The 85,680-nt window shown below is 48.2% G+C and carries 55 protein-coding genes and 1 pseudogene; 42 read left to right on the top strand and 14 right to left on the bottom strand.

Annotated features, from left to right (window positions below):
* Window positions 1-505 precede the first annotated feature (505 nt).
* Window positions 506-1,852: an FISUMP domain-containing protein gene (locus tag BGX12_RS08195; protein WP_109735593.1), complete on the bottom strand. Its 1,347-nt coding sequence runs from the start codon at window positions 1,850-1,852 to the stop codon at window positions 506-508.
* A 283-nt stretch (window positions 1,853-2,135) separates the two neighbouring features.
* Between BGX12_RS08195 and fabD the strand changes: the two genes are divergently transcribed.
* From fabD to BGX12_RS08170, 5 genes are all read left to right on the top strand, one after another.
* Window positions 2,136-3,056 carry an ACP S-malonyltransferase gene (gene fabD, locus BGX12_RS08190; RefSeq protein WP_109735592.1) on the top strand — a complete coding sequence of 307 codons (921 nt, stop codon included), beginning with the start codon at window positions 2,136-2,138 and terminating at the stop codon, window positions 3,054-3,056.
* Between the two features lie 133 nt (window positions 3,057-3,189).
* A complete protein-coding gene (gene fabG / locus BGX12_RS08185; RefSeq protein ID WP_233246316.1) occupies window positions 3,190-3,945 on the top strand; it encodes a 3-oxoacyl-[acyl-carrier-protein] reductase in 756 nt (251 codons plus the stop codon).
* Window positions 3,946-3,999: 54 nt separating this feature from the next.
* Entirely contained in the window at window positions 4,000-4,239 is a 240-nt protein-coding gene (acpP, locus tag BGX12_RS08180) for an acyl carrier protein (RefSeq protein WP_073230149.1), read from the top strand.
* Window positions 4,240-4,420: 181 nt separating this feature from the next.
* Complete coding sequence (rnc, locus tag BGX12_RS08175) at window positions 4,421-5,242, top strand: ribonuclease III (protein ID WP_109735590.1); 822 nt, start codon at window positions 4,421-4,423, stop codon at window positions 5,240-5,242.
* An 84-nt stretch (window positions 5,243-5,326) separates the two neighbouring features.
* Window positions 5,327-7,129 (top strand): extracellular solute-binding protein, encoded by a 1,803-nt coding sequence (locus BGX12_RS08170; protein ID WP_109735589.1) that lies wholly within the window; start codon window positions 5,327-5,329, stop codon window positions 7,127-7,129.
* Window positions 7,130-7,159: 30 nt separating this feature from the next.
* Here the strand turns inward: BGX12_RS08170 and BGX12_RS08165 are convergent, their stop codons facing one another.
* From BGX12_RS08165 to BGX12_RS08155, 3 genes are all read right to left on the bottom strand, one after another.
* Window positions 7,160-7,996, bottom strand: coding sequence for a hypothetical protein (locus BGX12_RS08165; protein WP_109735588.1), 837 nt, complete (start codon window positions 7,994-7,996; stop codon window positions 7,160-7,162).
* 144 nt (window positions 7,997-8,140) lie between these two features.
* The gene (locus BGX12_RS08160; protein WP_109735587.1) at window positions 8,141-8,902 is read right to left on the bottom strand and encodes an outer membrane beta-barrel protein; all 762 of its coding nucleotides are present in this window, start codon (window positions 8,900-8,902) and stop codon (window positions 8,141-8,143) included.
* A 49-nt stretch (window positions 8,903-8,951) separates the two neighbouring features.
* Window positions 8,952-9,536, bottom strand: a complete 585-nt coding sequence (locus BGX12_RS08155; RefSeq protein ID WP_109735586.1) for a porin family protein — start codon at window positions 9,534-9,536, stop codon at window positions 8,952-8,954.
* Between the two features lie 281 nt (window positions 9,537-9,817).
* Here BGX12_RS08155 and BGX12_RS08150 point away from each other — a divergent pair, with 281 nt between their 5' ends.
* From BGX12_RS08150 to BGX12_RS08110, 9 genes and pseudogenes are all read left to right on the top strand, one after another.
* The gene (locus BGX12_RS08150; protein WP_158278204.1) at window positions 9,818-14,920 is read left to right on the top strand and encodes a T9SS type A sorting domain-containing protein; all 5,103 of its coding nucleotides are present in this window, start codon (window positions 9,818-9,820) and stop codon (window positions 14,918-14,920) included.
* Window positions 14,921-15,095: 175 nt separating this feature from the next.
* Window positions 15,096-21,794, top strand: a complete 6,699-nt coding sequence (locus BGX12_RS08145; protein WP_109735584.1) for a hypothetical protein — start codon at window positions 15,096-15,098, stop codon at window positions 21,792-21,794.
* A 118-nt stretch (window positions 21,795-21,912) separates the two neighbouring features.
* Window positions 21,913-23,370: pseudogene (locus tag BGX12_RS08140) on the top strand (DASS family sodium-coupled anion symporter); the annotation flags it as partial.
* Window positions 23,371-23,792: 422 nt separating this feature from the next.
* Window positions 23,793-24,065: a hypothetical protein gene (locus BGX12_RS08135; protein ID WP_109735582.1), complete on the top strand. Its 273-nt coding sequence runs from the start codon at window positions 23,793-23,795 to the stop codon at window positions 24,063-24,065.
* Window positions 24,066-24,112: 47 nt separating this feature from the next.
* Window positions 24,113-24,976: an ABC transporter ATP-binding protein gene (locus tag BGX12_RS08130; RefSeq protein WP_233246315.1), complete on the top strand. Its 864-nt coding sequence runs from the start codon at window positions 24,113-24,115 to the stop codon at window positions 24,974-24,976.
* Window positions 24,963-25,766: an ABC transporter permease gene (locus BGX12_RS08125; RefSeq protein ID WP_109735580.1), complete on the top strand. Its 804-nt coding sequence runs from the start codon at window positions 24,963-24,965 to the stop codon at window positions 25,764-25,766. Before BGX12_RS08130 ends, BGX12_RS08125 begins: the two co-directional genes overlap by 14 nt.
* Window positions 25,763-27,361 (top strand): ATPase, T2SS/T4P/T4SS family, encoded by a 1,599-nt coding sequence (locus BGX12_RS08120; protein ID WP_109735579.1) that lies wholly within the window; start codon window positions 25,763-25,765, stop codon window positions 27,359-27,361. The genes BGX12_RS08125 and BGX12_RS08120 overlap by 4 nt, the downstream gene beginning before the upstream one ends.
* Window positions 27,362-27,370: 9 nt before the next feature.
* The gene (locus BGX12_RS08115) at window positions 27,371-28,372 is read left to right on the top strand and encodes an ATPase, T2SS/T4P/T4SS family (protein WP_109735578.1); all 1,002 of its coding nucleotides are present in this window, start codon (window positions 27,371-27,373) and stop codon (window positions 28,370-28,372) included.
* Window positions 28,365-30,641, top strand: coding sequence for a patatin-like phospholipase family protein (locus BGX12_RS08110; RefSeq protein WP_158278203.1), 2,277 nt, complete (start codon window positions 28,365-28,367; stop codon window positions 30,639-30,641). Before BGX12_RS08115 ends, BGX12_RS08110 begins: the two co-directional genes overlap by 8 nt.
* Before the next feature lie 15 nt (window positions 30,642-30,656).
* On the opposite strand, the gene BGX12_RS08105 is transcribed toward BGX12_RS08110, so the two are convergent.
* Both BGX12_RS08105 and mltG read right to left on the bottom strand, forming a co-directional pair.
* Window positions 30,657-31,994 carry an MATE family efflux transporter gene (locus BGX12_RS08105; RefSeq protein ID WP_109735576.1) on the bottom strand — a complete coding sequence of 446 codons (1,338 nt, stop codon included), beginning with the start codon at window positions 31,992-31,994 and terminating at the stop codon, window positions 30,657-30,659.
* A 263-nt stretch (window positions 31,995-32,257) separates the two neighbouring features.
* On the bottom strand, window positions 32,258-33,271 hold the full coding sequence (mltG, locus tag BGX12_RS08100; RefSeq protein ID WP_233246314.1) for an endolytic transglycosylase MltG: 1,014 nt from the start codon (window positions 33,269-33,271) through the stop codon (window positions 32,258-32,260).
* Between the two features lie 95 nt (window positions 33,272-33,366).
* Here mltG and BGX12_RS08095 point away from each other — a divergent pair, with 95 nt between their 5' ends.
* The 8 genes from BGX12_RS08095 to BGX12_RS08055 all read left to right on the top strand — a co-directional run bounded on the left by BGX12_RS08095 (window position 33,367) and on the right by BGX12_RS08055 (window position 45,025).
* On the top strand, window positions 33,367-33,801 hold the full coding sequence (locus BGX12_RS08095) for a hypothetical protein (RefSeq protein ID WP_199220748.1): 435 nt from the start codon (window positions 33,367-33,369) through the stop codon (window positions 33,799-33,801).
* A gap of 413 nt (window positions 33,802-34,214) precedes the next feature.
* Complete coding sequence (locus BGX12_RS08085) at window positions 34,215-36,929, top strand: cellulase family glycosylhydrolase (protein ID WP_109735573.1); 2,715 nt, start codon at window positions 34,215-34,217, stop codon at window positions 36,927-36,929.
* 203 nt (window positions 36,930-37,132) lie between these two features.
* Window positions 37,133-38,824, top strand: coding sequence for a cellulase family glycosylhydrolase (locus BGX12_RS08080; protein WP_109735572.1), 1,692 nt, complete (start codon window positions 37,133-37,135; stop codon window positions 38,822-38,824).
* Window positions 38,825-38,985: 161 nt separating this feature from the next.
* A complete protein-coding gene (locus BGX12_RS08075) occupies window positions 38,986-42,495 on the top strand; it encodes a cellulase family glycosylhydrolase (RefSeq protein ID WP_109735571.1) in 3,510 nt (1,169 codons plus the stop codon).
* A 130-nt stretch (window positions 42,496-42,625) separates the two neighbouring features.
* Complete coding sequence (locus BGX12_RS08070) at window positions 42,626-43,348, top strand: AzlC family ABC transporter permease (RefSeq protein WP_109735570.1); 723 nt, start codon at window positions 42,626-42,628, stop codon at window positions 43,346-43,348.
* A complete protein-coding gene (locus tag BGX12_RS08065) occupies window positions 43,345-43,659 on the top strand; it encodes an AzlD domain-containing protein (RefSeq protein ID WP_109735569.1) in 315 nt (104 codons plus the stop codon). The genes BGX12_RS08070 and BGX12_RS08065 overlap by 4 nt, the downstream gene beginning before the upstream one ends.
* Before the next feature lie 9 nt (window positions 43,660-43,668).
* Window positions 43,669-44,466: a hypothetical protein gene (locus BGX12_RS08060; RefSeq protein WP_109735568.1), complete on the top strand. Its 798-nt coding sequence runs from the start codon at window positions 43,669-43,671 to the stop codon at window positions 44,464-44,466.
* A gap of 73 nt (window positions 44,467-44,539) precedes the next feature.
* The gene (locus BGX12_RS08055; RefSeq protein WP_109735567.1) at window positions 44,540-45,025 is read left to right on the top strand and encodes a hypothetical protein; all 486 of its coding nucleotides are present in this window, start codon (window positions 44,540-44,542) and stop codon (window positions 45,023-45,025) included.
* Window positions 45,026-45,140: 115 nt separating this feature from the next.
* Here BGX12_RS08055 and BGX12_RS08050 read toward each other — a convergent pair whose 3' ends face one another.
* Window positions 45,141-46,526, bottom strand: coding sequence for an MATE family efflux transporter (locus BGX12_RS08050; RefSeq protein ID WP_109735566.1), 1,386 nt, complete (start codon window positions 46,524-46,526; stop codon window positions 45,141-45,143).
* Window positions 46,527-46,593: 67 nt separating this feature from the next.
* Complete coding sequence (locus BGX12_RS08045) at window positions 46,594-47,376, bottom strand: GGDEF domain-containing protein (RefSeq protein WP_109735565.1); 783 nt, start codon at window positions 47,374-47,376, stop codon at window positions 46,594-46,596.
* 317 nt (window positions 47,377-47,693) lie between these two features.
* Here BGX12_RS08045 and BGX12_RS08040 point away from each other — a divergent pair, with 317 nt between their 5' ends.
* Together BGX12_RS08040 and BGX12_RS08035 are read left to right on the top strand one after the other, a co-directional pair.
* Complete coding sequence (locus BGX12_RS08040; protein ID WP_199220747.1) at window positions 47,694-52,232, top strand: fibro-slime domain-containing protein; 4,539 nt, start codon at window positions 47,694-47,696, stop codon at window positions 52,230-52,232.
* A 66-nt stretch (window positions 52,233-52,298) separates the two neighbouring features.
* Complete coding sequence (locus BGX12_RS08035) at window positions 52,299-52,703, top strand: SPOR domain-containing protein (RefSeq protein WP_109735564.1); 405 nt, start codon at window positions 52,299-52,301, stop codon at window positions 52,701-52,703.
* A gap of 102 nt (window positions 52,704-52,805) precedes the next feature.
* Here the strand turns inward: BGX12_RS08035 and BGX12_RS08030 are convergent, their stop codons facing one another.
* Both BGX12_RS08030 and BGX12_RS08025 read right to left on the bottom strand, forming a co-directional pair.
* Entirely contained in the window at window positions 52,806-56,846 is a 4,041-nt protein-coding gene (locus BGX12_RS08030; protein WP_158278202.1) for a DUF4011 domain-containing protein, read from the bottom strand.
* 123 nt (window positions 56,847-56,969) lie between these two features.
* Window positions 56,970-57,869 carry a glutamate--tRNA ligase family protein gene (locus BGX12_RS08025; protein WP_109735562.1) on the bottom strand — a complete coding sequence of 300 codons (900 nt, stop codon included), beginning with the start codon at window positions 57,867-57,869 and terminating at the stop codon, window positions 56,970-56,972.
* Window positions 57,870-57,934: 65 nt separating this feature from the next.
* Here BGX12_RS08025 and BGX12_RS08020 point away from each other — a divergent pair, with 65 nt between their 5' ends.
* The 18 genes from BGX12_RS08020 (at window position 57,935) to BGX12_RS07935 (ending at window position 81,675) form a co-directional block, all read left to right on the top strand.
* Entirely contained in the window at window positions 57,935-59,446 is a 1,512-nt protein-coding gene (locus BGX12_RS08020) for a pitrilysin family protein (protein WP_233246313.1), read from the top strand.
* A gap of 12 nt (window positions 59,447-59,458) precedes the next feature.
* A complete protein-coding gene (locus BGX12_RS08015; RefSeq protein ID WP_109735560.1) occupies window positions 59,459-60,523 on the top strand; it encodes a hypothetical protein in 1,065 nt (354 codons plus the stop codon).
* 23 nt (window positions 60,524-60,546) lie between these two features.
* The gene (locus tag BGX12_RS08010; protein WP_109735559.1) at window positions 60,547-61,206 is read left to right on the top strand and encodes an RNA methyltransferase; all 660 of its coding nucleotides are present in this window, start codon (window positions 60,547-60,549) and stop codon (window positions 61,204-61,206) included.
* A gap of 19 nt (window positions 61,207-61,225) precedes the next feature.
* Complete coding sequence (locus tag BGX12_RS08005) at window positions 61,226-62,146, top strand: MlaD family protein (RefSeq protein WP_109735558.1); 921 nt, start codon at window positions 61,226-61,228, stop codon at window positions 62,144-62,146.
* 8 nt (window positions 62,147-62,154) lie between these two features.
* Window positions 62,155-62,427, top strand: a complete 273-nt coding sequence (locus BGX12_RS08000) for an HPr family phosphocarrier protein (protein ID WP_109735557.1) — start codon at window positions 62,155-62,157, stop codon at window positions 62,425-62,427.
* Window positions 62,399-64,222, top strand: coding sequence for a phosphoenolpyruvate--protein phosphotransferase (gene ptsP, locus BGX12_RS07995; protein WP_109735556.1), 1,824 nt, complete (start codon window positions 62,399-62,401; stop codon window positions 64,220-64,222). Before BGX12_RS08000 ends, ptsP begins: the two co-directional genes overlap by 29 nt.
* Before the next feature lie 7 nt (window positions 64,223-64,229).
* Window positions 64,230-66,578 carry a lytic transglycosylase domain-containing protein gene (locus BGX12_RS07990; RefSeq protein ID WP_233246312.1) on the top strand — a complete coding sequence of 783 codons (2,349 nt, stop codon included), beginning with the start codon at window positions 64,230-64,232 and terminating at the stop codon, window positions 66,576-66,578.
* A gap of 48 nt (window positions 66,579-66,626) precedes the next feature.
* Window positions 66,627-67,499 carry an EamA family transporter gene (locus BGX12_RS07985; protein ID WP_109735555.1) on the top strand — a complete coding sequence of 291 codons (873 nt, stop codon included), beginning with the start codon at window positions 66,627-66,629 and terminating at the stop codon, window positions 67,497-67,499.
* A gap of 161 nt (window positions 67,500-67,660) precedes the next feature.
* Window positions 67,661-70,339 carry a CotH kinase family protein gene (locus tag BGX12_RS07980; protein WP_233246311.1) on the top strand — a complete coding sequence of 893 codons (2,679 nt, stop codon included), beginning with the start codon at window positions 67,661-67,663 and terminating at the stop codon, window positions 70,337-70,339.
* Between the two features lie 126 nt (window positions 70,340-70,465).
* Window positions 70,466-71,836, top strand: coding sequence for a nucleotide sugar dehydrogenase (locus tag BGX12_RS07975; RefSeq protein ID WP_109735594.1), 1,371 nt, complete (start codon window positions 70,466-70,468; stop codon window positions 71,834-71,836).
* Between the two features lie 6 nt (window positions 71,837-71,842).
* Window positions 71,843-72,949, top strand: coding sequence for a glycosyltransferase family 4 protein (locus BGX12_RS07970; RefSeq protein ID WP_146196291.1), 1,107 nt, complete (start codon window positions 71,843-71,845; stop codon window positions 72,947-72,949).
* Window positions 72,950-72,960: 11 nt separating this feature from the next.
* Window positions 72,961-74,067, top strand: coding sequence for a radical SAM protein (locus BGX12_RS07965; protein WP_199220746.1), 1,107 nt, complete (start codon window positions 72,961-72,963; stop codon window positions 74,065-74,067).
* A gap of 8 nt (window positions 74,068-74,075) precedes the next feature.
* Window positions 74,076-75,251 (top strand): glycosyltransferase, encoded by a 1,176-nt coding sequence (locus BGX12_RS07960; protein WP_109735551.1) that lies wholly within the window; start codon window positions 74,076-74,078, stop codon window positions 75,249-75,251.
* A gap of 7 nt (window positions 75,252-75,258) precedes the next feature.
* Window positions 75,259-76,248, top strand: coding sequence for a glycosyltransferase family 2 protein (locus tag BGX12_RS07955; RefSeq protein ID WP_109735550.1), 990 nt, complete (start codon window positions 75,259-75,261; stop codon window positions 76,246-76,248).
* 9 nt (window positions 76,249-76,257) lie between these two features.
* Window positions 76,258-77,541, top strand: coding sequence for an O-antigen ligase (locus BGX12_RS07950; RefSeq protein ID WP_109735549.1), 1,284 nt, complete (start codon window positions 76,258-76,260; stop codon window positions 77,539-77,541).
* 87 nt (window positions 77,542-77,628) lie between these two features.
* Window positions 77,629-79,395 (top strand): phosphotransferase, encoded by a 1,767-nt coding sequence (locus BGX12_RS07945; RefSeq protein WP_109735548.1) that lies wholly within the window; start codon window positions 77,629-77,631, stop codon window positions 79,393-79,395.
* A 15-nt stretch (window positions 79,396-79,410) separates the two neighbouring features.
* Window positions 79,411-80,118: a sugar phosphate nucleotidyltransferase gene (locus BGX12_RS07940; RefSeq protein ID WP_109735547.1), complete on the top strand. Its 708-nt coding sequence runs from the start codon at window positions 79,411-79,413 to the stop codon at window positions 80,116-80,118.
* Between the two features lie 33 nt (window positions 80,119-80,151).
* A complete protein-coding gene (locus BGX12_RS07935; protein ID WP_109735546.1) occupies window positions 80,152-81,675 on the top strand; it encodes a BCCT family transporter in 1,524 nt (507 codons plus the stop codon).
* 67 nt (window positions 81,676-81,742) lie between these two features.
* On the opposite strand, the gene BGX12_RS07930 is transcribed toward BGX12_RS07935, so the two are convergent.
* Genes BGX12_RS07930 through BGX12_RS07915 form a run of 4 tightly spaced genes read right to left on the bottom strand, consistent with a single transcriptional unit; the run spans window position 81,743 to window position 85,548 of the window.
* On the bottom strand, window positions 81,743-83,179 hold the full coding sequence (locus tag BGX12_RS07930) for a lipopolysaccharide biosynthesis protein (protein WP_109735545.1): 1,437 nt from the start codon (window positions 83,177-83,179) through the stop codon (window positions 81,743-81,745).
* Window positions 83,172-83,891, bottom strand: coding sequence for a LicD family protein (locus BGX12_RS07925; RefSeq protein WP_109735544.1), 720 nt, complete (start codon window positions 83,889-83,891; stop codon window positions 83,172-83,174). The genes BGX12_RS07930 and BGX12_RS07925 overlap by 8 nt, the downstream gene beginning before the upstream one ends.
* A gap of 8 nt (window positions 83,892-83,899) precedes the next feature.
* The gene (locus BGX12_RS07920) at window positions 83,900-84,709 is read right to left on the bottom strand and encodes a phosphorylcholine transferase LicD (RefSeq protein ID WP_109735543.1); all 810 of its coding nucleotides are present in this window, start codon (window positions 84,707-84,709) and stop codon (window positions 83,900-83,902) included.
* Entirely contained in the window at window positions 84,709-85,548 is an 840-nt protein-coding gene (locus BGX12_RS07915) for a phosphorylcholine transferase LicD (protein ID WP_109735542.1), read from the bottom strand. The genes BGX12_RS07920 and BGX12_RS07915 overlap by 1 nt, the downstream gene beginning before the upstream one ends.
* Window positions 85,549-85,680 lie beyond the last annotated feature (132 nt).

Below are 85,680 nucleotides of genomic sequence, written 5' to 3'. Positions count from 1 at the left end.
AGCTTGAAATGGAATCAATAGCCTTTGTAACTTCATCACCGATTGTCGCAGACAGACTTTCAAATTGTTCTACGTAAGCATCCAGTTTTTCCACCCTGAATCCGGAGGCGGCATCCATCATCACTACCGACAAGGCGAGTGATGCGAAAACAGACAAGTCTGTTTTCATATCCGAGCCGCAGCGGGAGGCGCTTAGCGCAAACGGGGTTCGAGATTTTCAATCTTGAAATTTTTCTTGGAGGATTTCTTAGCCTTGGAAGAGGTGTTCTTGGAGGACTTACGGGAGTTTTCGTTCATTGAACGCCTTCGGCGTTAGCGGCGTCACTCGGTCATAAAATCAAGTGAACTTGATTTTGCGACGCTCGTTTAGCACGCTATTTAGACATGAGATTAGCCTTGGGACGCACGACGTGCGTCGTTATTGTTTAAACTTGGGAATGGGAGCCCTCTATGGAGGGTTCCCTATAGATTATTTTTTTTGGAATTGTTTATTAGGAGTTGGGGACTATTCCACCATTACACAACGGACGGACATACCCTGTGTTTTATACTGAGCATAAAACATAAAATCTGTACCAGAAACACTAGTTCCCGAAGCTTTTGCGCCAACAGGAGACGATTCTTCAACCACATCCTCTTCTGGATAGTACCAGTATGTTATGGAATCAACATTTTTGAATACGGAATTCCACAGGTATCCTGCGCCAACCAAGGAGTAGCCTGTGGTATTATAGCCACCAAACGGAATTGCACGAACACCTTCAATGCCATATTTATTTCCATCAGCATTTACAATTGTATACATATCATTGTAGGTCAGCAATCTCCAACCGGTCGGGCAAATTCCTTGGTGATTTTCCTTAATCTGATCTGCGCAGCTCTTTGTATTGCATTCGCTGGGCAAGTCCATCATTTCTGCCCACTGGTACAGGCCGCCATACCTGTCGCAATTGGTAGTGTCATTATCATAGCAGTAACGTTCGATTTTTGAGTCGTCTTCTTGATTTTTCCTTCCACGAATCATTTCACCGATGTTCAAATTTTCTGCCATGACGGTCACAGAATTGGCATTACCGCTGGTATCCTTTCCGGTAATAGTGATGTAGTAATAGCTACGGCCATTACGGGAATCGGTAAACTGTTTGTACCTATCAGGGCCAACAGTCATTTCAGGAGCTAAGTATTTTTTATGATCAAACGGCACGTATTCGCTACTGCTAGAAGAGACCTTCACGCTAGAGCTGGAAGACTTTGCGCTAGAGCTGCTGCTCTTGGCTGAGCTGGAAGAGGACTTCACCGAGCTGGAGGAAGACTTAGCGCTAGAGCTCGAAGCAACAGAAGAACTGCTCTTGACTGAGCTACTGGATACTTCGCTCGATGAGCTCAGGATGACGCTGGAAGAGCTGCTGCTCTTTGCAGAGCTGGAGCTGCTCCTGGCTTCGCTGGAGGAAGAAGATTCGTCCTTCTTGACGATCCAGCCCCACTTGTTCAGTTCGGCGTCATGGATGCAGACCAGCTCCACGTTGCTGTCGTAGTTGTAAGAAAGCTTGCCTTCGCGATTTTCGTCACACTTACAGCTCAATGCGTCAGCCAAGGTGTAAATGTCGCAGACGTATTTGCTCTGCGAGCTGGAGGATTCCTTAGCAGAGCTGGAGGATTCCTTATCGCTAGAGGAGCCATTCTTGGTGCTAGAGGAGGATTTTTCCTCGTCAGCAACGCTGCTAGAGGAATCTTCGTCCTTGGCGCTAGAGCCGTTATCGCCACCGCAGGCAATAAGCATGATCGCGGCGATAGACAACATCGCTAGATTCTTCGCTACGCTCAGAATGACACTCGGAAAAGAATTTTTCATATGTTCTCCTAATTTATTCCCAGAAAAAAAGATATAAACTTTCAACAAAAAGGCTCCAGGGCTAGGCCCGTCCCGATGATGTTTTGCGTAAAATATAAAATCCTTGACCTTGTTCTGATGCGCTTAATCCTTTGATGCTCAAAGAGATAGCCTTTTTGGTGACGTAAGTCTTTAGACACCTTTTTATATCATTGAATTTGAACTTGACCCTCCTGTTTGCGGTATGATTTTTGTAATTTTGTGACGTATATTACAAGTCGTTGTTTACACTAAGGAAATAACAATGTCCAAGACTATTCTTCTTTTCCCTGGCCAGGGCGCACAGTACGTCGGTATGGGCCAGACTCTCGCTTCTACTTTTGAACCTGCTAAGAAGATCATGCAGGAAGCTGACGAAATTCTCGGCTTCTCTCTGTCCAAGCTTATGGCTGAAGGTCCGGAAGATGTTCTCAAGAGCACTGACAATACTCAGCCCGCACTTTTCACCGTGTCCGCAATGGTCATGGAACTCCTAAAGTCCGAAGGTTTTGAATTTGACTACGTTGCAGGTCACTCCCTGGGTGAATACTCTGCAATCTACGCTGCCGGCGGCTTCAGCTTTGCCGACGGTCTCCGCCTGGTCCGCACCCGCGGCGAACTCATGGCCTCTGCCGGTTCCAAGAACCCCGGTGCCATGGCCGCTATCATGGGCCAGGAAGAATCCAAGATTTTGGAACTCTGCGAATCCGTGAAGGATGCAGGGGTTGTGGTTCCCGCCAACATCAACTGCCCGGGCCAGATCGTCGTGTCTGGTGCTCAGGAAGGCGTTGCCAAGCTCTGCGAAAACTGCGGTGCTGCTGGCATCAAGGCCATTCCTCTGGCAGTGTCCGGCGCTTTCCACTCTCCGCTGATGCAGTTCGCTCAGCCGGGTCTCGCCGAAGCTATTGCAAAGACTACCTTCAACGATGTGGCTAAGCCGGTCATCGCTAACGTGATTGCTGAACCTGTCACCTCCGGCAAGGAAATTGCAGACCTGCTGGTCCGCCAGCTGGTGTCCCCGGTCCGCTGGAACGACTGCATGAACAAGGCTATCTCTCTGGGTGTCACTCAGGGTGTTGAAGTGGGTTCCGGCAAGGTTCTCATGGGTCTCATGCGCAAGATCAGCCGCGACGTGAAGGTCACCCCCGTCGAAACCATCGAAGCATTTGCAGCCCTGAAGGGCTAATAGGTCGGCACTTCGTGCCTTGAGGCATGAGGTCGCTCACTACGTTCGCTTTGAGGTTGTTAGGCTTTAACCTCATACCTCAAAGGGAGCCGAAGGCGACCGACCTCGCACCTGACTGCTAAACTTTTAATTTATGAGGAACTATCAAATGGGTAAACTTACAGGTAAGAAAGCCATCGTTACTGGTGCTTCCCGTGGTATCGGTCTGGCCATCGCTACAGAACTTGCACGCGAAGGTGCCGACGTTGCCATCCTTTCCACTTCCGTCAAGGAAGACTTGGCTAACCAGTTGAGCGCCGAACTGGGCGTGCAGGTCAAGAGCTATGCTTGCGACGTGGGCAACTCCGAAACCGTGCAGAACGTGTTCAAGCAGATCATCACTGACATGGGCACCGTTGATATTCTCGTGAACAACGCTGGCATTACCCGCGATGGTCTCCTGATGCGCATGAAGGACGAAGACTTCGACGCCGTCATCCAGACCAACCTCCGTTCCGTGTTCCTTTGCACCCGCGCCGTGGCTCGCACCATGATGGGCAAGCGCGCAGGCCGCATTGTCAATATTACCAGCATCAACGCTATCCGCGGTCAGGCAGGCCAGGCTAACTATGCCGGTGCCAAGGCTGGCGTGATCGGCATGACCAAGTCCAACGCCATGGAATTCGCTTCCCGCGGCATTACCGTGAACGCTGTTGCTCCTGGCTTCATTGGCACCGACATGACTGCCAAGATGGACGACGCTACCAAGGAAAAGTACGCAGCAAGCATTCCTCTGCAGCGTATTGGTAACCCGGAAGACGTGGCCAAGGCTGTTGCATTCCTGGCATCCGACGACGCATCCTACATTACCGGACAGGTACTGGGCGTTGACGGGGGCTTGAACGCATAAGATTTTTTTACTAAATTTAAACTCAAACACTAAAATCCTAAAATGGAGTATCAAATGAACGAAGAAATTTTTAAGAAGGTAACCGACGTTATCGTTGCCAAGCTCGAAGTTAAGGCTGAAGATGTGAAGCCTGAATCCGAATTCAGCAACGACCTCGGCGCAGACTCTCTCGACCGCGTCGAACTGGTTATGGCTCTCGAAGACGAATTCGAAGTCGAAATCCTCGACTCCGACGCAGAAAAGTTCCAGAAGGTTTCTGACGTTGTCGCCTTCATCGAATCCAAGAAGGCTTAATTAAGTCTCTCGATTCTAAGGAATTGAAAACGGTCTCCGGTATAAAACCGGGGCCGTTTTTTTTTGAGCGTCATGCCGAACTTGTTTCGGCATCGGCTGTTTTATCCTAAACGAAGTGACGTTAATTTTTTAATTTTCCCTTTATCACAGGCGGTAGTATCCGCATGAATAGGAGTAACATTTGGAAAACGAAAACTTATTGCATAAGGTTTTAAAACTCTGGTTTCGCCAGAAGTCCGAAGGCGGGCTTGAGGCGAAGCTTGGGTACAGATTCAGGGATCCGGAACTGCTGGCTCACGCCCTGGTCCACCGTTCTTTCCTCATGGGCAAGGACCTGCCCTACGAGAACAACAACGAACGTCTGGAATTCCTGGGTGACTCCGTGCTCAACATGCTGACCACCGAGTATTTGTACCGCAATTATCCCAACGATCCTGAAGGTGACTTGTCCAAGCGCAAGAGTGCCATCGTGTCTGGCCATGCCTGTGCCCAGTCTAGTAAGGAATGGGACCTGGACGAGTACATCCGTATCGGCAAGGCTGAAATGAAAATGTCGGGTCGTGGCAAGGAAACCATTCTGGCGGACGCCTACGAAGCCGTTCTTGGCGCCGTGTATCTGGATGGTGGTCTGGAAGAAGTCCGTGCCATCCTGAACAAGTTCCACTTCCCCCGCATCAAGGACATTATCGTCGCCAACGATTTCGTGAACCACAAGAGCGCCCTTCTGGAATACCTGCAGGGCAAGCGCCGTACTTCTCCGGAGTATGTGCTAATCGGTGAAACCGGTCCGGAACATCAGAAGGAATTCACCACGGAAGTCCATATCAATGACAAGACTTATGGTCGTGGGGTTGGTCCCAACAAGAAGACTGCCGAACAGGAAGCCGCCCGTGTCAGCCTGGAAATGCTCCTGGCCGAAGATGCGGCTACGGCTGCAGAAGAAGCGAATAAGCCTGCGCCGGTGAAGGTAAAACCGGTTGCCCGCCACGCAGGGTTGCCTTAATGGATTGCGCTTTATACAAGCCCGCCGTCATTGCGAGGAGCGAAGCGGCGTGGCAATCCAGTGTTTTTTTATTTGAGACGAACTATGAAGATTTATAAGAACGTATTGAGCGTTGCCGTTGTAACGGCTCTCGCTTTTGGCCTTGCCGCCTGCAATGATTCCAAGGATTCTTCCAAGAAGAATTCTGCTGCTGTTTCCGAAGCGGACTGCCCGGCTATTGCGGACGATCCCGAAGCAACGGGCGAGTTTGACCCCATTGCCAGTAAGGATGCTCGCCCCTGCGGTGCCATTACCTTGTGGGGATCTGCCATGCCCAAGTCCTTTAACATGTGGGAAGACTACAACAGTTTCTCCGCAGAGTTGATGGGCATGATGTACGAACCGCTAGTTTCCCTCCACACCACGGAAGACCGCGAAGTGGGCGTTCTGGCTGACAGCTGGACTGTGGGGGAGGATGGTCGCACCTTTACCTTCCATGTGGATACCCGCGCCAAGTGGAGTGACGGAAAGCCCGTTACCGCCGAAGACATCCAGTTCTATTACGACGTCATCATGGACGAGAAGAATCTGACTCCCATTTTCAAGGTGGGACTTTCCCGCTTTGACCGTCCGGAAGTGGTTGATCCCCAGACCATCAAGATGGTGGCGAAGGAAACTCACTGGGGCAACTTCTGGGAAGCTGCTGGTATGTTGGCTTTCCCCAAGCATGTTTGGCAGGGTAAGGACTTTAACCAGATTCGTTATGAATTCCCTGTGGTTAGCGGTCCCTACAAGATCAAGACCTTCCGTGAAGATCGTTACGTGGAGTTGGCCCGCCGTGCAGACTGGTGGGGCTTCAAGAAGAACTGGAACCGCGGTAAGTACAACTTCCAGAAGATTCGCTATCGCTTTATGAACGACCAGACCAAGGCTCTGGAAGCTTTCAAGAAACAGGACTTCAATGCCTACGCTATTTATACCAGCAGTATCTGGATGAAGCAGACCGACTTTGACGCAGTCCAGAAGGGTTGGGCCGTCAAGCAGCGTATCTACAACAAGGAACCTATCGGGTTCCAGGGTATGGCTATTAACTTGCGTAAGTCGGAATATCAGGATGTTCGCGTTCGCAAGGCTCTGTCCCTCCTGATGAACCGTGAAGCCATGAACGAAAAATACATGTACGGTCAATACTTCCTGCTGAACAGCTACTATCCGGACCTTTGGGAAAACAACCAGAATCCCAATGCCCCGCAGTATCGTTATAATCCGGACGAAGCCCGCGCCCTTTTCGCAGAAGCTGGCTATAAGGTAAATGCCGAAGGTGTGCTGGAAAAGGATGGTAAGCCTTTCAAGATTAATTTCATCACTAGCAGTGAAGATCTCCGCCACTTGACTCTCTTCCAGGAAGACCTGAAGAAGGTTGGCGTTGTGGCTACTATCGAGAAGATGAGCCAGAGCACTCTGCGCAAGCGTCTGGACGATGCCGACTTTGACCTCTACTGGGTGAATTGGGGCGCAGGTCGCCTTCGCGATCCTGAAGCCAGCTGGTCCTCTGAAACTGCAAATCAGAAGGGAACCAACAACCTGAGTGGTCTCCAGGACGCTGTGGTGGATAGCCTCATTAACCTGCAGAAGACGGAATTCGATCTGGCCAAGCGCAACGAAATCCTGAAGGCGCTGGATAACCGTCTGGCGGAAATCGTTCCCTATGTTCTCATGTGGCAGTGCGATCACCATCGCATTTTGTACTGGAACCGCTACGGCATGCCGGAAAAGGTACTGGACAACTTCAACCGCGAAGACGCTATTCCGGTTTACTGGTGGTTGGACCCTGCCAAGTCCGCTGCCCTCGACAAGGCCATGAAGGAAAACTCAAGCCTGCCCGTCCCCGCCTACGATGTTAAATGATGCATGGGGGCTCTGCCCCCTGCGTCATAATTAGAAGAACAGTTCGCAGCCCATGTAGACGCCGGTTGCTTCGCCATCCATACGGTGGATGTTTCCGTCGTCGTTGGCACCTTCGTAATCTTCGTTACGGAAGATCAGGTGTGCCTTCACGGTAATCATGGGGTCAATGGCGAATGCTGCACCGAGCCAGAGATTGAACTGGGTGGTGCCATTGTCGTCATAGCCGTAGTCGTGGTTGTCTTTATCCCTTTCGTATTCACTTTCGGTCAAGCGGTACTTCAGCTGGAGACCCATGTAAGGTGCCAGACCTTTGACGGTGGGGATTTCGTAGCGGGCTTCGGCACCCATGTGGATGTCCAGACCGCGTTCGTGATTGTCGTGTTCAAAACCCCAGTAGATACCGCCTTCAGCGCCAAAGTCAAAACCCTTCACGCCAGTGGGCAGGGAGAACTGTGCGCCCATGTAGAGGGAAAGTTCGTCATTGGTGGGACGGGTCGTGCCAAGACCATCGTAGTCATCGTTACCGGTGGGGAGGTTTAGGTCAAGGAATGCGGTTACCATGGGGGCGACTTCAAAGCGGACGCCCAGAGTCATGTCGGTAAGACCGTTACCGCCGTTGGCGCAGCCTCCGCAGTCGGTTTCGCCCCAGAACTGGTAGCCAAAGCTCTGCAAGGAAATTTCCAGACCCTTGATCACGCTAAAACGAGCGCCAATCTTGAGGCCTGCCTGGCTCCAGTCGTCATCGGCATCGTAATAAAGTCCTGCCTTGAAGGATGCCTTGCCTGCATCCTGCACCGGATAGAAGTCCCAGGTGGCAAAGGAGGCGGTTGCAGCCATGGCTGCGACGATTGCGATTTTCTTGAACATATGAATCTCCATAAATTCCAACATCAACAAATTAGAAAAAGCACTCGGCTAATGCCGAGTGCTTCTTGTAAAACTTAAGTTTCTTAAGTTTTTTGTGAACAAAAAGCCCAAGACGCTAGCCAAGGACTTTTTGAACGGGGTTCATTAGAACTTGAAAGAAGCGTTGAAGTCGATGGACATCGGAGTGTCTTTGCCGTAGTAGTCTTCACCCAGGCCAAAACCGAAGGAGAGGTCAAGACCAATCTGTTCGTTAATGGCATAGCCAGCACCGACGTAGATCCACAGACCGAGGGTACCGCTTTCGTCAGAACCCGGAATTTCGTCGCCATCGTGGGTGTATTCGCCCAGAAGGACGTTCAAATCTGCACCAACGTACGGGGTAACGGGGCCGCCGATAGTGAAGTCAGCTTCTGCACCGACGTTCAGGTTCCACGGAGGAGAAACTTCGTCGTCACCTTCGGTAGTGATGGTCAAGCCGGCTTCAGTACCGAGAGTAACCATGCCGAAGCCCTGAGAGTACTGCACACCAGCGTGGAAGCCCCATGCGCCTTCTTCGTTGTAGGAGTCGTCACCAACCGGGAGGTTCACGTCAACGAATGCGTTCATGACGGGCATGAACTGGTAGCGAACCATGAGAGGGATGTTGCCAAGGCCGTCTTGCTTCAGATCGTTGCCGTCGAAGTCAGAGTAGAAGCGGAACGGAATCTTCAGGCCCAGTTCCAGACCCTGGATCACAGTGTAGCGAGCGCCTGCATAAATGCCGAGGTCGCTGTAGTCACCCTGCATGTCGTAGGTCACGCCAACCTTGGCCTGGCCCTTGTGGTTTTCCAGAACGGGGAACTTGTCCCAAGTTGCGAAAGATGCGGTTGCTGCGAGAGCACCAGCGAGAGCGATCTTCTTAATCATTATTAGTCTCCTTTGATGTTGGGGAAAGATCTGAGAGTTTTAGGAAAAATTAGAACCAGTAGGTTGCGCCCAGGGCGAACTGCAGGGTCTGCATATCCATATCTTCGGTACTGTTGAGGCCGGAATCAACACCTGCCCAGCTGGTGAGACCCAGGTTTACGCGGAAGTCGATGTCCACGAAGGGAACAATGCCGGTACCGATACCGAAAGCTACGCCCAGTTCGAGAGTGTTGGTTTCAATGCCCAGCTTGTCCAGGTCAACTTCAACGCCATCAGCTTCTGCGGTGGAGCTCAAATTAAGAGCGACAACCGGACCTGCTTCCAGGTAAAGGATGGGGAGGAGGGAAAGACGTACCAGGACGGGAATGTCCAATGCCCATTCGGTGATGGTAACGTCGTTGCCTGCGTCAACGTTGCGCATGTCGATCAAGACTTCCGGAGCCAGGGTGATGGGCAGCAGGGGGAAGGAGAGCTTCATGCCGAGACCAGCGCTGAAACCGACTCCCATTTCGGGTTCGTTAACGTCATCGCCCCAGAAATTGCTCATATTGAGGGCTGCGTGTGCACCGAAGTTGAGCTGTGCGAAAGAGAAGCTAGCAACCATGAGGGCTGCGACCAGAATCTTCTTGAACATAATTTTCCTTGATGGATGGTTGATATTTAAAGTTCTGTTTACAATTTAATATTAGTTCCTGCAGGTTGCAAGGTATTTGTTACAAAAATGTGATATTATTCAAACCTGCTAACTTGTTGATATTCAATGGATTAGCGATTTGTTTGGAATTGTGCGGGTTGCAGGGGCTTTTGGGGGTTGTTCCATGTCACAATGGAATATCATTTGACGTTCGTCACGTGATAAATTGCGGAAAAAAGCATATCTTTATTTTGTAAAAAATTGTTTCCATGAGGAATACTATGAAATTAAGATTGTCTACTATTGGGGCTTCCCTGCTGCTCTTGGCCGGTGCAGCATCCGCTGTTAACGGAAGTGGATATTACAATCTCATTTCTGTCGGTGGTTATGGGTATGGTTACGCTACCTATTACTTGACTCAGGATGCTTATGCCTGTACGGATGTAAAAGGCTCTTTTTCTGTGAATGGCGTCACTTACAGCGCTTATTCCAATGCTTACGGCACCTATTTAGCCTCAGGTGTTGGTCCCGTAGCTACCACGGCCCATTGCGTAGCCTCTTTTAAGGATACTCCGGAAAATCTTAACACTCTCTTGACGAAAAATTGGATTGACCCCACCTCTATGGTAACGGACCTTAATTTGGGTTCTGACCTGGATTTGGCTGGTTTTGACGAAGCCGGGACGTGCGTCAATCCCCATAAGCCTTTGCCTGCTGTGGACAGTAAGGGAATTCAGGGGAATGGCTATACCATTAAGAATCTCTGCTATGAAACCGAAAAAATGACCGGTTCTGTGGGATTTATCTCCGAAGTTAAGAAAGGCAATTTCCTCAATATAGGTTTTGACGGGGTAAAAATTTCCGTTAAGGGTTCTAGCAAGAATGGCAAGGATTACTATCCGGTAGGAACTTTGGCAGGTATTGTGGATTCTGCTTCCGTAAAATCCATCAAACTATCCAATGTGACCATCGACGCCCCTTTTGCAGGTGGTGTGGCTGGCCTGGCAATCAATTCGACTGTTGCAAACTCTCGTGCTACAGAAAGTATCTCCATTACCAACTCTCTGCCTATTACCACCGGTTATGCTGGATCCGGCAAGGTTGATCTTGCTACGCCCTACAGTGTGTTCCTGGGCGGTATTGCAGGCGTGTCTACCCGTAGCAATGGGGCAAAGACCGACGCATCCTTGACTGCAGATACGGTTCTTGTAACGGTTCGCGACAATGCAAGCGGTCATCGCTCCGCCTTGGGTGGCGTCGTGGGGATGATATTTGCCAGCCTGGATACCTATACGGGCCTTAAAGTGATTAGCGAAAATGATGAAAAAACGAGTATTTCTGGCGGTAGTGCCATGGGTGGTATCGTTGGGTATTCCTCCCTCCTCTATATAAATAATTCACCGATTGCAGCAGATACCTGCGTCTTGAAATTGGAAAACAGCTCCTTTACAGGCGAAATTGGGAATGCTTCCTCCCTGGATGATATCGCGGTAGGTGGTTTGGTTGGCCGCGATTCCGTTCTTCCTCAGTCTAGGCTCAATATTGCCCGCAGTGTTGCCGATATTACCCTCAAGGATTCCTTGGCTACAGCAGGAAATTATCGTTATTTTGCAGGCGGTATCCTGGGCTTTAGCAGCAATTGCACAAGTGCTTCTACGGATAAGGACTATCTGGCTATTGAAAAGTCCGTATCCAAGGGCTCCATGGAATTGGCCGGTTCCGATGTAGCTGTATCGGGACTTCATGCCAAGGTTTATATGGGCGGTATCGCTGGTGCAGCATGCTTTGCTGTGGAGCCCAAGGCCCTTAAGGAAGATACTTCCTCTGTAAAGATTGTTTCCAAGGTTAAGACGACTCATGATACTCTGTTTGTGGGGGGTATTGTCGGTTCCATGAACGTAGGAGACAATAAGGGGATTAACCTTTCTGCATTGTCCTTTACGGGGAGCGTTGCCGTGGAGGATAGCTTAAACGAAATCTATGCAGGTGGTGTTGTTGGTCTGTATCTTGGCGCTAGTGGTGGTAAGCCTATTGGCTTCAAGGACATTGCAGTTTCCGTTAAGGATTCCGAAACTTCTAAAAGAGGTGACCTGATTACATATAGCGCCATGGCGGAATCTGCTCCTGCTGGATCCGTAAAGAAGGGCGTTCGTCTGGGTGGCCTTTGCGGCTATTGCCGCGAAATCAACAATGCCGAAAAAATCGGTATCTATGGCAATATCAATGTTCAGGCTGAATCCAAGTATGTTGGGGACTCTCTGTTTGTTGGTGGCCTTGTGGGACGTTATGAAAATACTACTGCTAAAATGGTTATCCAGAAAACCTATAGCGTAAGTGACATTATGGTAAATGGTAGCGGGAATCTTACTAAGGTCGGCTATCTGCTGGGTTTAGGTAGCCTGACCTCCAGTTACAAGATTCTTTCCAACTATCATTATGGGGAGGAAACGGATGTCGATGCTTTTGGTTTCCTGACCCAAAGTGATATTAGCAGTATTGGCTCTGAAATTACGGATTGGAAAACTCAGGAAAGTATTTCCTATACCATTCGCAATGGGGCTACCAGTACTTATGGTGATAATGCCAATAAGAATGGTACTGCGCTTGCATCTGAAATGCAAGGTAAGAGCTTCGCTAGCTTGTTGAATGAACCGCTTACTACAACTTCCGATGACATGGTGTGGTATTTCGATAAGGATGTAGATGAATCTTTGCCTCGTTTTGTTAAAAAGAACGAAAAGCCGACAACCGATGTTCAAAAATATACAGTCATGTTCTTCCTGGATGAAGAAGAAACAAATCTTTATGATACAAAGTATGTAGGTGAAGGCGAAGCAGCTGTTCTCCCGGACGCTCCATCTGTTGCTGGCCTGGAATTCAATGGGTGGGACAAGGAAGCCGATTTAGAAAATGTTACATCTGATATGGTTGTTCACGCTGTATTTGATACCATCGAATACGTGGTGAAATTCTGGGGACATCGAGAAAATGATGTTGAAACGCCTTGGGTCGCATATCATTGGGACCACATGCGTTATGGTGAGTCCGTTCCCGTTCCTGAACAGCTGGAAAAGATGGGCGGTAATGCAAAGTACATCGAAGTCGAAGGTCTGAAGTTTGTTGGCTGGGATTCTGATGAATACAAGAATGTCACAAGAGATTTGAATATTTATCCGGTATATGATACCATTGTCTATACCGTATCCTTTGTGAATCCGGATGGTTCTGAAGCTTACAGCACTCTCGGTGTGAAGTATGGCACTGCCTACGAACTGCCCACCGCTGGCGTTAAGGCCGAAAATGATTCCATGACCTATATCTTCAAGGAATGGAAAGGCCAAAAGTACGAAACCATGCCGGCTAAGGACCTGGAATATACCGCAGTATACGATTCTACTAAGAAGCAGTACACTGTAACCTATAAGGATTACGATGGTGCTGTCCTTGAAACCGTCGTGATGGATTACGGTTCCAGGGTGACTCATCCGGCCTATAAGTCCGCAGAGGATGTCCAGCTGGATTCATGGAGTCTCTCTTCTCTGGTTGTCAAGAGTGATACTACTGTTACCGCCAATGTGAAGTTCAAGGTGTCTTTCGATATGGGCGATGGCCAGGAACCTGTGGTGGTGTGGGTCGAAAATGGTAAGACTGCAGCATCCCATGGCGGCTTGATTAACCCCACTCGCAAAGATACCGATGAATACACCTATACCTTTAGTCATTGGAATCAGGAATTCTCCACTGTGACTGGCGCTGTAACGTACGTTGCCGTGTTTGATTCCCTGCCGGTTGTATCCATTAGCTCTAGCAGCTCTGCAATTGAACTTCCGGAATCTAGCTCTAGCCATGTTCCGCCTGAGTCCAGTTCCAGCGACGCCCCGGTTGTCGCTACCGGCGTGAAGGTTATGTCTGAAAAGGGCGTAGAACAGTCTGGTGAAGGTAATGCAATTCGCGTGGCTTACGTAATTGAAGTTGAAAACCCCAGCATCAAGACTGTCGCTTATGTGGTTCTCGATGATAGCGTGAAGTATCTCATTGCAGATTCCCTGGAAACAGAAGTCCTGGAAGACGTATGGGTTTTGGCTCCTGCACCTTTGGGTAATCATTCCGTGAAGGTTGTGGTTGACAATGGTATTGAAAGTGAATCTGTTGATGCCGGCGAATACACCGTTGCGGCAGAAATTGCCATGGCGCCTAAGTCCTGGAAGATGATTTCCATGGCTGAAGCTGATGGTGACTTGGCTGATCTGGCATCCAAGACCAGCATCTACTGGTGGGATGAACAGAACCCCATTGGCGAATACTGGCAGTACCGTGCATTCGAAGGTGAAGACTTTGAAGCCACTCGCGGCTTCTGGTATGGCACCTCCGCAGGAACACCCATTGCTCTCCGCGAAGGTTCTGCTACCAGTGAATTTGTCTGGAATCTGGATAGCCTCTATTCTGGCTGGAACATGGTTTCCAATCCTACGGGTTGGATGATCGATCTGGAAGACGTGCTGAATAATAAGGACGTTCTGCAGGTTCGTGGCTGGAATGCAGAAACTGGCGCCTATGATCCTGTTACCGTGCTGAAGCCTTACGAAGCTGTCTGGGTCCAGGTGGCTCATCAGACCCAGGTGACTGTGGCTGCAACTCCGTTCTTCGGTTCCGAAAAGAAGGAAGAAACTGTTGTCGAAAAAATGACTGCCCTTCGTAAGGGGGTCGCCCGCAAGGCTTCTGCCAAGAACTGGAGTGTACTTGCAGTACTGAAGGATCGCAACGGAAAGTCTGACTCCTGGAATATGATCGGTGCAGGTGCCAATGTGGAAATTTTGAATAAGGCTCCCATGGGTATGGGTGACTATGTTCGCCTGGCCATTATGGATGGCAAGAATAAGCTCGCCAAGAGCGTGAAGACCGTTGCCGATGAATACGAATGGACGATGAAACTCTCTGCTGCAACCGGTAGAGATGCTGAACTGAGCTTCGAAGGTGTAGATGCCTTGAACCAGGCTGGCCTTTCCATGACCGTGACCATCAATGGCAAGACTCAGGAAGTGATGGCTGGTACACCTGTAAAGGTTGCTCTGACCAAGAATACAACCGAAGCCAAGGTTCGTGTGGCACCTGCCGCCACCCTCGCTCCCAGCAAGATGAGCGGCTTTGCTGTGGCCCAGGTGGCCGATGGCCTGAAGGTTGGCTTTAATGCCCCCGAAAGCCTGGCTGGCGCTAATGCAAGCTATGCCCTGGTTACGGTGAACGGCAAGAAGATCGCTTCTGGTAGCTTCAAGGCAACTGCAGGCTCCAACAGCCTGAATCTGAAGGTTCCTCAGTCTGGTCTCTACTTCGTCCAGCTGAAGGTGGGAAGCCAGATGGCATCCGCCAAGGTGATGGTCAAGTAGGATTCAAAAAAAACTTACTCCTTAATAGGCCGTCCGAAAGGGCGGCCATCTTTGTAAACAGGAGTTTAATTTGCCCTATGAAACGCTTCCGAATACTTTAAAATTTTCTTACAAATAGTTAAATTGATGTTAAAATCTCCCGCTTTGGGTGTAAAAGTTTACAAAGGAGAGTCTTATGGAAAAGATCTCGAAATTGTTTGGCATGCTGGTCCTTGGGATGGCTGGCATAGGCTTTGCCGCAAATTCCTTTGAAGTGGAATGCGGACTGAAGGAAGTACCTGATGTCGGTGACGAAGCTACGGGCACTATTAGCAGGTTGATCTGTAATATCACCCAGGGAACGGATGGTTCATTGTCCTGGGAAGAGGTTGTCTCGGAAGTGAGCTATGCCCATACAATGTATGAGCCGGGGTCTTTTACCGTATATGAGGTTAACCTAGGTTCCGACATCACCTTCGATGAACCCTCTGTTGGCAGGGATGGATCGCCGTCCTGCTCCTACGTGCCTCCCATCAGACTTGTGTATGAAGTGGATGGCTATGATGTATCGATCGTCTTTAATGGTAATAACAAGACTATTTCGAACTATTGCTCCATTGGTGATCTGGAAATGACTTCTGTGGGCCTTATCGATACGATTAGCAATGGTACCATTAAGGATATTACTTTCGATAACGCCTATGTAATGTCTCGCCTGCCGGATGACGAACAAGCGACAACAGCAAGTGCTGCAGTAATCGCTGTCAAGAGTGAAAACGTTGCCTTTGAAAATGTGACGGTAAAGAACTCTAAGGTCTATGGTATGGACGTAGGTTCTGTGGTGTCTTTTGCAAACGGTGGCTCTTTCAAGAACGTGACTGTGACTAGTACGGACGTGGCTACTCCTGATGCTGTTTTTCCTGAGTATTCCAACGTAATTGGTAACGTACTCGCCATATCTAGTTCTTCAAAATTGGGTGGTGTAGCTGCGGTAACTTCTGAAGTTTCCTCGTTCATAAACATCAACCTTTCTGCGGTATCTGTGGGCGTGAATAATGCCGCAAGTGTTTCTTATAATTTTGAAAGTATGGATGGACCAGAAATTAGATCTGAAGCTTTCCGTAATCGAGTTGAAGGTGGCGTTGTCGGAAAAGCTACAACTTCCGTTAGAAACTTTGAATATGAGGGAGGATCCGTTGAGGTTACCCTTGGACGTGGAAGCGGAATGGGAGGCTTGTTCGGTAGTTCGTCGTTAAGTGGTTATGCGCATGTACGGAACGTGACGTCAAAGGTTATCGTAAGCCCTACTTGTGAAGAGGATAATTATATCGGTGGGTTCGTGGGTGAATCAGCCGATAAAAACTTGACTTTTCAAAACAATAAAGGATCACTTACTCTTGATTGGGGGACGGTTTCCTCTTGTGGCGAAACATTCCTTCAAAAGATGTTCGTTGGTGGACTTGTTGGCGGCGGGACCAGTTTCGGTAGCATGTCGTCCATGGAGGACACGGTGGCCATTAACTTTAATATAGGAACCGCATATAACCGTGGTGCCCATGCTATTGGTGGTCTTTGGGGGTATGTAGAAAACAACCTTGCCCTCAACGCGAAGAACGATTATGTGACTGCTAATATTTCTGACTTCGCTGCTGTTACAGATTCTACCCAAATTGGCGGTTTGATTGGTGGCGAAGTGGGGGCTGATGGAAGAGAAGGATCCTCTTTGGAGTTGTATCGTAACGAAGTTTTAGGTTCGATTAAAGTCTCTGCTACTAGGAATGTTGCTGTAGGAGGATTGGTTGGAAATGCAATGCATGGAAACCTGAAAATGGAAATTTTCCACAATGTCATGAAGAATGACATTGTCGTTCCTGATGGTGTGTTGGCCGGGTTTGTTGTAGGCCATGTTCGTGTAAGGGAAGAAAACCTTTCTATAGCTGGAAACTTCCATATTGGTGTAAAGGATAGTAACGTTTCCAGCGTTGTTGGACGCTATGATGATGAAAGTGATAATGAAGTTGTAGATTGGAATATGGTCTTTGAGAATGAATTAGGCTATGAGTTCCCCAGTATTTGTTTTAATTATCGCAATGCTGTAAGCGGTCTTGAAGAAATGGATGCAGATTGGTTGTTGACTTCAGGAGCTTTCTTGCAGGAAGGCGGATACTTGTACAATGGAATTCTTTCTGATTCTGCAATGAAGACTATCGCTTTTGCCCATGCGTTGAATGCCGGTGTGTATAGTAAAAGAGGAGGGGGTTCTAATGATGCGATTGTTTTGAATAAGTCGTGGTGGAGTGATGGAAAGGACTATCCTCGATTTGTTGATGATAACCGCCTGAGGCCGTATGCGCCAAATATGCTGACTGTGGATTACAGCCGTGTGGCTGACCAGATGACTGTAACGCAAAAGGTGGCTATGGCTCCCTACATGGCTCCCGATGCGGGGGATCAGTTTGTTGCTTTCTCTTCAAACGAAGGAAAACTGTCTCCTGATTTTATTGCCGCATTTAATGCCCTTGACTGGGATTATGTAATGGATGGGGTATTGTCAAAAGACTCGATTCTTGAAAACGATCGTCAATATACCATGTACGAAGATCGGGAATTTGTGGTTTCCTATTGGATTGACGATGAAACCTCCCGTTATGAACTTAAAGATGGTGGGGATAAGCAGATTCTTTTCTACACACCCAAGGTAAATAAGGTAAAGTTGTCCGATGTCAATAAGCTTATTCCTCACATTCAAGTAAAATCTGGAACAACTGAACATTATCGCTTGAATGGTTTTGCATTTAATTGTCTTGACGCTAGCATTTGTGGCGATGAGCCGTTAGAATTTAGCCCCAATTACAGTGTGACTTCATCCTTTAAAAATGAACTGTCCTGGTTAATCTATCAAAGCATAAGGGGATACTCCGATATACTTCAAGTAATCTACAAGAGTGTGAGTGAAGGCCCTTATGTAAAGGCTTTACCCTATGTTTATTTTGCCAATGCCTTGTCTTCAATTGACGTTTATGCCATGCCCTATGCCTATACTTCTTCGGGAGAAAAAGGAATCCTTACGGATGATAGGTATTCTGCAGGTCCTACGGACTTGTCTTACTCCGATATGACATCCGAGTTTGGAATTCGCACTGGGAAAGGCTTTGCTCTGACGGATTGGACTGTTGACCTGTGGGTTGGCTTTGAAGAAAATTATACTGCGCGGAATATTAATGGGTGCTATGGTGAAAATGCACTTGATTTCTGTACTAGCGACAAGGTGATTGCTGCGAAGGCGAATCGCTATATCGGAACTGTAGATGGCCTGGTGGATTCCATTAGAAGAAATTCATCGGACAACTTGTGGAAATGGACTATCAGTCTCAAGGGGGATGAAACGATTGTAATGGATAGCTTGATTCTTGCGTTCTCGAAGATCGCTAATAATGGATTTAGCACTCCTGTCGTTTATATGCATGTCTCTCCTAAGGTTGAATTTATCGACTACACCATCACCTTTGTGCCTAATGGCATGAACGTGTTTTTCGGTGATTCCTGGAAGAGGGAAGGCGTTCATTCCTTGGCGTCCGAGGAGACGGCTTCGTTACCCTCCATCTACTCTACGGAAGGATTTTTCAAGGGATGGTCTACGGATTATGATAGCGATGTCGCTAGATACTTTACGAGGGAACTTTCTGAAGAAGTTCTGGATAACGCCACCATTGATGAAGACAATGGCTTTAAAATGTATTCCCATTGGGAAAACGAGTATCCTGAATTAAGACAGATTTATCTGGAAATCGCAAATGAAGGAGTTGAAATCCCTAATGGAACATTGAGTCTGGTGCAATCCTATTACGACAAAGAGCGTGGAGAGGATGTTCCTAGACCCCATTCCTTCGATGATTTTGTACAGAATGGTGATGGCCTATTGTCCTCTCCCTTGGCCATTCCTGCTGCCGATGAATCCATGACTTTCCGTGTGGATGTTGAACCCAATCCTGGCTACAAACTGGAGTCCTTAACCTATCGTTCAAATAAGCCGACGGAAGAGGGTTATGGTTTGATTATAGGGACGGATACGACCTTCCGTGTAGAAGCTTATAATCCTAAAGAACCTACGGAACATTACTTGGTTGCTCAGTTTGATCCTATTCCTTATTTCTTTACGTTCTCTCGTGAAACGGGTTCCGATTGGTTCTATCCGACGGATTGGCGTGATACCGCCATTTACAGCATAGAAATTTCCGATGATCAGCCTAATGTTCCCATGATGTATTCTATCAATGGCGAATCCGTGGGATGGCATACTGCTAAAACGATTGCGGATGGATGCGATTGTTCGCCGGTTGATTCTAAGTATGTAATCTCTGAATATATGTACCGCGAAGATTACTATACGGAAAAAGATTCGCTTTACATGATCCTCGATAAGGAAAATGCTTCCAACGAGACTATGAAAATAAACGAAGCCGCCTTAGGTGACGTTCGTCTGGTTCAGTCTATTGGTAGCAAGGATGATGGATTTGTTGTGGATACCATTTCCCATAGTTTTGTAGACGGGGAAATGCTTATTCCTAGTGTGGATGCTGATTTCGAATTTACGGTAAGACTTGCTGTGGATAAGGGTTATGCAATTGAATCCGCTGAGTACACTTTTGATACCACTATTGTAAACAACCGCGTGTCTAGAACATATCCCCTTGAGAATGGCGCAAAGATTGTGCTGAATCCCCGTAAGATGCGTAACATCCAGTTCAGTGTTGTTACAACTCCGGTTCGCTACATGATTGCTTTCGATAATCCTGATACTGCAGGTGTCATTTATGAAAAGGAATTCTTCGAGCATGGTGATTACACTATTGAACGCGAAGATCTCTCCTATCCTAGCGGTATGTACACCAGCGATCGTTGCTTGCTGGGCTGGAAGAGTGAAGGCTCCAATGAAGTCATGACTTCCTTCGATGTCGAAAAGATGGAGGGCTTGAAGGATGGTGAAAATACTCTGACTGCTGTTTGGGGTGATGCTGCCGCTTGCGATAACGAAGTTTCTGAAAAGGATACGCTGGAAGGCCCTTACAACCGTCTCGTTCTCGATGCCAAGGGCGGTAGTGTGGAAATTGTCCAGATGGTCAAGAATGAGGCTGGCCAGGATTCCGTAGTTCGTACCCGTAAGTTTGGTGATGACAACTCCATGCTGTTCCCCCAGGATATTTCTGAGAATACCTGGTATGTGGTGAATGTTGTTGCTAATGATGGCTACGAAGTTCCGGAAGTCCTGTACTTCTATAACGACACAGGCCGTGGTGCCGAAAAGGGTGATACCGTTGAAATTAAGAACGGAGACGCCCTGTACAACGATCGACTGTTTGCAAGCGTCCTGAAGGCTGTATTCAATAAAATCGACGATACTCCTGACGATACGACTGAAATTGTCTTTGTTGATCCCACTCTGCTTGTTTCCGGAAATGCAATGCAGGTCCGTTTTGCGACCAATGAATTTAATGTAGATCGCAAGGCTAAGATCCGTTTGGATTTGCTGGATGTGATGGGTAACGAAATCGACTCCATGATTGTGGATGTGGATGAGGCTCCGTATAGCAGTAGCTGGACCAAGACGTCCCTGGCTCCGGGCAGTTACGTTTTAACAGGAACGATCTGGGATGCCTATAAGGAATCCACCTTTGATACCTCCTTTGTTGTTGCAAATAAGATTGTCGCTGCTACTATGGATGGTTGGCAGATGCTTGCTCTCGATGTGATTGACAAGAAGTCTGTGGACTGGACCGATAGCGATGCCGTGTTCTTCTGGTGGGATGAACATTCCAGCGTAGGTGAATATTGGCAGTATAGAACTTATGGCGAAGAGGATAAAGTCTCTCTGGTAACTGGCGGTTGGTATAGTTCTCTGGAAGGCCGTGCCCTGGAAATCCGTGAAGACGTTGAAGTTCCTGAATCTGCAGAATGGGTTCTGGAAAATGAATTCAGCGGCTGGAACCTGGTGGCAAATCCCTATAACTGGACCATTGCTAACCCGGTGGATTCTGGCTGGTGCTGGCTCCCCGATATTGCCGACTATGATATTGCTCCTAAGTTCCTCGAACCCTACCAGGCTATTTGGGTTCGTACGGACAAGAATACGACGATTTCCTTGGACAAGACTCCCGTATTTGAAACGAACGTCCAAAAGGATAATGCTGAAGGCGCTGGTGAAAAACGTCGTGCTCTTGCCAAGGCTAACAGCAAGTTTGACTGGGCTATCCGCGCCATCCTTCAGGATGAGAAGGGTAGAACCGATGGTTGGAATGTCCTGGGCGTAGGCGATATGGCTCAGGTGGAAGAACCTCCTGAAAGCATGGCTGATCATGTGAACCTCTCTATTGTGGAAGGTCGCAAGCATTTGGCCAAGTCCATGAAGCAGGTTTCTGAAGATGGCTATACCTGGAATCTTGAAGTTTCCGCTACCAGCAACCGCAGAGGCTTCCTTGGCTTCGAAGGTATGAATCGCCTAGCCGCTCTTGGTTATCGCCTGTTTGTCACAGTAGACGAACGTACGGTCGAAATGACTGATGGTCAGGAATTGCCGGTAGCCCTCAAGAGCCTTTCCAAGAGCGTGAAGGTTCAGGTGGTCAAGTCTGAAGCTCAGCTGGCAACATCTGTTTCCGGTCTGAAGATGGTGCAGCAGGGTAGCATGGTGAATGTTTCCTTCAACGTGCCTGCAGAACTGTCCGGTAGCCGATTTGTGGCTGAAGTTGCTGGTCTTGATGGCAAGAAGATGAGCTCCAGTTCCGGCAAGGCAATCTCCGGCAGGAACGAAGTCCATATGAATATCCCGAAATCTGGACTGTATTTTGTCCGCGTTCGTGTGGCAAGTCAGCAGGCTTCTGGAAAATTTCTGGCAAAATAGCCTAAATTAGCCAAAAAACGCCGTTTTTGATAAAAAAAGACTTCCGAAAAATCGGAAGCCTTTTTTAACGTTACAAACATTGCCATAGGGGTGCTTTTATTCTAAATTTGCGCGCACTATGACAAAGGCTAAATTCATCAAATTCGTTATTGCAACAATTCTTGCAGTTGTTGCTCTCTACTTGCCGTACGAATCCCTCGGTTTCGACGCAGCAAGCCCCATGGGCATCCTGAACCCGCTGGAAATCCGCGTCATTGGCGTATTCGTCATGGCCGCTCTCTTCTGGATTCTCCAACCGTTCCCGATTTGGTCCACCTCCATGCTGGTGATCGTTCTTATGATCATCACCATGTCTGACTCCGCCCTCTCTCCGTTCCGTGTTGACGGTGTTACCATGATTAGCCACAAGTCTGTGATGGCTACTTTTGCTAACCCGATCATCATGCTGTTCCTGGGTGGCTTCTTCCTGGCTGCTGCCGCTACCAAGTACAAGCTGGACTTGAACTTGGCTCGCGTGCTCCTGAAGCCCTTCGGCAAGAATCCGAAGTTCGTGCTTCTCGGCCTCATGCTCATCACTGCAGTGTTCTCCATGTTCATGAGCAACACCGCTACCGCAGCTATGATGCTCGCCATCCTCGCTCCGGTGCTCAAGCTCTTCGACGAAGATGACCGCGGTAAAGCAGCATTTGCTCTCGCTATTCCTCTTGGTGCAAACATCGGTGGTATGGGTACCCCGATCGGCACTCCTCCTAACGCTATCGCTCTTGGTGCTTTGAACGACGCTATCGCTCGCGGCGACCTGGCTGCAAACCCGGTTTCCTTCGGTCAGTGGATGGCTTTCGGTGTTCCGTACGTTATCATCCTCATGGTGATCGCATGGGTTCTCCTCATGAAGATTTACCCCATCAAGATGAAGCAGATGGTTCTGAACATTGAAGGTGCTGGCAAGTTCGATACCAGCCCCAAGGCAATCATCGTTTACATCACTTTCGTTCTCTGCGTTCTCCTGTGGGTTACCGGTAAGGGTGTCCACGGTATCAACGATAACGCTATTGCTATGATTCCTATGGCCGTGTTCGCCCTGACTGGTGTTATCACCAAGAAGGACTTGAACGAAATGAGCTGGGACGTTCTGTGGCTCGTTGCTGGTGGCTTTGCTCTCGGTGTTGGCCTCAACGCTACTGGTCTTGCCGCTCACTTGATCAAGACTATTCCGTTTGCAAGCTGGTCTCCGGTTGCTCTCATGATCGGTTGCGGTATCATCTGCTTGTTCATGGCTAACTTCATGAGCCATACCTCTACTGCAACTCTCCTCGTTCCTATTCTTTGCGCAGTTGGCATTGCTTGCCAGGACAACCTGGTTGGCCTCGGTGGTGTTACCGCTCTCCTGGTTTCTGTCGCCTTTGCTTCCTCCCTCGGTATGTCCATGCCGATTTCCACTCCGCCTAACGCTCTTGCCCATGCTACCGGTTACACCGATACCAAGGGTATGGCAATCACTGGCGTTGTGATGGGGCTCGTTGGCCTCGTACTCTCTTGGGGCATGATGATTCTCCTGGCAAACGTTCACTTCTTTGGCACTCCGGCTCCGAAGGCTGAAGAAGCTGCCGCACCTGCCGCAGTTGAAGCACCGGCTCCTGCCGCTGCAGCACCTGTTGCTGAAAGCGCTGCTGTAGAATCCGCTGTTGCTGATAGCACTGTTGCTCTGCCGGCTGACTCCGCTGCAAAGGTCGAAGTTGTTGACTCCGCCGCTGCCGCACCTGCTGCTGCTGAAGAAGTCAAGGCTGAAGCACCCGCTGCAGAAGCTGCAAAGTAAACTTTAGACCTAAGGTCTGCAGAAAAGTTTAGGACCCCGACTGGTGTCGGGGCCTTTTCTTTTATTACGAGCGGATTTAGCCCTAAATTTGTAAAGATTGGTTTAACTATTTCCTCTGAAAAGTGTATTTTTCCCTAAAAAGAAAATGCGCTTCGGAAGGAGCGTCGTTTTGAGGTATATACATGCGAAAATTGGTGATTGCTACCTACGTTCTTAGAGCTTTGGGTTTTGTTGTTGTTCTGATCAGCTTGTTTGGTCAGAATTTGATTGTAGACTTGTTCCCGGGCGCTACGACGATTAACCCCTTTTTCTACACTGGTATCGGTGTTTACATGGTGGGTGCCGTAATTTATTTCTTCGTGAACAAGAAGGAACGTGCGGATCGTCGCCGTCGTGAAATTGAAGAAGCACAGGAAAGAGCCTTTGGTGGCCTCCATAAGGATGGCGAAAACTAATGATTCAGATCGAGCATTTGCATAAGACGTATAGGTCGGGTTTCCTGATGAAACCGAAGCTTGCATTGAAGGATGTGAGTTTTAAGGTGGAACCGGGCCAGGTTTTTGGTTTTATTGGTCCTAACGGGGCCGGAAAGTCTACCACCATCAAGGTGTTGACAGGTCTTTTGCGCTATGATTCCGGCAAGGTGCTGGTGAATGGCGTAAGTCCCCGCGATGTGAAGAGTAGGTCTTTTATTGGCTACTCTCCGGAACAGCCTTATTTCTATGACTATCTCACAGGCCGTGAACTGCTGAAGTTCTATGGCAAGCTGGTGGGGCTGCAGGGAACTGAACTGGACAAGCGGATTGAATGGTCCCTGGAATTGCTCCATGCAAATAAGGACTGGATTGACCGCCGTCTTCGTTCCTATTCCAAGGGCATGATGCAACGTGTGGGTATTGCTCAGTCTATCCTGAGCAAGCCGAAGCTCTTGATTCTGGACGAACCTATGAGTGGTCTTGATCCGGTGGGTCGTCGTGATGTTCGCAGTGCCATTCAGGAACTGAACAACATGGGTGTGACCGTATTCTACTCCAGCCATTTGCTTAGCGATGTGGAAGCCATCAGCCACCGTGTGGCGATGATCGTGGATGGTCGCATTGTCCGCGAAGGTACGGTGGATGAAATCACTAATGCCTGTGGCGTTGAATACCATGTTCGAACCCGTCAGGGAATTCTCCTGCAGGATCTGCCCCAGGGTGTAACTCCCGCCGGCCATCCCCAGGAATGTATCTGTGAAGATGACGCCGCCCGCGATCGCCTGCTCAGGTATTGTCTGGACAAGAACATTTCCATTGAACGTATGGAGCATAAGCGCCCCAGTCTTGAAGATATTTTGACGGAGGAGATTGCTCGTGCAGACGCTTAATCACATTTTCGTCATTGCCTTGAATACTTTCCGCGAATCCATTCGCGATAAGATCCTTTACAACATCGGCTTCTTTGCTGTGGCTCTTGCCTTGTTCAGCATTGTCCTGGGGGAATGGTCCGTCTTTGACCGCGCCTACGTGATCAAGTCAACCACGCTCTCCATCATGAGCCTGTCGGGGCTTCTGATTTCCATCTTCGTGGGCATCAGCCTGGTGCAGAAGGAAATTCAGAGGCGTACTGTCCTTACCTTGCTTTCTAAGCCCATTACCCGTGCTGCGTTTATTGTGGGTAAGTACTTTGGTCTTCTGGCGGTGGTGGCTGTCCATCTGGTCCTCCTGACCGTGATTTTCTACCTGACTTTGCTTGTGACGGGTTCTGATCCTACAGCAAGTCTGCTAATTGCTGTTTATTTGATTTTCTGCGAGATGGCTGTTGTTATCGCAGTCGCCTTGCTGTTCAGTAGCTTTAGCAGTACGGTATTGAGTGCCTTGTTCACTCTTGGCGTCTACATGGCTGGTCATTTAAGCAACCAGCTTCTGGAGCAGGTTCGTTTCGCCGCTCGCATGGGTGAAATGGACGCCTCGTCCAGCGCACTTTTTGAGAAGGCCGCTGTTGCTATCCATGCGGTTTTCCCTGGTCTTTACCGCTACAACGTGACTAGCTATGTGGTTCACGGTGTTGCACTGCCGGACATGTATTTGTTCTGGAATACCGTGTATGCTTTAGGCTACGTAGGTGTATTCCTGGCAATTGCTAGCTGGTGGTTTAGCAGGAGGGATTTCCTATGAGAAACCAGTATATGGCTAAGGTCCTTGTTCACAACAAGATGGTGACCGAGGATCAGATTAACTCCCATTGGGCTCAGGCGAATGACCAGAAGGATATTGGTCAGGTCCTGGTCGAAGCAGGTATTATTTCCGAAAGTATTTATGCCAAGGTCCTTGCTTTCGTCAAGAACATCGAGGCAAAGAATGCTGCCGCTGCTCCTGTAGAGCCGGCGCCGGCACCTGTGCAATCGGCGCCTACGGCCGCTCCTGCACGCAAGTCCGTTACGCCCACTCCCAAGGCTGCATCTGCCGCCCCTAAGGAACCCGAACAGCCTGCCTTCCAGATTGAAGGCAACAATCCCTATGGAGAATCCTCGTCTTCCTCTAATGTAGAGGTGGAGGCGGTGGCTGGTCTTGAAACGACCAGCATGGGGACCGTCCAGGTGGAATTTGATGCGGAAGCGAATGAAGAAGACGAAGGCAAGCTGCCGCGCCGTTTTGCTCTGGCCACAGGGGAAGGCGAACCGGTGGAAGCGCCCGAGACGATCCGTCCCATGACGAACCTCTCCCAGCTTATTGCGTTTGCACGCAAGTTCAATGCGACGGACATTTACCTGTTTGCTGACCGCCCTGTTGTCATGCGCCAGTCCGGTGTCCTCTTTGTGGCTTCCGAGCAGCCCCTGGACCTGTCCCGCATTAGCGACCGCCTGAACGAAGCTGCCAAGGGATTCTCCGATGGCTACAAGATTGTCGTGGGCAAGAATTTCAGTAAGACCATTGGACTTCCCGGTGTGGGACGCGCCCGTGTGACGGTTACCTGGGATAATACGACTCCCAGCATTTCCGTACGCGTCATCCCTACGGAATCGACTTCTATTGACAACTTGTACTTGCCGACTTTCTGCAACCGCTTTACGGAATTGAACAGTGGCTTGGTGTTGATTGCGGGTCCTTCTGCAAGTGGTCGCTCTACTACTATGACCGCCTTTGCCGAAACTATTGCGGCAAATCGTAATGTCTATATCCAGACGGTTGAAAAGCCTATCGAGCGAATCCTCCAGAATCCCAATGGCGCAATTGCCCAGCGTGAAGTGGGTCTCCATGTCCATACGGGCCTGGAGGGTATATCCCTGGCAGTACAGTCTGGCGCCGATGTGATTCTCTTTGACCATGTGGAAACCTACGAGGAGCTTGCCGCGCTTTTGAACGCCGCCAATGCAGGCGCCCTTGTCTTTGCTGTTGCTTCTGGCAATAATGTTCACTCCCTCCTTTCCAGACTCATGAGCTCTGTCCCGGAAAAGAACCGTATTGCCTTTGCCAATACCTTGGCTGATCAGTTGAAGGGTGTTGTGGTGCAGCATCTGGTGCCTGTGGTTCAGAATCAGGGTCAGGTCCTTGCGGTAGAAGCCGTTCGTATGACGTCTCCCATGGCAAACTTGATTCGCCGTGGCAGTGTGGCTCAGATTACAGCCGCAATCAGCAGCCAGAAGGATCAGGGCATTACTCTGGACGACTCTCTGCAGAAGTGTGTTGAATCTGGTTATATCGACGGCATGGAAGCCTGGAAACGTTCTTGCGATTCGAGGCGCTTCGTCTCTTACCGTCCCACAAAGTAAGGAGGATTTATGGCGACAGAAATTGAATCCTTGTTGGAATATGCCCTGAATGTGGGTGCCAGTGAATTGATTATTTCCGAAGGTGCGGCTTCTGCTGTTCGCCTGTCCGGAAAAGTTTGTGCCATTCCCGACGCTCCCTCCGTAGAGCCCGGCACACTCCGTAGTTTTATCGGCGCCATGGATGCCGAAAGCGGTTCTGTTATCGCTGGCCCTTGGAGTGGATCCCGCTGGCGTGTTCGCTACAATAGGACTGCTCTTGGTAACACGGCCGTGTTCCGCCCCTTGCTGGAGGAATGCCCTGACTTTAGCTCCCTTGGCGCTCCTCCTACCATGGAGAGTATGCTTGGCCTGAACAGCGGTCTTGTGGTGTTTGCCGGCCCTGCCTGCAGTGGCAAGACTACAACTGCTTCCGCTTACGTTTCCGCCCTATGCCAGTCCGCAATTCTTCGCGTAAACAATCTGGCTTCCGCAGACGAACTTCCCATTAAGACTGGCGAGAGCCTTCTCTTGAAGGATTCCTTTGGTTGCGTGACGGACAAGATGACCCAGGCCCTCCGTAGTGGTTCGGACCTGATGTGGATGGGTGACTTTGAAGGTCTCCCGCTGATTCCTATTCTGGAAGCTGCTGAAGCTGGTGCCCTGGTGGTGTTGACTGTTACGGCCGGCAATACGGTGGGCGCTCTGGAAGCTCTTCTCTCTGACGTTGCTGACGAAGAACGTGACTTGGCCCGTAACATGCTTGCTTCTGTATTGAAGGCTGTTGTGGTGCAGCGCTTGCTGCCCGGTGCCGAGAACAGCAGTATCCCGGCATGGGAAGTTCTCTTTGGTTCACAGAACGTATCTTCCCGCATCCGTAGTGGAGAATTGTTCTCCCTGCCTTCCATTATTTCCGCATCTGCTTCCGAAGGAATGCTCCTGATGGATGACTGCCTGGCCTCCTTGGTTCAGTCTGGTTATGTCGCCAAGGAAGATGCAGGTAAGTATGTTTCCAATCCTGCGGTTCTTGGGTAATTTTACGCACGGGGTGAAGGGGGTTGCTCTTGCAGCCCTTTTTGCCGTATCCGCTTTTGCCGGGGAAGCAATCGACTCTACGGCTCAGGCGGACATTCCGGTATTGGATGTCTTTGCGAAATCCCTGGATTCCACCGCACAGAAGAGTGCAGCTCCGCTTTCCGCCAGTGATGCGAAATCCGTTCTTTATCTAGGGGGCGGTGATCGTTCCCCGTGGTATTATCTCGGGGTCCTTTACGCCATCGAGGAATACGGCATTCCTGTGGATTCCATTGTGGGTACGTCCTGGGGCGCCTGGGTTGGTTCCCTCTGGAGCCGTGGTATTGCGGTAGATGAAATTCAGAGACTGCTGTTGGATCCTGCCATCGTATCCTTTGTAGGGCGAGATCTAACCTTGAAGAAAATGCATTCCAGGGAAGGTCAGGAAATAGCCGTTTCACCTAAGGGCGTTCCTGCATTTCGTCAGCGATTCTCCCTGCGGGTAGATTCCGCTGGTCATGCAGCACGAAAGCTGCTCCCTCTGGAAATGGATTCGACTTATATGGAACATTCTCTTGCGCGCCTTCGCTTTCAGGAAATTCTCTACCGTCAGCGTGGCAAGCAGACTATACCGTTCTCCGTGCAGGGTTGTGATGGTACCTCTCGAGGAAATTCCGTGGAGGCGGTCATTAACAGTCTGCCTCTGTGGAATGAGTCGAATACCTCAGGTGAAATTTCCGGAGAAATCTGCCCTCACTATGCGATTCCTCTAGAGGACCGTGCCGACGAGATATCTCTTATTGCTGTTGCTGAACCTCTCCGTAGTGAATTTAAGGGGGATGATCGTAAGGGCATCTTGCTTAAGCAGGCGGCGGCCACCTTGGCTACGCAACCTGGCGTTATCATCCGTTCCCATTCTATTCTGGATACCGCCCGCAATGCCTGGATCCAGGCGGGCTTTACTGCGTTGGAACGCAAGCTTCCTGAAATGGAACGACTGGCAAACCGTAAGGTGGATTACTCCAAGAATCATAACGCCTCTGCCTTGCCCTGGTTCCGGTTTACGCCGTCCTTTGATGGTGTGTCTGCGGAAGTGCTGACAGCTGTACAGTCTCACTGGGCGGAAACGGATACTGGATTTGCTGCACCTATAAACTTCGCTTTAAGTGTTGCGGAAAATCCTGCTTATGACTCTCTCCTTTTCTTGATGCAGCCTAATGGGGAATTGCTGGTAGGAACTGCGGTGCATCCTACTTTTGACCTTGCTGCAGGGGTGTTCGGTTCCAATGTGATTGGGGCAAATGGCTATCTGGAGGCAACCGTCAATTACATCGACCAGATGGAAATACAGTTGTCCTTGAAAGGCTTCTGGGGAGGATCTTCCTACGGGTTTACGCCCCGTCTGGCTTTTTCCAGATTGTGGAACAAGCATTGGGCGGTTCAGGTGGGCTATGACCTGATGAAACTGGTCCCGTTGAAGAGCTTCAACAATGACATCAGATCCTCCTTGCGTATCTGTTCCGAAGAACGTAATGACTTTACCATGTCCCTGATGTATAGCTTGAATCAGGAACAGAAGGTCTCCCTGGATTTCCTTTTCGGTCAGCGAATTTTTGAATTGGATCTTTACTATGGCAATAAGTCCATAAGGACTTATCCCGTTTCCCCTGCAATTCATTACAGCTTCAAGAAGGGGGAGGATGACAAGTGGTTCTCTACTAAAGGCTTGGCTGTAGATGGTTTCGTGGGCCTAGAAAGTATTGGCTTTGATTTTGGCGTGAATGACGTTGTCCCCATATACTGGAAGCTTATTTTGGATTCTCGTTATACGGTTTCTCCCAGACCTTTTGCAACCTTTACGGTGGGGGCATCTGCAGGCATTGAACGCTATCGCGAAGATGGTTATGGATACGTAGTTCCGGAATCTTTTGGATATGCTCCTCTGGACCTCGTATATCGTCTTCATGGAGAGGCTACGCCCTGGACTAGCCAGTGGAACGATCCTGAACTGGCATCCCATGAATACGCACTCCTGCGAGCAAGTGCAGCAATCCATAGCAAGCGCTTTGGCCTGTGGATTTTCGGGGCGTACTTCCACGACTTTGAAGAGAACCCTTACGCAACTCTTAGACCCAACAAGTTCATTCTGGAACCAGCCTTGCGCTTTAATTACAAGTCCATCACCATATATGCGGGTATGAACCGTGTTGTGGACCAGAATAACCTTGGCTCCCTGAAAAATTTCCAGGAACACACCTACTTCATTCGTGTAGGTGATTACGAATTCTAGACGTGGCCGCCTAGGTTAGACGACGCCTAGGGTTTTCCAGTTGCCTTTGCGCCAGCGGATGTAATTCACGATAGAACGGTAGAATTCGTCTGCGGCCATGCCCAGCCAGATTCCTGCCAGTCCCATATCCAGGACGAATCCCAGGAGCAGAGCGGTGCCTAGACCGCAAGTCCACATCATGGTGGAGCCTACGATGGCCGGGAACTTGGAATCGCCTGCTGCACGTAGCGCCGCTGTAATAGTCATATTGGCGGCCTTGAAGGGCTGCAGGGCCACATCGCACCAGAGACAAATTTGACCCAGACGCTGGATTTCAGGGTCCAGCGTATAAAAGGACATCAGCTTTGTTCCGCAGAGAGCGACGAGGATTGCAACGATAAGACCGCTGCTGCAACCTGCTGCAAGGCTCTGGTGCAGACGCCTGTTGGCCTTGTCAAAATCGTGGGCGCCTACCAGGTGGGCCACCAGAATCTGGTTTCCGCTGCTGAGGCCGACACTTAGGATCACTGCCAACATGGCGAAGTTTGCACTGAAGATTCGCGCCGTCATGGCGGTAATGCCCAGGTGTACGATGATGGCGGTCAGGACCACCTGGAAAATCTGGAAGCTGACAGGCTCCACGGCTGCAGGGACGCCAATGCGGATCCAGTCCGGCAAAATCACGCGGGAACGTTTGAAGTCCGTGTTGCGAATCTTGTGATGGATTTTGTACTTCAGGATTACGTACAGTACCACGCTGGAAATAAACCAGGAAAGCATAGTGGCAAGAGCCACACCCTTCACGCCCATCTTGGGAAGTCCCAGGTATCCGTTCAGGAAGATTACGTTCATGATGGCGTTGGAAACGATGGTGATGACGTTTCCGATCAGGTTCCAGCCGGTAAGTCCGTGGGTCGCGATTAAAGACGTGAGGGTGGTCTGCAGGGAACGGAATGCAAACCCGAAGGAGACGATATACAGGAATTCGTAACCGTAAGTGGCCGCGTCACCGGTAAGTCCCATCCAGCTTACGATGTTGTGAGACAGGGGGAGTGTGACCAGCATGATGGCTATCCCCAGAAGGAGGCTGCCTAGCAGGACCATGGTCTGGGTGGTACCTGCCTGGCGGGGGCGTTCTGCGCCCATGAACTGGGAGGCGATACTGGCCCCTGCCTGGGAAAAGGCGGTAATGGCCATGAAAATGGCTCCGAGAATGGGGCCCAGGGCGCCAACGCCCGCTGCCGCCGTTTCCGAGGTTCTGGCCAGGAACCAGCTATCCATCATGGGCTGGCAGGTAGCAATTCCAAAGGTGAGGAATAAGGGCCAGGAAAGGCTCAAAAGGGAACGGTCTTTTACTTGCACGGACTTTTGCATGGCCCAAAATTAGAAATGCCCGTAGCCCCCTGCTAGCTATAAAAAGAGCCGTTTTGTATACAACTGTATAATGTGATTTTAAAATTCAAGGGGTGTCCCCTTGCATAATGGTTATGGAATAGAAACGCGGAAAGAACTTAACATCATTGAGTAGGACATTTATGTCCACTCAAACAAAAAAGAAAAGGCTAGCAAACTCTGTTTGCGTAGCCGTATTCTTTTTTGGGGGTGGCAGGGGGTGTCCCCCTGCGTCTTAATACCTCTTATTTCTCTCCGCGGTTCTTGGCGGCGACGTCCTTGTACTTGTTATGGTCGGCAAGTGTGCTGCTGAAGAAATGGGTCATGGAACCGTCGTCCTTGGCAACGAAGTAAAGAGCGTCCGTGGTAGCGGGGAAGAGGGCAGCTTCGATTGCCTTGCGGCCCGGGTTGGAAATGGGGCCGGGCATCAGGCCCTTGAACTTACGGGTGTTGTAGGGACTGTCGCTGTTCAGCTGGCTCTTGTAGATAGGACCTGTCAGGTTCCTGAAGATGAATCGTACGGTGGGGTCTGCACCCAGGGGCATGCCGAAACGAAGACGGTTGTGGAACACTCCTGCAATGAGGGGGCGTTCAGAAGGAATACCGGTTTCCTCTTCTACCACGCTTGCTAGAGTAAGCACCTTGTGCCAGCTACCCAGGGTGGACCACATGGAGCCGTTGGACTTGGCCTTGAACTCGTCACGGAGTTTAAGGTTTGCAGCCACCATCTGCTTCAGGATGGTTTCTTCGTTGGCATCGATGGGGAAGGGGTACGTGTCCGGAAGGAGGTAACCTTCCAAGGTGTTAGCTTCGAGTCCCAGGGATTTGGCGAACTTGCTGTCCTGGACCAGGGAGTTCCAGCGGTTCTCGTCCAGGTCTGGAAAAGACTTCTTCAGGTAGGCAGGCATTTCCCAGGAGGCGCGACCTTCGGGGATGGTCACCTTTTTGACGGCATTCTTGCCGCTTTCAATAATGGCCAGGACCTGGGGTAGAGTCTGGTTCGGGGGGATTTCAAACCAACCGGCCTTCAAGGACGGCTTTATTTTACGGCAAATCATCTTATAGGACAATTCGTCATCCCAGATTCCGTTGTCTTTTAGGATATGGAACACTTTTGTGGGGGAGCTTCCCTTGGGGACCTGGATTAGGACAATTTCTTGATTATTTGAGGTTTTTTCCATGTTTGGCTGGATGTAAAACAGGAAAGCACCTGCTGCCAGGGCCAAAATAAGCACTAAAACAAGTAAAATCTTCTTCATAGAGCAAAAATTTAAAAGAAAATTTGACGAAAAGGAAAAATAAAAGGTATATTCCTATTGCATTTTGAAATTTTACCCTGTTTCTGAGGATTGATATGAAAAAGGTGCTCTTTATTGCTCTCGCTATGCTGGTCAGCATGTCCTTTGCAGCCAATAAGGTTAAGTCCAAGCTCGGTGACATCGAACTGACCAAGGAAAAAGGCGGTGGATCTGTAGTCTGCACCGCAGGCTTCAATGATGAAATGACCATCGTTAAGGAAGCTGACACTGACGTACTCGTTAAGGGTTCTTGCGGTCAGGGTTGGGTTCCTAAGTCTAAGATTGAATACGTTGCCCAGAAGGCTGGCGATAAGTCCATGACCTTGGACGACCAGGACATCGTGGGCTGGCTGGATAACCCGTCTGCAGTGTTCGTGTTGGAAAACGATGATGTCGACTTCGATGGCGTGAACATCGACCGTGACTTCAAGGAATACCTCCAGCACACTATGGACCGCGAACAGACCGAAATGCGCAACAACGAAAACTAATGTTGGGAATATGACTAAAAGCCCCGCCGTCAAGCGGGGCTTTTGTCATATTCTGGATGCGGGGGCGCAGCCCCCGCCCCCAGACGGCGCAAACGCCAGGATGCTCGGCTCGTTCATGGCAAAGCTTGCTTTGCCGCGAATCTCGCCTTATGCTCCTGTCCCACCCTGCCGTCAGGACCCATTTCCCCGCCGCATATGACTGCATATGACAGCATGACGTTGATGTGGGGACGCGGCCCTGCTGAATAAGCAGGGCTTTTTTTATTCGGGATTGGGTATTCTTGCTTCGTATGGTATAACGGTGGGTACAGTTGTGTACGTTTTTGCATTTGGGGAAAGTTTTTTTTGTTTTGCATGGGTATAGATTTCCTCTCGGTGTCATTCATTAGACTAACATAGAGAGAGGATTGTCTATGAAAAGAATATTTGGTTTCTGCCTTTTGTTGGCAGCTTCGCTTTTTGCCGCAGGTCCTGCAGACGTGTATGGCAAGCTCCAGGCTAAAGAAGGCATGCTTTATAGTGCCAAGACTGGTCAGCCGGTCCAGCTTAAGGGTATGAGTATGTTCTGGGACGTATGGTCCTCTGAATTTTATACTTCCAGCGTGATCAAGAACTTGGTGGATAAGTGGAAGATTGAAATTATCCGCGTTCCTCATGGTGTCGGCGGTACAAAGGGCGGTGGCCCCATGGCCAACTGGCAGAGTGTTGACGAAACTGTCATTCAGGCAGCCATTGATAACGGTATTTATGTCATTATCGATTTCCATTCCCATGAGGCTCATATTCAAACTGACGATGCAAAGGCCTTCTTCAAGACCATGGCCAGCAAGTGGGGAAAATACCCCAACGTAATTTTTGAAATTTATAATGAACCCATGGGTAAAAACATGTGGAGTACTATCAAGACTTATGCGGATCAGGTTATTCCTGTGATTCGTCAGAATGGTGGTACCGACAACTTGATTATCGTGGGTAATAGCGAATATTCCATCCGTCCGGGTGAAGCTGTTTCTAATCCGATTAAGGATAGCAACGTTGCTTATACTTTCCATTTCTATGCCGGTTCCCACCAGTTGGATGGTGGCTCCTACGATGGCGCTCCCACCTATAGAAACGGAATCAACCAGGCAATTCAGGCTGGCCTCACCGTTTTCGTGACGGAATGGGGTACTGTGGACGCTAGCGGCAATGGCGGTTACAATTCTTCCAATTCTGACGCATGGCTGTCCTATCTTGACCAGAAGAAGATTTCCTGGTGCAACTGGTCCGTTCATAGCAAGGATGAAAGTGCATCTATCTTTGCCAATCAGTCTTCCTATACCAACCCGCAGAATTGGAGCTATGATGGCTACTCCGAGTCTGGTAAGTATGTCTACAACAAGTTGCAGGATTGGGCAAAGGTTGCTCCTTGGCGTTCCGGTGCTGTGATTCCCGCTTCCTCCTCTTCTAGCGTTGGTGGCGTCGTATCTGGTGGCAAGACCAACATGTTCGATGACTTTGAAGATTTGAACAAGTATGCCTTTACGGGTGGTGTCTGGTATGCCTATACCGATAAGGATGACAAGGGCCAGTCTTCCATTGGCAACAAGGTCGTTGTCGATGATGATGGAGAAGGCTGGACTGTGGTTGTCCCCACTGATAACAGCAACAGCACCAAGGGCATGTTGGCCGCTACAGGTATTAAGCTCGTTAAGGGTGAAAACGAATATGCTCCTTATATTGCCTTGGGTATTAACCTCAACAAGGATGAATCCGCTTTCGACTTGACTTCTTGCAAGACCTTCAGCTATAAGTACAAGGGCGCTGCCCATAACTTTAAGGTCCAGTCCACAAAGGTTGAAAACTACAATTATCACTCCACAAGCTTTATTGACCAGGGTGAATGGAAAACTGTGACCATCGATTGGGCTGATTTGGTTCAGGGCAATTGGGGTGCTGCAGAAGCTGAAACACACTTTGACATTTCCAAGTTCAAGAATACTGTGAACAAGTTTGCCTGGGAAGTGAAGGGTGACGATGACGAACCTACCACAACCTTGAAGTACGACTACCTCTACATTGACGATTTCATGTGCGATGGTATGTCTATCAACGTGGTCGCCACTCCCAGTTCTTCTAGTAGCACTCCGAAGTCTTCCAGCTCCACGGTTGTCCGTAGCTCCAGCTCTGTTGTAAAGTCCAGCAGTTCTTCTGTTGTCGCTTCCTCTAGCTCTGTTAAGCCTACTTCTAGCGCAACTGTTGCGGCAACTGGCATGGTGGATGACTTCGAAGACGGCGACAATCAGGCCTATACCAGCGGCTACTGGTTTGCCTATAACGATAAGGGCGACAAGGGCGCCTCTACCTTCGCAAATGAAGAAGATGTGGAAAATGGTGGTTACGTAGTAATCTTCCCGGCTACTAACGGCTCTACCACGATGGGTGGCCTTAAGGATATTAAGCTGGATCAGGGTGGAAATGCTTATGATCCGTATGTTGCTCTTGGCTTGAATCTTGCAAAGGAAGATGCTGCATATGATCTCTCCAGCTGCAGGTCCATTTCTTACGATTACATCGGTGCGGCCCATAATTTCAAGGCAATTCTTGCCGGCGATGGCAAGGGCGCGGTTACCAGTTATGACCGCCACACGGCAGCAGTTCCGGCTTCTACCTCCTGGACTACAGCTTCTATCGCATGGGCTGACCTGGAACAGGCTGGTTGGGGTGAAGAAGTTGCTCTCAGCAAGAATAAGGTTTCCGCATTCCACTGGGAAGTGAAGGGTGAATCCGCAGTTCCCAACTACCTCTATGTGGATAACTTCAAGTGCGAAGGCCTTAAGATCGTTGCTCCCGCAAGCAGTTCTAGCGCAACGGTGAAGCCCAGAAGCAGTTCCTCTAGAGGAAGTGTTCTGGATATCGGTGATATTGCCGCCCTCTCCAGGATTGGCGCTAACCTCATCGGTCGTTCTCTCCAGATTTCTGGCGTAAGCTTTGCAAATGTGGATGTGTTCGATATGCAGGGCCGTCCGGTAAAGAGTTTCCGTAATGTTCAGGGTGAAGTTTCTCTGGAAAGTCTGGCAACTGGTAACTACATCGTCCGTGTTCGTTCCGGTTCCGACAACATGATGAAACGTGTTGCGCTGAAATAAAATACGTAACGAAACATTCTGAAATTTTCATCCAAGGCACCTGCTGAAAAAGTGGGTGTCTTTTTATTTGACCTATATCACAAACGATGTAACAGTTAATACAGTTGTTTTGATGTACAAGGCGGAATACTAGGATTTAGAGGGTAAAAATCTATCTTTGGATTGGTGGATGAAGAGATTGGATTAAACAAGAGGATTTGTTTATGAAGACGATGTTTGGTATGGGTCTTGCATTCTTGGCCCTTTCTTCCATGGCTTTTGGCCGTATCGGCCCCGTAAGTCAGTATGGTCAACTTCAAGCTGGTAAGGCTGGCTCCAAGGGGCAGATTTATGGCGCCTGTAAGGGTGTTACTGCCGGTAACGAAGTGCAAGTACAGGGCATGAGCCTGTTCTGGTCTATTTCCGAAAAGGATGGCGGTCAGTTCTGGACCAAGGATATCGTGGATGGCCTGGTACAGAAACAGAATATCCAGATTATTCGTGCTCCCATGGGCGTGGATGAAGACTGGAACGAAGGCAACTATTTTACCAAGCCTGATTATTATGGCGGCTTGATGGACAATGTGGTCCAGGCCGCCATTGACAATGATATTTACGTCATTATTGATTACCATTCCCACAAGGCTCATGAGAATCCGGATAATGCCAAGAAGTTCTTTGAAACGATGGCTTCCAAGTGGGGTAAGTACGATAACGTGATTTTTGAAATTTATAATGAACCGACCAGCGCTTCCTGGGGTTCTGTGAAGTCCTATGCGGAAACGGTTCTGTCCGTGATCCGTAAGTATTCCGATAACCTGGTGGTGGTTGGTAACCATGACTGGGACCAGCATCCCGATGATGCTATCGGAAATGCAATTAACGACAAGAATGTGGCATACACTTTCCATTTCTATGCCGGTGAAGATCAGTGGCGTCACACCATTGATAACCAGGGTGCCAATGCGGAAAAGGCTATGAATGCGGGTCTTTCCGTGTTCGTTACGGAATGGGGAACTTCTGCTCCTAGCGGTAATGGCGGTTTCAATACTTCTTATAGTACCCAGTGGGTAAATTGGATGAACCAGCATAAGCTTTCCGGTGCAAACTGGTCCGTTTCCACCAAGGGTGAAACTGCTTCCTATTTCAGTGGCAGCGCCTGGTCCTATTCCCAGAGTGGAAGCTGGGTAAACGAGAACATTTTCTCCAAACTGCCCAAATCCTATACGGCCTGTGATGGCTATGTGGCTCCTGTTCCCCAGTCTAGCGCCAGTGTTGCCAAGTCCAGCAGTTCCGTGGCTCCCAAGTCCTCTAGTAGCCAGGTGCAACCGTCATCCAGCGCATCTGTGGTGCCTGGTAACTTGAACGTGTCCGGCAGCTTGACCCAGATGGTTGCAAAGGGTGGTTCTCTCCAGACAGTCACCATTTCCGGTGTGACTTTCTATTCTCGCGATACCTGGAATCTTCACTTCCTGCAGATTCCTCAGCAGGCTACTAACGGTACCGTAACTATTTCTGGTTCTATCCCCGACTATATCGAGGAGGGCTCTTTTGAAGAAACCTTGACGGTGAATGGCCAGCCCGTTACTCTCAAGTTGACCGTGGTTGCGGCTGGAACGGTTATCCCGTCCAGTACTTCCACCGCTCCGGTTGCGTCTAGCTCTTCCCAGGGTTCGCAGGCTGTGGGTTCTATTGCTGGGCGTGTCCAGGTGGATGTTAAACTTCAGGGCCGTTCCCTCCAGATTTCCGGAGCTGACCGTGTAAATATGGTGATGTTCGACATGCAGGGCCGCCCTGTGGTGAACGTGCAGAATGTTCAGGGGGGTGTTGCCCTGGATAATCTTGCTACCGGTAGCTACATCGTGATGCTTCATATGGGATCCTCCAGTGTGATGAAACGAATCACCTTGAAGTAAAAAAAACGGAACGATATATACCGCAAATGACACCCGCTGAAAAAGGCTGGGTGTCTTTTTGTTAGCCCAATCACAATCTGGAAGGGACTGTTTTTTTAGGGTGGGATTTTGGGGGTAAAAAGCTATTTTTACACCGCAAAATTTTGCCTCCATGGAGACATATGAAAAAGCTTTTTGGTTTCGGTATTCTGGTAGCGGGTCTTTTGGCTTCCGCTTTTGGTGCAAACCGCATTGGTCCTGTAAGTCAGTATGGTCAACTTCAGGCTGGAAAAAATTCCAGCGGCAAGGGTCAGATTTATGGCGCCTGTAAGGGTGTTTCCGCAGGCAACGAAGTTCAGGTTCAGGGAATGAGCCTGTTCTGGAGCATTGCTAGTGATGTGGGCGCTCCCTTCTGGAAAGATACTTATGTTAACGGGCTGGTGGAAAAACAGAATATCCAGGTGATTCGCGCCCCCATGGGCGTGGATGAAGATTGGAGTTCTGGCCATTACTTCTCTAGCGGTAAGACAAGTTATTACCAAGGCTTGATGAACAATGTGGTCCAGGCTGCAATCGCTAATGATATTTACGTCATTATCGACTACCACTCTCATCATGCGCACGAAAATGTCGAAAATGCCAAGACCTTTTTTAGGACGATGGCAGAAAAGTACGGTAAGTATGATAACGTAATCTTTGAAGTATATAACGAGCCTTTGGAAGGCGTTAGCTGGAGTACGATTAAAACTTACGCTGAAGCCGTTATTTCTGAAATCCGTAAGTATTCCGATAACCTCGTTGTTGTGGGCAATCGTTCCTGGGACCAGTATTCTAGCGATGCAATTTCTAGTCCCATTAACGACAAGAACGTTGCTTATACATTCCATTTCTATGCAGGATCCCATTCCACTAATGGCGAAGGTGCCAATGCGGTCAGGGCTATGAACGCTGGCCTTTCCGTATTCGTTACGGAATGGGGCACTGTTGACGCTTCCGGTAATGGCGGCTTCAGCAAAAACAATAGCGCCACATGGCTTTCCTGGATGAACCAGCATAAACTTTCCGGTGCAAACTGGTCTGTATCCAATAAGCCTGAATCCGCATCTTACTTTAGCGGTTCTGCATGGAACTATTCCGAAAGTGGCGAGTGGGTAAACGAAAACGTTTTTGCGGGACTTCCCAAGACTTATACCGCTTGCGACGGCTCAACGAGTCCAGCTTCCAGTAGTTCCGCAGCTAGTTCCTCCAGTGTTGTTTTGCCTGCTGGCTATATCGATTATATTGACGACATTGAAGATGGAGACTCCCTGGCATATACTGGTGGTGTCTGGTATGCCTATAATGATAACGAAAATGGAGCCTCATCTACTTTCAGCAATGCAACCAATAAGGATGGTTATAAGGTTGTTCTTGCTGGGTCTACTGCTGGAAATATCTCCAAGAATGTGGCTGGCCTAACAGGCGTTAAATTGAATCAGGGTTCCTACGAATACGATCCGTTTGTTGCTCTTGGCGTGAAACTGAATGCGGATGAATCTGCTTACGATCTTTCCAAGTGCAATACCATTAGCTACAAGTATAGGGGTGCCGCTCATAATTTCAAGGCTGAAGATACTGCGGTAAAGGATTATGGTTATCATCAGATTGCCATGGCTGGTTCTTCTGATTGGACTACGGCGGAAATTTCCTGGGATGAACTTCTCCAGGATTCCTGGCCGGATCCGGTGGCACTTTCCAAGAGCCGTATCAATAAATTCACCTGGGAAATCAAGGGCAGTCAGCCGTTCCTGAACTATCTCTACATTGATGACGTCCGTTGCAGTGGCTGGTCCATTAAGAAACCGTCCACAACTGCAGCAAGTTCTAGCAGCGTGAATTCCAGTTCCAGTTCTGCAGTATCCAGCAGCTCTGTCGCTAGTTCCAGCTCTCGTACTCCGCTGGTGACCACGTTCTCCACAACAGACAAGACTGTACAGTCTGTTGTAGCAGGCGATGCCATCGAGCCAATTGTCTATACCTTTGAAAACGTAACGGACATTTCTGCTTCAGGTTTACCGAATGGCATTACGGCAAAGCTGGATGAAACTGCAAAGACCTATACTCTCAGCGGCAAGGTTGATGCAACTTCAGGAACTCATGATTATGCCTATACCATTTCCGTTACCGGTGTAGATGAAAACAAGACTGTCACTGGAACCATCAAGGTGACACGCGCTCCTGTAGTGACCACATTCTCTACAACAGACAAGACTGTACAGTCTGTTGTAGCAGGCGATGCCATCGAGCCAATTGTCTATACCTTTGAAAACGTAACGAACATCTCTGTATCAGGTTTGCCTGTTGGAATTAAAGCAGTCCTGAATGAAACTGCAAAGACCTACACTCTTAGCGGAACGGTTGATGCCGAATCCGGAACCTTCGATTACAAGTACGTCATTTCCGTTACCGGTGTAGATGAAAATAAGACTGCAACGGGAACCATCAAGGTAACCCGCGCTCCTGTGAAGACCACGTTCACCACTACTAGCGAGACGGAACAGTCTGTAGTTGCAGGTGACATGATTGAACCCATTGTTTTCAAGTACGAAAACATGAAGAGTATTTCTGCAACGGGAATGCCTAAAGGTTTGACGAGTTCTTTGGATGAAAAAGCAAAGACTTATACCATTAGCGGTAAGATTGATGCCTCTAGCGCAACTCATGATTATGAAATTTCCATCGCTGTTACCGGTGTGGATGAAAATACTTCCGCAAAGGTTCTCATCAAGGTAACCGCTCTTCCGCCGGCATCTTCTTCCAGCGTGGAATCTTCCTCCAGCGAAGAGCCTGTTGTTTCCAGCTCTAGCGAAATCCCTCCAGTCTCTAGCTCCAGTGTGGTGGTCGCATCTTCCAGCAGTGAACCTGCTGAGGAAAGTTCCAGTAGCAGTATTGCTCTTGAAATTTCCAGCTCCAGCGAGACGGTTTCCTCCAGCAGTGTCGCGACTTATGTGATTTCTGGTAGCCTGGATCAGACGGTTGCAATTGGCGGAGAGATTGAACCGATTGTGATTACGGGCGTGGAAAAATCCTCTCGCAAGTCCTGGAACATCAACTTCCTTTCCTTCCCCCAGCAGGCTACGGATGGACAGGTGGTCATTTCTGGCACGGTTGCCTCCTGGGCTCCTGTGAAGGCTTATGTGGATACCATTAAGGTGAATGGTGAATTGCTCTTCTTCAACTTGACGGTACTTCCCAAGTCTTCCAGTTCCGCGAAGTCTTCCTCCAGCGAAAAGCCTCTGGAATCCAGCAGTTCCGTCGAAGTTCCACCGCAGTCCTCTAGCAGCCTGTCCGGACTCTCCAGCAGCAGCGAACAGCCTGTAATTTCTTCTAGCAGCAGCTTGTCGGAAATTTCCAGCAGCTCCGTGGAACAGCCCCAGGAATCCTCCAGCTCCGACATGGAAGGCCCGCTGACTATCGCAGGTATTCGTTCCATGCTGAACCTTGGTTTCTCTGGCAATGCCCTGACGGTTTCCGCAAACAATGGGTCCGTCAAGATTCAGATCTTTGACCTGATGGGTAACGCTATTGAATCCCGTATGGAACGAGTTTCCGGATCCTACGTCATGAATCTGGAACACTTGAATAAGGGTAGCTATCTGGTTCGTGTTGTTAGCGGCAGCCTGATCAAGAGCGCTCGTATTGCAATCAAGTAACTGAAACCTTTAATGGTTAAAAAAATTCAAGACCTTGTCGAATGCGGCAGGGTCTTTCTTTTATGCACGTATTTGCATATTTGCATAAATAAAATTCCCGCCCTTTATATTTTATTTCTATATTTGGGCCATGACTTTTTCAAAGGGTGTAAAAGACGGCTTGCCAATTGGTGTTGGATACTTTGCGGTGTCCTTCGCTTTTGGCATCAATGCGGGCGCGGCACTGAATTCCTGGCTGTTGGCAACCTTCATTTCCATGACCAACGTGACTTCCGTTGGCCAGTTCGCCGGTCTCAAGATTATGTCCAGCGCCACGGGTACCTTGATCGAGCTTGCCATTGCAAGTTTCTTTATCAACCTTCGCTATTCTCTGATGGCCATTTCCCTTTCCCAGAAGGTCTCGCCCAGTTTTACAACGGCAAAGCGTCTTCTGTTGGCGACCGGCATTACGGACGAAATTTATGCAGTGTCCATGGCCCAGAAGGAAAAGGTCAATCCTATTTATTTTCTCGGCCTCATGACTCTTCCGTACTTAGGATGGAGCGGTGGTACATTGACAGGCGCTGTCTGCGGACAGATTCTCCCGGACATGGTGGTAAATGCCCTTGGCGTTGCACTTTATGGCATGTTTGTCGCCATCGTTGTGCCTCCCATGAAATCTAGCCGTCCCACCTTGATTGCCGTACTCATTGCAATCGCCCTGAGTTTTGCTTTCTTCTATGCACCAGTTCTTAAGGACGTCAGTTCCGGTTTTGCAATCATTATTTGCGCCGTGGTTGCTTCCCTGATTTGTGCCGCGCTATTCCCCGTTAAGGATTCCTGCACGGCGGAATCTACCCAGGAGACCGTATGATGATCGATTTCAAGACTTACATCCAGTTCCTGGCCGTCATGACGGGCGTGACATATTTATTGCGTGCGGTACCTTTTGTGCTTTTGAAGAAGGAACTGACCAGCCCGTTCTGGAAGTCCTTCCTGGCCTATATTCCCTACACGGTTCTTGCCGCCATGACGGTGCCTGCGATTTTTTATGCTACCGAATCCCGTCTCTCCGGTATATGCGCCTTGGTGACCGCGGTGATTGCGTCCCTTCTGGGCCGTGGTCTTGTGGTTGTGGCTGTGGTCGCATGTGTGACCGTCCTGCTGGTGGATGGACTTTTATAAATTTGCTTCATGCAAAAAGACCAGTGGGAAAAGATCAACGAGCTTTGCGATAAGCTCTCCAAGGTGACCTACGAGAACCTGACCAAGATTATCCGCCTGAACAAGACGGGCAGTTCTTCCGCTGCGCAAAAGCTGGATGACAGTTTCCAGAACGATGTAGATGCCTGGATGGGGGGCGGTACCTGCTTTAGCATGACCTGGTATCTTTACCAGAGTCTTCGGGATATGGGCTTGCGCCCTCGTCTTGTAATGGGGCACAAGCGCAAGGAGCGAAACGTCCACTGCGCTCTCATTCTTCCCGATGACACGCCGGAAATTGGTGGCGCCCAGGAATACTTGTTCGATCCGGGCTACCTGATTTTTGAACCTCTTCCCATGCCGCTGCCGCCACCTTTTGGGCCAGGTACTGCACTTTTCCCTCTGGTTCCCAATTGCGTCCGTCTGGATCGACCCAACATGGAATCCATGGAACTCTGGACCGGTGGCGCCCTCCAGGCGTCAGGCAATCTTTCCGCTCCCATGAAACTACGTTTTGACTATCCGGTGGCTGGAGTGTCCGTGGAGGAATTCAAGCAGCATTGGAATGAAAGTTTCTATCGCGAGATGATGAATTATCCTGTTCTCAATCGCCTGGACCGTGAAAAAGGAATCCAGTATTATTACCAGAAAGGTAACCTGGTCACTCGCGACTCCAACGGCTCCCGTATGGAACGAATCGACCCTTCCCAGCGGGTGGAGACTCTCAGCCGAATTTTCGGGCTGGACGCTGGCCTAGTGGAAAACGCCCTGGGGATCCTGGAAAAGTAAAAGAACTTTTGTAATCGTCTTTTTAGGCGTTTTTTTTTATATTTTTCTACCCTAGGAAAACAATGGAGTTATTATGAAGAAAATGATCGCAGCCCTCGTAGCCGCAGTTTCCCTCACATTCATGGCCTGTGGCGCTTCCAAGCTGGAAATGCAGGAAATGTCCTCCCAGTGTGATGTGGTTGTTGAGGTTCGCCAGGTTCTTAACGATTCTATCAGCCTCTTTGTGGGCAACACCCTTTACCTCAATGCAAAGCAGATGGTAGCCGACGAAATGTACCCCCTGCTGGTCAGCACTCGTGATCCTTCTGATTTCCAGAAGCCTACCGCTACCAACATCATCAACAGCGATGACGAACTTCTGGCATACCTCCGCCGCGTAGCCCCCTCCATGGTCCAGGTGGGCCTCGTCATCGGTGAATCCGCTGCCAACGAAATTGGCTTCGAGGAAGCTCCCGCTATCCAGAAGATGACCAGCCTTTTCAAGAAAATGGAGGGTGGTTCCCTTTACCTCTTCCACGAAAAGGGTGGCGAACTTACCGACGCCAAGAAGGTCTTTTAAGGTCGAAATAAAAAAAGATCCCCCGGATCCTTCGTTCCGTGTTCAAAGAAAAAGCCTCGCATCCGCGAGGCTCTTTTGTTATCAAATATATTTGAGGAGGAAGCTCCGCTTCCCCTTACATCATTTTCTTCCATTCCCTACGTAGCATAAATAACCCGATGAAGGCGGTTCCTACGTCAGCTACAGGCTGTGCGAAGAACACTCCCTTCAGTCCCAGGAACGGGGGGAGGATCAGCAGGAACGGAATAAACAGGATCAATTGACGGCAGGCATTCAGGAACATGGATTTGCCTGCCTTTCCTGTACCCTGGAAGAAACTACCTGCAATCATGCCACAGGGAACCATGAAGATAAAACAGGTAAAGTATCTCATGGCCTTGGCGGCGACAGCCTGCATTGTCATATCGTCAGGAGCGAACGGTGCCACGAAAGCTTCTGCCTGCCACTGCACGAGAAGCCAGGCGGTGATCATAAAGATCATGGAGTACAGATAGGCGAACTTTACTACGCCCTTAACGCGTTCGTAAAGCTTCGCTCCGTAGTTGTATCCCACAATAGGCTGTGTCCCGTTCACGAAACCAAGCAACGGCAGCACGATAATGGAAACGATGCTGTTGAGAATTCCGAAAGCGGAAATTGCCATGTCTCCGCCGCTCATGGTGGCGGTAGATTCCAGGCTCTTGTTTCCGTAGGTGGTCAAGCTCCATGCCAGAATGGCGTTCATCAAGCTGTTGCAAACCTGCATGACCGAAGGAGGCAGGCCCAGGATGTAAATCTTGCGGACGTAGGGGAGGCGTAACTTCATGTAACGGCGGCTGATCTTTACCGGCGTAGACTTCTTCAGGAAGAATTGGGTAATCAGGGCGCTGCTTACCAGCTGGGAGCAGATGGTTGCCCAGGCCGCGCCTTCAATGCCCCAGTGAAGCTTCATGATGAAGACGTAGTCCAGAATCACGTTGGTGCATGCGCCGATGATTTCTCGGAACATGGCCGTCTTGGGATGTCCCATGGAACGGATGAAATGGTTCATGCCCGGTGCAACAGTCTGGAAAACCGCTCCCAGCAGAATGATGCGCATGTAGCTGGTTGCAACAGGCAGTGTCTGGTCGCTGGCGCCAAACAGGCGGAGCAGCGGTTCCATGAAAATTTCACCGAAGGCGAAGGCTCCAACAGCCATGATGATCAACAGCACGAAGGAGTTGTTCAGGATGATGGCCGCCTGCTGGTATTTCTTTTCACCTAGACGGATGGAAAATAGGGTGTTTCCGCCGACGCCTACGATCATGGACATGGCCATAATGAACAAGGCGATGGGGAAGCAGAGGGTAATCCCTGCGATACCTAGGGAACCAACTCCCTGACCTACGAAAAAACGGTCCACTATATTATATAGTGCGTTTACCACCATACTGATGATGGCGGGGACGGAAAACTGCAATACCAACTTGGGAATGCCGGCTGTTCCGAAGGATTTTAGCTTCTCGTTATGAAGTTCACTCATTTCGGCGCCAAAGTTAGAAAAAAGGCCCCCTTAATAAAAGGGGGCTAAAATGGCGCCTTAAGTCAAATCACAGGCACTGGACCAGCATTTCCTGGAGGGTACCCACCTCTTTTCCCTGTCTGCTGCAGACTTTCAACTGCAGATTTACGGGGACCAGGCCGTCTTTCCAGGAGAATCGGTGGTGCTGAATGGTGCCGCAGATCTTTTCCAGGTGCTTACGGGCGTCTTCCGCCTGCATCGAAGTGACCAAAAGAACGAAGGTGTCCCCGTTCAGTCGGGCCAGTAGGTCGTGGTCCCTGGTTTCCTCTCTTAAAATTCGTCCCATGTCCTTTAGGACCATGTCACCGCACGGCTCTCCCTGGGTTTCCTGGAGGCTTTCATAGTTGGTCAGTTTCACTGTGGCCACATGCAGATTCAGGTCGTTAAGCCTTGCCATGGAAAGCTCGCCAAAACTTCTGTTGTCGAAAGTCTTGAAGTTCATGACTCCAGTTAGGGGGTCCTTGGTGGACTCTTCGTAGACCTTCAGGTCGAAAAGACCCTGGGGAGCCTGGAATTCCACCTTCAGGACCATGCATCCCACCTGTAGGCGGTTTTCGTCCTTAAGGATGGACGTCTGTATCTGGCAACCGTCCACGAAAGTTCCGTTAGTGCTGCCCAGGTCGGTGACCGTTACATGAGTTCCATCGAAGGAAATTTCACAGTGCCTACGGCTGACAAGGTCGTCCTCCAGACGGATGTCGGCGTCCTGGCCTCGGCCCAGCACCTGGGTCCCTTTCTCCAGGGGGAACTGCTTGAACATTTTCTGGGGGTATAAAACAACTAGTTGGGGCTGAACTTCAAAAACGGGCATAAAAAATCCTGAAATAAGGGACGTTTACTGATGGACAAAAACTACAATTTTTTGGATGGGGCTAAGGCTTTTATGGTCAAGTTAGGGTGATTTACCCCTGATTGTAAAGAAATCGAAACTGTTTTTGCCGCAATTTTGTGTGATTTGTGCCACTTATACCTGCATATTCACTTTTTGTATACGGAATAAACCATTTTTTTTTCTTAATTTGGAAAAATAATTGGCATTTTCGGCAAGAAAAGAATAAATTTCAAGCCGGTGTGGCGTTTCGAAAAGGCCGGTCTTTTTGTTATGCCTTTGTTGGAAGGAAACCATCGATGGATACTAAGATTATGAAAAACACGAAGAATACCTTGCTAAAATGGGTTTTGGGTATTGGAATGCTCTTCGCTGGAGTACAGAGTGCATTTGCTCTGCAGTGCGATGGCACCATCTATATTAAGGCTCCTGCATCCTGGGACATGGTTACCCTGGAAGCGGGCGGTATGTTCCCCGAACTTTCTGTCGGCCCTTCCGGTTGGTACGAAGCTAAGGCCATGGCTGTCGGTCAGGGCGAAACCTTCCGTGTCAACAGTGCTGGAATTCACTATCCTGCACAGTGGATCGACCGTGTCAATTACGATATCGGCAACAACGGTAGTGCCAATACCGACGCTTTTACCTGCGCCGACCTGGCTTCTGGCACTCTCTACATCTATCAGGACCCCACCGATCCCGCAAAGACGGCTTTCGGCCCCAATCCTCCTGATGCAAAGTATCTTTACATCATGATTCCGCCCGACTACGAAGACTGGATGTCTTCTGTTCCCATGATCAGTATGGATGGCGGTAAGACTGGCCGTGCCCTTACTGCTGATCCGGAAAAGTGTGGCTGGTACTCTTTCGTATGGTTTAACGAAAAGATTTCCGACAATGTTGTTCTGTACCGTGACGACGATATTGAACGTGAAGACTTGCTTGGTGTGAATGGTAACTGGGAAATGAATGCGGTAGCAACCCCCATTCCTCTGGGAACCTTCTTCGAAGCTTATGAATCCGATACTCTGTTCTTTGTTCCGGATGAAGAACAGTTCCTGAGTGAAGGCGATGACGGTTGGTATACCACCTTCCCCGAAGGCGTGGAAGGTACTTGTTCCTATGACATGGCCGCTATCATCTACGATACCGACGCCAGCCTCCATCCTTCCTTCTCCTGCTACTCTGCCGGTGGCGAAGGCTGCCAGTATGGTGTTGGTGGTCTTACCGCTCAGCAGGCTCAGGCCTATGTGAACGCCTGTATCGGTGTGACCACTGGTGTTGTTGAAAAGTACCTGGATCCCAACGTCCCCCAGAAACAGCGTAAGCCCAAGCTTTCCGCTGCAGGTGCAAAGTGCTTTATCAATGAAACCTTCTTCAACCAGCTGTTCAACTATACCAAGGGCGTGAATGAAAAGTCCTGCTACAACATGCCTTTTGAACGTTCTGCAGATGGTAAGTGGGAATTTGACTCTGACTTCTACCAGAGTGCTGGTACCAAGGTCCCGGGTGGCTTCTATCCTGTAGAAACTACCGACGATGCCGCAATTCTTGCTGCAGACCCCACCCAGACTCCGGTTCTGGCTGCTCGTAAAAAGCGTACTGCAGAAGGTCCTATTTTCTACGGTCCTGCACTTCGTGAAAACCACCCCACCGAAGGACTTCCCCTTATTGACGTGTTCTGTAACGGCGCCGGATGGGATGGCGGTTACGACTGCGAAGGCCTTTTTGGCGATGGTGATGAAACCACTTCCGCTATCCAGACCAACCTGAAGATGAAGGGTACTACCCCCGCTGCTACTTGCGTGATCGGTTGGTCCTGCCAGGATTTGGCTCCTAACGGTTGGACCTTCTTCAAGGATGGTACCGAAACCAAGATGGCTACTGGTGCTCCTCGCTGGACTGGCGAACGTAACCAGCATTACTGCTTCGAATCTCACGCTAAGTTTACTCACAAGCCTGGTCTGAAGTTCAACTTCCGTGGTGACGATGATATTTGGGTGTTCATCGATAATACTCTGGCTGTGGACCTGGGTGGTACCCATCTGGCTGCTCCTGGCTACGTGAACCTGGATAAGTTCAAGGGTTTTGGTGGACGCACCTTGGAAGAAGGTCAGCAGTATGACCTGGATATCTTCTTCTGCGACCGTCGTACTACCATGTCCAACGTTCGTATCAAGACCAACATGTACATCAAGCAGACCGTTGCTCTTGAAGCTACTCCGACTACCAACCGCGCAACTGGTGAAAAGACCTTTGAAATGTGCTATACCAAGACTGGTGACGGTACTTGCGCTGGTGCAATGACCGGTGAAGAATCTGAACTCCGTTGCTGTGGCGCAGAAATCGCTACCAAGTGTAACGTTTCTATTAGCTACTACCTGGTGAAGGGTACTTCCTTCAACCTGGATGAAGCAATTACTCTTACTCCGGGTACCATCAATAAGGGTGGCATTGACCTGACCGACGTTTCCGCTCCGAAGGTTAACAAGAAGAATGTTACCTTGGAACCGGGTAAGTGGACTCTCTTCGCCTTCGCAGAAGGCAAGGCCAAGAAGATTGAAACCTTCCGTACCACTGGTAAGGTGGACGTGATGTTCAAGACTCCGGTTGCTGTCCTTGACTCCAATGGTGATATCATCAAGGGTGTTAAGTACGAATATGTTGAATCTGAACTGGCTGGTGAACTGGTCCCGTTCTACGTCACTGCTTTGATTGACGATGGTAAGGACCTGAGCCTTTCTCCGGATGATGCTGTGGGTGTTGCCTATACCCTTTCCGCAGAAGGTCTGACCCTTTACGAAAAGAATGCCGCTGGTGAATTTGTCCAGATCCTTGCATCCAACTCTCGTACCATCGGTTCTACCGGTGTGGATACGGTCTGGGCAACGGTGGACTTCGCTGCTGCTGCTGGTACTCAGAACTACATCGTCAAGACTGCATCTTCTTCTGGCACTCCGGCTACTATTGAATTCTATCTGCCGATTCTTGCCTTTACCGATTCCACCTACAGCGAAAAGGCTATTACGGGTGAATCCAAGAATGCCGAAGGTTCCTATGACGAACACTTCGTGGGTGGCTTTGTGGATCTGTATGTCCATGCACTGGATCCCTATGGTAACCTTTGCGAAAGATGTAATCTTGAATTGATGCTGGGTTCTGAAACCTCTGCCAAGGTTGAAGCAGACGCCGCTTCTGATCTTACCTTGGTTGGTGGTCAGGGCAAGGTTCCTGTTCGTTCCCTGAAGGAATATCGCTACTACGAAGAAGGCTGCGTTGCCAATCCTACCGACCCGAAGGATGACTGTGGTCCTGCTGTAGTATCTGTCATGGCTACCATGAACAGCAACGTTAAGGCTGTCTATAACCCGATTTTCTTCCGTGAACCTCCGGTTCCTTATCCTGTGCTGACCGACGTCTTCGATGTTCATGGTGTAACTCCGGATGCTGAATTGAATCTTCCGGCTGCATACTACAGCTCCACTCAGGAATATCTGGATGGTATCGGTGACTCCGCTTCCGTTTACTACAACCGTCCGATTCATAAGGACTCCCTGCCTTCCTTCGTCTGCTTCCTGTGGGATTCCACTTCCGCAGAAAAGCTGAATCCGTATGAACTTGGTATTTCCAACAAGTCTACTGATAAGGAAATGCTTTGTAATGACTACGTTTCTCAGGAAAAGCTGAGCTGCGTGGGTACTCCGGACGCAGACGGCTACTGCACTGCTCGTCTTGACATTGGCGGCCTGAAGCTTTCCAAGTCAGCAAAGACTGGTGGCTCCGGTAAGGTGTTCTCCTGGGCAAAGTTCCTGGATAAGGGTAAGGTCGTTACTCAGGGATTCGATGGTGCTATTACCGATCGTATGGCTCCTGTGATTCTGTCCGCTCGCGTGTCCAGAATGAGTGAAACTCAGGACCAGCTGGTTTTGACCGTCTCTGAACCTGTCTCTAACGTTCAGTTCAACAGAACTTCCTTCACCTTCTACCTGAACTCCGCAACGTCCCTCTCTGAAGATCAGCGCTTTAAGACTGATGTGGCTACAAGTAGTGATGTTCAGGACCGTTCTGAAACTGTTCGTGCATACTATATGAACGATGGACAGTCCAACACTCCGCATGTGGGCGACTACATCCGCTTCAGTGGCGATATTGACAACGTATTCTGGTCTGACAATGTTGATGTCAGTGCCGATGTCTATGCAGAAAATCGTCCGGCAGATGATGCTTCCTACAACTGGAATGCACCCACCAGCTACAATTGCACTAAGCGTCTGCCTGCTCCGTGGGTCCAGATCAACGGTGAAGCTGAAGTGACTGTGAAGGAAGTGACCTTCGCTCATACCGGTAACGCTCCGGCTGGCGAAAATGTCCCCATGGTTTCCGTGGTTCCCTTCGCTACTACCAAGAGCTTCGAATTCGCTGCAGACTCTATGAATCAGGTTGTTGGCCACTTCGTTCAGTCTGACATGTTCGCTCTGGCAAACTCCGAAGAACGCTACTTCGAATACGCTAATAGTTTGAAGAAGTCTGGCGAACTCAACAAGATCTACTTCTTCTACAACGTTGAATACTACACCAACCTGGGTGGTTATGTTGGCGGTCAGAGCGGTAAGATCTACTGTAACGATGAAACCGTCTTCGGTGCAGGTAAGTCCTGCTTGGATGTTGGCCGTAACTTCTACATCGCCTGGAACATGCGTTCCGCAGAAGGCCGTGAAGTTGCTACTGGCGCCTACATTACCAAGCTCCAGTCCTACATCAAGCTGGGTAAGTTCGGCAAGAAGAACTCTCTGGACAAGACCAATGTTTGGGGTGTGAGAAGAGGTGCTGCTACCAAGTAGCATCTGCCAAGTGATCTTGAAAAAAGTGGCGGTTTAATCCGCCACTTTTTTTGTTATATTTGAGCCATGTTTAAGTTTATTGCCGCTTTTTTAGTGTCCATGTCCGTTGCGTGGGCTGCTGGTCCCACCGATATGGATTCTCTGTTTCAGGGCAGGGAATACAAGCCTGAACTGAATGCTTCTCTGAGGGATACTACTACTACCAGCCAGAACATTGCCGGCAAGACCAAGAAGGACTCTAAGTCCGATGGCCTTTATATGCTTCAGTTCGAAGCTGTGGCGGATTTTGATGCGGCTCAGCGTCGTAAGGCTCAGCTTGTCGCAAGCACCGGCTATACCATTTCTGTGGTGTTTGAATCTCCCTTCTACAAGCTTCGTGGAGGTGGATGGTCCTCCAAGAAGGCCGCAGAAGACAAGGCTCGCGAACTGTCTGCCTATAACATCAACGCCTTTGTGGTGAAGATTCGCTAATTCGCCCCATGCTGGTGTAGGTCAGTATCAGCAATCTTGCACCAGAAAAAAGCATAAAAAAAGCGGAGTTCTAAACTCCGCTTTTTTCATTTGCATTCCCTTTTATTCCAGTAGGCCAAGGGCCTGCTTCAATGCGTGCTCGTCCATGGAGTCTGGCATTAGGGCTCTTTCTTCGGGACCGACGTAAGCCAGTTTCCTTTCGGAATCAGGACGTCCGGAACGATCGCGAGGAACATATTCGGTCGGATTCAAGGAATAGAAGAAGAGACCTGTCTTGACGAATCGCTTCTTCTGGAGACCCTGGTTGATAGCTTCCGTAAGAGCCTGCTGAATCATGGGACCTGCACGGTCCACATGATGAAGTTCTAGCACACGGTTCTTCAGCACATCCTGATGGATGGGGGCTTCATGATCCACGTAGAATTTCAACTGGGTGATGAGGGCTGCTGCCGGCAATTCCGCAATGGGTTTGTCGTGGGGTGTTCCTTCAATCTTAGGATGCTGCACCTGGTAGGGGACAACATTACTGCCGGAGGTAGCTTCGCTAAAGAGTTCTTCCTCCTGAGCCTCTTCCTGAGGATCCGGAGGCGGAGGTGCTACGCTCTGTTCAATAGCGATGGTGGCTACCAAGTGGCCGATTTCGTCCTGGCGAACCATGTACCAGAAGGGGAGCCAAAGATTTAGAATCTTCCAGCCTTGTTGCTTTAGAAGGGTGGGCCTGATATAATCCCGATCCTCGATAGAACTTCTGAAGCGTTCTGTAGTGCAGTCGTCTTCAACGAGGGCAAGGAATCGCTTGCTGTTGTTGGCGTCCACGATGACGGGGCCAACTGCAATGCCTGCGGGGTTGAAGTATTCTTCCACCAGAATGTTTTCTTCCTGCAGGGCGGACATCACTTGGGGACGAATGACGGAACTTGCCGGAGTATAATGAATCTCGCTGCAGAATTCCTTCTGTTGCAGGTAGTTGATCCATTCCCAGAACAGATTGCTGTGCTTTGCACTTGCCTTCTTGGCTAGGTCTGATTCGGAAATGAATACGTATTGTTCCGTCTTTGCCAGGGATGTGCAGACAGCGACCTTGTGGTCGCCTGCGATGCCTGTAGCGCCTTCAGATTCCGCGCAGACCAGAACGACGTCGCGATAACGGTCTACCGCACGTTCCGGAGTCTTTACGTAGTAACGAATGTCCAGATTTTGCTGGGAGAAAAATCTTGCTGCAGGAGAATCTGCCATAAGCATAGCCTTTATGGCGGATTCAATTTCGTGGCAGGTAGACTGATGGAATGCGACAATACCCAGGGTCTTTCCTGGATTTCGTTCCGCATGTCGGACTGCCGCCTGGGCAACTGCCAGTACTTTGTTCTGCACGGCCTTGAAACGGATGCCCTTGAATTCTTCCCTGTTGGGAAGAGGCAATTGCTTGATTCCCCTGTTGTAAATTTTCCTGTTGGCGAAATCTACCAATGCGGAATTGGCGTAGTTGCTGGAGAACCACAGCTCGCGGGTGGGAATGCCACGGCGGAGGGCGGAAGCGAGAATGCTTTCGTGGAACATGGCCGTATGGTTGGATGCCGTTTCCTGGTAGGCATCGAAGGGGAGATGTTCCAGGGCCGGATTCTGGGGATCGCCCATAAGGACGACGCGATCGGCTGCAATCAGGGTAGGCAGCGCTTCCACTGCGGAAATGCTGTCTGCATCCAGGATGATTGCCAAATCGAAATGCTTGTGTCCCAACTGATAAGTGTCGTTCAGGTGGACGACCGTCAGAAGGCTGCTATCGTTTTCCACGGTGGTCTGGAATTCCCTGAAGTTGGCGTTACTAAAAGAGTCTAGCAATGCCTGATAGCTCTTGGTCTTCTTGGCGCGAGCCTTGGGATTCAGGGAGAATAGGTCCGGACAGGACTTGGTTGCCAGCTGGATCTGGTAGCCGGTCCAGTAATGGATAACAGCCTGCGCCACTTCCTTGCTGACGTTGTTGGTGTCCTCTACAAATTTCACGAGACCCGGACAGTTGTAGCTTCCGAGTTTTGCAATAAGGGCGGAGAGCTCCAGGTGAATGTCCAGATTTTCCCAGTTTTCACTCCAGGACTTAATCGTATCCAGCCATTTTTCGATGCTCAGACTTTCCAAGGAGGACTCAAGCCCCATGTCCTTGGAAATTTGCTTGATGGATTTTTGCAACTCAAGAACGGCCTGATAGAATCTTGCGATTTTAGGCTGCAGGTCCTTGAAGAGATGCCACTGCTCCAGGATCTGCAGGAGCAAATCCATCTTGGGGTTATTCTTGTTCTTTTCCTTGAAGTCGTAGATGTAGCGAATCTTTCGATTCAGCTCGACCCAGTCGGAACGTTCGTACAGCCAGTCCTTGCCCAGCAGGTGGTTTCCAAGGACGGATGTTTCCTTGTAGGCTCGCTTGTTTTCCTGGAGATCCAGAAGTGTGTCGATCAAATCCAGGAGCTTGAGGTCGGAATCCACGGACTTAGGATCGCGGATTACCTTCATGAGCGTACGACGGGAAGTCCTGTATCTGTCGGATAGGCCCTTAAGGGTGGTGTTCTGGCTTTCTGCAAAATCTTCACGGGCGGACAGGATGTTTTCGTCCACTGCATTGTCCGTGTAAATTTCTGATGTCTGCCTACGGTAGCGGACCCACTTGTCACCGGCCTCGGGCAGGGCCATCAGGGTATCCTTGTAGGAGTCCCAGTTGCTGGATCGGAGTACCCAATCTTCAAAGGATGGTGTGTCCTGGTCGAAATGATCCTGAATGAGTTTCAGCAGGTCGGCTAGGCTTGAAAGGAAAATTCCAGTAGGGAAGAGACCGGCTGTTTCCATCAAGGTGATGATGGTGTCCAGTTCGGCAACCTTTTCCGCTGCCTCTGTTAATTCATTGGCCAGGGATAATTTCTGGTTGTCGTTCAGGCTAGGAACATGTACGTCCTGGAATGCGCGACGAGCCTCAAAACCTTTCTTTTCAAAATAAAGGTCCACCAAATTCAGGAGATCGGATTTAAGATTCTGGTAGGTGGGGTAGTCCAGCTGGTTGATTCCCTGGAATACGGATTCGGGAATCTTCTGCTTGGATATCTTTGCCTTGCCGAATTCCGTCAGAAGATCGCCCAGCATGATGCCAGAGGGCTGGATGGGCTTGTTGACGGTTTCGTAGTACTCCACCAGTTCCTGGCGGAAGGTCTTCAAATCCTGCTGGAGCTTTGCACGGTCAGAATCGGGGAAGGTTCTGAAGGGAGGCTTCCAGGTGTTTTTAAAAGTACTGGCGGTTACGGCCCTGCGGTTTACAACAAGGACCTTCTTTCCCTTGGATACATTTTCTGCCACGATGTTTGTGGCGACTTTCATCTTGCTTGTTCCAGGGAGGGTACTGATGGCGTAGGCCTTGCATTCCTCGTTCAGGGCGTCCAGGGTCACCTTGCTGGTGTGGGAGTCCATCACGTAGGGGAAATGGTAGTCCGCAGGGGAGAACATCTGGTTGATGTCCCCGTCCTCAAAAAGGGATTCCTGAAGTTCAAAACCGTTCTGGGTAAAGAGGGCGTTCAGGTTGGGGTTTGAATCCAGTTTCTTGTCCTGGGGAACTTCGTCAAACCACTGGCGCATATGAAGGTCGCCAGTATTGAAGAAGCTTAGGCAGATTCCATGGCGTGTGAATTTCCAGTTGCGGGCTGTGGCAACGGCCTTTTCGAACAGGGAGAAGTACAGCAGAATGCTGAACTGGCCATTGATGATGGCGTCGTCTACCTTGGGGAGGGCGTTGGGGAGGACATCCTTTAGGCGCTCTCTCAGCACTACGTTCTCGATAGGTGCCTTGTTGGAGAGGGTCAGGGTCTTCTTGGCTACGTCCACCTCTACGGGAACGAGAAGACTGGGGGCAAGGGCGTTTCCATCCCACTTTAAAAAGCCCAATACCAGGTATAAATCGGTTTCCCCGAAATCTTCCATCTTTTCACGAAGTACGGTGGAGAAAACGTCAATCTGGGTAAGCTTCTGCTGGGCCGTGTAATTGGCGTTAATCGGGAAGAAGGAATCCAGAGGGAGAGGTCCCTTAGACTGCAACCATTTTTCAAAGAAAAGGTCGCCCGCTTCCATAATGAGCGGAGACTGAAAATCACCCTTTGAAGAAAAATTCAAAAGACGATCCTTAGAATCAAAAAGTAAAACTTCTTGGCGTAGCTTTGAAATATTTGCAGAAGATGACGCTGGGGACATGTCCTGAATATAAATTTTTTTGAAAAGAAAGTTTTTCGGAAAAGCTTACAAAGTGTTGACAATCCTTCCAATAGCGTCTTCCAGGGAGGTTGGGACCTCACGAGGAATGAATCCTGCCTTGAAAAGCACTCTGCCCAGCAGGGTTTCTGGGCTAATTCCTGCTTCCTTGTCCTGACGGATGCTGTGCGCTAACTCCCGCTTGGAAAGTTTCTTGCCGGAAGGGTCTACAATGAGGGGGTGGTGTAGGTAGAGGGGACGGGTATATTCCTTAGGGATATTGCCTACGCCAGTAGCCACCTGGCAGAGGGCTTCGCTCAAGGCAATCTGTCGGGCGGTGGAATTGATGATGTCTTCTCCGCGGACAATGTGTGTAATGCCCTGTTCTAGATCGTCTGTACAGACGCAGAGTTGGTAGGTGTAGCACCCCTCCCGATCCATTAGGGGGAAATCGCCGCATTGATGGATAGGATTTTCCCGAAATTCCCCAAGTCTATAATCCGTCCATGCAATTACTTTGTCTGTAATTCTAAATCGGGTATTGTGTGGGGCTTGTGCATCAGGAATTTGCCTACTGCATTTGCCTTGATAGATGATTTCTCCGGTTTCGCTGCGAGGATTTTCCGCTTCAAGCTGCTTTCTACTGCAGGTGCAGGGGTAGGTAAGGCCTGCAGCGGCCAGTTTCTTCATGACAGACAGGTAAATGTCTTGACGTTCGCTCTGGATGCTTTCGCTGTGGGAAATGAATCCCATCCAGGCAAGATCTTCACGGATGCCTTGGATATAGGCTTCTCGAGTGCGACCTCGATCATGATCTTCAATTCTCAGATGGATGTGGAGGTTCCATTTTCTGGCTGCAGCCCATACATAGAGCGCCGAAAGCAGGTGGCCTTCGTGAAGGTACCCTGTGGGGCTAGGGGCGAAACGTATTTTTCCAGAAAAATCCATTGTTCTGCATCACAAGATAGAAACTTTAAGGTTGAACTTCTTTTCTTTTTTCTAATTTGACGGTAATGCGTAATCTACGATTTCTATCCTGTCTGGCGGCATGTGGATCTTTCCTCATGTCCTGTTCTTCTGCACCTGCCCCTGTGGCAGATTCTCCTAGGTCGTCTGAAGTTGTCGAAACTCCGGTGGCGGCTCCTGCAGAAACGCCTGTAGCGGCAATTCCTGCCAGTTACAAGGATGTCCAGTTTCCTGAATTCGTATATGTTGCTCCCCATCCTAAGGACTATCGTGTAGAAGTTGCTCCTGGTATTACCGGCTATATTGCAAGCGATCGTTCCTTGCCTCTGGTGAACTTTTCCGTGTATTTCGATGAAAGTACCCAGGCTTCCCAGCTGAAGGATGAAGCTCCGCGCTCCATGGTTAGTTCTATGTTGCGTCGCGGTGCTGGCGGTGGAGTTTCTCCCCATGATTTGGATGATTCTCTGGAATTTATAAGCGCTGGTATTAGCACTTCCGCAGGGACCTTTTCCTCCATGTTCGATATTAACTGCCTTTCCAAGGATTTTGCGAACTTGCTGGAATTGTCCAAAAAGGTCTTGACGGCTCCGGCCTTTGACAAGGAACAGCTGGAAATCGTAAAGGCCGGATTTGTAACCAGCTATGATCGCCGCTTTGATACGCCTGCGAAGATCCTTTCCTCCTTGAAGGCGAAGGTGAACTATGCCCCTAATCCAAGATTGTGGGATGCTAACGCTGACGAATATAAGGCTGTAACAGCCGAAGATGTGAAGCGCCTTGCTGCAGGAACATATTCATCCAAGCGTATTGTGTTCGCTCTTTCTGGTGATGTGGATCGTGATTCCTCCATCGCGATGCTGAAGGATTTCTTCGCTAGCTGGAAAGTAGAACCTGTTGCAGAGAAACCCGCTCCTAAGCCTTTAAGTTTCCTGAGAAGGCCGGGTATTTATGTGGTAGATAAGGATATTACCCAGGCGAACATCTCCATGAACCAACCTTTCGTGAAACGCCCCCATCCGGATTACTATCCTGCTGCAGTGGCCAGTTTCATCCTGGGTGGAGGTAGCTTTACCAGCCGCCTTATGAACCGTGTCCGTAGTGACGAGGGCCTGGCCTATAGCATCTATAGTTCTGTGGGTAACGATTATCGTGATACGTCCATGGTGACCATCGCGTTACAGACCAAGGTTGAATCCGTGGATTTCGCCCTGAAATTAATTTACGAAGAGGTGGAAAAGCTTGCAAAGGAAGGTCCGTCTGCCGAAGAATTGGCTCAGGCAAAGAAGTCCCTGATTGAGAGCTTGCCGAGTCTTTTTGACAGCCCTGCTTCTACTGCGGTGATCTTCGCCAATGGTGAACTCATTGGAAAATCTCAGGACCATTATTTGGAATACGTAAAGGAAATCAACACTGTTACTCCGGATCAGGTGAAGGCTATGATTACCAAGTATTTTGACAAGGACAAGATGACCATTTCTATCGTGGCTCCTGTATCCAAACTTGAAGCCTTGAAACCTTTCACGGTGATTCCTATGGATAGCCTTGAATTCAGAAATTAGGGAGACGTCCTTATGAAGAACTCTCTGAACCACTTCCTGAAAACAATCGCCACTGTCCTTTTGTGCGTATTTTCTGCCTTTGCTGCAGATACCGCTGAACAGGGTGAATCTCGTGTTGTGATTAAGGCTGCTCCTGAACAGCCCAAGGTGAATGTGGTCATTCCTGACCGTAATTCCTTGGTGAAGAAGGTGGGCGAAGACGATGTTCGTCCCCTTTGTTCCGGTATGAAGGCCTGTCTTGGGGTGGATGTCCCTGGCTGCACGGATGCGGATAAGATTCCCCTGAAGAAGGTGAAGTACGATGAGGCGTTCTGTAGCGTTTACAAGGAAGTAAGGAAACGTGGCCTAAGTACGGATATGAATGCGACTAGTGTGCCGGAAATATTTGCTCGTCTTGGTCGCCAGTATCGAGCTGTCTACGTGAATGAAGGTACGCTGCCTTTGAACCAGCATGTGATTAGCTACTTGTTCGATAACATGCCGTTTACCGCCGAACTGATTAACGCCTATCTGGAAACAGGCTATACCCTGGAGTACGCTAGCAAGGACCGTAGGTTCTTCAATGGAAGTAATGGCCGTAGTCTTTCTGGTGAATTCTATTGGGCTCTACAGGATAGTGCTGGTCAGAAACTGGGCCTTCGTGACTTGTTCTTTGGCTATGGTCATGCGAAGGTCCTTAAATGGTCTTTGACGGGTACTGCTATTGCGTTCCTGGATATGGATCCTATTCCTGGGAATCGTATTAAGTATAAATTAACTGCCATTGTGTTCCCCGCAAATTCCGTGCTGAATTCTATCATGCAGATGAAAGTCTTTAAGAGTGTGGTCAATAGCAAGATTGATCATATTGTCGACGATGTCAAGAAGGCTTCGGGGATGTATTTTGGCGGCAATAAGGAACCCATGCTTAAGAGCGCCGCGTTAAAGTCTCAGCAGAATGTCCAGTATATCCTGGATTTCGAGACCGTAGTAAATGGCGGTTCCTGGAAACTGGGGGACTTTGAAAAGTTACAGAAGGAACGGGCAAAGGCGAAGGCAAATGCTTCTACTCCCGCTCCTTTAAAGGTTGTGGAATAATTAAATAGAATCAAGGATAGATTATGAGTGAAAATAAGGAAAGTCTGGAATCTCTGTTGGCTCGTGTGACCGACCGCCGTAAGGAACTTCTCTCTTCTGTGGTGGATCGCCGCACAAGGCATTTCTGCATGGTATTGGAAGACTTGTTCGACCCCCATAATATCTCCGCCGTGATTCGTACTGCAGAATGTTTTGGCCTTCAGGATGTCCATATTATCGAAGAAGACAACGCTTATAGCGTGAACAAGTCCATCCTTAAGGGCTCCTATAAGTGGATGAATCTTTACCTGTACAAGAAGCGCATGCTCTGTATGGAAAAACTGCGTGCCAAGGGATACAAGATTGCTGTTGCCAGCACCAATACCACCAACTCTGTTCTGGACCTGGACTTGAGTCAGCCTACCGCTTTCTACCTGGGTAGTGAATTCCATGGCAATCACCCCGACACTTTGGCCCATGCAGATTACGAATTCAAGCTGCCCCAGTATGGCATTACCGAGTCCATGAACGTTTCTGTGGCTGGTGGCGTACTGATGACCTATCTGGACGTGTATATGCAGAAGGAAGGCCGTGAAAAGTTCCTCCTGAAGAAGGATGAAAGGGACGCATTGCTGTATGATTGGCTGGATCGCCACGTAAATGGCATTGAAAATAACAGTCCTATTGCAAGAATTGAAGAATAATAACTAGATTAAAAACCAAATGAAAAAGTATTCTGCACTCTATTTTTCCGTTGGACTGGTTGTAATACTGGCCCTTGTGATTTTGGTTTTTGGCATCTTTTTCCTAAATGAAAAGGATCCTAGGGAAACCTTTAATACGTTCTATTTGCGCTTTACCCAGGTCAGCACCCTTGTGTTGGATGACCCTGTCAAGGTGAATGGCGTTAAGCTTGGTAAGGTGGAAAAGATTGAACTTTCCGGCCATCGTGTGGTGGTGACTGTCCGCCTGCGTACCGATGTGAAGATTCCTACGGATTCCGAAATTCGAGTGCAGAATATCGGTATCATGGGTGAACGTCAGATTGGTATGATTCTTGGCGATTCTACCACCTATTTCGCTCCTGGTGATACTATTAACGGCCAGTTTGACGCAGGTATTGCAGAAGCCTTGGGTCTTGCTGGTGAAGTGTGCGATAGTACCAAGGTTCTCCTGGAATCTGTGAAGCAGGCTCTGGGACAGACCATTACCAATCCCGAATTCCAGGAACGCTTTAAGACCCTTCTCGTAAAGGCTGAAGCTCTGGAAGATCGCACGATGAAACTCTTGAACACTACTGATCCCCAGATCAAGAAGAGCCTGGATGGCTTGAATCAGGTGACAGTGAAGGTGAACGAATTGATTGACGGCGTGAAGCCCCCCATTGACAATATGTTTGCAAATACCGACAAGCTCATGGGCAACGCAGACAAACTGATGGGTGAACTGGAAGGGGTGACCAAGCATCTGGATGACCTTCTGGCTAATGTCCAGAAGAAGATCAACTCCAAGGACAACACCGCCGGTATTTTGCTGAACGACAGAGCCCTCCATGATGATCTGGTCAAGACTATCCATTCTGCCGATAGTCTGTTCCGTGTCATTTTGAAGGACGGTCTGGACGTCAACGTTGATATTTTCTGAGGAAAAAGATGATAGTTAAAACTTTGGTGGTCACAAATAAACTGGGTATTCACGCGCGCCCTGCCGGTATGATTGTAGATGTTACCGGCCAGGCACAGAGTGATGTCTCCATCATATTCGAGGGCTCTAAGGCCAATGCCAAGAGTATTCTGAATGTGATGATGCTTGCGATTCCCGCTGGATCTGAAGTGAAGTTTGAAATCGACGGTGAGGACGAAGAAAACGTGGCCTCCCAGTTGGAGGTCTTGTTCAATGACCACTTCAACGAAGAACCTTGCTGATGAAAAGAAAAAACCGGTACGTACTGTTTTAACAGGCGTGCCCGCATCTCCCGGCTTTGCAATGGGCCGGGTTTTTCCGGTTATTAACCGTGAAGTTTCCGTGGTGGAGGAAACCCTTCCCGAAAGTCGTATTCCCGATGAGGAACAGGTTTTCCTGAAAGCCATCAACAAGACTGCCAAGGAGATTACCCAGATCAAGGAAATCTCCGAAGGTCGCACAGGCGTCAAGGATAGCCTGATTTTTGCCACCCACCTGATGATCCTTCAGGATCCGGGCTTGGTCAATGGTATCCTGGACAAGATTCGTAGGGAGCACAAGAATGCGCGCTGGGCCGTGCATGTAGTTCTTGGTGCCTATATCGAAAAGTTCGAGTCCATCAATTCCGCTGCAATGCGCGACAAGGCTACGGACTTGCGAGATCTTTATAATCGTCTCATGGCCGCCATGGAAGACTCCGGACCTGTGCTGGAGGATGTGGCTGACGAAGACGGTGTGGTGCTGGTAGGTCATGAGTTTCTGCCAAGCATGCTTATGTCCATCAAGCCTGGTCAGGTCTGTGGCCTTGTGATGGATACTGGTGGCCGTACAAGCCACGTTGCCATTTTGGCTAGGTCCCTCCAGCTACCGCTGGTGTCTGGCCTGCGAAACTCCGCTGCAGTGGTCAAGCAGGGGGATATCCTGATTGTAGACGGTTCCACTGGTACTGTCATTGTCAATCCGAACGAAGAGGATATCCGCGACTTCCATGAACGTCAGGAAGTGTTCGAGCGCCAACGTCGGGAACTGTTTACCATGCGACAGCTGGAACCCATGACCCGTGATGGCAAGTACATTACCCTTCATGCAAACATCGAGCTGCCTGCGGAGGCTGATAAGGTGAAGGACTTCGGTGCGTCAGGCATTGGCCTTTACCGTTCCGAATTTTTGTTCCTGCGCAAGACCGCTCCTACCATGGACGAACAGCGTGACGCTTATCGTTATATTCTTGAAACGATGGCTCCCTGCCCCGTGGTCATCCGTACCTTGGATGCTGGTGGCGATAAGCTTGTAAGTGGAATTAACGCGGTAAGTGAATCCAATCCCTTTATGGGGTGGCGTTCCATCCGAGTCTGCCTGGACAAGGAAGACTTGTTCTGTGAACAGCTGAAGGCCCTGCTCCTTGCAAATACCAAGGGGAACCTCCGTATACTTTTGCCCATGATTTCCAGCATGACGGAACTTCGTCGTGCTAAGGCTTGCATCAAGCGCTGCCGTGAAGAACTGGAAGCTTCTGGAAAGAAATGCGCCAAAGTAAAGGTTGGCGTCATGATCGAAGTACCTTCCGCCGTCATGATTGTGGACAAATTAGCGAAGGAAGCTGATTTCTTCAGTATCGGTACTAACGACTTGATTCAGTTTACCTTGGCTGTGGACCGTACCAACGAACTTATTACAGACATGTTCCAGCCCCACCATCCGGCAGTGCTTAGCATGATCTATCAGACCGTGCAGGCCGCCCATCGCGAAGGTATTCCTGTGGCGGTTTGTGGTGAAATGAGTGCTGACCCCATGAGCGTCCTTTTGTTGGTTGGTCTTGGAATTGACGAACTTTCCATGACGCCCTGGAGTGTCATGTCCACAAAGAAAATTATTCGTTCCATCAACTTCGAAGATGTCCGTGATACGGCTTTGACGGTGCTCCAGATGGACGATGCTGAAAGTGTGAATGCCTACTTGCACAAGAAGTATGCACAGACGATTATGGATCTTGGCATCTCTAGCTTTGTAGGTCAAGTTGAAAAAAACGGAAAATAAAAAGAACATGATTCGATTCCTTTGTATCCTCCTAGGCGTAGGCTCGGTGGGAGTTTTTGCGATTTCTCAAACTTTAAGTTCTTCTTCTGCTGTTATGACTCCTGCTGCTGTGACGGATAGTTCCGTAGCGGCTCTTTCCGTAGAAGAACCTGTGGCGGGTAATCCCTATGCGGAACTTGAACAGATTGACCCTAAGTTGTTCCAGGATGTTGAAATCCGCTTTAACCGTGTGAAGGCTGCCAGCGAGGATACGTCCCTTTCCAAGAACATCCGCGACTTTGCTACAGCCGCCATGTTCTACTACAAGGGCGATTGGGAAAATTCCTATGCGGCCTACGATTCCCTTCGTGGCAGGGATTCCTTCCTGGATGGAAGTGTAATCCTGCGTATGGCTACCGCACAGTTCAATCTTGGTGATTACGCCAAGATGCGAGAAACTCTTGCTTTGAACAAAAGTCTCGAAAAGAATTCCACCTGGCTTCGTCAGGCTGACTTGCTCCGTATTCGTGCAGTTGCCTTTGACAAAAAACTGGGGGACAAGGCCCAGGCGGATTCCCTGAAGGCTTTTATCGACAAGTATCCGAAAACGGAAGAGTCTGCTAGCTTCAAGTATCGCTACGCCCAGTACATGGAGCAGTTCAAGAAGACCAAGGAAGCAAAACGTGTCTACATGCAGCTGCTGACCAGTGCAGCCTACAAGGATTCTGCATTCGCTTCCATCAAGCGTCTCCGTCAGGAAAGAGTTTCTCCGGAATCCTTGAGCGAGAAGGTGGCCTATGCAAGAATCGCTTGCGGTAAGGAAGAAGCTTCCGCTTGTTTGTCCTTGCTGGATTCCATCCAGATCATGGATGCGGATCTTCTTGCTAAAAATCCCGAAAGCGCTGTAGCCCTTCCGGAGGATTCACTTCAGGGCAAGCTTCCTGTCAGTACCCTCCCGATGTCGGATCGTATTGCCCTATGGGAAAAACGCGCTACTGTCTATCGCAATTTAGGCCGTGAAGAGGATGCCATCAAGCAGTACTGCTTCCTGGTGGATTCCGTAGAAGCGAAGAAGGACTGGATTGAAACCGCCCTCAAGCGTATGCGTACGGTGAATTCCACCAAGTATGCAAAGACTATCCGTCGTTATGATTCTAAGCTCCAGGTGGTAAGCAAGTACAGTAAAAGTACAGGCGATAATCTATGGCGTCGTGGTTTTGATTACGAACAGGTGGAGAAGTACGATAGTGCCTTGACTTGCTATAAGGAACTTGCGGATAAGCGTTATGGCAAGAGCAGTTTCCGTCAGTGGGCTAAGTTCCGTACGGGCTTTGTCTACTTTAAGATGGAACAGTGGCAGAATGCGGTTGATATGTTCCAGCAGGCCAAACAGGAAAATGACCGCTGGAGCAGCAGTGGCGCCCGCATGTTCCTTGGGGACGCCTACATGAAACTTGGACAGGATTCCCTGGCTCGAGAAGCCTATCTGGATTGTATCCAGGATTTCCCGCTGTCCTCCTATGCTCATCGCAGTCGCGTAAAACTTCTGGAATACAAACTGATGGATTCAGCCCAGGTTCCCTTTGCTCATGGCGTGGAAATGAGTGCCGAGGAAACCCTCAATTGGATTCGTAATGTACAGAAGGCTGGCAAGCCTGATTCCAGCTACAGCCCGGAACGTTATGACCGCATTAAGACCTTGTTCCTGTATGGCTTTAGCGATCATGCTTTCGACTTGTACGATTTGGCCCGCAAGAAGAACGCAAAACGCCTGGACTTCCTTTACGAATACGGCCTGCTGTTCTACGAAATGGGGGAAGTTGCCGCCGGCTATCGTCTTGCCCGTCAGTTCCAGGCAAATATCGATCGCAGACTTCTGCTTGCTCCTCCTATGGGTGTGCTGCACTATCTGTATCCCACGCCCTTCAGGGATCAGGTGAAGTTCCATTCAGGAAGCCGCATCGACCCCTTCTTTGTCTATAGCGTCATGCGTCAGGAATCCATCTTCAATTTTGAAATCGCTTCCCCGGCAGGTGCCTGTGGACTTCTCCAGATTATGCCCTCCACCGGCAAGATGTTGGCTAAGCAGGAAAACATTGAATCCTTTGATCCCAAGCAATTGTACAATCCCTACATGAACATTCGTCTGGGAGTTCGCTATCTGGTGGACTTGAAGGCTGCCTACAAGGATGATTACATGTACGTGCTGGGGAATTACAATGCTGGTCCCAAGCCCACTAAACGTTGGCAGACTGCTAGTGGCCACTTGCCTTGGGATATTCGTTCCGAAGAAATCAGCTACCGCGAAACTCGTGACTATGTAAAACGCGTCATGGGTAACTACTGGATCTATCAGGAAATCTACGATGCCCTATAGAAGAGAAAATACCTCTCTTGACTCTCGCCTCTTGACCCTCGTCTAACTATGCTCTTCCTTCTTCTTACAATCGGTCCTGCGTTCCTGTTTGCTTGCGGAAATATTCTGGAAAAATCCGGGGTGTCCACCGTGGGAAAAAAAACGGGTGGAGTATCTAAACCCTGGCTGTTCCTGAAGGGGGTGCTTTCCAATGGATACTGGTGGCTTGGTATTGCCTGCTCTGGCCTTGCGACTCTAGGCTACTACATTGCCATGGCTCGCTATGACCTGAGCCAGGTCCAGCCCATGATGGTCTTGAATCCGGTGCTTACGGCTTTGATGGGCTTTGTAATCCTGAAGGAAATTCTGACCCGTCGCATTGTGGTTGCCATTTGCTTTGTGGTGGCGGGCCTCCTTTATTCTGTGGAATCCTTAGGAGGTGCATCTAGCGTCCAGAATATTTCCATGCTCTGGATTTATGCGGGTATTGTCTGTGGAATAACCCTCTTGGTTCACTTGTTTGGCCGTGATCGTGAAATTGCGGATTCCCTGATTATGGGTGTAGGCTTTGGAATTTCTGCCGCATTCTATAAAAGCTTGGCCATGGATTTCGATCTGGATAATATTACTCTTTCCTCCGTAGGAAACCTGCTGCTGGATTTTAGAACGTTAGGATATGTTGCCACCTATGGCATTGCGTTCCTTTATTCCCAGATTTCCTTTTCCAGAGGTAGAGCTCTCTTTATCATTCCCTTTAGCGCCGCTGTAGGGGCTGCTGTTCCCACTATTGCAGGTGCCGTGGTCTTCTCCGAAAGTTTTCCGCTTGGAAAGATCATCTCTGTGGCCCTGGTCCTTTCGGGCTCTGCCTTGTTCGTTGTTCGCAGACCACGAAAGAAATCCGGAAAATTTGAAAACAAGAGTCAGGATTGTTCCGAGTTGTAATGGAACTGTAAACCCTTTTCCGAAAATAAGCGAGTATATTTGCTTATATGGGGTATGACTTAAACCGTTTGTTTTTTGAAAATTCCCTTGCCAGGTTAGCAGCGACTTGCCTGGTTTTTGGCCTATGCTCCTGTTCGGACGAACATGTCTTTAAGCCCTACATGCCGGCAGAAAATCCCGGCGGACAGACTGGCCCATCTGTGCCTTTTGTGGGTGGTCCTCTCATGTTTACGGAAGTGGACCCTACGAACCTTGTATATGAAGACCACGAGGGTGGTGATGGTAGCTGGATTGAAATTTTCAACACCTCGGCAGAACCTGTCAATCTTGCGGGAAAATTCCTGACCAACAATTTGGAAAAGCCTACCAAGTGGATGTTCGGGAATGTGGTTGTTCCTGCCCAGGGATATATGGTAGTGTATCTTTCCGAAAAGAACCTGCCTGACTTTGTCCCCCCTTCCGATACAACAGATATGATTGGTCCCGGTTTCTGGAGTTGGACAGACTCCCAGAATGAGGATCCCGTTGGCTTCAGTTATGCGAACCCGCTGCCAGGACAGAAAAAGCTTTGCTTTAACGAAAATTCGGAAAGACATTGTGGTGCCGTCATGAAGTTCGGAGACAACGAGGAATTGGGGTGGTCCTCTATTTCGGTCATGATTGGTACGGGCTCTACGGATCCTGAGGATGTAACGGACATATCTAAGGCCAATGAAATTCTGATGAAAGCCTACATCACCAAGGGTCGTAAGGTTTCCTTCAGGCTTGCCCAGCCCGATGTGGATGACTGGCAGGGATATGAATTTGTATTCACAGGGACGGGAGACTCTTCCACGGTCTACCGCGGAACGCTTCCTGCGGGAACGACCTTTCCGGATCTTGCCCATATTTACGGCACCCGCATGAGCCCTGAATCCAAGGAGTCCCAGGAAGTATCTGTCAAAATCTTCAGCTATATGGCCCGTAATAGAGGTCACGAACCGCATGCCTCCTTCAAGGCGAAAAAGACTGGCGGTTCCCTGTATCTGATGGACGAAAACGGAGCCATTATGGATTCCCTTTCCTATCCGGAAATTCCTGCGGGAAAGAGCTGGGCCTTCGGCAGTGTTGCTGGCGGATCGGGTTTTGGATTTGCAGAACCGTCTCCCTATGGAATGTCCGTAGGGGAGGTGTTCCCTGCAAGATCTCCGGCTTTGGATTCGCTGACAGAACTGCCGCCCTCCGGTTTTTATCAGGCACCTTTTGTGGTGAATTTTCCCGAAGGTTATGCGATCCGTTGTGAGCTAGGTGGAAAAGCTCCTACCGAAGAAAGCCCTCTTATAACGGTACTTGGCTTTGATAAAAACACGACCGTTCGCTGCGGCAGTTTTGTTCCAGGAGCCATGCCAGGTAAACTGCTGAATCGCACCTACATTTTTGAAAAGGCTCCTGCTGTTCCCGCCGTATTCGTTACCGTAGATCCGGGCTCCATGTTTAATCCGGATACAGGCATCTATATGGAAGGCAATTTTGCACAGACTGCGGAACCTCACTATGGTGCCAACTACTGGCTGGATAAGGAAATCCCCGTCTTTGTTGAATTGATTGAAGCAGGAGTAAATCAGCCTGCGTTTGCGAAAGATGCTGGTCTTGAAATATTCGGTAATTACAGCCGCATGAACGAGAAAAAATCCGTGGCCATCACCTTCAGGGAAAAATACGGCGATAAACGTTTGAAATATCCCTTGTTCCCGGAATTTCCGGAATTGAAATCTTTCAAGGGCTTTGTACTGCGTAATAATGGCAGCAACAGCAATAACGATTATATTCGTGATATGCTGGCCTCTTCCATTACAGAAGGGCTTGGGGTGGATTACCAGCGAGGTCGCGCTTCTATCGTGTACTACAATGGTGAATACTATGGTATCCATAACATTCGCGAACGGTCTACGGAATACTACTTTGAAACTCACTATGGGATGGATCCCAAGAGCATCGACCTTTTGAAGGCCGATAATGCAGCGTCCAATGGATCTTCTGCTGAATACCAGGCCATGATGGACTGGCTGGAAACAGCCCATCTGGATGTAGATGCAAATTACGAAAAGGTGGCTTCCCAAATCGATGTGGGCAATTTTATCAATTACGTTCTTTCGGAACTGTTCATTGACAACAGGGATTGGCCCAGCAATAATCTGAAAAAGTGGCGCTGTAGTAATCCGAAAACCCTGTGGAAATGGTTTATTTACGATACGGATTTTGGATTCGGATCGGGAATGAGCTCCTTCAAGAACAATGTTTTTGAATTTGCTACTGCGGAGGATGGAGATTCCTGGCCCAATGGCCCTGCTTCTACTTTGCTTCTCCGAAGATTGCTCGAGAATTCCGCTTTTAGAACCTCTTTTATAAATAGAATGGCTGTTCTTCTGGTTACGAATTTTGAAACCTCGAGGGTAACGGCCCGAATTAACAAACTGATGGCGGATATTGACTCTGAAGTTACTCGAGATCAAAAAAACTGGGGCAGAAATGTCAACTGGATGAACACTTCCCTGAGTAATATCAAGAACTTTGCCAAGAAACGTCCTGGCGTAATTCAAAAAGAGCTGCAGGAATTCTTTGAATTAGGCGAAAATGTTCCCGTGACATTGTCTTCGACGGGGCCAGGGGTGATAGCTGTTCATGGACTTTCTCTGGATGCAAATCCTCTTACGGTGGGGTTCTTCAAGGGATTACCAGTGGAAGTGTCTGCGATCCCTTCTAGTGGAGGTATGTTTATGCAGTGGAGTGATGGCGAAACCTCTGCCACCCGTGTGATTATTCCGGAGAAAGTGAGTGAATTGAGAGCCGTCTTTAGATAGTGAATTTATATGGGGAACATCTGGTGAACGGAAAAACTCGATAAAGTCCCTGTAGACTAGGTGAATAGGGCCGTTGTTGAGGTTTAATTATTTTCAAAATTGGAAATTATCTACATTTGGGGTATTATGAGTTTCACTACTAAGATTCTTTGTATTGGTGCGGGCTATGTCGGTGGCCCCACTATGACTGTTATCGCCGATAAGTGTCCCGATGTCAAGGTAACCGTCGTGGACATCAACCAGTCCCGCATTGACGCTTGGAACAGCGAAAACCTTCCGATTTTTGAACCGGGTCTGGACGATGTGGTGAAGCGCGCCCGTGGTCGTAACCTCTTCTTTAGCACCGATATTCCGGCCGCCATTAAGGAAGCTGACATTATCTTCGTTTCCGTGAATACTCCCACCAAGACTTTTGGCCATGGTGCCGGTAAGGCTTCCGACCTCCAGTACTGGGAAAAGACTGCTCGCAACATCCTGGATGTTGCTAACGAAGGCAAGATCATTGTGGAAAAATCCACCCTGCCCGTCCGTACCGCCGCCGCTATGGAACGAATCCTGAATTCCAACGATAAGGGCCTTCACTTCGAAGTCCTTTCCAATCCGGAATTCCTTGCAGAAGGCACTGCAATCCAGGACTTGTTTGAACCGGATCGAGTGTTGATCGGTAGCCATCAGACGGAGTCTGGTCTTGCCGCTTGCCAGAAGCTGGTGGACGTCTATGCACACTGGGTTCCCCGTGACCGCATCCTCACCACCAACCTTTGGTCCTCTGAACTTACAAAGCTTACTGCTAATGCATTCCTTGCCCAGCGAATCAGTTCTATCAACTCCATTAGCGCCCTCTGCGAACGTACCGGTGCCGATGTTGACGAAGTCGCTTACGTTATGGGCAAGGACAGACGTATTGGTTCCAAGTTCCTGAAGGCATCCATCGGTTTCGGTGGATCCTGCTTCAAGAAGGATATTTTAAACCTGGTGTACCTTTGCGGTTACTATGGTCTTCCCGAAGTGGCTGCCTATTGGGAAAGCGTGGTGAAGATTAACGAATGGCAGACTCACCGTGTGGTTGATCGCATGCTGGAAACCATGTTCAATACTATCGCAGGTAAGAAGATTGCCGTCTTCGGTTTCGCCTTTAAGGCTAATACTGGCGATACTCGCGAAAGTCCGGCTAACCTGGTTGTTCGCGATTTGCTGGCCGAACATGCGGTGCCGGTCGTAACTGATCCCAAGGCTATTCCTGATGCTAAGCGCGACTTGAAGGATGTCCTTGATCAGGTTCAGTTTGAAGAAGATGTCTATAAGGCTGCAGAAGGTGCTCACGCAGTGGTGGTTTGCACCGAATGGAAGTGCTTCGCTGAGCTGGATTGGAAACGTATTTATGGTTCCATGGCCAAGCCTGCATTTGTGTTTGATGGTCGAAATATCCTTGATGCAGAAGCCCTTCGCAAGATTGGCTTCGAAGTCACTAGCATTGGCAAGGGTAAGGCGGAGTAATTTCTTTTGAAAGTTGTTGTGCTTGGTACTCGCGGGATTCCCGATATAATGGGTGGCATTGAAACCCATTGTCAGGAGTTGTATCCACGATTGGTGGAGCGAGGAGTCGAAGTTGTTATTTTAGGCCGTAAGGCCTACACGCCCCAGTCAGAACCTTACAGCTATAAGGGTGTTCGCGTTATCCCTGTGTATACACCTAAGGTTTCTGGATTTGAAGCTTTTGTTCATACCTTCAGATGCTATCGAAAGGCGTTGAAACTTCGTCCGGATGTGATACATCTTCACGCTATTGGCCCTTCCGCCATTGCTCCATTCTTTAGAATGGCTGGTATTAAGGTTGTGTATACCCATCATGGCCAGGATTACAATCGCGCCAAGTGGGGCGGTCTTGCGAAGGCTATTCTCCGGTTAAGCGAACGATTGGGAACGGTTTTCTCCAATAAGGTTATTGTCATTTCTGACTACTTGGAACAGTGGCTCCAGAAGAGGTACAATTGCAAGAAAACTGCCTTGATCCATAATGGTGTCAATGTTCCTGTCCGGTTGTCGGAAAGCGTTGCTCAAAAGTACTTGGAAAAGTACTGCCTCGTTGGAAAACGCTATGTGTTTGCCTTAGGTCGATTTGTCAAGGAAAAGGGATTCCTCGATTTAATTGCGGCCTATAAGAAAGCAAACCTTGGCGATGTAAAGCTTGTGATTGCAGGCACTGCAGATCATGAAAGCGAATACTCTAAGGAATTGAGAGAGGCTGCTTATTCTGCAGGTGTCGTGCTGCCTGGATTTATTCATGGAGAGGAATTGCAGGCTGTGTTTGAAAACGCAGAACTGTTTGCTATTCCGAGTTACCATGAAGGTCTTCCTATTGTGTTGCTGGAAGCATTGAGCCACAATTTGAATGTGGTTGCTAGTGATATTCCTGCAAATACAGAAGTTCCTCTGCCTAGAGAATGCTTCTTTAAAACTGGAGATGTTGATGAACTTGCAAAGAAGCTAAGTGAGTTTGTCAATAATCCTGTTCAAAGAAATTACAGGCAGATTGTTGAAGAATGTTATAATTGGGATAAGATTGCTGACCAGACTAAGGAAGTCTACGAAAGTCTTGCTCATCGTTAATAGAGGATTTTATGTCTTGTTCAAGCTGTAATGGAAATTGCAAATCTGATAAGATCCAGATGCCTACCGATGTGTCGGTGATTACGACCTATCGTTGCCAGATGCGTTGCAAAATGTGCAACATTTGGAAGAATCCCACTAAGAAAAGTGAGGAAATCAAGGCGGAAGATCTTGAAATTCTCCCGCAGCTTAAGTTTGCCAATGTTACTGGTGGTGAACCTTTCATCCGCCAGGATTTGGAAGAAATTGTTGAAGTCCTCTTCACCAAGGCTCCGCGTATTGTGATTAGTACCAGCGGCTGGTGGGTGGATCGTGTTATCAAGCTGGCAGAACGTTTCCCCAACATTGGTATTCGCGTTTCCATCGAAGGTATGGAAGGTACCAACAACTTCCTCCGCGGTCGTGATGATGGCTTTGAACGAGGCCTCAGAACATTGAAGACCTTGCATGAAATGGGTATCAAGGATATCGGTTTCGGTCAGACCTTGAGCAATAAGAACAGTCATGATCTTATTCCCTTGTATGAACTTGCCCGTTCCATGAATTTTGAATTTGCAACGGCTGCTTTCCACAATAGCTTCTACTTCCACAAGGAAGACAACTTCATTACCAACAAGGAAGAAGTGTGCGCTAATATTGAAAAGTTGGCAAATCGTCTTTTGCAGGAAAAGCATCCCAAGGCCTGGTTCCGTGCATTCTTCAATTTGGGCTTGATCAATTACATTAATGGTAATCGCCGTAGCTTGCCTTGTGAAGCAGGTACCGTCAACTTCTTTACAGACCCGTGGGGTGAAGTTTATCCCTGTAACGGTCTGGAACCCAAGTACTGGCAAGAATCCATGGGTAACATTCACAATGCCAAGACCTTCGAAGAAATCTGGTTTAGCGAACAGGCTAACAGAGTTCGTGAAAAGGTACGTAGTTGCCCCAAGAATTGCTGGATGGTGGGTACTGCAGCTCCCGTGATGAAGAAGTATATCACCAAGACTGCTCCTTGGGCTATGAAGGCTAAGTTGAAGAGCCTTCTTGGCGGCACCATTAGCTACGAAAAGGACTTTAAGCTTTTCGATGTGGGTCAGGATCCGCGTCAGGGCGACTTGAGAATTGAAGACAAGTAGGGTGTAGAATGCGAATCCTGCTGGCAAACAAGTTTTATTATCGTCGTGGTGGAGACTGCATCTATTCCATTGAACTGGAATCCTTGTTAAGAGAGGCCGGTCATGAAGTAGCTTTCTTTGCGATGGATTTCGCTGAAAATATTGAATCATCCTGGTCGAAGTTCTGGCCTAGGGAAGTGGCTTTTTCTCCTAAGAAGCCCGGGGCCTTTATTCGCGCATTTAAGCGTCCTTTTGGTGATTCTGAAACCATCAGTAAATTTACGGCCTTGCTGGATGAATTTAAACCGGATGTTCTTCATTTGAACAACATTCATACACAGCTTTCTCCGGTGATTGCGGAAATTGCGCATTCCCGTGGGGTAAAGGTTGTATGGACTCTTCACGATTACAAATTAGTATGTCCTGCTTATACATGCTATTGTAATGGTGAGCTTTGTGAAGAATGTATTGGTGGCTCTAAAAAGCCTTGCTCTGCAAAGTGTTGTGTTAAGAATAAACTTGGCAGCGTTATTGCTCAGAAGGAAGCTGAAACATGGAACTGCTCTCGTCTTGAGAAGTGCGTGGACAAGTATGTTTGCCCTAGTGCCTTCATGAAAAAGAAAATGGAGCAGGGTGGCTTTGAACCGTCTAAGTTAATCGCTCTTCATAATTTTATCGACATAAGCAAGCTGGCTCATGAGTCTGTGGCTAAGGAAGATTGTTATTGCTATGTAGGACGTCTTTCTAAGGAGAAAGGCGTTCGTACCTTGCTGAAGGCTGCTTCTCAGAAAAAACAGGTTTTGTATGTGCTGGGCACAGGTCCTTTGAGTGAAGAGCTGAAAAATGAATTTGCCGCTTTCCCTCAGATCAAGTTTATGGGACATTGTGACTGGAATACCTGTAAGGATATTTTGCTGAAGTCGAAGTTCAGCGTAATTTCCAGTGAGTGGTACGAAAACAATCCGCTGTCTGTGATTGAATCCTTGAGCTTGGGAACGCCTGTTCTTGGAGCGAATATTGGCGGCATTCCGGAACTCATATCTGCTGGTGTAACCGGTGAGCTTTATGAATCTGGAAATAAGGATGATCTTTCTCAGAAGATCGACCTAATGTTCAGTAAGAGCTATTGCTATGATGCAACAGCTCTGTGTCAGCAGTATTCCAAGGTGTCTTACCTGAAGCAGATTCTTGAAATTTACGGATGATCAACTCATGGGACCGTTGATTTCCGTAATTATTCCCGTATTTAAGGTTGAACAATTTCTGGACCAGTGCGTTCAGAGTGTTGTTGATCAAACATATCGAAATCTGGAAATTATCCTGGTGGATGACGGATCGCCCGACACTTGTCCGGCGATGTGCGATAAGTGGGCGGAATTGGATGCACGTATAAAAGTAGTCCATAAGGCTAATGGAGGCTTGGGCGATGCTCGTAATGCCGGGTTAAAGGTCGCCACGGGTGATTACATTGGTTTTATGGATAGCGATGACTGGTGTGAAAAAGATATGTTCCAGTCTTTGCTTGACGCTTGCGAAAAGTATAATGCCCCCATGTCTATATGCAATGTATTTGTTGATTGGGAATGTGGCTGGGCTACAGAGACAGCATGCTTTTCTAAGGAAGAAACTTGCCTAACGAAGCAGGATGCTCTCCAAAGGTATTTGAGTGACCGCTTGACCGCTTGGGCGTGGAATAAGTTGTACCATAAGGATCTTGTCCCATATCTTCAATATCCAAAACAGAGCTATGAGGATATCCCTGTTGCAAGAAGTCTCTTTTCCTTGGTGGAGAAGGTGGCCCTTACAGGGAAGGCTTCGTACCACTATCGCCAACGTCAGGGAAGTATTGTAAATTCAACTGTCAACGAGTCTCAATATACCTTGGTAAAGGAATTACGCGAAAACGTAAAATTGGCCGCACGGTGTGGATTTGAAGGTGAGGCCAAGGTAAGGCTTGCTGTTAGCAGTTTTAACTTTCTCGAAAAACTCGTGAAAGCAGATGTTCCTGTTCTATCCGAAGAAATTCCGGCTTTAGTGAAAGATGTTCAGGATGCCAAATCCTTGATAAGAAAACATTGCAAGTCGAAAAAAATCCATAAGGCATTTATGTTTGCCCTTGCTCATGGAGTTTCCTATAAGGTTGTTTTCTCCTTGTTCCAGAAATTCCAGTGGGTATATCGGAAAATGAATCTAAAGAGATAATAGAACATTATGACTTATTTGATTGCTGCATATTTGTTCTTTGCTCTGCTTTCCTATAGGAAGGCTGTCTTAGCCTTAGCTCCGCTGGCTCTGGCTTTGTACATGTTCCCTGTGATTCATGGACAGATGTTTTCCATGGTGGATTTCTGCTGCTTGGGATTGACTGCACTTCTTCCTTTTAAGACAAATGTTGTTTCGTCGTTCAAGGAATATCCTTTTAAAATCCCTTGTTTTTTGGTGTTTTTCTCTTATTGCATAACGAACGTCCTTGCGGAAGCTCATTGGCCCAGTACCATAATTGTTTTCAACACCATTTATATTTATCCTTTGGTTGTGTGGACTCAACTGAAATCCGAAGATGATATTCGGTTCCTTATAAAAGGATTTATGGTGCTTTTTGGTGTTGCAGCCATGTATGCCTTGATAGAGCTTGCGTTGGATGACAACTTTGTTTTGGATTCCTTTTTGTCTCAGGGAATTGTAAACCAGAACGTGATTAATTACGACGAACATCGCTTTGGAATTAAACGCTTGCAGAGTTTCTTCTGTACACCGATGTCTATGGGACTTTCCATGGGTGCATTCGCTTATGTGATGTATGAATTGGACAAGATGAATAAGGAAAAGTCACTGTATTATTCAATTCTGATGATTGGTTGCTTTGTTTTGCCTTGGTTGACCGGTGCTCGTTCTGTGTTTGTTGCGGAATTTTTGATCTTGATTCCTGTTTTAAAGAGATTGATGAGTAGTGGCCGCTTTCTGCTGCTTAAGATGGCTTTAGTTGGCAGCGCTGTTTTTGCTCTTGGTGGCTGGGTTACGTTGTTGGTGGATTCTTTTGTTCATTCCGATACGGCTGTGACTGGAAGCAGCTTTGATATGCGTTTGATTCAGTTTGCTGTTATTCTCCCCTTTTTCCTGAATTCACCCATTTGGGGTAATGGTTATGCCTATACCTGGAGTTTTGTGAAGGCGGTAGATCAGGATATTCTTGGTGCAGAAAGTATTTGGCTTCAGGTTCTTGTGGACAATGGTTTAATTGGTGCTTTGGCCTACATCGCTTGCATATCTTCTATGGTGATTCAGTTGAGAAAGTGCAAAAAGGATTATATTGTTATTCCTTTGTCTGTAATAGCGGCTTATACGATGTCCACTTTCCTTGGTCTTGATTTGAATTACTTCTTTATTTTGAGCATGATGCTGATTAAGTATCATGAGTTTAACCAGGAAAAAACGGAAAAAGAAACGCCCGCGGTGGAATCTGAATCTAAATCTGACGCAGATCCCATGCCCTAAATAATTCTAAAAAAGAATTTCCTCGGTTGAGGCTTGCTTAATCTGTTCATGAAATTATAAAACGACGTTTTCGTGAAAAGGACGATCATGACTTCTATTGAACAAGACATTCTAAAGTGCATTTGGCAGAATCCTTCGGCAGGCCAGAGATTGCTTTCGGATCTGTCTGGTTTTTCCTTGGGATTGATCAATAAGTCTATCAAGAGCTTGACGTCACAGGAGTTTTTGGATGAGAATTCGCAATTGACTGTCAAGGCAAAGGATGAAATTAAAAATAAAGCTCCCAAGAGAGCTATTATATTGGCTGCCGGTTTTGGCATGCGCATGGTTCCTGTAAATTTAGAGAGGCCTAAGGCTCTTCTTGAGGTTCGAGGTGAAATTCTCATCGAAAGAATGATTCGCCATCTTCATGAAGTAGGTGTTAATGAAATCTATATTGTGGTTGGTTTTTTAAAAGAATCATTTGACTACCTAGTGGATAAATATGGTGTCAAGTTGATTGTGAATGATCTGTATGGCTCTAAAAACAATTTGCATTCATTGACTCTTGCAGCGAATTATCTTGAAAATGTCTATGTGATTCCTTGTGATATTTGGTGTAGGGAAAATCCGTTTAGTCATTGTGAGCTTCACTCTTGGTATATGGTTTCTGAAGAGGCCTGTAAGGGCAGTTCTGTTCGAGTGAATCGAAAAATGGAATTAACCTCGGCTTCCTCTGTTTCCGGAGGGAATCAGATGATTGGCATTTCCTACTTGGTTGGGGAAGTTGCCTCTGAATTGAAGCGACGCTTGTTGTCCTTTGATCAAAAAAGTCAGTATGAATCATCCTTCTGGGAAGAAGCGCTGTTTGATAATAGTCGGATTGCAATTCCTGCAAAGTTGGTCCGTTCTGCAGACTTTTTTGAGATTAATACTTATGAGCAGCTTCGCAATTTTGATGAGAATTCAAATCATTTAAAAACCGATGCTATAGATGTCATCGCAAATTGTTTTAAGGTAGCTCCCAGGCAGATTGTTGATATTTGCGTTTTGAAGAAGGGTATGACCAACAGGTCTTTCCTTTTTTCCTGTAAAGGGAAAAAGTATATCATGCGTATTCCTGGCGAAGGAACGTCCTTGCTGATTGACAGAAAAAATGAGGCGGCTGTATATCAGGCTGTTTCTGGCAAGGGTGTGTGTGACGATGTTGTTTATATTAATCCTGAAACAGGGTATAAGATTACAAGTTTTTTGGAGGGAGTTCGTGTCTGCGATCCGGTTAACGATGATGATCTTCTGCAATGCATGGATAAACTTCGTTATTTCCATGAACTAAAAATTTCTGTTGATCATGAATTCGATATTTTTGGTCAAATTGCATATTACGAAAGTCTATGGAACGGGGCTCCATCTGTATTTAGGGATTATGCTGAAACAAAACGAAATGTACTGTCATTGAAGTCTTTCGTTGAAGAACATGCTGGCGAAAAAGTTTTAACTCATATTGACGCAATTCCGGATAACTTCTTGTTTTCTAAGGGAAGTTCTGGTGAAACGATAGTAAGCTTGATTGACTGGGAATATGCTGGCATGCAAGATCCCCATGTGGACTTGGCCATGTTCTGTATTTATTCGTTCTATGATAAGGAACAGACTGACCATTTGTTGAATATTTATTTTCAGGGGAATTGCCCGGATGTGGTTCGTGTCAAGGTGTATGCCTATATGGCCGTTTGTGGTTTTCTTTGGAGTAACTGGTGCGAATATAAGAGATCCCTTGGCGTGGAATTTGGTGAGTATCATTTACGCCAATATCGTTATGCCAAGGATTTTTTCAAACTCGTTGTTAAAGAACGTGAATTGTTGAACATTTAAGAAAAGAGATTTGTGATGCATTGTGTTAAACGCGCGATTATTATGGCTGCAGGGATTGGCAGTAGAATGCGTCCCGTTACCCTGAAAACACCGAAGCCGATGATTAAAGTGAATGGTGTCAGAATGATTGATTCTGTTATACAGGCTCTTCATAGAAATGGAATTAACGAAATCTATGTAGTGGTGGGCTATCTTAAGGAACAATTCTATGTTCTGGAAAAGGAATATGAAAACCTGCATGTCATAGAAAATCCTCTGTATGACGTTTGCAACAATATTTCATCTCTTTATGTTGCTCGCGATTATATAGGTGAGTCTATTATTTTGGATGGAGACCAGATTATCTTCAATGACGAAATTTTGTCGCCTGAATTTGAAAAGTCTGGCTATAATGCGATTTGGACCGATGGCGAAACTGCGGAATGGTTGATGCAGGTAGAAGATAATAGAGTGACGTCTTGTAGTAGGACTGGCGGCGTTGGGGGATGGCAGCTATTTAGCGTTTCCCGCTGGACTGCTGAAGACGGTGCGAAATTGAAACACCATCTTGAAGTTGAATTTGACGAAAAACAGAATCGCCAGATTTATTGGGATGATGTGGCTATGTTCTGTCATTTTGAAGAATATGATCTAGGTATTCGTCCCATGAATTCTGGCGATATAGTGGAAATAGACAACTTTGATGAGTTGGTTGCTATGGATCCTAGCTATAAGAATGTTTAAAGACAATCACTATAAACCTAATAAGGAAATAATATGGAAAAGCATAAAGGCAAAATAGATTGGATGATCACGATAGTCCCGTTTTCAATCGTGATTATTTTTAGTTTACTGTTCTTTGCTTGGCCGGAGCAGTCTAACGCAATCTTAAGTAAGGTGCGCTTCTTCTTTGGTGATACTTTTGGGACTTATTATTTGATTATTGGTCTTGGATTTTTCATTATGTCTTTATTCCTGGCGATGTCTAAGTATGGTGATATTGTCCTTGGAGGAAAGGATGAAAAACCAAAGTATTCATTCTTCGCTTGGGGCTGTATGATGTTTACCTGTGGCCTTGCTGCGGATATCCTTTTCTATTCCTTTTCCGAATGGGTTATGTATGCGACCAATCCCCATCTTGCCGATCTCGGTAGTGTTCAGGATTGGGCTGGCGTTTTCCCGATTTTCCACTGGAGTCTCATTCCTTGGGCATTTTACTTAGTATTGGCTGTAGCCTTTGGCTTTATGCTTCACGTTCGTAAACAGTCTCGTCAGAAGTATTCCGAAGCATGTCGTCCTATTTTGGGAAAACATACGGATGGCGTTCTTGGTCGCGTGATTGACTTGTTGGCTGTCTTTGCCCTCTTGGCAGGTACTGCAACCACTTTCAGTATTGCAACGCCCCTTATGGCAAGTATTATCACAGAACTGTTCCATGTGGAAATTAGCAGAACTGCAATTACTATCGTTATTCTGATATTTACCTGTGCTGTCTATACCTATTCCTTGCTTCACGGATTTAAGGGTATTAGCATTCTTGCGAAAGTCTGTATCTTTATGTTCTTTGGCTTGAACTTCTATGTCCTTGCCTTTGGCGGCGAAGCACGTTATATCATTGATACGGGATTTGAATCTCTGGGTAGAATGGTACAGAACTTTATTGGTCTGTCCACTTATACGGATCCTCTCCGTAAGAATAATTTCCCGCAAGATTGGACGATTTATTACTGGGCATATTGGATGGTTTGGTGTGTCGCGGCTCCCTTCTTCATCGGCAATATTTCCAAGGGACGAACTATTCGCCAAACACTGCTTGGAGGTTACGTCTTCGGCGTTGGATCTACAATTCTGAGTTTCATCGTTCTAGGTAACTATTCTCTTGGTCAGCAGACTGCTGGCGTCGCTGATTACATGGCTCCCTATATAGCAAATGGAGATCTGTATGCGATGATTATTAGCGTCATCAATACACTGCCTTGTGCTCCTTTGGTTCTTGTACTCGTGTTATTGACCATGGTGGCCTTCTATGCGACATCCTTTGATTCCATTGCTTATACGGCATCTTGCTATAGCTATCATAAATTGGAAGATGGCGAAACGCCTCATAAGCTGATTCAGCTGATGGTTTGCATTTTGCTGATTATTTTGCCGATTGCTCTGGTTTTCTCTGAAAGTTCCATGAGTAACCTTCAGTCTGTAAGTATCCTTGCTGCATTCCCCATTGGCCTTGTCATGATTTTGATCGTGGTGAGTTTCTTGAAGGATGGAAAAAAATGCATTGAGGAAAGAGAACAGAAGTAATTTTTTGAGAAGTTCCTTAAACAAAAGACCCTTCATAATGGAAGGGTCTTTTTCTTTTGAGAAAAAATTAAGCTTTCTTAAATTTCCCCTTGATCTTTGCGAAGTATTTAACTGCTACAGAGTCTCGAATTGCTAAAATGACGAGGCCATAGATGGGGAGGAATGTCAAGAAGTTTAGTAATATATTGAGTAATGGTATATCCGTGTTGATTAAAAGGGATAGTCCCCAGGCGATAGGATAGGCGATGACCATATACTTAATAACATCTACCATTTGCTGGACATAACTGTAGTCCAAAATCTTTTTTGTTGGGTGTAAATTGATTGCCGCTGCAACGAAGTTGATGAAAAACTGGGTGGCTGCAATACCCAATACCCCATATTGGAAACCAATAAAGATAATGACCACATAAATTGCTTTTTTGGGAAATTCAAGCTTAAGAATGAGTCCGGTACGGTTAGCGACTTGAAGCAGGCTGAGGCTTAATTGGCCTATGGGATTCCACATTGTACCTGCGACGATAATCTGGAAAAGAACTACTGCGGGCAACCATTTGTCGGTCCATAAAAAGACGATGATGTCTCTACCGGAGAAACAAAGGAATGCGGAAAGGGGCGCAATAATCATGACTAGGAGACGCATGATTTCGCGGAAATTTTCCTGTAGCTGGACCTTGTCATTTTGGTGTCTGGATAAAACAGGTAAGGCGACCTTCTGGACGATTCCGGAAGCTACGGAATTGAAGTTGTTGCTGAGGCCGTTTGCCTTGGAAAAATATCCTAGATCGGCTTTGGTGAAAAACTTACCGATGAGAACGGAGTAGATTTCGTTAAATACAGTTCCGATTAGGTTGGCGCCTAAAAGCTTTGAACCGAATCCAAATAAGTAGGAAAAGGATTCCTTGCTGAATTTTTCATGGGGGCGCCATTTGGCAAAAATCCAGAGCAGGGTAGTTCTGATAAATGCTGCAAGAACTGTCTGCAAGGCCAATGCGTAAACGCCCCATCCTCGATAGGCGAGAAGGATTGCGATAAGGCCTGCGGGAATTTGACCGCAGAGGTTGATGATTGTCTGCAGTCTAATATTCAGGTTGGCTGTTAGAATGGCGCTCTGTACCACGCAAAGGGAATTAAGCAAGACACTTAATCCAATGATCTTTACGAGCGGAATGAGAATCGGCTCGTTAAAGAAGTTTGCGATAATGGGTGAACACAGCCAAAGAATGCCGTAAGCTACAATGCCAATGGCAATATTGAAATAAAAAGCTGTAGATAGATCCTTTTCTGTGCGGTCAATTTTTCGAATAAGTCCGTTGGCAAAACCGGCGTCAACGAAGGTGTTCGAAAGAGAGATGAATATGGTAGTGAGTCCTACGATGCCATATTCATTTGGCGTCAAAAGTCTAGCAAGGACAACCCCGATAACGAAGCTGACTGCCTGGGAAGACAATCTTTCCAGAAGACTCCAGATGACCGCTAGAAAAGGTGTGTTTTTTTTACTCATTCGTTTCGGGCAGAATTCTTATGCCGGTGATTTCTTCAGGAGAGTAGTATTCGGCATATTTGCTTCCGCCGTAATCGTTTGTCCAGCCAGAATTAGGCGTCATGAAATCTTCGCCGTAGTACATGGTCAGAGCCTTGGCCGGGTCAGAAGGTGCGCTAAATTCTTCGCCATCGATGGTGACTGTGGATAAAGGCTTGGAGCAATCCAAGGTATAGGACATGGAAAACTTAACGACGCAGCCTTTCCCGATTTCGTAGCAGAATACCTTGCAGATATCTCCTTCGCGGAAGGCGAGGAAAATATCAAATGCGATGCCCTTATAAGTGAATGTGTATTCAGACTTTTTGCGTTCGCCAGTCTTGAGATTCATGTAGTCAAAGGCGTGGCTGAAAACAAAACCGCGATCAATCAATTTTTTATGAAGTTCTTCGGTGTAGTCTGTGGCCATCATGCCTGCGTCCAGATCAAAGTCATGGGGAATAAAAGACTTGTGTCTTACTGCTCCGAGGAGGGTGCCGTATTCAAGCCAGTAATTTGCGCCGCATTCCTTGCAGGTGTCCCTGAAAATTTTCAGGGCCTCGAGACCGTTTTCGTGCAGTCTTTTTTGCTTAGCCTTCAAGTCTTTCTTGATACAGTAAGCGGACCATTTTTTCTGAAGGAATGAGCCTTCCTTGCCGCCAATAGCCTGATAAAGTTTGTGAGCGATGCCCATAAATACCTCTAGTCTTTTATCCAATAAATTTTGCTTAATGTATGAGGGGAAGTTCTATTGGCGTCCGGAGGGGGCGTCATGTAGTCTCCGTACATTTGTGTGAGCCACTGGTGGTAATCCGTAGTGACCATAAACTCGTCGTTCCCAAAAGGTTTCTTGGTAAAATTATCGAACATACTTCTGGGATAAATCGATCTGTATGCTGCGTCTATTTCTGGATCCACCGCCAGGGCGACAAAGGCTGCCTGATCGTTGGAAAGTGTGTTTACTTTCTCGTATTCCTGTTGGGTCAAACCCTTCATGGAATACGGCAACATGGCGACCTTAGCAAGACGAATCAAAATACGCTTCCACCAAACATTCTTACGTCCGGGCTTGACCAACTTAATTCTGAATTTCTTTTTGATGGAGTTCAGAGAATCAATGAATGCATTACATTCTTCCTTAGTGTCAAACATGTTGTCGAATGGAAAAACGTCGATGTTGATACCGATGTTTTTCATACAGATGTTTTCTTCTAGGATGGTGCGGGTGTCCGCGACTTTGGCGTAGGGATTGTGGTAATCTTTATCTTTACGATAGTCGTAGGCGTAATAATATTCGTGTTGGTAGCTTTGGATGAACTTTTCGTAGTCCTTTCGGGGCATGGCGATGTCGATGTCGTCATCCCAGGGAATGTATCCCTTATGTCTGATAGCTCCTAAAAGAGACCCGAATATAAGGGTGTATCTAAGTCTGTTCTGCTCGCAAAAACGATGGATGTCCTTAAGGATGTCCACCTGAATCTGCTTCATTTCTTCGACTGAGATGTCCTTCATTATTCCTTCCAATAAAACTTCGTGTGGTCACAACTATGTTGAACACGTTCTTCTTCAGGAGGAAGCTGCATGTAGGATCCATAGTTCAATTTGAGTATGGTATCCCAGTCTCGAATTGCAGAGAACATGCGGCCTTCAAATTCAACTTCTGTGTACTCGTCGAAAATTTTCTTGTCGTAGAACTGCTTGTCCAATGTAGTTGTGCTGACTAATTGACTACAATGGCTTGCTGTTGCGAACGGGTATTCCTTGCATTGGTCAAGGATTTTGTCGTTGATTTTTCTTGGAGTCCAGTTGAAGTAACGAATTTTTCGGCAGAGCTGTTTGATATTTTGTCGCAAGGATAGCTTGGTTGATAAGTTTGGCATTGCCCTACGGACCGCCAGTTGAAGATTGTACAATCTGGCGTTCTCAATCATTCTTTTTTTAAAGGCCGCTCTGTCATCTTCCACGCCATCAATGGGGAAAATGTCAATCCATATACCGAGATCTTTATTCGGTGCCCAAGGAAGTGTTGACTGGAAGACAGTCCTTTTTACATCACAAACTCTTGGTAGTGCGATATAGCTGTCCTTTTCCGAAATAAAGGCGATTCCTTCCTGTGGCTTGAAAAGCCTTGCAAATTTTTCATAGTTGGGACGAGTCATAAATATATCGATGTCGTCATCCCATGGAATGAAGCCCTTGTGCCTAATTGCACCTAGGAGGGTTCCGTATGCTAAGGAGTACTGGATGTCATTTGCCTTGCAAAATTGGTGGACCTCGGTTAAAATATCGAGGCTTACATTTTGAATGTCTATTAACGATAAAGCTTGCATTCTTCTCTCACTTAATTTCATCCAGCACCGTGTTAGAACTCTTTTATCTCAAATTTAACAAAAAGAGAGCTTTTACGATAAAAATTCATACAAAAAACAATTATGACTCCCCAAAATAGACTTTCAGTGGAATATTATTTTTTGTTGGTTAAA

The sequence above is a fragment of the Fibrobacter sp. UWR4 genome (assembly GCF_003149045.1).
Taxonomy (GTDB): domain Bacteria; phylum Fibrobacterota; class Fibrobacteria; order Fibrobacterales; family Fibrobacteraceae; genus Fibrobacter.
Note: the sequence above shows the minus strand (reverse complement) of the source record. Positions and strands in the feature narration are given on the sequence as shown.

Bases quoted from the DNA above. Each gene is read 5' to 3' on its own strand.
- BGX12_RS08195 (WP_109735593.1), bottom strand. From the start codon at position 1,852: ATGAAAAATTCTTTTCCGAGTGTCATTCTGAGCGTAGCGAAGAATCTA.
- fabD (WP_109735592.1), top strand. From the start codon at position 2,136: ATGTCCAAGACTATTCTTCTTTTCCCTGGCCAGGGCGCACAGTACGTC.
- fabG (WP_233246316.1), top strand. From the start codon at position 3,190: ATGAGGAACTATCAAATGGGTAAACTTACAGGTAAGAAAGCCATCGTT.
- acpP (WP_073230149.1), top strand. From the start codon at position 4,000: ATGAACGAAGAAATTTTTAAGAAGGTAACCGACGTTATCGTTGCCAAG.
- BGX12_RS08170 (WP_109735589.1), top strand. From the start codon at position 5,327: ATGAAGATTTATAAGAACGTATTGAGCGTTGCCGTTGTAACGGCTCTC.
- BGX12_RS08165 (WP_109735588.1), bottom strand. From the start codon at position 7,996: ATGTTCAAGAAAATCGCAATCGTCGCAGCCATGGCTGCAACCGCCTCC.
- BGX12_RS08160 (WP_109735587.1), bottom strand. From the start codon at position 8,902: ATGATTAAGAAGATCGCTCTCGCTGGTGCTCTCGCAGCAACCGCATCT.
- BGX12_RS08155 (WP_109735586.1), bottom strand. From the start codon at position 9,536: ATGTTCAAGAAGATTCTGGTCGCAGCCCTCATGGTTGCTAGCTTCTCT.
- BGX12_RS08150 (WP_158278204.1), top strand. From the start codon at position 9,818: ATGAAATTAAGATTGTCTACTATTGGGGCTTCCCTGCTGCTCTTGGCC.
- BGX12_RS08145 (WP_109735584.1), top strand. From the start codon at position 15,096: ATGGAAAAGATCTCGAAATTGTTTGGCATGCTGGTCCTTGGGATGGCT.
- BGX12_RS08135 (WP_109735582.1), top strand. From the start codon at position 23,793: ATGCGAAAATTGGTGATTGCTACCTACGTTCTTAGAGCTTTGGGTTTT.
- BGX12_RS08130 (WP_233246315.1), top strand. From the start codon at position 24,113: ATGAAACCGAAGCTTGCATTGAAGGATGTGAGTTTTAAGGTGGAACCG.
- BGX12_RS08120 (WP_109735579.1), top strand. From the start codon at position 25,763: ATGAGAAACCAGTATATGGCTAAGGTCCTTGTTCACAACAAGATGGTG.
- BGX12_RS08115 (WP_109735578.1), top strand. From the start codon at position 27,371: ATGGCGACAGAAATTGAATCCTTGTTGGAATATGCCCTGAATGTGGGT.
- BGX12_RS08105 (WP_109735576.1), bottom strand. From the start codon at position 31,994: ATGCAAAAGTCCGTGCAAGTAAAAGACCGTTCCCTTTTGAGCCTTTCC.
- mltG (WP_233246314.1), bottom strand. From the start codon at position 33,271: ATGAAGAAGATTTTACTTGTTTTAGTGCTTATTTTGGCCCTGGCAGCA.
- BGX12_RS08095 (WP_199220748.1), top strand. From the start codon at position 33,367: ATGAAAAAGGTGCTCTTTATTGCTCTCGCTATGCTGGTCAGCATGTCC.
- BGX12_RS08085 (WP_109735573.1), top strand. From the start codon at position 34,215: ATGAAAAGAATATTTGGTTTCTGCCTTTTGTTGGCAGCTTCGCTTTTT.
- BGX12_RS08080 (WP_109735572.1), top strand. From the start codon at position 37,133: ATGAAGACGATGTTTGGTATGGGTCTTGCATTCTTGGCCCTTTCTTCC.
- BGX12_RS08075 (WP_109735571.1), top strand. From the start codon at position 38,986: ATGAAAAAGCTTTTTGGTTTCGGTATTCTGGTAGCGGGTCTTTTGGCT.
- BGX12_RS08070 (WP_109735570.1), top strand. From the start codon at position 42,626: ATGACTTTTTCAAAGGGTGTAAAAGACGGCTTGCCAATTGGTGTTGGA.
- BGX12_RS08065 (WP_109735569.1), top strand. From the start codon at position 43,345: ATGATGATCGATTTCAAGACTTACATCCAGTTCCTGGCCGTCATGACG.
- BGX12_RS08060 (WP_109735568.1), top strand. From the start codon at position 43,669: ATGCAAAAAGACCAGTGGGAAAAGATCAACGAGCTTTGCGATAAGCTC.
- BGX12_RS08055 (WP_109735567.1), top strand. From the start codon at position 44,540: ATGAAGAAAATGATCGCAGCCCTCGTAGCCGCAGTTTCCCTCACATTC.
- BGX12_RS08050 (WP_109735566.1), bottom strand. From the start codon at position 46,526: ATGAGTGAACTTCATAACGAGAAGCTAAAATCCTTCGGAACAGCCGGC.
- BGX12_RS08045 (WP_109735565.1), bottom strand. From the start codon at position 47,376: ATGCCCGTTTTTGAAGTTCAGCCCCAACTAGTTGTTTTATACCCCCAG.
- BGX12_RS08040 (WP_199220747.1), top strand. From the start codon at position 47,694: ATGGATACTAAGATTATGAAAAACACGAAGAATACCTTGCTAAAATGG.
- BGX12_RS08035 (WP_109735564.1), top strand. From the start codon at position 52,299: ATGTTTAAGTTTATTGCCGCTTTTTTAGTGTCCATGTCCGTTGCGTGG.
- BGX12_RS08025 (WP_109735562.1), bottom strand. From the start codon at position 57,869: ATGGATTTTTCTGGAAAAATACGTTTCGCCCCTAGCCCCACAGGGTAC.
- BGX12_RS08020 (WP_233246313.1), top strand. From the start codon at position 57,935: ATGCGTAATCTACGATTTCTATCCTGTCTGGCGGCATGTGGATCTTTC.
- BGX12_RS08015 (WP_109735560.1), top strand. From the start codon at position 59,459: ATGAAGAACTCTCTGAACCACTTCCTGAAAACAATCGCCACTGTCCTT.
- BGX12_RS08010 (WP_109735559.1), top strand. From the start codon at position 60,547: ATGAGTGAAAATAAGGAAAGTCTGGAATCTCTGTTGGCTCGTGTGACC.
- BGX12_RS08005 (WP_109735558.1), top strand. From the start codon at position 61,226: ATGAAAAAGTATTCTGCACTCTATTTTTCCGTTGGACTGGTTGTAATA.
- BGX12_RS08000 (WP_109735557.1), top strand. From the start codon at position 62,155: ATGATAGTTAAAACTTTGGTGGTCACAAATAAACTGGGTATTCACGCG.
- ptsP (WP_109735556.1), top strand. From the start codon at position 62,399: ATGACCACTTCAACGAAGAACCTTGCTGATGAAAAGAAAAAACCGGTA.
- BGX12_RS07990 (WP_233246312.1), top strand. From the start codon at position 64,230: ATGATTCGATTCCTTTGTATCCTCCTAGGCGTAGGCTCGGTGGGAGTT.
- BGX12_RS07985 (WP_109735555.1), top strand. From the start codon at position 66,627: ATGCTCTTCCTTCTTCTTACAATCGGTCCTGCGTTCCTGTTTGCTTGC.
- BGX12_RS07980 (WP_233246311.1), top strand. From the start codon at position 67,661: ATGCCGGCAGAAAATCCCGGCGGACAGACTGGCCCATCTGTGCCTTTT.
- BGX12_RS07975 (WP_109735594.1), top strand. From the start codon at position 70,466: ATGAGTTTCACTACTAAGATTCTTTGTATTGGTGCGGGCTATGTCGGT.
- BGX12_RS07965 (WP_199220746.1), top strand. From the start codon at position 72,961: ATGTCTTGTTCAAGCTGTAATGGAAATTGCAAATCTGATAAGATCCAG.
- BGX12_RS07960 (WP_109735551.1), top strand. From the start codon at position 74,076: ATGCGAATCCTGCTGGCAAACAAGTTTTATTATCGTCGTGGTGGAGAC.
- BGX12_RS07955 (WP_109735550.1), top strand. From the start codon at position 75,259: ATGGGACCGTTGATTTCCGTAATTATTCCCGTATTTAAGGTTGAACAA.
- BGX12_RS07950 (WP_109735549.1), top strand. From the start codon at position 76,258: ATGACTTATTTGATTGCTGCATATTTGTTCTTTGCTCTGCTTTCCTAT.
- BGX12_RS07945 (WP_109735548.1), top strand. From the start codon at position 77,629: ATGACTTCTATTGAACAAGACATTCTAAAGTGCATTTGGCAGAATCCT.
- BGX12_RS07940 (WP_109735547.1), top strand. From the start codon at position 79,411: ATGCATTGTGTTAAACGCGCGATTATTATGGCTGCAGGGATTGGCAGT.
- BGX12_RS07935 (WP_109735546.1), top strand. From the start codon at position 80,152: ATGGAAAAGCATAAAGGCAAAATAGATTGGATGATCACGATAGTCCCG.
- BGX12_RS07930 (WP_109735545.1), bottom strand. From the start codon at position 83,179: ATGAGTAAAAAAAACACACCTTTTCTAGCGGTCATCTGGAGTCTTCTG.
- BGX12_RS07925 (WP_109735544.1), bottom strand. From the start codon at position 83,891: ATGGGCATCGCTCACAAACTTTATCAGGCTATTGGCGGCAAGGAAGGC.
- BGX12_RS07920 (WP_109735543.1), bottom strand. From the start codon at position 84,709: ATGAAGGACATCTCAGTCGAAGAAATGAAGCAGATTCAGGTGGACATC.
- BGX12_RS07915 (WP_109735542.1), bottom strand. From the start codon at position 85,548: ATGAAATTAAGTGAGAGAAGAATGCAAGCTTTATCGTTAATAGACATT.